The following is a 115,343-nucleotide window of genomic DNA, read 5'->3' as shown; positions in this document are numbered from 1 at the left end:
AAAAACGGATGCTCAATGATTATTGATCCATTTGGTGATATAATTGCCGAATGTAGATCACTAGAGGATTCTTTTGTAATAGCAGAGTTAAATCCGGAAAAATTAGTTCAGGCTGGAGGTCATCGCTATTTGGAGGCTAGAAAGCCTGAATTATACGGAGAAATTATCAGTAAAGCCCATAAGAGCATTCAAAAAGTGATATGGCGATGAAACAGTTTACAATTTCCAGTTAATAGTTTTCAGTTAAACATCTACAATTGATAGATTAGTTTAACTGAAACTTAATTCAAACTTGGATCAATCGGGAAATTACTTACATGGGCATACTTTGGACCGAGATTGACGATCACATCTCGCCAAAGTTTTTCATCATCATTTCCAAAAATAAGATCAAGATCTGATACTTCGCTTACCATCCAGGCATTTTGTGCCAACTCCTGGTCCAGCTGGCCATTTTCCCAGCCGGAATAGCCCATAAAAAATTTAATTTCACTTTCATCAATTGCATTCGTATTGATTAAAATTTTAAGTGTTTCAAAGTTACCACCCCAATATAAGCCATTTCCTATGGGCTCTCCACTTTGCAATTTATCGTAAGCACGATGAATAAAGTGAAGCGTATCAGCAGCTACAGGTCCGCCGAAATAGATGTGATTATCTGCATCCCATAAATCCTGCACTACATCTTTTAAAATTACATTTGCCACCTGATTTAGGATATAACCTACAGATCCTTCATCACCATGCTCCGAAAGTAATAAAACAGATCGCTTAAAATTCGGATCGGACATAAAGGGTTCAGAGATCAATAAGCGGCCTGTTTTAGGTTTAATATTATTTAGCATGACGATTATCATTTGTTGCACCGTAAAAGATGCCTATTTTTGTTAAATGCAAGTTACTAATGAATTTCTACAAAACCTGCGCCAAGATTATAAAAGCGCCACGTTAGATGAGTCTGACGTAGATAACAATCCCATTAATCAATTTAAAAAATGGTTTGAACACGCTGTTGAAGCGCAGATTAATGAACCAAACGTGATGACATTGGCAACTGCCGATAAATCTGGCCGTCCGGATGCCCGAATCGTATTATTAAAAGGAGTTGATGATAAAGGGTTTAGGTTTTTCACCAATTATTTAAGCGCTAAAGGAAAAGAACTAAAAAGAAATCCTTATGCCGCATTGGTTTTTTTCTGGCCGGAATTAGAACGACAAGTGAGAATTGAAGGAACGGTAGAAAAACTCGATAAAGAAACATCTGAAGAGTATTTCAATACCCGCCCTATCGCCAGTCAGATTGGTGCCATTGCCTCACCACAAAGCCAGGTTATTCCCAACAGGTCTTTCTTAGAAGAAAAGTTTGATGACCTAAAAGCTAAAAGTGAGGATAAAGCCATTGTAAAACCAGCACATTGGGGTGGTTACGTTGTAAAACCGACAAGAATTGAGTTTTGGCAAGGCAGAAGAAGCAGATTGCACGATCGCGTGAATTTCGAATGGATCAAAAATGAATGGGTGAAATCGAGATTGGCACCTTAGTAAGATCCTAAAAATAAAATAGAGGTCTGCTATCCAGCCGGACCTCTATTTCTAACTAATCATTAACTAACCTAAATTTTTAAGGAAGTACTTTATATAAACGTCGTATTTTAAAAAATGTGACGGCTAATTTTATTTTAGTAGCAATTAAAATTTAATTTTGTTTGCTTGATGAATCAAATTTATTTAAAAAGTGGAAATAAAAATTGCGGCTATCGACGAATGCAAAGTTTGAATCGATTAAAGATTTAATTTAACTAAAACCTGGCTTCTATTAACAGATTTTAACATTATCGGAATAGGCAGGACTATAAATTGCTTAAGCTAACCAAAAATAACATCATGATTAAAAACGTCTCAGTTATCGGTTCAGGAACCATGGGAAATGGCATTGCACATGTGTTTGCCCAGTTCAATTATAAAGTAAATCTGATCGACATCAATCAAACCGCTCTAGACCTGGCCCTAAAAACAATAGAAAAAAATCTGGATAGACAGGTAGCAAAAGGTATACTTACTGATGCTCAAAAAAACGTCACACTCCACAATATTACTACCTATACTTTAATAAGTGAAGGCGTGGCAACTGCCGATTTAATTGTAGAAGCAGCGACTGAAAATCTTGATTTAAAATTAAAAATATTTAAGGATTTAGATCTGCATGCGCCTGCTGGTGCAATCCTCGCTTCAAATACCTCATCGATATCGATTACACAAATTGCTTCCGTTACTTCACGTGGTGACCAGGTAATCGGAATGCATTTCATGAATCCGGTACCAGTAATGAAATTGGTTGAAGTGATTCGTGGATATCAAACCAGCGATGAAACGACCGCTATTATTATGGAACTTTCAAGAAATCTGGAAAAAATGCCGGTTGAGGTGAATGATTATCCAGGCTTTGTCGCAAATCGGATCCTGATGCCAATGATTAATGAAGCTATTTACACTTTATATGAAGGCGTTGCCGGCGTTTATGAAATTGATACGGTGATGAAACTCGGAATGGCTCATCCAATGGGGCCACTGCAACTGGCAGACTTTATCGGCCTTGATGTATGCCTGGCGATTTTAAAAGTATTGCATGATGGATTTGGAAACCCAAAATATGCACCTTGCCCATTATTAGTTAATATGGTTGCAGCGGGTAAAAAAGGTGTAAAATCTGGTGAAGGCTTTTATAAATACACCGCTGGATCTAAGGACTTGACTGTTTCGGATAAATTTAAAAAATCCTAATTTTTTTAGCATTTTATTTTATATTTGCGTTATGAACGAAAATCTTGATCCAGACGCAAACAACCTCACGCCTACCGATCGCGATATTGAAAGGGTACTAAGGCCACAGGCTTTTGAAGATTTCACTGGTCAGGAGAAAGTGATGGAGAACCTGAAGATTTTTGTTCAGGCAGCAAAACTTCGTGGTGAGGCATTAGACCATGTGCTGTTACATGGTCCTCCAGGTTTAGGTAAAACAACTCTTTCCTACATTATTGCCAACGAAATGGGCGCCGGGATTAAAGTAACCTCTGGTCCTGTTTTAGATAAACCAGGAGATTTGGCCGGACTTTTAACTGGCCTGGATGAAGGCGATATTCTTTTTATTGATGAGATTCATCGTTTGTCGCCTTTGGTAGAAGAGTATCTCTATTCTGCAATGGAAGATTTCAAGATTGATATCATGCTTGAAACCGGTCCTAATGCACGTTCAGTTCAGATTTCTTTGAATCCTTTTACCTTAGTGGGTGCAACTACCCGTTCGGGTTTACTTACTGCACCATTAAGAGCGAGGTTCGGAATTAACTGTCGCTTAGCTTATTATGATGCAAAATTATTAACCACAATCGTCTTGAGATCATCAGACATCTTAAAGACACCAATTAGTGATGAAGGTGCATTTGAAATTGCCCGCCGAAGTCGAGGTACTCCCCGTATAGCAAATGCATTGCTGCGCCGAACCAGGGATTTCGCACAAATAAAAGGGACTGGAAGTATTGATCCCGATATTGCAAACTATGCTTTAAATGCACTTAATGTAGATGAGCATGGCTTAGATGAAATGGATAATAAAATCCTGACTACCATCATCGACAAATTCAAAGGCGGACCAGTGGGTTTAAAAACCATCGCTACAGCTGTTGGTGAGGATGAAGGGACGATTGAAGAGGTTTACGAACCATTTCTCATTCAGGAAGGTTTTATTATGCGTACTTCCCGTGGCCGCGAAGTTACAGAAGCTGCATACAAACATTTAAAGAAAAATTATCCTGCGCAAACGGGGAAATTGTTTTAACATTACTCGTATAAGGTAAATTGGAAAATAATTCCTTTTAAATCTGCGTTTCTTATCTGCGAAATCTGCAGGGAAACTTACTAATCATCATAATATGAGTGTGGAACTTTACCAGCATTTTAGTTCCCGCAGATCTAAGATGATTTAAGGCGCTGATCGAAATGGACCTTAAATACCGTGAACCTATAACATCCTTTTAAATCTGCGTTTCTTATCTGCGAAAATCTGCGGGAAAATTTACTAATCATCATAGTATGAGTGTTAAACTTTACCAGCATTTTAGTTCCCGCAGATCTAAGATAATTTAAAGCGCAGATTGAAATGGATTTAACATATGATTCTACCTTAATCTAATATGGAAAATGCAAAAAAAACAATCTTCATAGCCCGTATGCTTTACGAAATATGCCATTCTCAATGTTGCCAGAATTAAAATTAACCAGCAACCCAAGTTTGTACCCTGATAGTTTCAAGTATGTGATTAATTGCCTATGATGTAAATTGCTGATCATTTCCACCGATTTTATTTCAACAACAACCAGTTCTTCAATAAGTAAATCCAACCTGTATCCAACATCAATTCTTATTTCATCATAAATCATTGGCAAAATTACTTGACTTCTCACTAATAAACCTGACTTCTGAATTTCGTACTTTAGCGCGGCTTCATAAGCTGACTCCAGTAATCCTGGCCCTAATGTATTATAAACCCTAAAAATAGATCCCCTTATGATATACGAAACTTGATTTTCTGTCATCACCTAAAATAATAAAACATTCTTAAAAAGAGTAAAAAAATCAATTCTGAATCATCAAAGATTCTTTTTATTTAATCAAACATTTAAAGCCCCCATCCGTTCAGTAAGGGTAAAACCAACAAATTATGAATATCGAATTACGTAAGCTAACGCTAGAAGATTATGCTGATTTAAAAGAATCGATGCTACAAGCCTATGATAGCATGGGTGGGTCAATCTGGCCAAAATCAAGCATTGCGAAACTTTTAAATCTTTTCCCGGAAGGTCAGGTTTGTATTGCTGTAGACGATAAAGTAGTAGCTTGCTCACTTTCTATAATTGTTGAATACGATGAATATGGCGACCGCCACACCTATAAATTAATTACTGGCGATTACTCTTTCTCTACCCATGATCCGAACGGCGATACGTTATATGGTATCGAAATTTTTGTACATCCGGAATTCCGGGGATTAAGATTAGGAAGAAGACTTTACGAAGCCCGAAAAGAACTTTGTGAAAGTTTAAATTTAAAAAGTATTATCGCTGGTGGAAGAATTCCAGGTTACCATACCTATTCAGAAACCTTAACACCGAGGCAGTACATCGATAAAGTTAAAGCAAAAGAAATTTACGATCCGACGTTAACTTTTCAAATCTCGAATGACTTCCACGTTCGGAAAGTCTTGAAAAATTATTTGCCGGGTGATAAAGAATCGAAAGAGTTCGCTACATTAATTGAATGGAATAACATCTATTACCAAGGTGTAGATGCCTCTGCGAGGTCTGCCATGACGATCAGGTTGGGATTAGTTCAGTGGGAAATGCGTTTATTTCCGGATATGGATGTTTTTTATGAACAAGTAGAGTTCTTTGTAGATGCGTTAAGTGGTTACAAATCAGATTTCATTATGTTTCCGGAGTTGTTTAACACCCCATTACTGCAACCCTACAATCACCTTCCTGAAATTGAAGCGATGCGTAAGCTAGCTGAAAAAACAAAGGAAATCGTAGACAGAATGCACGAATATGCACTTAGCTATAATGTAAACATCATTACAGGAAGTATGCCATTGCTCGAAAATGGAAAATTATATAACGCTACTTATTTGTGCCATAGAACAGGTAAGATAGATGAGTATAGAAAAATCCACATCACCCCAAATGAGCAAAAATATTATGGAATGATTGGCGGAGATAAAGTTCAGGTTTTCGATACCGACTGTGGTAAAATTGGAATTTTAATCTGCTACGATGTCGAATTCCCAGAACTAAGCAGAATTTATGCTGATCAGGGCATGCAGATTTTATTTGTTCCGTTTTTAACTGATACACAGAATGGTTATACCAGGGTTAGACATTGTGCACAAGCCAGGGCAATTGAAAATGAATGTTATGTAGCTATTGCAGGTTGTGTGGGTAATTTGCCGAAAGTAAATAATATGGATATCCAGTTTGCTCAATCTGCAGTTTTCACCCCATCAGATTTTGCTTTCCCAACCAATGCTGTCAAAGCAGAAGCTACGCCGAATACGGAAATGGTATTAGTGGTTGATGTTGATCTTCACCTTCTTGATGAATTACATCATTATGGAACGGTTAAAGTATTGAAAGATAGACGCACTGATTTATATCAAACTAAATTGTTAAAATAAAATAGGTTTCCTTTCTGTAGAAACCCGAAAAATAGGCATAAAAAAATGCCGATTGCATCAACAGCCGGCATTTCAATCTAATCTAAAGCTACTTATTTTCTTAATGCAAACCACACGATTAACCCGATAACTACGGCAACCGGCAGAATCCATTTTAAAATAGAACCTGCACCGTTTTCATCTTTTTCAGTTACAGCTGACTTGGCTGGTCCTGGGTCTTCTTTGTGATTTTCGTAATCTTGTTCAATCGGTTTAGGAGCTTCTCCTGATTCCGTATGTTTTGGATCTATATTTTCCATATGTTATTAGTTGAATGAAGTCTTCACACTATCAATTTCTGATTCTGTAAGCAACACAGTTAATTAATTTAGTTTCTATAATGAGAACACGGTATTAATCAAAATGTTTTAAATCCTAAGCCTTATCTTTGCATATCTGTGTACAATAATGAGGCAAAATATAGTCAATTAATAAAGGATGAGGCAAAACGCCTTGGCTTTCTGGATGTTGGTATTTCTAAAGCAGAATTTCTGGAAAATGAAGCACCAAGACTAGAAAAATGGCTGCATCAAAATCACCATGGTGAAATGAAGTATATGGAGAATTACTTCGATAAACGCCTCGATCCAAGACTTCTGGTTGACGGTGCTAAATCTGTCATCTCTTTATCTTTAAATTATTATACAGAGGAAAAGCAGTTAGATCCAAATGCACCAAAAATATCTAAATATGCTTACGGTCAGGATTATCACACCGTAATAAAAGATAAACTTAAGTCACTAACCTATTTCATAGAAGAAAATATAGGCGAAGTATCTGGCAGAGCATTTGTAGATTCCGCTCCCGTTTTAGATCGGGCCTGGGCGAAAAAATCAGGCATTGGCTGGATTGGAAAAAATTCTAATCTGATCAGTAAAACTGAAGGCTCTTTCTTCTTCCTTGCCGAATTGATTATCGATTTAGAACTGGATTACGATCATCCTTTTCAAACTGATCATTGTGGCACTTGTACAAGATGTTTAGATGCCTGCCCTACTGATGCGATCATCGCCCCTCAGGTTGTGGATGGAACGAAGTGCATTTCATATTTAACCATTGAGATGAAGAACGAGATTCCTACAGAATTTAAAGATAAAATGAGCAACTGGATGTTTGGCTGTGATATTTGTCAGGATGTTTGCCCCTGGAACAGGTTTTCTAAAGCCCACAACGAGGAAGCATTTAAGCCAGAAAACGGTTTGCTGGATTTAACCGCAAAGGAACTGACTGAAATCACCGACGAGGTTTTCAAAAAAGTATTTAAAGGATCAGCGGTAAAGCGTACGAAATATAACGGTCTCAAAAGGAACATCGATTTTCTTAAGCCCGAATAATTTTTAAATAAAAAATGAGGCTGTATCATCATTACTCACTTAAATTATGATTTGTCATGTTGAGCTTGTTGAAACACTGTTAAGAACACTTTTTTACAAGTCCTTCGACAGGCTCAGGATGACATTTCTAATTTATGATACAGCCTCATTAATTTGCAGCAATAAAAATACTAATTTACGTTAAACGTATTATCGCCTTTAGATTTATCCGGAACGTTGCTACTTCCCATCACTACTTTCTTCAGCTTTTTAGCGGTCTTAATTTTGATCATAACCACCTTACTCCCTTTTTCCCAAATGCCAATGGTACTGTGATTTTTCTCAGACGAGCCATCAGCGTAGGTTAATGTTAGGTCGATTGGAAGAGGCTTTATCCCTTTATTTTCAACAGCAATTGTATATCCGCTATTTGTTTTATCTACAGTTTTAATACCTAAATCCAGTATATCACCTTCAAAAAACCAGGGTTTCCAAAACCAATTAAGGTTTTTACCGCTTCCCTCATTCATGCTGTTGAAGAAATCATATGGCATTGGGTGCTTACCATTCCAGTTTTTGATGTAAGTATGAAGGGCCTTCGTAAATAACTCCTCGCCTAAATAATCTTTAACAAATAAATAAGCTAAGCCTGGTTTCGGGTAAGAATTTGTAAACGATCCTGAACCTTTCAAATCAGGTGTTAAAGTCATTATTGGTGAATCATCTTTGCTTCCTGAAGATGAAGCTGTTGGTTGGATCCCATATTCATCAACGATATTCGAGTCGATCATTGGCGAAATAAGCCACTCGCCTATTGTTGCCCAACCTTCATCCATCCAGCCATATTTGGTTTCATTAATGCCCATATAAAATGGAAACATGGTGTGAAAAATTTCATGATCAGTTAAGGTTATCGCATCCTCACGGCTATCTACCGGATTATCATTCACCATCATTGGATATTCCATTTGATCCAATCCATCGAAAATGGTTTCATGGTTATAAGGGAATGGCCATTTCGGAAAGACAAAGCTCATTGATGATACCGTTTTACGGGCAAAATCGATCACTTCATAATAATCCTTATGCTTTGGATTAAACACTGCATCTACCCTGGTTCTTCTTTTAGTTTTTGGATCAACAACTAAACTCGTCGACTTCCATAAATAATGATCACTTAAAGCAAAAACAAAATCTGTAACGTTAATGGCCTCAAATTTAAAAGTATTGAAAGCGTTATTCCTGGTCACCTTTTTATCAGCCAGATCCTGATCAGTAATCACATCAATTACCGCATCGTTTTTTTCGGCAGAAACTATTCTGGCTATAATCTGATCCTGAAAAACATCGTTTGCGTTTTTAAGATCTCCGGTTGCCCAAACACCATAACCTCCCGGCACAGTTACTTCAGCATTAAACTGATCAAAATCATTATAAAATTCTTCTGCCCCGGTGTAAGGAAATTTGTTCCAGCCATCAACATCGTCATAAACGGCAATTCGTGGAAAGAAATAAGCAACAAAATGAGCTCCATCATCTACCTGACCAGTGCGCATATGTGATCCCTTATTCAGCGTGTAATGGTAATCAATATCAAATTTTATGGTACTTCCCGGTAAAACGGGCGGAACCTCTACCGTCATGTTTGTACCATCAATCTGGTAATTGGTGATGGCATTACCCGATGCATTTAATTTTTCTATTGCTACTCCGTCGCCTAAATCAGATTCGGCAAGCTTTGATTTTCTTGGCGTACCTTTTTTATAAAGATTTGGATATAATTTAAACCAGATTTCGCTTAGCGTATCAGGACTGTTATTGGTATAAACTACTGCAACCTTACCTTTTAACAGGCGACTTTCTGGATTAAAATCAACTTTCAAAACATATTTAGATTTGTTTTGCCAATAATTTTTTCCTGGTTTTCCATTCACACTTCTAGTTGCTTTCTGGTAAGTGTTCTGGAAAACGGGTTCTACAGGCAATTGAGTTTGTGCCTGAATCGAACTGCTAATCAGGATAAACCAAGCGATAAGTTTTATTATTTTCATATTGTTATTAAACTAAAAAGGCACAAGGAATAATGATATCGCCTTGTGCCTTTCTGATTAGATTTAAATTATTTACCAAATTTCATTTTTAACTGTTCAAGCATATCAGTATTAATCGGCTGCGCAGGTTTATCTGGTTGTGGCTTTGGTTGCGGCTTCTTATATTGAGGACGATCTTGCGGCACAGTATTTTGCGGTTTCGGTGCCCTGTTTTCATTCTTCTTAGCATTGAATTTCGCCCATTCTTCGTCAAGCTTTTTCTTGGTATAAAGTGGAAAATCACCGTTTTTCATCCAGGCGTAATAGCTTGGCTCTGCAGCAAAAACCTGCTGCGCTGTTTTGCCCTTGTGTTTTCCAAAATTGAAACATACTTCATCCTGATCGTTATAAACCATACGGCCTGCAAAATCAACAGGTTTATTGATATTTGTGAACACATGTAGCGCATCTACATCATTAACAACCGGAACACTTTTTACACCTTGTTTGCTTTCAAATTCAGTTTCCTTATACATTTCCAACTGACCTAAAAGGACTTTATATGTCGCAATTACATCTGCTTCGGCAGCATGGGCGTTTACTAAATCTTCCTGACAATAAAATTTATATGCTGCTTTTAAGGTGCGTTGCTCCATCTGGTGGAAGATATTTTGTACGTCTACAAATTTCCGCTGGCTCATATCGAAGTCGATATCTGCCCTTAAGAACTCTTCCAATAGCATTGGAATATCAAACTTATTTGAGTTGTAACCTGCCAAATCACTATCACCAATAAACTCGGCAATTTCATTTGCTAAAACTTTAAATGTCGGCTCATTGGCAATATCCTCATCGTAAATACCATGAATTAAAGAGGTCTGCAATGGAATAGGCATTTCAGGATTTACACGCCAGGTTTTAACAATTTCGGCTCCGTCGGGCATGGCTTTAAGAACAGCAATTTCTACTATTCTGTCTGCACCTACGTTTATACCAGTTGCCTCAAGATCGAAAAATGCTAAAGGGCGTTTTAAATTTAATTTCATCGGTTTTTAATATCAGATTTAGATGAAGTTGTCTATGCTACATCCATTAATATATATTTATTCAAAAGTGCTAAAAAGGATTGATTTGTTTGTACATCGTATTTATTTAATTCAAAATATTTCATACTTATCATCCCGAGCATTAAATTGCAGAAAATTACGCTTTAAATGAAAATAATACTATTACCGCTTGTTCTTTGCTTTCTGACATTATCTTCCTTCGCTCAAAATTTCACTTATGGCCAGGCACTTTATGATGATTTGGAGTTTGATAGAAATAAAATAGACAGCAATGCCAATGCTGTTGTACTTAAAGAGTTTGGAACAACGTCTATTCAAATTGATGATATAACCGGTCATCTTGAACTTATTTTCGAATACCATACTAAAATTAAAATCTATAATAAAAATGGTTTCGACGCTGCTAATATTGTTATACCAACTTACAAAGATGATAGCCGCGAAGAGACAATAAGAGATTTGAAGGCCTCTACATTTAATTATGTTAACGGAAATTTTGTAGAAACGATCATGGATAAGAAATCCGTTTTTGTTGAGAATAAATCAAAATATACCCGGCTAACAAAGTTCACCCTCCCGAATTTAAAAGAAGGTTCCATTATTGAATATACCTACAAGTTGAAGTCGCCAAGACTTTTTAATTTTAAAACGTGGGAGTTTCAATCAAATCTTCCCAAAGTATCAAGCGAATACCTGGTATATATTCCCGGAATCTACAATTACAACGTATCATTAAGAGGTTATTTAAAACTTACCGATCAGAAATCAGAAATTTCAAAAGAGTGTTTACGAATTAACGGGGCAAATATCGATTGCTCCAAAATCAGTTATTTGATGAAAAATGTTCCGGCATTTATAGAGGAAGATAACATGACAGCGCCAAGTAATTTCAAATCAGCCATTTATTTCGAATTATCAGATTTCACCAATCCAAACGGAGGAAAAACCTCTTACACTAAAACATGGAAAGATGTAGATTATGAATTGACTTCTGATAAATCTTTCGGTGCCCAGATGAAACGAAAGGACCTTTACAAAGACCTTATCGCTGGTATAATTAAAGATGCGCCTGATGATCTGCAAAAGGCAAAGGCGATTTTTGCCTACATTAAAAAGCAAATTAAGTGGAATAATTACTATGGGATTTTCTCTGAAGAAAGCATTAAAAAATCTTTTGAAAGCAGATCCGGTAATATCGCTGATATCAACTTTAACCTGATAGCAGCACTATCAGCTGCCAATTTAGATGCCGAAGCTGTAATCTTATCAACCAGAGAAAATGGAACCATTAATAAATTGTATCCTATTATTTCTGATTTCAATTATGTGGTAGCTAAGGTAAACATTGGAGATAAAAGTTACCTCTTAGATGCTTCGGAACCACTTCTTCCCTTCGGTTTGTTGCCTTTGAGGTGTATAAATGATCAAGGAAGAGTAATGAACCTGAAAAAGGCATCGTATTGGATAGATTTGAAAGCGAGCCAAAAGGCAGTTACAAGCTACGTATTATTTGGGAAGTTGAACAATGATGGGAAGTTAATAGGGACACTTACTACCCACAGTCAAGGCTATTCGGCTTTTAACAGACGAAAGGAAATTAAAAAATATGGATCGGTAGAAGAATACGTCGAAAAAATAGATGAACGTTTGCCAAGAATCAAAATTCTGCACCAGACAATCAGTAATATCGACAGTATCGAAAATGCGTTAAAAGAAGTGTTCGAGGTTGAATTTACGGTGAATGATGGTTCCAATAATAAGCAGTTCTACATGAGTCCGTTCTTTATTAATGCGATTACGAAAAACCCCTTCAATTTAAATGAACGAACATATCCTGTTGATCTGGGCACAGCAACAGATGAGCGAATCTCTATAAACATTACGCTGCCCGAAAATTATGAGTTACTGGAGAAACCTAAAAATTTAGCGATAGGCTTGCCGAACTCAGGCGGGAAATACCTGCTCAATACAACTTTTGAAAATAATGTATTATCACTAAACCAGGTTTTACAGTTTAATAATGCCATTTATGAACCGGAGTTGTATCTCTATTTGAAAGAGTTTTATAGCAAAATTATTCAAAATCAAAAAAGCGAATATTTACTCAAAAAGGTAAACTAAATGAAATTTGTTGTTACGGTTATTTCCCTTTTATTATGGTCACCTTTTGCATTCGCACAGGTAAACTACGATGCTGACTTGATTTCGCCTCAACTTCGCAGCAGGGCAAATTCCTGTATTAGAAATGAAGAGATTACGGTGGATATGAGGGCTCCGGATAATGTGATCCGCTTGCAAAAAAAAGTGATTACCGTTTTCAATGAGAATGGAGATGATGATGCCCGAATGGTTATTGCTTATGATAAAAACACCTCTATAAAAGGTATTAAAGGCGAAATTTACAATGCTGCAGGAATACTGACCAGTAAATTCAATCAAAGTAATTTCTCAGATGTAAGTGCTGCCGATGGATTTTCTTTATTTATAGATAGCAGGCTAAAACTTTTCAACCCGTCGGTTAACCAATACCCATATACTGTTTCTTACGAGATTGAAATCAGAAACAAACAAAATCTGATCATCAGAGACTGGATGCCTGCGATGGAGAATAACATTTCCGTTGAAAAAAGCACTTATACTTTTATTAGTAAGCCTGCTGATGAGGTTCGGATTAAAACACAGCATTATAAAGGCGAACCAATTGAAACCATCGATGAAAAACAGAAAAAACAGGTATGGTCAATCACTAATCATGCAGCAACCAAGGCAGAACCTTATAGCCCCGATCCGGAACGTTACCTCACTAAAGTACAAATTGCACCTCAACAGTTCTATTATTACAGACATAATGGAACTTATAATAACTGGCAGGATTTAGGAAAGTGGGTTTATGATGATTTGCTAAAAGAGAGAATGGCATTACCGCCAGCAACTATGCAAACCATTAAAGAGTTGGTGAAAGATGATATTAACGAAAAAGATAAAGCGAGAAAGATTTACAAATATTTACAGGAAAAAACCAGATATATCAGTGTGCAGATTGGCATTGGTGGTTTCCAACCTGTTGCAGCAAGTGAGGTAGATCGTTTGGGTTATGGTGATTGTAAAGCACTGGTAAACTATATGCAGAGCCTGCTCAAAGCGGCAGAGATTGAGTCATATTATTGTGTAGTGGAAGCAGGTTCACTCAAAAGAAATGTTGATCAGGCTTTTGCCAGCATGGGGCAAGGCAACCACATCATTTTATGCATGCCCCTTCAAGGCGATACTACCTGGCTGGAATGTACCAATCAAAAAATCCCTTTTGGTTTTCTAAGTGACTTTACTGATGACAGAACTGTTTTTGCCTGTACACCAACTGGTGGAAAACTTCTGAAGACTCCGAAACTTGGTACACAAAACAATCTTCAAGTTCGTAAAGCAGCATTAAGTATCGGTCAGGATGGTAACGTTACAGGAAAAATTAACACACTATTTTCGGGTGCGCAATATGATAACCGCGAATCTATAATTGATCAACCATTGGCAGAACAACGCAAACTGCTGAAAAATGCTTATAACATTGATAATATCGATTTTACAAATGTAGGCTTTTCCCAAAAAAAGGAAATCAACCCACAACTTACCGAAGACCTTAAACTAAGCATCAGAAATTATGCTCCGATAAACGGTGATAAAATGTATTTACAATTGAATGCCTTCAACATCCAGCCTACTATTCAGGAATTACTTAACCGGACGTTACCAGTGTATATTAATCGTGGATTCACCGATGAAGACACAATAGAGTTTGATTTACCAGAAAATGTAAAAACTGAATTGGTTTTAATAGAAGATAAAAACTTCAACAATGCATTTGGAAAATATATAAGAAAGGTAAGTAAAGACGGGACAAAGCTAACCTATTACCGGAAGCTGGTATTAAATGATGGCACGTTCGCACCAGAAAAATATGCTGAATTTTCTAAGTTTATTAACGACGTTAACATCGCTGATCATTTAAAGTTGGTACTTAACTTAAAATAATAATTCCGATACCAATTCCGATAATCATAATCAGGTACATCAGAATTTCAGTTGATGCAAAGCGTTTATATTTTGTCCAGAAAGAATAATCATGTTCTTGATTCGGCATACTGCAGTTTTTAGAAAACCAAAAATAGCTAAATTTGGCTAATTATTGGGTCGATATTTTGTAATCTGTTTAGCCATTCCTTTAAAGAGCACAAGGTGGAATGGCCACATGGCATACCAGTAAATCCTGCCCCATAAACCTCGTGGTCTAAATGTTGCAATTTGAGATAAATAAGCTTTCCCATGGAAATCAATTAATTTCAATTCCAGCCAGGCCTCTCCTGGCACTTTCATTTCGGCATAAAGCAACAGTCGTTTATTCTTTTTATCAGCCAGTAAAACGCGCCAGAAATCTAAAACATCTCCAGCTTGCAGATCTGTATTGCTGGTTCTTCCGCGTCTTGTACCCACACCGCCGAACATTTTATCCAGAAAACCCCTGAAATGCCAAAGCCAATCCATATAATACCAACCTCTGTTTCCGCCGATACTCCATATATTTTCAAAAACTTCTTCCGCCTCACGGTCAAACTGCATTTTCACTTTATATTCCAACGTACCATTTTGCGGAACTTTGATCTGATCCATAAAATCCGTTTGCAGGTATCCCCTGTTCAAAGCATCTTTCCAGCTGGAAACGATTGAGTTTTGATCTATTTTTTCGAAAGCCAGGTGTAATGCTTCTGAATAAGTCAGGCATTTCCTGGGCACTACCTGCTGTATCCGATTATCCTTGCAAACAACCTCATTTTTCATACTATCAACCAGGCTCCTGGCCAAAGAGTAAGGCACTGGAGTAATCATGTTTAGCCAGAGTGAGGATAATCTTGGCGTTAATACTGGAACAGTGATAATCCAACGTTTAAGCGCCCTTTCTTTAGCATAGCCCAATAGCATGTTTCGATAAGATAACACATCAGGCCCACCAATGTCGAAGGTTTCATTAAAAGCCTTAGCATTGTCTAAAACGCCTATCAAATAAGCTAATACATCCCTGATTCCAATAGGTTGGCAGCGTGTTTTTACCCATTTTGGCGCCACCATCACAGGTATTTTCTCGGTCAAATCCCTTATAATTTCAAATGAAGCACTCCCGGAACCAATGATGATTGCAGCCCTTAAAATAGTACAAGCAATGTTTGATGATTTTAATTCTTCTTCCACCGCTAATCTGGAGCCCAAATGTTTAGATAGGTGCTCATCATTTGCAATTCCTGTAAGGTAAATGATCTGCTTACATTGCGTTTTTCTGATTACAGTAGAAAAATTCTCAGAAGATTTTCGTTCCATATCAGAAAATCCCTGATCGCTGGATGACATGGAGTGAACCAGATAATAGGCGGCCTCTATATCTTCAGGAATTTCTAATAAAGAATCCAGATTCAACAGGTCACCAGAGATTACCGTAACCTTAGCCATCGGATCAGCATGCGAAATGAATCTTCGTCTATCGCGAACCATGCAAATCACCTCGTGATTTTGTTCTAAAAGCAAAGGCAATAATCTGGTGCCAATGTAGCCGTTTGCACCTGTCAATAAAATCTTCATCTGGCAGTTATTTAAGGATTAACAGTTATCTCGCCACTTTGTTAGAGGATTATTTTACAACAGTTCTATCAAATTAAATTCTTTATTAATAATAATGGTTAAGTCAGGTGAAAGTAAAACACTTTGTAATTATACTCCTACAAGTTATACGGACACAACATTTTTTTTTATCTTTCGTATTAATCTTAGTATTTACCAAATATTACTTAATGAGAAGAAACATCCTGGGCTTTGTTACGATTTTTTTAGTGGGTATGAGCATTGTCGGTACGAGTTGGAAAGCAGCAGAGCATCCAAAAACAAAACAAGAATATATTTTTAATACTTCAAAAGATAGTACCTATAACTGTTATGTATCTGATATTTACCATGCGGCTCAACTCGATTCTGCCGGACTGAGTGAAACCGTTTTCGAGAAAGCACTAACTGGTTTTTATAATTTGAAATATTCAGGTTTGATCCAATCGAAATCCATTTTGACCATCGCCGATTTTGATCAGGAAAGTTGCAAAAAACGCCTCTATATTATTGATTTGGAAAACAATAAACTGTTGATGAATACCTGGGTGGCTCACGGTCAAAATAGTGGTGCAGATATGCCAGCCTCATTTTCTAACACACCAAATTCAAATCAAAGTAGCTTAGGTTTTTACATCACCGGAGAAATTTATAATGGCAAACATGGTCGCTCCTTAAAGTTAGATGGTATGGATCTTGGATTTAACGATAAAGCAAGGGAAAGAGCAATTGTATTACATGGGGCAAATTACGTTTCCCAGGGAACAATTGATCAACTTGGAAGGTTGGGCCGGAGTCAGGGTTGTCCCGCTGTTTCATCGAAACTTTCAGACCAGATTATCAAAACTATCTCCGGGCAAACCGTTTTATTTATCAATAGCTCCAATCAGAATTACAATTCACAGTTTTTAAATGAAACATTAGCGGCAAGCATGGTTTCGAATCAACAAGAAGTTTTTGCTGCCAAAATTGAACAACATCAATTACAACTACAAAAAAACACAAATTAAACACATAAGTTGTAGATAATTTATTACATTAGCACGAAGCAAATCACTCTATTTTTATACATCCCGGTTTATGCCTGATTATGAAAATATTGTATTATTTGTTGATAGTGCTATCAACTTCGTGCGTCTACGCTCAAAATAACCTTGGTCCGCGGCTTTCTGCCATGGCAGATAATGGTACTGCTGTTACTGATATATGGGCGCTGCAAGCCAACCCGGCAGGAATTACCTTTATCGATCAGCCGGCAATATCAGTAAACTATATTAAACACCTTTTAAGTGATGAAATTAGTTCACAAGGTATAGTTGGTGTTATCCCTTTTAGAAACAATTTTATCGGTATAAGTTTTCAACGTTATGGTTTTTCAGCCTATAATGAAAGTAAAGTCGGCTTTGCCTACGCAAAAAGATTTGGTGAAAATTTTTCTCTGGCACTTAACGGAAATTACCATCAGTTAAAAATTGCTGATTATGGTTCTTCAACTGGCTTTTCGATAGACTTTGGCGTATTATATCATTTAAACAGCAATTTTAGTATCGGCGCATTTACTAGTAATCCATCACAACAAAAGTTTAACAGCAATTTAGTTGTGATTAAAATCCCTACATCTTTTAACATTGGGGCTACTTACCTGGCAACGAATAAAGTGTTAATTGCCACAACCATTTCCAAAGTCTTAGATCAGGCGATAGATTTCAGATTAGGACTTGAATATAAATTGTATGATTTACTAAGCCTTAGGGGTGGTTTGAGTGCCAAACCATTTAAGCAATATTTCGGTTTCGGACTAAATTATAAAAAATTCGCAATGGATATGGCGACAACTTACAATGAAAATCTGGGCTATGCGCCTCAAATTGCAATTGGATATGCGTTTTAGACTCTTCACTACTTTTTTTGTAATGATCGGTATCATGGCAAATGCACAAACTACAACGCAACAACTTGAAGTTAAAGACATTTTAGAAAGCGTAGCAGAAAATTTACCCGACGATTATGACATTACCGAGCTGATTGATATTCTCGTCCGGTACAAAAAACACCCCGTTAACTTGAATAAAACAACCCCCGAAGAGCTGAAAACATTTGTATTTCTTTCTCCTTTACAAATTAGTAATTTCTTTATGCGAATTAAAGAAAGTGGAGATCTTGCCGACGTTTTAGAACTCCAGTCAATTGATGGCTATGATCTGAAAACTGTTCAAAGTCTTTTACCTTTTGTAACACTCAGCGAAGACACAGAGTATGAAAAATTAACATTACAAAATATGCGTCTGTTAGGTGAAAATGACCTGATGATGCGTTTTGCACAAACTTTGCAGAAGCAAAAAGGCTTTACCGATTTGCCAGGGAACCGATATTTAGGCTCGCCAGAGCGCTTTCAAACCCGATACCGCTACAATTATGGAGCCATAGTTTCTGCCGGGATTACGCTAGATAAAGACGCTGGTGAAAAGTTTATTGATAAGCCTTTTGATTTTTACTCCGGAAACATTGCTCTCTTTAAACTAGGAAAGATCAAAAAATTGGTAGTTGGTGATTACACCATGCAATTTGGTCAGGGTTTAACTTTATGGTCAGGATTTTCTTTCGGTAAGGGACCAGATGTAACCAGTGTAGCGAAAAAAGATCTGGGTTTGCGCCCTTATAATTCTACCAATGAATATTCTTTCTTCAGAGGAGCTTCTGCAACGATTAATCTTTATAGAGGTTTTGAGATTACGCCATTTGTCTCTTTTAGAAACCTGGATGCCAGTCAGGATGTAGATGTTAATGGGAATCTTGTCCAATCTACTGTAAATCAAACTGGTCTGCATCGAACCCCTGCTGAGATTAAAAACAAAAGCAGTTTGAGTCAGCGTATTTATGGTGCAGTAATACAGTACACTAAAAATGAATTCGCAGTCGGTGGAATTGCTTATCAAAGCAAATACGGAAACCGTTTTATCACACAAACTGCCTTATATGATCGCTATAGCTTCACTGGAAATTCGCTCACTAATCTGGGCATTTATTATAACTATACATTTAAGAACATCTATTTCTATGGTGAAGGCAGTAAAAGTTTATCCAGCGGTTCAGCTTATTTGAGTGGAGCATTAATTAGCTTATCTCCAACGGTTTATGCAGCCATCACTTATCGGAATTATGCGAAAAACTATCATAATTTTTTCAATCAGGCTGTATCTGAGTCAAGTGAACCGGTGAATGAAAAAGGACTTTATGCAGGGTTAAATATCATTCCAAATAAGCGTTGGGCATTTTCTTTTTATGGCGATTATTTTAGGTTCCCATGGCTTAAGTTTAGAGTGGATGCGCCTTCATCTGGATATGAAATTTTAAGTCAGGCAGTTTACACACCAAATAAGATTTTTAAAATACTATTTCGCTTTAAAACAGAAAACAAACAACAAAATACAGATTTAGATGTACCGATCAATTTTATAGATGATGTAAAAAGAGAAGGTTATAGAATCGAATCTAACTGGCAGGCCAATCAAAAGTGGCGGTTTCAAAATCGGATCGAAGTATCTCAATATAAAAAAGGAGAAGCAAAGGCAGAATTTGGTTATTTAATTTATCAGGATGTAGACTATTCACCCCTATTCTCAAAAATAACTGGTAACGTACGCGTTGCCTACTTTAATACACCGAGTTATAACAGCCGAATATATGCTTATGAAGATGATGTTTTATACAGTTTCGCCTTTGGAATGTATAGTGGTAAAGGATTTAGAACGTACCTGAATCTAAAATATAACCTGGCTAAAAAATTAAATATCTGGGCCAGGTATGCTATGTTTTATTACCAGGATATAGAAACCGTTGGTACCTACCTCGACGAAATTGAAGGGAACAAGAAATCGGAGATAAAAATTCAATTGCGGTATCAATTCTAAATTATGTTCAAAGAAGAATATGTTTTCGTAAGGATTTTGATACCGCTCGTTGCCGGAATTTCAATTTTTTATTTTCTCCATGAAGACAACCTCATTTTCATTATTAGTTCAATTGCTCTTTTTTTATTTCTGGCAATCTTGTCCGTTAACATTTATTATAAAAAATTAAATGCTTACAGATTTAAAGGACTCACTGGTATTTTAATCTACTTGCTATGTTTCCTTTTAGGTGGTCTGGTCTGCCTGACAAACAATGAAAAGTTTAAAACAGATTATTTTACCAAAAAGAAAGTAGACTACTTAAAAATTTGGGTAAATGATGATCCGATAAAAGCCAGTGGTATTTTACGATTTAAAGCCAAGGTTGTTGCGGGTTATCAACAAGCCAGACAGATAAAATTGAGTGGACAGATACTTATTGCAGCAAAACTAGATAGCATTGACCCTTTAAAACTGGAATATGGAGACGAATTAGTTATAGCAGCTAAATACCTACCTGTTGAGCCGCCATATAATCCTGCAGAATTTAACTTCAAACACTGGTTAGCATTGCAAAACATTTATGAACAGTCATTTATCAATCAAACCGAACTGTTTAAAACAAATCAAAATCTTGGAAACCCACTTTTAAAATTTGCATTAGAATTAAGAGCTCAACAAGTAGCCAAATACCGGAAACTTATTAAAAATGATGAAGCTTTCGCTGTAGCTTCTACACTTATATTAGGCTACCGGGCTGATCTTTCGAAAGAAACTTTAGCTTCATATTCTAAAACGGGAACTATTCATGCCCTTTCCGTCTCAGGAAGCCATGTAGCCATTGTCTTTTTTATTCTCGATTTTCTATTGATGTCTTTGGATAAAAAGAAATCATTTAAGGTGCTGAAATTTATATTAATCTGCCTTTTGATCTGGTCTTATGCCTTAATTACCGGATTGTCTCCATCGGTGGTTCGCTCGGCCATCATGATTACCGTTTTTATCACTGCGAAAACATTTGCTAAGAATAAAAATAGTTACAATACCCTGGCTTGTGCAGCTTTTTGTCAATTAGTTTATAATCCTTATTTGATCTGGGATGTTGGATTTCAACTTTCTTACCTTTCTGTTTTAGGACTCATTTATCTTCAACCAAAAATCTATAAATGGATGTACATTGAAAACAAATGGGTCAATAAGATATGGGAATTGATCGCACTTTCCATAGCGGCACAAATTGCCACCTTTCCACTTTGTATTTATTATTTTCATCAATTTCCGGTTTATTTTCTTTTAGGGAATTTATTTATTTCCATTCCGCTAATTCTCATCCTGATTTTAGGAATTGCCGTACTCATTCCGCCAATAGATCTACTTTCGGGCATTTTCGAATGGATAATTGTTTTCACCAACCAGGTTTTAAAATGGATTGGTGATTTGCCTTACGCTACTTTTTCATCTATTTGGATCAACTTACCGGAATTAATTCTGCTGAGTATTTCTTTGGTATTTTTTGTGTTCGCTATGACTAAATACAATAAACGGTTACTATTCCTATCACTTTCTAGCTTCATTATCTATCAATTAATGATAGCCTATAATAGCTGGGAATTTACCAATCAAAAGAAAATCATCTTTTTCACCCTTCGAAAAAACTATGCAGCGGCTTTTATTCAAGGTAACCAAACGATATTATTAACAGATCTAAATCCGGAAGATAAGACCTTTCAATTCTTCATTAAACCCGCATTGGATCAGGCACAAGTGGATAGTATTAAGATGATTAGTATTAAAACCAACATGCTGACGATGCCTCACTTTATTTTGAAAGATAAGCAGATCATATTTGATCAATATAAAATCCTGATCATTGATAGTTTATTTAACAATAAAAGACTGGCTGCCAGAGGAAGGTTTAATGCCGTTTGGTTTACTAACAATACGAAGTTTAAAATAGAAAAGCTTCCGAAGGAAATCGAATATCAAAACATTATTATCGATGCCACGAACAAAGATTACAAGATTGACTGGTTTAAAAAAATTGCTCAAAATAATAAAGTTCCTATTCAGGTTTTAAAGAAAAATCCTGCATATTTGATTCGATTAACCGAATAATATGGAACCATCCTAAGCAAACCGCTCAAAAATAGCAATGAATATGCTTATGATCGCTTCATCACCTTTAAAGAACAATTATAAACTGATGGAAAATCTGGTTTTATACAGCGTAAATGAAAGAATCGCTACGATAACCATAAATCGGCCCGAAAAGCGTAATGCATTAAATCCAGCACTGATTGAAGCACTCACAGAAGCTTTTCTTCAGGCTGAAGAAGATGAGCTAGTTAAAGTTATCGTACTAAATTCTAATGGTAATACGTTTAGTGCAGGCGCAGATTTAGAATATTTACAACAACTTCAAAATAACAACTTCGAAGAGAACGTAGCTGATTCAAATCGCTTAAAGAAACTTTTTACCACAATTTATTACTTGCCTAAAATTGTAATTGCCCAGGTAGAGGGACATGCCATTGCTGGTGGCTGCGGCCTGGCAACAATTTGCGACATTATTTTTGCAACACCAGAGAGTAGCTTTGGTTACACAGAAGTTAAAATCGGATTTGTTCCTGCAATTGTCTCCTGTTTTTTGATGCAAAAGGTTAACGAAACCATAGCCAGAGAAATTTTGCTGACCGGAAAAACCTTCCCTGCTGAACAGGCACTTAAATATAACCTGATAAATTTTGTAACAAATTCCTCAGAAATTAATCAAAAGGTTAAAGAATTTGCTTTAAGTTTGTGTAGAGAGAGTTCGGGGAATTCGTTAATGATTACAAAACAACTCATTAGCCAAACCACGAAGCCACTTTTAGAAAAAACTTTAGAAACTGCTGTTCAAATTAATGCCCGTGTTCGTGAAAGCGACGACTTTAAAAAGGGAATTGCCGCATTTCTAAACAAAGAAAAAATTAACTGGTAAATAACTAAAACTGAAATAAAAACATGTTCAAATCAATTAAAACAAGTGTTGTAGCCTTTATATTAGTAGGTACAGCTGTAATCGCTCACGCCCAAAAGAAGATCACCGAAGGTACCCTTACTTACGGACTGGAATATAAATTAACAGATGAGCAAAAATCTGCAATGGGCGGTCAGGAACCACCTGCAGAGTTAAAAGTTAAATTTAACAATGGCCTTACTAAAATCGAAATGGAGCAAGGACCAGCAATGATTGGAATTGTTTCTGATAACAATGACAAAACTGGTTTACTTTTAATTGATGTGCCAATTGCTCAAAAACAATTTGCTGTTAAACAATCCAAAGAAGATGTGGCAAAAGTAATGGGCGAATTACCTAAATATTCTGATTTTAAAGCTACTGGCGAGAAACAAACTGTAGGTGGTTTTGGTGCAGAAAAATATACTTTTAAAGATGATAAAGGTGGTGCTCATGAGCTTTGGGCAACTAAAGAAGTAGATTTACCAAATGTTGGTTCACAAAATTACTTCCCAGGTTTAGCCGCTTTCCCTGTAAAATATACTTTAGTGCAGAGAGGTATTGAAACCACTACTACACTTAAATCTATTGCAGAAGGTAAAGTAGGTGCAATTTCTAAAGATGTTCCAGCAGGTTACGAAGTAGTTACTATGGATGATCTTGCTAAAATGCAAGGTGGTGGTGAATAATTAACCACTTTCAATTAATATAAGGCTTTTTAACTGCCGGCTTTTTATTTAAATTAGCCGAAAAGTTAAAAAGCTTTTTTTATGACCAAAATTTTTATGATTAAAAACTTATTATTCAAATTATCACTTCTTTCCATCGTAGTTTTTACCGTATTTGGTGTAAAAGCACAAGGCATAAACTGGGCAAAAGATGGAAACTCTTATTATCAGATCTCTAATGGAGAAATTATTTCGGTTACGCTTCCGAAAAATGATAAGAAAACAATAATTACAAGAGCCTTATTAACACCAGCTGGAAAAAGTAATGCAATTGCAGTACGCAGTTTCCAGTTTTCTACAGATGGTACAAAAGCTTTAATCTATACCAACAGTAAAAAAGTTTGGCGTTACGATACCCGTGGCGATTACTGGTTAGCAGATTTAACCAGTAATAAAATTACTCAAATTGGAAAAGACAGGCCTGCCTCCTCTTTAATGTTTGCTAAAATTTCGCCAGATGGAACAAAGGTAGCTTACGTGAGTAAACATAATTTATATGTAGAAAATGTAGATGGAACAGGTACGAAAGCACTAACAACTGACGGAACCGATCGAATGATTAACGGAACTTTTGATTGGGTTTACGAAGAAGAGTTCGAGTGCCGCGATGGTTTCAGGTGGAGCCCGGATAGCAAGACAATTGCTTACTGGCAAATAGATGCCACGAAAATCAAAAACTTTTTGATGATCAACAACACCGATTCTATCTACCCTTACACTATACCCGTAGAATATCCTAAAGTTGGCGAAAATCCATCAGCTTGCAAAGTAGGCGTTGTAGATATCGCGTCAGCTAAAACAAACTGGTTAAATGTTCCTGGTGATAATATTCAGCATTATATTCCCAGAATGCAATGGGTGCCGAACAGCAATGAAATTATTTTACAGCAATTAAGTCGTGAGCAGAATGAAAGTAAAGTCTTCATTTGTGATGCTAACTCTGGCGAAGCAAAAGCAATTTATTCGGAAACTGCCAAAGCCTGGATTGATGCACAGGATGAATGGAAATGGCTAGCAGACAATAAAGAGTTTACTATTTTATCCGATAAAGATGGCTGGAATCACTTATACAGAATAAGTCGCGATGGTAAAAAACAAACCCTGGTTACCAAAGGGAATTATGATGTGATTGATGTAAAATTAATAGATGAAAAAAATAATTACGTTTATTTCACTGCATCGCCAACCAATGCAACACAGAAGTATTTATTCAAAACAAAATTAGATGGAAAAGGTAAATTGGAGCAGGTAACTCCATCAATTTTACCAGGAACACATAATTACGATATCTCTCCTAATGCGGCATTTGCCCGTCATAACTATAATAGTTCGGTTGTAAGACCCATTACAGAATGGATGAATTTTACAACAAGTAATCCATTCACTATGGATGGAAGCATTACCAATCAATTATCTAAACAAGAAACTGCGAAAAATAAAGTAGAATTTTTTAAGGTAACGACAGAAGATGGCATAGAACTAGATGGCTGGATGAAAAAACCAGATAACTTTAATCCTGATAAGAAATATCCGGTTGTATTTTATGTTTATGGCGAACCTGCTTCTCAAACTGCTGCCGATACTTATGGTGCTGGTAGTAATGGTTTATATGCTGGCGATATGGCTAAAGATGGCTACATCTATATTTCAATGGATAACCGAGGCGCACCTGTTCCAAAAGGTGCAGTATGGCGCAAAAGTATCTATAAAAACATTGGTGTATTGAATATTCGCGATCAGGCAATGGCTGCAAAAAAACTATTGGCTACAAATGCCTTTATGGATAAAGACCGTGTAGCCGTTTGGGGCTGGAGCGGTGGCGGTTCATCAACCTTAAACCTGATGTTCCAATACCCTGAAATTTACAAAACCGGAATTTCTATCGCTGCGGTGGGTAACCAGTTAACTTATGATAACATTTACCAGGAACGTTACATGGGAACCCCTTTCCCAAGTAAAGAGGCTTACGTTAAAGGCTCTCCTATCACCTATGCTAAAAACTTAAAAGGAAACTTATTATATATTCACGGTACAGGTGATGATAATGTTCACTACCAGAATGCAGAAATGTTAATCAATGAATTAATCAAAAACAAAAAGGTTTTTCAATTGATGAGCTATCCAAATCGTACCCATAGTATCTCTGAAGGCGAAGGCACCCGTGAGCATTTATCACTTACTTACACTAAGTTCTTAAAAGATAACTGTCCTCCAGGAGCAAGATAATATCTTTTTGTAAAGCAATTTCAGCGGGGAATCGGTTTCGATAGCCCCGCTTTTCATTTCAATCTTTTTCAACCTTGCAAGGTTTAAGAAAAAGTATTTCCATTTCAATCGGGTTTAGAAAGCAAGGTCCGTACTTCTATTTAAGTTTGCTTAGCAAAATACCTACAGATTTCTAGAATTTAACTACTTACTATCCCAGCGGTAAGCAATGACACAACTATTGCAATACCAAAACTTAGTAAAGTTCCAATCAATACGTATTCCGTTAATTTTAAATCATGCGCTTCTTTCAAATCCCCAAATCGGAAGATAGATTTCGCACCGAGCAGAACCCCAACGGCCTCAAAATGATTGGTTAATATAAAAACAAAGATTAAGGCACGTTCTAAAATCCCGATATATTTCCCTGCATTCTGCAACGATTTTGGGCTTTCATCATCACTTTCAGGTAACCATTTTGCAATAATCACTTTCATAATTATAGATGTAGGCATAGTCAGAAACAAAACCCCTGAAATTAAAATCCAGGTTTTAATTTCATTCAAATAACTGCTATCTAAATATCCATTATAAAAAATATGCCAGATCAGTACAATAGAACTGAAGTGTAAAACCTGATCAGCAAAAAACAAAATCCTGGCATTCTTTCTGGTTTGAAATATAGATTTTAAGGCATCAATCACTAAATGAATTACACCAATACTTAACGCCACTTTCCAGATACCAAAACTTAAAAAAACCAGAAATATCAACCCCATATGAACGAGCACATGTAAATAAAGCTTACCAGACTTTAGCTTCTTATTTTCTTTGTCTTTTACCCAAGATCCGGGTTGAAGAAAAAAATCACCAATTAAATGGACAAGCACAAGTTTAATTAAAATGATATCCATTATTTAGGTAATATTTGGTTCAACTTTTTACGAAATAATTTATCCATATCCATTAGTTCAGAATAATGTGCCCTTTTTAGCGCCTCGCTTACAGATGATTGTGTTCTTCCAGAAATAACGGCCAGTTCGCTCTGCAATAGATTTTCGTGTTCTAAAGCAAGCTTAACCATTTCTGCTGCTACAATTCCCCAGCTATCCATCGTAATTAATGCAAGCCTGATCATTACATTAATTTCTTCATCAAATTCCGGAAAATCAGTTTTAATAGCCAAATTAACTTTGGCTTGTTTTAAACTATCAAATGCACCCCCAGAGTTCACAAAAGCATCTCCGTCTGATTCTGAAAGCTTTTTCCGTTTACTTTTAACCGCTCCAATACCTATTCCCATTCTTACATCCGCTGGTTTATTTACCCTGATACATGCCTTTAAATAAGCAGCAGTTTTAATGGCATTTTCTGGTTCAACCTCTACCTGAAAACTATCTCCCCTATAAATCTCCCACTTACTATTCTGTTCTGAAACCTGTTTTAAAGCACTTTTTAGATCAGCTAACCAATTATCCTTTATCTTTCTCGAGCCTACAATATCACCTGTTATAATGCAAATCATAATACTAATATATCCCTAAATATTTGATTATACAAAAATTATCGGGTAATTACCCGATATTTCACTTTATCGGCTAATTAGCCGATATTTAAGATTATCGGCTAATTAGCCGATATTGATATAAAACTTAAAGCCCAATTTGTTGTTTACTATTCATGGCATTAATCGAATTTACCAAAAGAGGCATTTATTGCAAGCAAGGCGACTTCTATGTAGACCCTTGGTGGCCGGTAGATTATGCTGTAACTACACATGGGCATAGCGATCATGTTCGATTTGGCAATAAGTACTACCTATGCCATACCCTTACCAAACCCATTATTAAACGCCGTATTAGTGAAGATTTAAATGTAGAAACATTAAATTATGGTGAAAGCATTGTTCGCAACGGTGTAAATATATCGTTTTATCCCGCTGGCCACATCATTGGTTCTGCACAGGTTCGTTTAGAATACAAAGGTGAAGTATGTGTTATATCTGGTGATTATAAAACGGAAGATGATGGAATTAGTGATGTATTTGAACCCGTTAAATGTCACTCTTTCGTATCTGAAAGCACTTTTGGTTTGCCCATTTACAAATGGCAAAAGCAAGATATTGTTTTTAACGGCATCAAAAACTGGATTAGCGATAATATTGAAGCACAAAAAACAAGTGTATTAATTGCTTATAGCTTGGGGAAAGCACAACGACTGATTAAGAACCTCGCTGGTAATGTGCCTATTTACGTGCATAACAGCATTGCAAACTTAAATGAAGTGATTATAGATGTGGGCGTTAATTTGCCTGAAACTATCCGCATTACGCCAGAAACAACAAAAGATGAATTACAGAAAGGAATTGTAATTGTTCCTCCGGCAATGAGAGACAGCCGTTGGATTAAAAACTTATTACATCCTGTAACCGGAATTTGCTCAGGTTGGATGCAGGTTCGCGCTCACAGACGCTGGCAAAGTGCCGATGCTGGTTTTGCCTTAAGTGATCATGCAGACTGGCCTGGATTAATGGATGCTATTACGGCAACTGGTGCAGAAAAAGTTTATGTAACACATGGTTTTACAGCTGCATTTAGTCGATTTTTAAATGATAGCGGTATCGAATCAGAAGAGATGATGACTAAATTTGGCCAGGAAGACGACGAAGAAAATAAAGTTGATTTAGCTGAGCAAAACGATAACAAATAAACTATGAAACGTTTCGCCAGATTAATTCAGAAACTCGAACAGAGCAATAAAACAAACGACAAGATCGCTGCGTTGGTAGATTATTTTAACTATGCAGATGATAAAGATAAAATTTGGGTAATTGCCCTTTTTACAGGCAAAAAGCCAAAACGCCCTATCAAATCTGCCCTGTTAAAATACTGGGCAATTGATATTACGCAAACACCTGAATGGTTGTTTTCTGAAAGCTACTCCAACGTAGGCGATTTAAGTGAAACCATTGCCCTGCTCCTGCCGCCTGCTAAAAACACGTCAGATTTACAATTACATAAATGGATTGAAGAGTTGCACGATTTGGAAGGAAAAGATGATGAAACAAAAAAAGAATTTATTTTAAATGCCTGGAATCAACTTGAAACGCAGGAACGTTTCATCTTCAATAAACTCATTTCGGGAAATTTCAGGATCGGGGTTTCTAACAAAATGCTTGTTAATGCTTTGGCTAAGCAAAGTAGTTTAGAAAGTGCTCAAATCATGCATAGCATTATGGGCAAGTGGAATCCCTATGAAATTACCTTTCATGAACTGATTAACGGTGTTCATGTTAATACAGATAATTCCTGGCCTTACCCCTTTTGCCTCGCCTATGCATTAGAACAAGAACCAGAAAAGTTAGGTGATATTTCTGAATGGCAGGCCGAATGGAAATGGGACGGGATCCGCGGGCAGATTGTGAAAAGAAACGGTGAACTTTTTATCTGGAGTCGTGGAGAAGAACTGGTAACTGAACAATTTCCAGAGCTACATTTTTTAATTGATGTTTTACCTGATGGTGTTGTAATTGACGGAGAAATCCTCGCTGTACAAGACAAACAGGTTTTATCGTTCAGCACCCTGCAACAGCGTTTAAACCGTAAAACGATCAATAAAAAGCAGTTGGAAGACGCACCAATTGGCTTCTTTGTCTATGATATTCTGGAATTTGAAACCCAAGACTTTCGTGAACACCCTTTGAGTGAAAGAAGAGCAATCTTAGACCAGCTCATAGGAAATTTAGAAGAAAGTGCTGTTATCCTTTCTCCTGTAATTAATTGCAAAACCTGGGAAGAACTGGCCGAATTAAGAAAAACCTCCCGCTCAATTAATAGCGAAGGAATTATGCTTAAGAAATTAAGTTCTCATTATCACAGCGGTAGAAAACGAGGCGATTGGTGGAAATGGAAAATTAATCCCTATACGGTAGATGCAGTAATGATTTATGCGCAAAAAGGTAGCGGTAGAAGGGCAAATTTCTTTACAGATTATACTTTTGCTGTTCGGGATGGAGAAAATTTAGTCACCATTGCAAAAGCCTATTCCGGGTTAACAGATAAAGAAATTAAAGAAGTCAACTCATTTGTAACCAAAAATGCCATCGAAAAATTTGGGCCGGTGCGTACCGTAAAACCAGAATTGGTCTTCGAAATTGCATTTGAAGGAATTGCAGAAAGTAAAAGACATAAAGCCGGACTGGCCCTTCGGTTTCCGCGTATTTTACGTTGGCGGAAAGATAAAAAGGCAGAAGAGATTAATACGTTGGAAGATTTAAGGCAGCTGTTGGAATCTACGTTCTAGAATTTCATTGTAACTGAGCAAAACAAGCATATAATATCAGCTATTTAACGATCGCATTGAGATTACTTCAGGCGTAGCCATAAACAATATTAAAATAACTTAAATTAGTTCCTCATATAAAACATGGATCAAACCAAAACCAAAGGTTATAAAAAGATAAAAGCCTGGCTGAAATCGAATAAGCGCAAGCCTTTTCAATTTCAGGAGGATGCCTGGCAGTATTATCTTAATGGTTACAGTGGTTTAGTAAATGCCCCAACTGGTTTTGGCAAAACGTTTTCCTTATTTCTTGCCGTGGTTATTGAGGCATTAAATGCATCCGAAATAAATAACAAAAAAGCAAAAGATCGCTTACAACTCATTTGGATTACACCACTCCGCTCTTTGGCAAAAGATCTGGCAAGAGCCATGAGAGAAACTTTACTCGAACTGGATTTAGACTGGCATGTAGGGGTTAGAAATGGCGATACCTCACAGTCGGAAAAAGTTCAGCAAAAAAAATCGATGCCAGAAATCTTACTGATTACGCCCGAAAGTTTACATCTGCTTTTGGCTCAAAAAGGTTCTTCCATACTATTCAAAAATTTAAAATGTATTGTTGCAGATGAATGGCATGAGCTTTTAGGCAGTAAACGCGGTGTATTGGTTGAGCTTGCCGTATCCCGAATTAAAGGCTTACAAAAATTAGAGAAAAACCAATTTTTAAGGGTTTGGGGAATTTCGGCAACGATTGGGAATATTGAAGAAGCACTCGATGTTTTAGAACCCAACCTGGAAGCAAAACGTATAATCGTTAAAGCAGATTTAGAAAAGAAAATCATTATCAAATCTATAATACCTGATGATATTGAAACCTTGCCTTGGGCTGGTCACCTGGGTTTAAAATTAGCATATAAGTTATTACCCATCATCGAGAAAAGTAAAACGACCTTGATTTTCATTAATACTCGGGGGCAGTCTGAGATGTGGTATCAACACCTTCTAAACCTGGAACCAGAACTCGCGGGTAGAATCGCCATACATCACGGTTCTATTGATTTTGAATTAAGAAACTGGATCGAAGATGCGCTGCATACCGGACAATTAAAGGCTGTGATTGCCACTTCGTCACTAGATTTAGGAGTCGATTTTAAACCTGTTGATACAGTGGTACAAGTAGGATCTCCAAAAGGGGTTGCCAGATTTCTACAACGTGCTGGTCGTTCCGGCCACTCGCCTCATGAGGTTTCCAAAATCTATTTTCTGCCAACACATGCTTTGGAGTTAGTGGAAGCAGCAGCCATTAAAGAAGCTGCAAAATCCAATAATATCGAAAGCCGTGAGCCATTTATAATGGTATTCGATACCCTGGTTCAGTATCTTGTTACACTGGCGATTGGAGATGGATTTGACGATAAAATTATTTTTGAAGAGGTCAGAAACTCCCATGCCTTTAAACTCATTTTGCCGGAAGAATGGTCGTGGGTGATGCAGTTTATCACTTCAGGTGGCGACAGCTTAGGCGCTTATAATGAGTTTAAAAAGGTTACGAAAGATGAAGATGGCCTTTGGAAAGTTAAAAGTAGGCAGCTGGCTATGCGTCATCGTTTACACATCGGCACCATTGTAAGTGATGCCATGCTGAAAGTCAAATTTCTTTCAGGCGGTTACATTGGAATGGTTGAAGAATACTTCATAACCCGTTTAAAAGCTGGCGATAATTTTCGCCTGGCCGGACGGGTATTGGAATTTATACATGTAAAAGACATGACTGTTATCGTAAGAAACAGTAAACAAAAAAATGCCATCTCACCGAGCTGGAATGGTGGCAGATTACCATTATCATCGAATTTAGGTTCTGTTTTAAGAAAGAAATACAATGAAGCATTAGATAAAACCCATCAGGATGAAGAACTTGATTCTGTTTATCCGCTATTCTTATTGCAGGAAAAGCGATCGCATGTGCCACGAAACGATGAATTGCTGATCGAATTAATCAATAATAAAGAAGGTTTTCATCTTTTTGCCTACCCTTTTGAGGGAAGATTGGTTCACGAAGTCTTGGCCGCTCTAGTAGCTTATCGTTTAAGTAAGTTATTGCCGATTAGCTTTTCGATTGCCATGAACGATTACGGCTTTGAACTGTTAAGTGAAACTGAAATACCAATGGATGAATCAATTGCTTATGATGTTTTTTCACCTAAAAACTTAACTGAAGATATTACTTTAAGTATCAATTCAACAGAAATGGCACGAAGAAAGTTCAGAGATATTGCCTGTATTTCTGGTTTAGTTTTTCAAGGTTATCCTGGTAAATACGTAGCCAATAAACACCTCCAGTCATCCGCAGGTTTGTTTTTTAATGTTTTTAGTGATTACGATAAACATAATTTACTTTTGCGCCAGGCCTACGATGAAGTGTTTTACCAACAGTTGGAAGAACCACGATTGGCCGCTGCTTTAGATCGGATTCAGAATGGAGCAATTGTAATTACCAATCCGGAAAGCTTTACCCCACTATCCTTCCCCATTAAGGTAGATAGTTTAAGGGAAAACATGAGCTCGGAAGAATTGGAACAAAGAATTGCCAGAATGAAGGCGGAATCGGAGAAAATATAATAAGTATTTAGTCCTAGCCGGCAATTTTGTATTAAGGTAAGTGAATAGGCCTTGCATCTGCTCTCCCAAAAATTTGTTAGGCCGGTTTAAAGCAGAACGAGGATTTTCTATTCTGGCTTAGCTGGGTGGAATGCAATACTAAAAAAATAAATAAATTAATGACCATAACAAGCCACGGGGAAGAACTGATTTTAGACAAAGAAAGGGCTTTATACTTACCGAAACACCAACTTTTAGCCATTAGTGATTTGCATTTAGGCAAATCGGCGCATTTCCGGCAAGCAGGTGTCCAGGTTCCATCGACCATCGCACAAAGTGATTTACACCGTTTGAGTTTACTCATCGAAAAATATAAGCCAGAGACACTACTGATTAACGGTGATATGTTTCATCATGGTTTAAATACAGATATTGATGATTTTTCTACATGGCAAAAGCAATATCAAAGTTTGAATTTATTATTGGTAAAGGGAAATCACGATCGACTGGCGGCTGCAGATTATGCGGCCATGCATATTGAAATACATGAACCAAGCTTTTGCTTAGGTCCATTTTGTTTTATTCACGATGCCCCTCAAAATACTAAAGAAGAACTTTATCCCATTAGTGGTCATATTCATCCCGGTGTAACCATTGTTGGAAAAGCAAAACAACGCTTAAAATTTCCCTGCTTCTTTTTTGGAAATGAATATGCTGTTTTACCAGCATTTAGTCTCTTTACAGGCTTATGCAACATTTATCCAAAAACTAAAGAGCGGATTTTTGCCGTAACACCAGGAAATGTTTTAGAAGTTTAATTATGAATTTGAATCGATAACCTGTTTTAGCTGTGAAGCCTGTACAACACCGCTCTGTCGCCATAGCTGCTTGCCACTTTTAAATAACATTAAGGTAGGAACACTTTTCACGTTATAGGCAGATGCAACAGCTGGATTTTTATCAATATCAACTTTTATAATGGCAACAGAATCGCCAACCTGTCCTTTTAATTGCTCCAAAATTGGCTTCATCATTTTACATGGCCCACACCATTCAGCAAAAAAATCGATTAAAACCGGTTTATCACCATTAATTAATTCTGAAAATTTAGACATACCTTAAAATTTATTAAAGAACAATGAGTAGTTCAGTTGGTTTGAAGATCTTAGGCAAAACATAAAATGCTCCAATTCCTGTTGACGTGAATTGGAGCATCTATACGAAATATTCAATTCTTAAAAACCTTTAAGAATGAATTTGTTATTTTAAATTTCTCTATTGTAATCCCAAGTCTCCAGATAATCGGCAACCCTGCGCACAAACATCCCTCCTAAAGAACCATCCACAACCCTATGGTCGTAAGACAGGGAAAGAAACATCATGTGGCGAATGGCAATTACATCACCATGTTCTGTTTCTAAAACAGCAGGCTTCTTTTTAATAGCACCCACAGCCAAAATAGCTACTTGTGGTTGGTTAATAATTGGAGTACCCATTACATTTCCAAAAGAACCCACGTTAGTTAATGTGAATGTTCCACCCTGTGTTTCATCGGGTTTTAATTTTGAGTTTCTTGCCCTTAAAGCCAGGTCGTTCACGGCTTTAGTTAAACCAACCAGGTTTAACTGATCCGCATTTCTGATTACCGGTACAATAAGATTCCCGCTCGGTAGCGCAGCAGCCATTCCTATATTAATATCCCGTTTCTTGATGATTTGTGTTCCATTAACAGAAATATTAATCATCGGGAAATCTTTAATTGCCTTTGCTACAGCCTCTATAAAAATAGGTGTAAAAGTAATTTTTTCATTTTCACGCTTTTCGAAGGAATTCTTCACCTTATTACGCCAAAGTACCATATTGGTTACATCGGCCTCAACAAACGAAGTTACGTGAGGAGAAGTCGTTTTACTCATCACCATGTGATCTGCAATGAGTTTTCGCATTCTATCCATTTCAATAATCTCATCACCTCCAGAAACTGAAGTTGTAGATGGTTTACTTGCCCGAGGAGCATCAACCGTACGTGGCACGGCTTTATCCTCTACCGGAGCAGGAGATGAAGTAGGTACAGCTGGCGGGGGAGCTTGAGAACCACTATTTTTATTTGAAATATAATTTAATAAATCATCTTTATTTAAACGGCCATCAGCACCTGAACCTTTAATCGCATCTAATTCTGAAATAGAGATATTTTCCTGAGAAGCAATACTTTTAACCAATGGAGAATAGAAGCGGTCTGAAGCTGAAAAATTAGCTGGAGTAGCTGTATTTTCTACCGGAAGTTGTGCAATACCGGGAATAGGCTCGGGCTTTTCTTCAGGCACAGCAGGAGCACTTACATGTATGCTTTCCTCTGCCTTTGAATCTGTTGTTCCCTGAGTTTCTATAATCGCAATAACATCACCCACCTGGGCAACATCATTTTCTTGAAATAGTTGTTTAACCAATTTACCAGCAACAGGAGATGGTACTTCAGAGTCAACTTTATCGGTTGCAATTTCCAAAATTGTATCATCTAAATCAATCGCATCACCAGGCTGTTTTACCCATTTAATTACCGTTGCTTCGGCAACGCTCTCACCCATTTTTGGTAATAATAATTCGTATTGAGCCATATTAAACTAAAGTATATTATATTGGTATTGCGACAAAAATACAGTTTTTATTCTTTCAACTCGTCTTCTTTAAGTAGATTTAAAAGCATCGTCAAGGCAGATGCAGCAGAACGCTCAATGTTTTGAATACGTTTATTGCTGAATGTAAACACTTTAGCTACCGTTTTATTTTTATTTGATATAGCAATCCAAACTGTACCCACAGGCTTATCATCTGTTCCTCCATCTGGCCCCGCAATACCACTCACTGCAATTGCATAATCTGTTTTGAAATGTTTTATGGCACCTTCTGCCATTTCTTTTACCGTCTCCTCGCTTACGGCACCAAATTTTGTTAGCGTATTTTCTTTAACACCTAAAATAGATTCTTTTAACGAGTAAGCATAAGCCACTGCCCCGCCCCAATAAACTGACGAACAGCCGGGGTGTTGTGTAATCAAATGAGCTATATACCCACCAGTACAGCTTTCTGCCGTAGATAAAGTTACCCCACGATTTTTCATAATATTCAGGATCGCTTTTTCAAAGGGAACATCTTCATCAATAACTACAAACTTTTGAACTTTCGCTATGATCTGCCGCGCATAAAATTCAACTTCAGTATTTAAAGTGGCTTCGTCACTCCCCTTAGCAGATAAACGCAAACACACTTGGCCTAAGTTAGGTAGATAGGCCAGTTTAATATGTTCCGGAAGGTTATCTTCAATTTCTTCAATCTCTTTTGCTAAAAAAGATTCTCCAATATTTACAGTCAGGATAGTTTTATGAATGATGGATGGTAATGTAAATCTCGATTTAATTCTGGGCAAAATCTCGTCATCCATTAAGTACATCATCTCGAATGGAACACCTGGCATGGAAACAAAAATTTTATTATTTTGCTCGAACCACATACATGGCGCCGTTCCATTCTTATTTACAATCACCTCGCAACCATCAGGAACATCAGCCTGCTGAATATTAATATCTATTAAGGGTCTGTTGTATTTTTTAAAGATAGAAGTGACCATCTCCAATGCTCCTGCATCTCTGCGGAAACCCATACCAAAGTATTTTGCCAGGGTCTTTTTAGTGATATCATCTTTTGTTGGACCTAAACCTCCGGTAATTAAAATCAGATCTGCACGTTCTTCAGCTTGCGCAAGAGAAGCCAGGATATGATTTTCATCATCAGAAACTGAAGTAATTTGCTTGACTGATACGCCAATTAAGTTCAGCTGTTTAGCCATCCAGGCAGAATTGGTATCAACGATTTGGCCAATGAGTATTTCATCGCCAATAGTTATTATTTCAGCTAACATAAATTTATTGGTATGTATTGTAGAAACCTTGTCTTTTGCTCAGTTTTAAATCCTGCAAAATCGATGCCTTCACTTTAAGCGTTAATGAGTAACTTTTATAAGCACCATATGGTACCCAGTTTACACTCATATCCCAGCAATGTAAATCCCGGTAAATTCCAATATTCATTGGCGTTAAACCATTATTCTGAAAGTCATACCCTGAATTGAAGGTAACCTTCCATTTCGTAGTAAGGTTTAAATCGCCATTAAAATTCAATGTATTACTGGTTCTACTCACGCCGAGGTCATTACTATATTGAAAGCTATATGAAAATGAGAAATTCCACGGAATATTAAAATCTACAAAAGCGTTTGGATCACGGCTTATCGCAGCTAACTGTTCAGATTGAAGTGGAGAAAGTCCTTTTTGTTTAGCTGTTTCGCTCAGTTTATCATTTGCTTCATTCTTTTTCTTTAAAGCCTCAGGATTTAAGCTATAATCAAAAGAGAAGCCAATCGATGTTAATCTGGCCAACCTGCCTCTTTTTAATAAATAATTATTACTTCTGATCAGCACAGGGCTTCCGTCAGTATTAACCAAGGGTCTACCTGATGCATCTATGGACTGTTCTAAATCGTATGGATCGAATGTTCCATTATAATTAATCCCTAGTTTATCTGTGAATTGCGAACGACCACTAAAATTAAGTAGTGAAAGTTTATTTCGTTCTGCTAAAAAGTTATAATTTCCATTAATACTCAAACCTTGAATAATTGGAATCTTCCGCTCTCCAGTACCCGTTGTGTCTTTACTTGATTTTACCTTCAATTCAACCGTATTTTCTACACCAAACCCAATAGATGCACTTTTACCCGAAAAAGAACCCTGATAAGCCATCCCCTGAAACGTAGAATAAGTAAGGGGTATACCAGTACTGGCATCTATAATCGGGCGACCATTCTGATCAATAACTGCTTCAAACGGGCCTTTTCCGGCTCTGGTAAAATCCGGAGAATAATTGAAGGATACGTTTGGTGTCATTACATGCCGCAAAGCTTTAATGTTTCCAAGGTTTTTGAAAACCTTTAGTCCGTAAATTTTTGTCGACATACTGGTGGATAGATTATAACTCCCCGCCCTTTTGAAACCACTGATGGTATCAGTCCTCGCCGTAAATGTTTCATCCGCGAACCTGGTATAGCGATTACGAATCGATTGGAAATTCCACACCTCATTATAGGTTCCACCAAGTGAAAAGTTCAAATATTTTAATGCCGTGAACGACATATTTATTGGAATGTTATGAGAAAAACCAGATCTCAATCTCTTCAATCCATCATTCTGAAACAATAAACTATCCTTTGTATCAATGGCATTCGTTCCTAATAAAGCATATCCAACCGTAATTTTTTGATACCATTTTTGTTCTCCAACCCTGGTTTTTGAATCAAATGGGCTAAATGTAGGCACGTTGAAAGTAGCCTCCGGTAATCTGATGGAAACATCTCTGGTACTCAACGTTTGATTACTCGTCATAGATAACGAGTAATTCATGTTATTCGAAAACGTTCTGGCATAACTGATACTACTATTTGTGGTATTGTTTGCTATCGCCCTGATATCGTAAGTTTGGTTAGCAGCAGTATTTGTATAATAACTGCTGGAGGTAATGTTTACACTGGCACTAAAAGTAGTTCCGGGATTTGCATTTGCATTTTGAGAATGCGACCACCTGATGCTAAAATCTTTATTGGGGTTTTCGAAGGCTTCCGTTCCTTCCAAGCCATTTTTAACACTGGCATAATTTATTCCAATATTACCAGAATACTTATACCGCTTAATATATTGTGAATTAACACTGGTTTCGTAAGACCCATTGGTGTAAATACTTCCCAGAAGCTTTGCATCCCAATAATCATTCAATCCGAGGTAATAACCACCATTTTGAAGAAAAAATCCCCTTGTAGCATCCTCACCTGGTGATGGCAAAATGATACCAGATGTTCGTTTATTAGGCTTTGGAAAAAATGCGAATGGCAATCCTAACGGCGTTGGGATATCTTCGATGATCATGTAAACCGGACCAGTGATGATCTGTTTTTCTGTTACCACACCTTTAGATATCATTAAACCAAAATGCGGGTGCGGCAAATTACAGGTGCTGTACATTACATTTTTGATGTGAAGTTCATCATCAATCTGCTTTTTACTCTGCCCGCCAGAAAAGAAACCGCCCTCCTGCTCTGAAAATACGCCGAAAACTTTCGCACGGGTAGTTTCAGAATTATAATAAATTGAATCGGCTATTGCAGATCCTTCAGCGCCAGACTTAAAAATTGGCTTACCAACATATTTATTCGTTTTAGGATCTGTTCTACCACTGGCGAAAATCACTTTTTTTTCAGAATCATATCTGATATAATCGGCATCCAATTCGAAATCACCATAAAGTACCCTGGCATTACCATATAAATAGATGATACTCTTGTTTTTACTGTATTTAACGGAATCGGCCTTGTACTCCACTTTTTGGTCCAGACCACTGTTATTTTTGGATTCTTTTTTGGAAGTATCCCTTTTGGAAGTGTCTTGTTGAATGATTTGCTGCAATGAAAAACGTGAAAACGCGTTAGCTTTACTAACACCATGTGTTAATAAAATGACAGAAATTAGTAAAATAGAGCTCTTAAGAAGTTTCAAATTCGTATTTGAATGTTATTTTTGCACGGATGTTTAATCAAAAACGTTCAAAATTAGTGAAAAATATACCATTGATGTATCTTAAAACCATTTTAACCTTTATTATTTGCTTTGCACTTAGCAATACAATTGATAATCAAGCGATTGCACAAGAATATAAAATTAAAACAATTGTTATTGATGCTGGGCACGGCGGAAAAGACGGCGCCACTCACGGCGTATATTCAAAAGAAAAAGATGTTGCTTTAAAAACAGCATTAAATCTAGGAAGAGCACTTCAAGATAGTATCAAAGATATCAGAGTTGTTTATACGAGAGAAACTGACATTTTTATTCCTTTATATGAAAGGATAAATATTGCAAACAATGCGAAGGCCGACCTTTTTATTTCCATCCACTTAAATGACATGCCAGTTCGGGTATCTCGTGTGGTGGATTATTACAAGAAAGTAAAGGGAAGAAGTGTGCCAGTTTACAGAACCATTGCCGCCAAAAGCACTTCAACCAGAGGTACTGAAACGTTTGTATCAGGAACAGGCCGACTTGGAGAACAAGATGAGGTAATTAAACGTGAAAATGCGGCGATGTTTTTGGAGGATAACTATCAGAAAAACTATGAGGGTTTTATCGCCAATACACCTGAAAATGATATTATGTTATCATTGATGAAACAAACTAACCGGGATAGAAGCTTAAAGTTTGCATCATTACTTCAGCAAGAATATGTATCTGCTGGCAGGATTAACCGCGGTGTGCAAGAAAAAAGCCTAGCCGTATTGGCGAGAGCAGCAATGCCAGCTGTTTTAACTGAAATTGGTTTTGTGAGTAATCCAGACGAAGAAGACTATATGAACTCACCCGAAGGCCAGAAAGAGATTGTTGATGGCATTATCAAAGCAATAAAAAATTATAAACGAATAGCAGAAACATCTTTTTAACTGCACATTATTGCAGTCACATCCCACTAACATCCCATAAATGAAGATCAAACTTCTAATCACATCAGTTCTTATTTTAACACTCTTTTCAGGTCAGGTTTTATTTGCGCAAGGATACCAGGTTAAAACCATAGTAATAGATCCCGGACATGGAGGTAGGAAACCTGGTGCTTCCGGAAGTTTTTCTAAGGAGAAAGATATTGCACTTAAGGTTGCATTAAAATTAGGCGCCAAACTTCAGGCGGAAATACCAGGCACGAAAGTAATTTACACCAGAACAAAAGATGTTGATGTTGATCTCTATCGCCGGGCAGAAATTGCTAATAATGCCAATGCCGATTTATTTATTTCCATCCACTGCAATTCCATGCCTCCGGGGAACAAGCATATTAAAGGTGCAGAAACACTGGTTGCGGGTTCTCACAGATTGAAAGAGCAGGATGCCGCCATAAGGGAGAATGCTGATATTAAACTGGAAAAAAATTATAAAAGTAAATATGACGGTTATGACCCGAACAAACCCGGTACGTTTATTTTAATGTCGTTGCTGAAAAACACCTTTCGGGATAAAAGTATTAAATTCGCTAAGCTTGTTCAGAACAGTTATATCAGTAGAGATAATAGAGCAAGCAGGGGTGTTAAAGAACAGGGTGTTTTGGTATTACAACGATGCGGAATGCCAGCCATTTTAACAGAGGTTGGCTTTATATCTAATAAAGAAGAAGAAAAATATATTAATTCGAGTAATGGACAAAGCGAAATTGCCGAATCTATACTTGCCGCCATCAAGCGATACAAAAAAGATGTAGAAGTTGATTAATTTGGCATTATAAATGTTGTTTGGTTTGCGACTGAAAAATTATAACAAATACCAAACAAAATCGTTGGTGCAAACATTATGTAATTATAATACCTTTGCACAATAAAAATGATAGCGCTCTAGCAAATCTTGAGATACGAACAAATTTGCAGCCAATAAATAGAAACACATGAAAATTAAGAACGAAACCAAAGTAGGTATTTTAGCTGCATTTGCCATTGCTTTATTAATTATTGGATATAACTTTTTAAAAGGCAATTCCATATTCTCTAGTGAAACTACACTTTTTGCAAGATATACACGTGTTGATGGTCTGACCGTTTCTAAACCAGTTTTAATTAATGGTTATCAAATTGGTCGCGTTGCGAAGTTACAGTTAGAGCCAAGTGGTACTATTTTGGCTACATTAAGTATCAATAGCAAATATGACATACCTGAGAACAGTATTGCGAAATTAGAAGGAACAGATCTTCTGGGTAGCAAAGCGATTGTAATGTCACTAGGTAATTCGAAAAAGATTGCCGAAGATGGTTATACCTTAAATGCTAACGTAGAAAAAGGTTTAATGGAGCAGGTTCAACCTGTTCAAAAGAAAGCTGAGCTTATCATTGGTAAAATGGATTCTATATTAAGCAGTGTTAACTCCATCTTGAATCCAAACTTCCAGAAAAATGTAGATAAAAGTTTTAACAGTATTGCTGGAACGCTTGCTTCATTAGAAACCACTTCTAAGAAAGTTGATGGTTTAGTAGGTTCTGAAAGTGCCCGTATTGAAGCTATTTTCAAAAACGTAGAAGGCATTACTGCCAATTTAAATAACAATAACAAAAAAATCAGCGATATTTTAACCAATATTAATACAGTAACAGACAAATTTGCAGCTGCTAATTTCAAAGAAACATTAGATAAAGCAAATAGCGCAATTGGTGATTTACAAAGTGTTATTGTTGGAATTAAAGAAGGAAAAGGTAGCTTAGGTCTTTTATTGAATGATGATAAGATGTACAATAACTTAAATAGCGCTTCTAAAAATCTTGATGAATTGATGATCGATTTAAAGGCAAATCCTAAACGTTACGTACACTTCTCTGTATTCGGTGGCGGAAACAAAAAAGATAAATAATAAAATCTTAATATAATTGAAAGCCTTGAAGTTTTACTTTGAGGCTTTTTTGTTGTATGGAATTTGACTACAACCATCTTTTTCTGCCACGGAGACACAAAATACTTCATTCAACCAATCAAGCTAAGGATTTAGAGATTGTTTTTAACAATTAATTTGCACCTAACTCTGTGTTCTCTGCGCTTTACCTTTGCTTGCTTTGCGGTTAAAAACAAAAATTACAATTGAAAAGTTCTGCCTTCAACAGCCAGTTCGGTATTTTCGAATACTGATTGTGCTTCTTCCAAAAGCAGTTGAAGCGTTTTATAACGCGAAGAAAAATGCCCTATTAATAGTTTTTTAATCTCATTATCCCTGGCAATTTCACCTGCTTGTTTTGCAGTGGTGTGATGCGTTTCATTAGCCCGGTCTAAAAGCTCATGCAAAAATGTCGCTTCATGATATAAGGTATCACACCCTTTAATCGTTTCGAAATAACGCTCATCATACATCGTGTCAGAGCAATAGGCATATGTTCTTGGTGCCTCAGCAGGCGTAGTGTAGTCTTCGCTTTTCAAAATTGTTCCGTCAGGTTGCTCTACATCTATTCCTTTTTTCAAAGCAGCATAGTAAGCCATTGGAATTTCATCTGTTTTCTCTTTGATTAATTTGCGCTGTCTCGGTTTTTGCTCAAAAATAAATCCGGTAGTCGGAATCCTGTGATTCAATACGATCGTTTTAACAACCAGATCCTGATTTGCAAAAATTTGTCGCGGTTCGTCTGCTTCAATTGGTGTAAATTCAATTGGGTATCTTAAATGCGTATCCGAATATTTAAACTGAATTTCCAGAATTTCCAGAAGTGGTTTCGGACCAAAAATTTGCATTGGTTTCACACGTCCGTTTAAGTGCAGACTCGATAGCAATCCAATCAAACCAAAATAATGGTCTCCATGTAAATGACTGATAAAAATATGATCTATGCGGGTAGCCTTAAGGTTATATTTGGTAAGCTGTTGCTGCGTTCCTTCTCCACAATCGATGAGATAATATTTTTCATTACAATTCAAAAGCTGAGCAGATGGATTCCTATTAAAAACAGGTGTTGCTGAACTACTTCCAAGAATTGTAACTTCAAATTTCATAATGGTATGATATAAAAAACCTCGTAGATTTCGGAAACTACGAGGCTAAGTGCTATTAAAATGTTGATTATTTATCGCCTCTGAATTCTTTTTCCAACTCATCCATAAAGATGAAATCGGTGCCTTCTTCTAATGTATTAACAAACATTACAGATTGAAATATGTTTGACAATTCTATAATAGGTGCGATTTCATCATTGATCCCGGTTACGATGAACAATCCACCAGCTGATTTACAAAGTCTATCGCCAACCAACAGACAACTCAAATCCTGCGCGTCATTACATTCTTTAATTTGGCTTAGATCTACAATAATATTCTTAAATCCTTCTGCGTTAAGCAAATATAATTCAGATTTTACCCCAGGTGCAATCTCATTCGTAAACCTTGGTTCTTCTAATTTTAAGGTTACGTATTTATCGTGTTTATCTACTGAAAATTTCATTTTTTTAATCTTTAAATACTAAAGTATAAATTTCTTTCAAATGCTAAAGCCTTTCTAAGGCTTTTAAAACATTCGTTTCAATGCGGTTTGATATTGCGTCAGCATCAGCTTTTATGAAAGATTCTCCAACAATTTGCTCGTAAAGCTCAATGTAGCGTTCTGAAATTGAATTTACAATATCAGGTGTCATTTCTGGAACATCTTGTCCGTCTTTACCTTGAAAACCATTTTCGATTAACCACTTTCTCACAAATTCTTTCGATAATTGCTTTTGTGGCTCATCGGCGTTCTGACGTTCCTGATAGCCTTCTGCATAAAAATATCGTGATGAATCTGGTGTATGAATTTCATCAATCAAATAAATAACACCATCAGCTTTGCCAAATTCGTATTTGGTATCTACTAAAATTAATCCACTCTTTGCGGCAATTTCAGTTCCCCTTTGGTATAAATCAAATGTATATTGTTCCAGTTTCTCGTAATCGGTTAGGGAAACTATTCCTTTGGATAAAATATCTTCTCTTGAAATATCTTCATCATGACCAACAGATGCTTTTGTGGTTGGGGTAATAATAGGATGAGGTAATTTATCATTCTCTTTTAAACCCTCGGGTAGTGAAACACCACAAACTGTGCGTTTACCTGCATTATATTCACGCCATGCATGACCGGCAAGATAACCTCTAATCACCATTTCAACCTTAAATGGTTCACAAATACGCCCGATAGTAACCATAGGATCTGGAACATCTAAAACCCAGTTTGGCACAATATCCTGCGTAGCCGATAAAAATTTTGCTGCAATCTGGTTTAACACCTGACCTTTAAATGGAATAGCTTCAGGCAATACAACATCAAACGCAGAAATACGATCTGATACCACCATTACCATAAATTGATCGGCTATAGTATAAACATCGCGAACTTTACCTTTGTAAAAATTACTTTGATTTGGGAAATTAAAATGGGTTTCTTTAAGTGCTTTCATGAGGGGATAAAAATAAGTAAAAAAGTCCGAAGTCGGGAGTCCGAAGTCAAAAGATAAGTTCAATAAAAAAACCTCGTAGTTTGGTCGATACGAGGTTTAAATTATTTCATTTTAATTAAAGCTTGCTGAAATGCTTCTATTGAAATCGAACTGATTGATTCATTTTTAACCTGAATATCAATCTGATCATTAGTTTTAATTAATTGAAGTCTTCCTTTAAAAAGGTGTTCTTTATCAGTCTCTAAAAAAGTAAATAAACTTTTTAATTTTTCTTTACGACAAACCCATTCTTCGCCATTCTTTGAAACGATAAGCCGAATGGAGTGAGGCAATTTTTCAAAGGAAAGCTTTAAATTATTATTTAAGAAAATACTTTCCATAATATCTAGGTTAGATGTAAAATGGATAATGGCTTTGTATAGCGTGAAAAACTTTTCCATCACCCATATTACATTCATAAATTCATGATGATGTTAGATGTAAAATGGATAATGGTTTATATAGCGCGAAAAACTTTTCCATCACCCATCTTACATTCATAAATTCACGATCATGTTAGATGTAAAATGGATAATGGTTTGTATAGCGTGAAAACTTTTCCATCACCCATCTTACATTCATAAATTCACGATCATGTTAGATGTAAAATGGATAATGGTTTGTATAGCGTAGAAAACTTTTCCATCACTCATCTTACATTTTTCAAACATTATTGAATATCACCGTAAGCTTTCAAAATATCTTTAACCAATTTATGCCGAACCACATCTTCTCCGCTTAAATATATAATATCGATTCCTTTAATGTCTTCCAGAATCCTTAGACCATTAAACAAGCCTGACATTTGTTTTTTAGGTAAATCGATTTGAGTAACATCACCAGTTACGATGAACTTAGCCGTTGGACCCATACGCGTTAAAAACATTTTTAACTGCATATCCGTTGCATTTTGTGCTTCATCTAAAATCACAAAACAATTATCTAAAGTACGACCACGCATAAAAGCCAATGGTGCAATTTCGATCGTTCTGTTTTCGATATAGAACTTCAGCTTCTCTGCCGGAATCATATCATCAAGTGCATCATAAAGCGGACGTAAATAAGGATCGATTTTTTCTTTTAAATCGCCTGGTAAAAAACCGAGGTTCTCCCCTGCCTCTACTGCCGGACGAGTTAAAATAATCCTTTTAATTTCTTTATTTTTTAATGCACGAACTGCCAAAGCAACGGCGGTATAAGTTTTACCCGTTCCAGCAGGGCCAATGGCAAAAAGAATATCATTTTTAGCGATACTGCTCACCATTCTGCGCTGATTTGCAGTTCTGGCTTTAACCAAAAGACCATTTGTTCCGAAAACGATCACTTCTCCGCCTCCACCTGTAGGCTGTTCAACATCTTTTTTCACTACACCATTTGCTTTAGCACCCAATATATATTCTACATCATTATTGGTAAGTGAACTGTATTTTTCAAGGTGAGCAACCAGCTGACTGAATTTATCTTCGAAGGCCTTAAGTTCTTGTTCATCACCGAGAACCTTAATCTCACTCCCTCTTGCAACCAGTTTCAACTTCGCAAAAGCACCTTTAATCATTTCGTAATTCTCATTATTTGCTCCCCAGAAGTGAGCAGGATTTACGGTATCCAGAGTTAATTTTAATTCGTTCAAACTGTAGTATTTTAAAAAGTTATCGGGGTATATTAATTAAAATTTGAATATTTGCAGACGCTTAGGCCTCTACACAAGAATAAGCAATAATATTGAATTTTTAATGGGTATAATTACTTTAACAACAGATTTAGGTTCGAAAGATTTTTACCAGAGCGCTCTTAAAGGTAGCCTGTTTAGTCTTATGCCTAATGTTAATTTAGTGGATATTACCCATGAAGTTCCATCATTCAACATCTCCTATGCGGCTTTCGTTTTAAAAAATGCTTATCCTTACTTCCCTAAAAACACCGTACACCTAATTGGGATTGATTCTGTATACAGTGAAAACACTAAATACATTGCGATTAAGCACCGTGATCATTATTTTGTTGGCGCTGATAACGGTATCTTTTCCTTGCTTTTTGACGACGTTCCGGAGGATGTAGTAGAGTTAAACATCATGCAAGACCTCAAATATCTTCACTTTCCCTTAGTTGATATTTTTGTTAAAGCAGCTACACATTTAGCAAAAGGTGGCCGGTTAAAAGACATCGGTTTACCTGTAGCTGAAATTGAGCAGAAGATGCTTCTACACCCTGTTATCGAGCGAGATATCATCCGGGGAAGTGTAGTTTATATTGATACTTTTTGCAATGTGATTACAAATATCACAAAAGATCTTTTTACAAAAATTCAAAAAAACCGCGATTTCACTTTATACTTTAGAAAGAGTGAAACCATCACGCAGTTAAGCTGGCATTATAACGAAGTTCAGGAAGGCGAAAAACTTTGTCTCTTTGGGATTAGTAACCACCTGGAAATTGCTATTAATAAAGGTAAAGCCAGCGGTTTACTTGGCTTGCACCTAGGCGATATCGTGCGGGTTGAATTTCATTCTTAAGGGAGCAAAAAGCTGAAAGATCAAAGCTGAAAGAGCAAAGCTGAAAGACTAAAGTTTAAAGAGTGCCGAGTTGAAAGATAAAGGCCCAAAACGTCAAACGAAAAACGCGTAACATTCCCTTTAACTGCGAAAAGCTAATCTCTTTGCTAACTAATGACAAATGAACCAATGAACCTCTCCTCAAACAACTTCTACTCTTTTTACGTTTATAGATCATGAAAAATTATATCTGTTTGTTCTCTATCCTAATCATTCATTTTCAGACGTTTGCCCAGCAAGATACAACTGCTTATGCCTCACAAAGGATTAAAGTTAATACTTTGCTTACGGAGCGTAGTGAACGTTTTGGCCAATATGATGAAAGTTTAAACCAACGAACCGGAATATTTGGTTGGCAAACTAAAAAAGATATCAAAAATTCTAATGAAATACTTCGCCAGGTGGTGTTGACAGATAATAATATCTTCAAGGAGTTGAAAATATTAATGGAATATAAAGACCTGCAAAACCAACAGAAAGTTGAGGTTGCGGATCATTCTCAAGAACGGATTGAAGGTTATATGCAAACCATCAAGAAGCTTCAAGATCAGAACGAAACACTTCAAAAAGAGGCTAAGTCTGATAGTTACGGCATTTCAACATATATTATCATCATCTTAATTCTGGTGATAATTGGCATGTTCTTTTTCTTTAATAAAAGACTTAAGCGTTATGAAAAAACAAGTGTTTAAAATCTTGGGGAAACTCAACAAAGTAATATTACCAAGTTTATATAAGAAAGATCCCAATAAATTAACTACTTTTCAAAAAGCGATATTGGGTTATCGATATTGGGTGCTTACTAAAACCTTGGATTAGAAATTTAGACCTTATAGGTTTTAAAAACCTATAAGGTCTAAAATGAATTTATTTCTTAAAATGCTCAATAATTAAAGTTGCCAATTCCGTACCAATACGTTCTTGTGCTTCATTAGTTGATGCACCGATGTGTGGAGTTAAAGAAATTTTTGGGTGAGTTAGGATTTCAGCAAGAGGCGTAGGTTCGTTATCAAAAACGTCTAAACCAGCAAAGGCAACTTTACCAGAATTTAAAGCTTCAATTAAAGCTGGCTCATCAATTGTTCCACCACGGGAACAGTTTACAATACCAACATTGTTTTTCATTTTGGCAAATTCCTCAGCTCCTAAAATAGGCTTATCTGCAAATGGTGTATGTAAGCTAAAGAAATCACTTCCAGCAATTACTTCATCTAAAGAAACCGTTTTAATTGGAATACTTACTGATTTTCCACCTTGAAATTCTAATGTAATTTCAGATTCAGAAGGATATAAATCATAAGCCAAAACATTCATTCCTAAACCTAAAGCCACTTTTGCAGTAGCGCGACCGATACGTCCAAAACCGATAATACCTATAGTTTTACCACTTAATTCAGTTCCTTTTGCATATGCTTTTTTAAGGTTATTGAATTGAGTTGCACCTTCAACTGGCATTTTACGGTTAGCATCTTGTAAAAATCTGATTCCCGTAAATAAGTGAGAAAAAACTAACTCAGCTACTGACAAAGAAGATGCAGCAGGTGTATTTACCACAGCAACACCTTGACTACGTGCATATTCAACATCAATATTATCCATACCTACTCCACCTCTACCAATCAACTTGATATTAGGAACGGCATCAATTAATTCTTTTCTAACTTTCGTTGCACTACGAACGGTTATTGCATCATAGTTTTTTAAAGCCTCAGCCAATTGATCCTGAGGAATGGTTTCTGTATCAACCTGAAAACCTGCTTTTTCTAATAATTCTTTTCCGATAGGGTCTATTCCATCGTTTGCTAATATCTTAATCATCGTTATTTATGATTGCACAGATTATCAGGATTACACCGATAATCTGTGATTATAATTTAAATTAGTTTGTTTTCGCTTGCTTCTCTTCAAAAGTCTGCATTGCCTCAATTAAAGCGTGAACACTTGTAATTGGTAATGCATTATACATAGAAGCACGGAAACCACCAACACTTCTGTGTCCCTTAATGCCGATTATGCCTTGCTCTTCAGCAAATTTCAAGAATGGTTTCTCTAACTCTGCATTCTCCATTACAAAACAGATATTCATTTTCGAACGATCTTCTAAGGCACAGGTACCTTTAAATAAAGGGTTGCGATCTATTTCTCTATATAGTGCTTCAGCTTTTTGCTTATTTTCTTTTTCAATATCTGCAACACCACCTTTTGATTTCAACCAGCGAAGGTTTAATAAAGCAACATAAACAGAAAATACCGGAGGTGTGTTGTACATCGAACCATTATCAATATGTGATTGATAATTTAACATCGATGGAATTTTACGGTCAATTTTACCTAGAATTTCATCTTTTATAATAACGATTGTTAAACCTGCAGGTCCTACATTTTTCTGTGCACCGGCATAAATTAAATCGAATTTTGAAACGTCGATTACACGGCTCATGATATCAGATGACATATCGCAAACGATAGGAACACTGGTTTCAGGAACATTGAAAAGCTCTGTTCCATAAATGGTATTATTAGATGTATAGTGAAAATAAGCACTATCAGCAGGGATTTCAAAATCCTTTGGAATGAAGGTATAGTTAGCATCCTTCGAAGAAGCAACTACATTCACATTACCTACAAACTTAGCTTCTTTTAATGCTTTGGTTGCCCAAACTCCAGAATCTAAATAACTTGCAGTTTGTCCATCTCCCAATAAATTCATCGGAACCATTGCAAATTGTAAACTTGCACCGCCTTGTAAAAATAAAACGGAATAACCCGATGGCACGTTTAATAACTCTTTTACCAATTTATCTGCTTCAGCAACAACTGCCTCAAATTCGGTTGTTCTGTGCGAAATTTCTAAAATTGATAATCCATCGTTAAAATCTAAAACTGCCTGTGCTGCTTGTTTAAACACTTCTTGAGGTAAAATACAAGGGCCTGCGCCAAAATTATGCTTCATCTTATTATATAATGTTTTATGGGCGTAAATGTAAAATTTTTAAAGCAGTTATGCCTATAAAATCGTATCATAAAAAATTAAATTTTGTTAAAAATCAGCAGGAAATTGATGGTTTTGTTGCAGTTTTTGTAATTAAAACGATTAATCTAATATTCAAAATTTAAATTATTTGAAAAGCAAAAACAGTAGCTTTTGGGTTGCAACAGTCCCGCCATCCGCTTCAATCTTTTTGTCAACTTCTGTAATTCTAAGAAACTAAGAATCTGTTTCATCAGCTGCAGATGCTTCGTTCCTCAGCATTTCGGCATATTCAGCGTTGCTGTAACAAAAAGTATTTCCGCTCCTGTCGGGTTTAGATAACTCAGAGTTTGTATTTCTTGGGATGGTTTTCCGTACAAATCTTATTACTTGGCTAAAACCCCAAATGCAAGTTCCTCGGTAAAAATTTGAAATCCTATAATCTTGTTCAATTCTTCAACTTCACAATTAACTTCAAATTAAATTGTCTGCCTGTTAAGTAATTAGGAATCGCATACTGTACATTATCTACATCTTTCAACCAGAGATAAGAAACTGTATTATCAATATTAAGCAGATTAAATACTTCAAAAAACAAGATCACCGAGCTGAAATTTTTATCTAAAAATTTAGGCCTGTGCAAGGCAACATCATCCAGAAAATCTTTAGAAAATCCAATATCCACCCGCTTGTACGAGGGTATAAAAAATTTATCTAAATATTTTGGTGTTTGTGGAGGTCCGATCGGCAAACGTGAGCCATACAATGCGTTTAAATGCACTTTATAGGTTGGGTTATTCAGTAATCTATCTTGAAAGAAAATGGAAAAATTTACCCGCTGGTCAGTTGGACGTTTTAAATAACCAGGATAGATTGTTTTACCATTTTGAATGTAGCTATCACCAATAATATCTTCATTGGCATTCATCACAGACATGCGAAAGTAGGATACTAAATCTTTAACAAACTCTCCCCCTATGCTAAAATCTGCGCCAATTGCATAACCTCTAGACACTTCTTCAGCCAGATACCTGATTCTTAAGTTATCAATCTTGTAGGGCACCAGCCTATCAGAATATTTAAAATAGGCTTCTGAAGTGAACTTTAAGCGTGTACCAAATGCATCAAAAGCATAATCATAACCAATAGAAGTATTATAAGAACTTTGTGCTTTTTGATTAACATTTAAGTTTCCCGAAAAATCCCGGATGGTTCTGTACGATGGCGGCTGCTTATAAACGCCAGCCGTAAAACGCAAAATTTTATTGTTCGAGTGAGGTCTGTAAGCAATCAGCATCCTCGGACTAATCAACAATTGTTCACTTAAAGAGTTATAAGTTGCCCGGGTACCTAATTGAAGTTCTGCATAATCTGAAAGGGAGTAACTATCTTGAATATAAGCACTATAATTTTCTATATCGATATGATTCTCCACATCAACTACATTTTGAAGCACAATATCTTTACCAGCAGTTGGTAAAATAAATCCTGCAGAATCGATGTAATTATACTCATTTAACTGATCTGAATAACTAGACCGATCATATTTTAAGCCCCAGGAAAAAACATGATTATTAAAATTTTGATCCACCTTAATTTCTGAAGCAAAAATCTGCGTGTTCAGGCTATTGCGTCCGTAATTATAATAGCTTCCTATTCCTCTATTTTTGCTAATTGGGCCAAAGTTTTCTGATCGCAGACTTTGATCCTCCTCAGCAAAAATATAACTTCCATTGATATCAAACCGCTCCCTTTCAATGGTATTGAAGTAGCTGTTTATAAATTTGACTACGAGATTAGGTTTTGGAGACCAGGTTGTTGTAATTCCTGTGCCTATCGTTTGGTAATCGTCTATCTCCTGTCCGGTATAATCTACATCCAGGCGGAGTGTTGAACTTATTGTTCCGAATTGTGTTTCCCGATTTGTTGGTACTAATTTGAATTGACCAAGATTTACATTTCCTAAAAAACTGATATTTAATTTAGGAGAAAAATTATATTGATAAATGATCTGTGCATCTCCGAAATTGGGATTATAATTTCCTTGCTCGTCTTGCTTAATTAATATGCTCGTATTGTTTTTATAACGCAGACTAGCTAACAGAAAACCACGATTTAATACCCGCTTTGTTGTGAGCGATGTATTTAAAAGACTGGTGCTGAAGATAGTTTGATTGCTATCAGGACTATCATATTTGATATCTAAAACAGATGACAACTTATCGCCATATTTAGCTTCAAATCCACCTGCAGAAAATTTTGCTTTACTTACTAATTCTGCATTAATGAAACTTAATCCTTCTTGTTGTCCGTTTCGAATTAAAACCGGTCTATTAATTTCTATATCATTAATATAAATTAGGTTTTCATCAAAGTTACCACCGCGAACACTATATTGTGCACTTAACTCATTGTTCGTTGAAACGCCTGGTAAGGTTTTGAGCATGGTTTCAAAATTACCCGAAACCAGCGGCATTGAGGCGATATCTGAAATATTGATTGTGGTAGTGTTGCTAAGCTGATTTTGCTTATTGGTGATATTGACTTGTTCAAGTTCATTTGTATTGACTACCAAATTTACATGATGCACTAATCTTGCCCCAGATCGTTCATTAAACTTAACGCTTTGAGGTTGATAACCTAATAAAGTATATTTGATAGTGAAATTTTTGGACGTCGAGTAAATGGTGTAAACTCCAAATTCATCGGTAACCGTACTTTTTGCCTGCCCCAATACCATAACAGTAACCTGAGAAAGTGGCAGTTTCTCTTCATTATAAACTATTCCCGAAACCTTCACTAATGGCTGTGCTACAGCTAAACTGCAACTGGCAATTAAAAGGAAAAGGATTAGCCGAAATTGGAGCATTTTTAGGATGAGGATAAATGTATCAAGATAAGAGTATCAAGAATCAAGATGATTATAACGCCGTATTTCTTATCATTGGAACAATTTAGCAATAAAACAATTAAATGTTTACACTAATATTCGTTAGCTGTTTCATCTTACCAATCGTTTCTGTTGGATTTTCGCTTGCAAAAATTGCATTTCCTGCAACGAAAGCGTTTGCGCCCGCAGATACTAATGCAGCGATATTTTTCAAACTTACACCACCGTCAACTTCAATAACCAGGTCTTCATTTTTCCCTTCGATCAAGCGTTTCAAATCCTGAATTTTCTTGTAGGTATTATGGATAAAAGCTTGTCCACCAAAACCGGGATTAACCGACATAATTAAAACCAAATCCAAATCTTCAATTACATCCTGTAACAATGTAACTGGCGTATGCGGGTTTAAAGCCACACCAGCCTTGCATCCTGCTGCTTTTATTAATTGAATGGTTCGGTGTAAATGTGTGCATGCTTCGTAATGAACTGTAATTCGATCTGCACCAGCGTCTGCAAACTCCTGTACATATTTATCAGGTTCAACAATCATTAGATGAACATCAAGCGGTTTAGTTGCATGCTTTTTTACAGCAGCCATCACCGGGAATCCAAAAGAAATATTTGGAACAAAAACCCCGTCCATTACATCAACATGAAACCAATCGGCCTCACTTTGATTAATCATTTCGATATCGCGCTGTAAATTACCAAAATCGGCAGAAAGTATAGATGGGGCAATGATGTATTTCATTAGTGTATTTATAACAGTTTTATATTATACTATTTCAGTTTAGAATTTCAACTAAAGGCTATCGTCACCCTGAATTTATTTCAGGGACTTAATTACAATAAAAGTGCTGAAATAAATTCAGCATGACGAATTGGACTAACGCTTTCCTTAAAAACATAGTGTATTAATTAGTAACAATGCAAGTTACAAAATCATTTCAAACAAAATTATATCTCAACAAAAAACCCTTCCAGTAAAACTGAAAGGGTTTTGAAGTATCTAAAAGTCCCCTTTAGGAATTTAGGGGTTACGCTTGTGGCGCTGTTGGTTTTTCTGGTCTTGGTAATAAAACTTTACGGGAAAGTTTCATTTTACCTTGTTTATCGATGTCTAATAATTTAACCTCGATTTTATCACCTTCTTTTAAAACACCATCCATAGTTTCTAAGCGCTCCCATGAAATTTCGGAAATGTGTAGCAAACCATCTTTACCTGGCATTACTTCAACAAAAGCACCAAATGGCATAATAGATTTCACTTTACCTTGGTAAACTTCACCTATTTCTGGTTTGGCAACGATGTTTCGGATACGCGTTACAGCAGAATCAATTGCTGCTTTATTATCAGCAAATATTTCTACAATACCTTTACCGTCAACTTCTTCAATAGAGATTGAAGCGCCGGTTTCACGTTGCATTTCCTGAATAATTTTACCTCCAGGGCCGATAATCGCACCGATGAATTCTTTCTCAATCGTTAAAGAAACAATACGTGGAGCATGTGGTTTATAATCTTCATTCGGCTGACCGATCGTTTTCTTCATCTCATTTAAGATATGTAAACGACCTTCTTTAGCTTGTAATAAAGCTTTGGTTAGCACTTCGTAAGATAAACCGTTAATTTTTAAATCCATCTGGCAGGCAACGATACCATTTTCAGTACCAGTTACTTTAAAGTCCATATCGCCTAAGTGATCTTCATCACCTAAAATATCAGAAAGGATTGCATATTTACCAGTTTTTTCATCAGAAATTAAACCCATCGCAATACCAGAAACTGGTGATTTGATTTTAATACCAGCATCCATTAATGCCAATGTACCCGCACAAACAGTTGCCATTGATGATGAGCCATTTGATTCTAAAATATCAGAAACGATACGGATAGTATATGGATTAGCATCACCTTGTGGCAATACTTTTTTCAATGAACGTTGCGCTAAAGCACCGTGACCAATTTCGCGGCGACCTGCACCTCTGTTTGGTCTAACTTCACCAGTTGAGAAACCAGGGAAATTATAGTGCAATAAGAATTTGTTATAACCATTTACGAAAGCACCATCAATCATTTGCTCATCATCTTTGCTACCTAAAGTAACTGATGTTAAAGATTGAGTTTCGCCACGTGTAAATACAGCCGAACCGTGAGCAGCTGGTAAGTAACCAATTTCACTCCAGATTGGACGAATTTCGGTAGTCTTACGGCCGTCTAAACGAATGCCTTCATCTAATAATAAATTTCTAATTGCATCATACTGAACATCATGGTAATAATGTTTAGCCATTGCTTTAGTTAAATCTGCAGTATCTTCTGGCATTGCTGCAAAGAAATCATTAATAATTGCAGTAAAACCAACTTTACGCTCATCTTTATTAGAACCAGATTTTGCTATTGCATAAACCTTATCATAAGTATCAGCAAAAACTTTAGCTCTTAAATCAGCATCGTGATCTTCGTGGTTATATTCACGTTTTACAGTTTTGCCAGTAGCTTCAGTTAATTCAACTTGAATAGCACATTGAACTTTAATTGCAGCATGTGCAAATTTTAAAGCTTCAACCATTTCATCTTCTTGAATTTCATCGCACTCACCTTCAACCATTCCTATGTCGTTTGCAGAACCAGCAACCATAAACTCTAAAGTTGCACGCTCTAAATCACTAGCTTTTGGATTGATAATTAATTTACCATCAATTTTAGCTACACGAACTTCAGAAATAGGACCGTTAAAAGGAATATCAGAAACGGATAATGCTGCAGATGCCGCTAAACCTGCCAAACAATCTGGCATAATATCTTTATCAGCAGAAATTAGTGAAATCATCACCTGGGTATCAGAGTGATAATCACTTGGGAACATTGGGCGTAAAGCTCTATCAACCAAACGAGAGATTAAAACCTCATAATCTGATAATCTTGCTTCACGACGTAAAAATCCACCTGGAATACGACCAGTAGCCGCATATTTCTCTTGATAATCAACCGATAATGGTAAGAAGTCAGTTCCTGGTTTAGCACCAACAGTTGATACTACAGTTGCTAACAACATGGTATCGCCCATTTTCACTACAACCGAACCATCAGCTTGTTTAGCTAATTTACCAGTTTCAATTTCAATTGTTCTGCCATCGCCCAAATCGAACGATTTTTTTATTACATTCATTTAATTAGAATTGTGGTGTGTTTTCCTCTTTGCCCACACCTTGTTTATATATGTTTTTGTTTTTGCAAACGAAGATAAGATTTAAAAACCTATCTGTAATAATTCCCTTTAAAAATTTGAAAGGAAAAGTAAAAAGCCATTCTCTAAAGAATGGCTTTTGTTGATAACATTACGCTTATTTTTGTTTAATGATATCACGAAGCGATAAAGCTTTGATGATAGCACGATAGCGCTCAATATCTTTTTTGTATAAGTAAGCCAAAATACCGCGGCGTTTACCTACCAATTTTTGAAGTGACAACTGAGTAGAGAAATCTTTACGATTTTTCTTTAAGTGTTCTGTTAAGTGCGCAATACGGTATGTAAACAACGCTACCTGACCTTCAGCAGAACCCGTATTGGTTTCTACTTCGCCGTGTGTTTTAAAAATTTCGGCTTTCTTTTCTGTACTTAAATACATTCTTGAATAATATTAAAGTGTATAAAATTAATTAATTGCTGCAAAGATAAAGTATTTTTAACGTATTAACAAAGCATACCGAATTGTTTAATAGCTGAATTGTTAAATTGAACATTGCAACATCGTTTTAGAATCATAAAGTTTTGTTTTACAGATTATTCACTCTAGCCGCTATACAATCTTCGATGTTAATTTACTTACGCTTGCAGATAATAGATAGATTAACGTTTTAACTTTAAAAGTAAAAGTATTCGCGCTAAAAGTTGGTTTTAGATGTAATGAAGAAATCTGGATTTAATACCATTAATGAATCAGTGTACCAAAAGCGCGTGGAACAACTTCGTCAGAACATAAACATTAAGAAACCTAAAATGGCGCTCAAGATCTTAATGCCTTAATGTTTCAATTTAGTTTTTTTTATTAATCCGTTCTAATTCTAAAACATCTAACTGGTCCTTAGGTCTATTAGTGGCGCGTTTATTATCAAGAAGATGATTGTAATGAAGAAATCTGGCTTTAATCCCATTAATTTCATCAACAGTAGCCATTTGAAAATACTCATCAAAATTATTTTTATCCAAGCCAGGAATATCGGTCATTAAATCTGCATACATTCCATCATCCATCATCACTTCGCAATATCCTGCAATAATCGGAACATACAATAACATGTCGTATCTACCATAACCCATTTTATCCAACGCATAGATCAGATTTTGTCGATTTTCTTTGGTATCTTTTAAATAGATATCTAAATCTCCCGTAGTACGATTGTACCCATATCTGTTTACAGCAAATCCACCAACAATAAGATATCTTAAATCAAACTGCTGAAATGTTTCCAGCAATAAAAGCATTTCTGAGTTCTCCTTATCAAAAGACATAGACGGAAATTATATGGCTGGCTTACGAATGACCAAACCTTTTCCTAGAGGAAATTTTAATGGCCTACCCCCATTCATAGCTATTGAAATATGATTGAGATGTAATATGCTAAAAAAACGTTGCTCCGGACTACGACTTAAATAAACACTTTCACGCTCCTCTGCAATTGTTTCGCGTGGAATTGAAGTATCATATAGCGTAAGTTTTCCCATTTCATATCAAAGATAATAAAATGAAAATAATACTTGTCATCACAAGTATTAAATACCTTAATTTGCAAAAAAATTTACCCTTGGAAAAGAATCAATTTAGCATTTTCGAAACTGAATTACGTGTGCGTCCGGATGACATAGACATGTTTAACCATGTACATAATAGTAAATATTTGGATTATGTATTGGCTGCCCGTTACGAGCAAATGGAAAAATTCTATGGCATGCCTTGGGAACATTTCACCAAACAAGGTTTAGGTTGGGTGGTAAGTCACGTTGATATCAAATTCAAACGTCCACTTTTAATGAACGATTTAATGTTAATCAGAACGGGAATATTAACCATGAATGATAAGGGTTGTGCCGTTCAATTCGAAATTATCAATAAAAAAACAGGCAAAGTTGCCTCCGATGGTATATTTGATTATGTACTAATCGATTTAAATACCAGTAGAGGAACAAAAGTTACTGAAGAAATGATAAAGGCATATAGTATATAATAGTGATTACACAGATGGTTGGATTGCACAGATGGAGTAGATTATAAATCCGTGCATTCCGTGTCTCTGTGGCAGAAAATAAAGCTATTGACATGAGAGTATAAGCCATCAATCAGTGATTAAAGTTGATCAATTCTCAAAAAAATTGTCATCAAAACTTGACAATTAAAAATTTTCTCTATATTTGCCTCATCAATAAGACCAGAGCCATGATAGTATCTGCAATCCGTTTGAGGTTCTAAATAACCGAGGATTCCCTCCATTTCAATTCTAGATATGTACGCTTAACCGCGTATCAATTGGTTTATACATTACATTTTATCTATATTATATGTCACAGTCAACAAAGACACAGGGCAAACTATCATCATTTTTTGATCTATTGGTACAATCGCTAAAAGGCAACGAAGTTGATTTAACCTCCATCACGATTAAACGGGCAATTATTCTCTTAGCTATTCCCATGATGCTGGAAATGGCCATGGAATCTGTATTCGCATTAGTTGATTTATATTTCGTTGGTCACCTCGAAAACAGTAGCCATGCGATACAAACTGTCGGATTAACCGAATCCGTTCTAACCATTATTTATTCGCTCGCTATCGGCTTGAGTATGGCGGCTACGGCAGTTGTGGCAAGAAGAATAGGCGAGAAAAATCCTGAAGCAGCTTCAAGGGCTGGAATGCAAACCATTATAATAGCAGTAATTATCAATCTTTTAATCACTATTCTTGGGCTGATATATGCCAGAGATATCCTGCTACTTATGGGCGCTTCGACAGAAACAGCCGATCATGGTGTGACATTTACACGTATTATGATGGGCGGAAGCATTATCATTGTGCTACTCTTCTTAATTAATGGAATATTTCGCGGTGCAGGAAATGCCGCTATTGCTATGCGAAGTTTGTGGATTGCTAATATTGCGAACATTATCCTCTGCCCTATTTTCATCAATGGCTTTGGTCCGGTACCTGCATTTGGTTTAACCGGAGCTGCCATTGCCACTACAATTGGTAGAGGTTTGGGCGTAACCTATCAGCTTTACAATTTATTTAATGGCAAAAATGCATTAAAAATAAGTCTTAGCCATTTCATACCGGATCTAAAACAGATTAAAGCAATTATTAAGATTGCAGCTCCCGCTATTTTTCAGTTCGTTATTGCAAGTTGTAGTTGGGTATTCCTGGCAGAATTAGTGGCAACCACTGGTGGCGATGAGGGCTCTGCAGGTTATCAGACGGCCTTAAGATTGATGATGTTTTTCTTATTACCAGCCTGGGGATTAAGTAATGCAGCTGCAACTTTGGTTGGCCAGAACCTCGGTGCCGGACACATTGACCGGGCTGAAAAGTCTGTGATCCAAACCATAAAATATATTTTCGTTTTTATGGCAGTTGTGACGGTTCTTTTCCTAACCTGTGGACATCTATTCGCTGCATTCTTTACTTCCGATGAAAAAGTAATTGAGATAGCCAGTCGCGCGCTAAAAACCCTAAGTATAGGTTTTATCATTTACGGAATGGGCATGGTTTTAACAAGTGCATTCAACGGTGCCGGCGATACGTGGACGCCCACAAAAATCAATATTTTTGCTTTTTGGTTGTTTCAGATTCCATTAGCTTACTTCCTAGCGAAGTATTTAGGTATGGGGCCGACTGGGGTTTTTATTGCCATTCCAACTGCAGAAGTTGGTATAGCCATCGCAGCTTTTATATTATTCAAAAAAGGTAAATGGAAGAAAACCATGGTGTAATTTAATAGTTATGAAATAATTAGCCACGGAAGCACAGATTTACACTGAATTAAACTTGTTCAATGTGATTTCTGTGTTTCGGTGGTAAAAGAACAAATGTTTGAGCTGGATAAACCTGATTGAAGTATATCTCGATTCTTCATCGGGAGCAACCGAAAATCTAGTGTTTTTACTTTTCAAAATATTAAAAAATCAGGTGGTTTGACATTGATTAATTTTCTCCCGACAAAATCGGGATTTCGCTTTGCTCAACATCTTAAATTTTCCATTAAAAACTATATCTTTGCGCAAAGATGAAGCATATACGTAATTTTTGCATTATTGCACATATTGACCACGGAAAGAGTACACTAGCCGATAGGTTACTAGAATATACTGAGACGATTTCGAAGCGTGAAGCGCAAGCGCAGTTGCTCGACAACATGGATTTGGAGCGTGAACGTGGCATTACGATTAAAAGTCATGCCATACAAATGAACTACAAAGTTGGTGATATTGAGTACAATTTTAACTTAATTGATACACCCGGACACGTAGATTTTTCTTACGAAGTTTCGCGTTCTATTGCCGCCTGCGAAGGTGCTTTATTAATCGTAGATGCTTCACAAGGAATTCAGGCACAGACCATTTCAAATTTGTATTTAGCCTTAGAACACGACCTTGAAATTATACCAATTTTAAATAAAATGGATTTGCCTGGGGCGATGCCTGAGGAAGTTAAAGACCAGATTATTGATTTAATTGGTTGTAAACGTGAAGATATTATTCCAGCTTCAGGTAAAACTGGGTTGGGAATTCCTGATATTATTCAAGCGATTGTAGACCGTGTTCCAGCTCCTGTTGGCGACCCTGAAGCACCTTTACAAGCGTTAATTTTCGATTCCGTATTTAACTCATTCAGAGGGATTATCGCTTATTATAAAGTAGTAAACGGCGAAATCAAAAAAGGTGACAAAGTAAAATTCATTAATACTGGAAAACAATATTTAGCTGACGAAGTTGGAATTCTGAAATTAGACATGTCACCTAGAAGCGTTGTAAAAACCGGCGATGTAGGTTACATTATTTCAGGCATTAAAGAGGCACGTGAGGTAAAAGTTGGCGATACCATTACCACTGTAGACAGGCCATCAACAGATTCTATTCAAGGATTTGAAGAGGTTAAACCAATGGTTTTTGCTGGTATATATCCTGTTGATACGGATGAATATGAAGAATTGCGTGAGGCGATGCATAAGTTGCAATTGAATGATGCCTCTATCGTTTTCGAACCTGAAAGTTCTGCAGCTTTAGGCTTCGGTTTCCGTTGCGGATTCTTGGGCATGTTGCACATGGAAATCGTTCAGGAACGTTTGGAGCGTGAATTCGATATGACGGTGATCACTACTGTTCCCAACGTATCGTATATTGCACATACCACTAAAGGCGATGAATTTATTGTGAATAATCCATCAGATTTACCAGATCCAAGTAAATTGGATTCCGTTGAAGAGCCTTTTATTAAAGCAAATATTATTACCAAGGCAGAATTTGTAGGTCCGGTAATGTCACTTTGTATTCAGAAAAGAGGAACAATTGTAAACCAATCTTATTTAACATCTGATCGGGTTGAGTTGATTTTTGAAATGCCAATGGCCGAAATTGTATTCGATTTTTATGATAAATTGAAAACGATTTCTAAGGGTTATGCGTCCTTCGATTATCATCAAATTGGTTACCGTAAATCGGATTTAGTTCGTTTGGATTTATTATTAAATGAAGAGCCTGTTGATGCTTTATCTTCCTTAATTCACCGAAGCAATGCCTACGATTTTGGAAAAAAAATCTGCGAAAAATTAAGAGAATTAATTCCCCGTCAGCAGTTCGAGATTAAAATACAAGCTTCTATCGGTGCGAAGGTTATTGCCCGCGAAACGCTTAGTGCCTTACGTAAAGATGTAACCGCTAAATGTTACGGTGGTGATATTTCCCGTAAACGGAAGTTATTAGAAAAGCAGAAGAAAGGTAAAAAACGCATGCGCCAGGTAGGAAATGTTGAAATTCCACAATCAGCGTTTATGGCAGTTTTGAAATTGGATTAAAATAGAATCAAGATATAAGTATCAGGTATCTAGATTTGTAATAAATTAAAATAATATAGTTAAAGGCATAATGAGCATTCGAGTTGACCAGCCGGTCTTGATACTCGATACTACTATTCGATACTTTAGGATGAAATTATTAGACGGAAAATACGTATCAGAAAAAATTAAAGTTCAGATTGCTGAAGAAGCTGCTGATTTTTTGAGCAATACGGGAAGGAAACCTCATTTGGTTGCCATCTTGGTTGGTAACGATGGTGGTAGCGAAACTTACGTAGCCAGCAAAATGAAAAACTGTGAGAAAGTGGGTTTTAAATCTTCACTTCACAGATATGATAATTCAGTAACTGAAGCAGAACTTCTAGCAAAAATAGAAGAGATTAATCAAGATGCTGATGTTGATGGATTAATTGTTCAATTGCCTTTGCCAAAACACATTGATCCTGAAAAAGTAACTGAAACGATTGATCACCGTAAAGATGTTGACGGTTTTCACCCAGTAAATCTAGGTAGAATGATGCGTAATTTACCCTGCTTCATTCCAGCAACACCTTATGGGATTTTACTTATGTTGGAAGAATACAATATCGATACCACCGGAAAACATTGTGTTGTAGTAGGTAGAAGTAATATTGTTGGCAGCCCAATGAGTATTTTAATGGCACGCAACGCCAACCCCGGTAATTGTACCGTAACACTCACCCACTCCCGCACTAAGGATTTAAAGGAGCAGGTTCTTCAGGCTGATATCGTTATCGCTGCTATTGGTAAAAAGAACTTTGTAACTGCAGATATGATTAAGCCTGGTGCAATTATCATCGACGTTGGTATTAACCGAGAATCTTCAACAGAAACTAAATCTGGCTTTAAATTATATGGAGATGTTGATTTTGAAAATGTGGCTCCTAAAGCATCCTATATTACACCAGTTCCTGGCGGTGTTGGTTTAATGACAATTGTTGGGCTATTAAAAAATACACTTGCTTCAGCAAGGAAAGAAATTTATTCATAAGATATTAATATCTTAATGTATTGAAAGCAATTCCATTCGGAATTGCTTTTTTTTGCAGATATTTTTTTTTTACGTAAAACTATTTAAAATTGCACGTAAAATAGTTATATTTGCATATAATTTCAAATGTAATGGATGCAAAACTTACTTTAAGCTTTAATCAGGATGTGGTTAACAAAGCGAAAAAATATGCTGCTGATAACAATATTAGTTTATCTCGTTTAATTGAGCATTTACTAACTCAGGTAACTGCTACCGAGTACAAATCTTTAGAAGATTATCCCATTAGCGATTGGGTGAGTATGGTGGCAGAAGGCGAAGTTGAGTATAAGAGAACAGTAAAGCCAAGTCGCAAATCATCAAAAGATGAATTCTTCTCGTCTAAGAAATAAGCTATGCTCAGAATTTTTCTAGATGCAAATGTTTTGGTATCAGTGCTTAATAAAGAATATCCGGTCTTCACCTATTCTTCACGGATTTTAAGTTTAGCATCACATCCAAAATTTGAAGTTTATACCTCGCCGCTTTGTTTGGCAATTGCATTTTATTTCGCGGAAAAAAAACATGGTACTATATTGGCTAAACAAAAGATTAATTTACTCTGTCAGCATGTAAAAATTGCAGAAAATTTATCACGAGGAGTTTCAGACACTTTACTGAACAAGAGAATTCATGACTTTGAAGATGGCCTGGAATACCATGCCGCTCAAGAACACGAATGCAGATGTATCATTACCGAAGATATTGAAGATTTCTATTTCTCAGATATTGAAATTTTAAATTGTCAGGATTTTTTCAAGAGGCATTTGTTGAATTAGTGCAGTTAGTTGAAATTTACTGCTGTAAGTAAAAGGGAGCTATCAACTAGAAAATTTATAGATGGATTGCCATTTGGCTTTAACCTGCAGCAATCAAAAAACATAAATTTAAAAATCCAATCACCATTCGCCCTAACTTAATGGCGATTCAATAACTTATATATCAGTGTTATTTCATCTTTCGATTAAATTTTGAGTGAGGGACAACTCCATCATATTTTTTTAAGATATTTGCATCCTCAAAAATGAAACAATATATACCAGAAGACGGCACATTACTTCCTTTAATGGAAGAGTTCTATACAATACAAGGCGAGGGATTTAACACTGGCAAGGCAGCATATTTTATTCGTTTAGGCGGTTGCGATGTAGGTTGCCACTGGTGTGATGTTAAAGAAAGTTGGGATGCGGAAATGCATCCACTCACGCTTTCTGATGTAATTGTAGATAACGCTGATCAATTTCCGGGTAAGGCCGTGGTAATTACCGGCGGAGAACCGTTAATTTATAATCTAGATTATTTAACAAATAAGTTAAAGGAAAGAGGAATTTTAACATTCATTGAAACATCTGGTGCTTATCCACTTTCAGGGAACTGGGACTGGATCTGTTTATCGCCTAAAAAATTTAAGGCTCCTCGTCCGGATATTACGCCATTTGCTCATGAGTTGAAGGTAATTGTTTTTAATAAAAGCGATTTTAAATGGGCAGAAGAATACGCAGCGATGGTGTCTCCAACCTGCAAATTGTATTTACAGCCCGAATGGTCAAAATCAAAAGAAATTACGCCAATGATTATTGAGTATGTAATGGCCAATCCGAAATGGGAAATTTCTTTACAAACACATAAATTTTTAAATATTCCTTAAAAAACAATACATTCGCTTAATAACCAATGTTTTGTCTATGAGGTTTTGCTTTTCCCTAGTTTTTACTTTAATCGGCCTAGGTGCTTTTGCCCAGGCATCAAATAATAAAAAGGCTCAGATTTTTTTCGAACGTGCTGGTCCGTTGGTGGAGAAATTGGATTACCCAGCTGCCGAACAGGTATTGAAAAGTGCAGTAGAAGCGGATCCAATGTTTCAAGGCGCCTACATTCTACTAGCTGATGTACAAAAGCTACAGAAGAAATACGCTGATGCCAAGGTCTCTTACCAGAAGTCAATTTTAATCAACCCAAATATTTCACCTGCAGTACTCTATAGTTTAGCTGAAACTGAGTTTGCAACACAGGAATTTGATAAAGCTAAAAAGCATTTCACAGATTTCCTGATGCAGGATGATTCCTCAGATCGGGCTAAAAGAGCAAAAAAACACCTGATTGATTGCAATTTCGCTACCATTGCAATTAATAAACCTGTTAAATATGTACCGACAAACCTTGGCAAAGGTGTAAATACTGTAGATGCAGAATACTTCCCGGCACTGACTGCGGACGGAGAAATTCTAATTTTCACCAGGCAAGTTGGAGGTAATGAAGATTTTTGGACGTCGCAGTACAAAAATGAAGTATGGACAGAAGCAACTCCCCTTTCTTCTAAAATTAATACCCTAAAATATAACGAAGGTGCTCAAACCATATCACCAGATGGAAAGTATTTATTTTTCACCGGCTGTAACCGTCCGGATGGATTAGGTAGATGTGATATTTACGTTTCACATCGGGAAGGTAAGGATTGGGGTGAGCCATACAATGTAGGTAAGCCTGTAAATTCAGAATATTGGGAGTCTCAACCCGCAATCAGCCCCAACGGAAGAACATTATACTTCATTAGTAATCGCCCGGGAGGATCTGGTGGCTATGATATTTGGAAAAGCACCATTACAGAAGATGCCAAATGGGGCGCTGCCGTAAATTTAGGTCCGGAAATAAATACCCCATTTGATGAAAACACCCCCTTTCTGCACGCCGACGGTAGAACCTTATATTTTTCATCTGATGGTTGGCCGGGATTTGGCCACAAGGATATTTTCTACAGTAGAATGGATGAAAATAGAAAATTCAACAAGCCAACAAATATGGGCTACCCTATTAATTCTTATGAAGATGAAAATGGCTTGATCGTAAGCGCCGACGGAAATTTCGGCATGTTTTCTTCCAATTTGAATAATGGTTTTGGAGTTCAGGATATTTATCGTTTTGGAATTCCTGAAGTCGCTAAACCTCTAAAGATTTCTTATGTTAAAGGCATTGTAAAAGATAAGGATACTAAAAAAACAATTGAAAGTAATGTTCAGGTGATTGATTTAAAAACCAACAGACCAGTTTTTGATGACTATACTGATCCTGAAACAGGTCAATTTCTGGCGGTAATGCCGATTGGTAGTAACTACCTTTTTAATGTAAATGCTGATGGGTATATGTTTTATTCTGAAAATTTTGATTTGAAACAAGGTGATATTAATAAAGCCTATCAAGTTGAAGTATTTATAGAGAAGATAAAGCCTGGTGGTAATGCCACCTTAAGAAATATATTTTTTGACACCAATAAATTTAGCCTCCTACCAGCTTCAATACGTGAACTAAATCTGTTAATTGATTTTTTACAGCAAAACGGAAGTGTTCAAATCGAAATTCAAGGCCATACAGATAACGTTGGCGACGATAAATTAAATGAGAAATTATCGTTTGATCGGGCAAATGCCGTTTATAATTACCTGATTAAAAATGAAATTGACCCGAAACGACTTACCTTTAAGGGCTTTGGAGCCAGCAGGCCAATTGCAGATAATAAAACAGAAACAGGGAGAAAAAGTAACCGCAGAACATCTTTCATGATCAAGAAAGTATAAACAGCAAATTATTCAGCATTGATTTAAATGCAATAATTGCAAGGTGCTAAGTACCAAACAGATGCTTTTAAAACTTTCTGCCTTTCATCACCCTAATTTCAGATCCTTCGGCCAACATTACCGAATCTGGTTTAGCATCGTTTAAAAAGGCAAAATCATTTCCATAATTCAGCTGAAAATTAACATCTATCTTGAAGCTTTTAACTGGGTAAATTTCCCATCTTGGATGCTCTACGCCATATTCTGAAGTTCTGTTTGCGCCTATTTTAGTATAACCCCAATAGTGTTCAGTAATAAATTCTGCCTCACTGCCGATCGGAATATCCACTGCTTTGGAAGAGGCAGTTATGGAAAAGCTATGCCATTCCTCAGCTTTCCAAAGGTAATCCACTTTAAGTTCACCAGCTGTTGTTGTCCACAAATGCTTCATCGGTAATGTTTGGTATTTTTCCTTATAAATGGTATTGGCAACAAAAGTAATGGCCGATAGTGGAACGATTTCTTTAATAAATACCACACCACGCTTCCATTCAAGTCCATCTTTATATTTCACATAAAATCGCAGATTCACTTCTTCAAAATTGGTGTGAAAGGGAATATTAAATCCACGAAGCTTTACATCCAGAAACATAAAACCAACGAGGCTAACATAATACTTTCCTTGCCAGTCATCCAATTCCGTATTTGGCGGAAGATATTTCGTCAAAATTTCTTTATTTACCGCATATTGCGCTAAAGCAAGTTTTCGCCATTCGGCGGTAAGGAATACTTTTGAATTGGCCAAGGTTATAGGATTGCTTGTCTTACTCTAATTAGTTTAACTAATGTCTCTTCCAATAAATCTAAGTGCAACATGTTCGCGCCATCAGATTTTGCATTAGCCGGATCAGGATGCGTTTCGATAAATAAACCATCTGCACCTACCGCAATCGCCGCTTTTGCAATGGTAGATATTAGCTCCGGTTTACCGCCAGTTACACCACTGCTTTGATTAGGTTGTTGTAAAGAATGCGTACAATCCATCACCACAGGCACACCAAAACTTTGCATTTCGGGTAAACCACGGTAATCAACAATCAAATCCTGATAACCAAATGTATTTCCCCGATCTGTTAAAATCACCCTATCGTTACCTGCCTCTTTTATTTTTTCTACCGCAAATTTCATTGAACCTGCAGAAAGGAACTGTCCTTTTTTAACATTCACCACCTTTCCAGTATGTGCTGCTGCTATTAAAAGGTCTGTTTGGCGACAAAGGAATGCCGGAATCTGCAATACATCAACATAAGCGGCAGCCATAGCAGCTTCGTTACTTTCGTGGATATCGGTAACCGTAGACACGCCAAATTCTCTACCAATCCTTTCTAAAATACGCAAAGCTTTTTCGTCGCCAATGCCAGTGAAAGAACTTCCCTTACTCCGATTTGCTTTGCGGAAAGAACCTTTAAAAATGTATGGAATTTTAAGTTTATCAGTGATCGAAATAATCTTTTCAGCAATACGTAAAGCGATATCTTCACCCTCAATTGCACATGGACCAGCCATTAAAAAGAAGTTTCCAGATTCGGTATTTTTAATTTTATCTAAATAGTTTAACATGTGAAATGTGTTATAGATGATGGGAAATAGAAAACGGGAAACGAGAGATGGAAAACGGAAAAAATAAAGGGACACATCACCATCTTACCTCTTCCATTTACCATCTTCCATCAAAACCTAGTTTCCTAGTTCCGACATAAATTTAATTCGCATGAGTTGAATTTCTTCACGCGTGTAGTCTGTTTCGCCTAGTTCGTTAAGGGCTTCATCAATAGAATCATTTTCAGCAGCTCTAAAATAATCGAAAACCTCATCTTGTCTGTCATCATCAATCACTTCATCGATGAAATAGTTAAGATTAAGTTTTGTTCCAGAGTTCACAATTGATTCAACTTCTTTTAAAATCTCCTCGTAAGTGATGCCTTTTGAATCGGCTATATCTTCTAAACCGATTTGTCTATCGATATTCTGAATAATAGACACCTTCATCTGCGATTTGTTCGCCTGTGTTTTGATGATTAAATCAATCGGGCGTTCGATATCATTATCTTCTACATATTTTTTGATGAGCTCTATAAATGGCGTACCGAATTTCATCGCTTTACCAGAGCCGACACCTGAGATCTGCTTCAATTCCTCAGAAGTAATTGGATAATGTGTACACATTTCCTCTAAAGAAGGATCCTGGAAAACAACAAAGGGAGGAACACTTTTCTGCTTCGCAATTTTTTTACGTAAATCTTTAAGCAGTTGCAATAAATGAGTATCTAAAGCACCAGAGCCTTGTTTAACATCGTCGTCATCATCGTCAGCGCCAGTCTCAATCGGCTCATTTAAGATAAACTTTAAGCTATATGGATTGATAATAAAATCTTTCCCTTGCTTGGTAAGTTTTAATAAGCCATAATTATCGATATCCTTAAACAGATAATTATTCAAAACAGCCTGGCGGATTACCGATTTCCAGAGTAGAATACCTTCTTCCTTACCAATGCCAAACTCAGGTACCTTACTATGTTCATAAGCAATGGTTTGAGCAGTTTCTAAACCAAGAAAAACATTCAGCAAATGTGCATCATCAAACTTTTCATCGGTTTTTTGAATAAACTTTAATAAAGTAGACAGTTGCTCTTCTGCATCAAATTGCTTTTTAGGTTTCTTGCAATTATCACACATGCAATTGCAACCTGTTTCGTTAAAGTTTTCTCCAAAATAATGAAGGATTTGCTTCCGTCTACAAACGCCAGACTCTGCATAATCAATCACTTCTTTTAGTATCTGAGTGCCAATTTCACGTTCTGAAACAGGCTTATCTTTCATAAATTTAGCCAGCTTATCTACATCTTTTTGTGCGTAAAAAGCGATGCAAATTCCCTCTCCGCCATCTCGCCCAGCTCTACCCGTTTCCTGGTAGTAGCCTTCCATGCTTTTTGGCACATCATGATGAATCACAAAACGAACATCAGGTTTATCGATACCCATACCGAAAGCAATCGTTGCCACAATCACTTCAGCATCTTCCATTAAAAATTTATCCTGCGTTTCTGCCCGAACCTTTGGGTCTAAACCTGCATGATAAGGCAAAGCACTAATCCCATTCAGATTTAAGGCTTCGGCAACTTCCTCCACCTTTTTACGGCTCAGGCAATATATGATTCCGGATTTACCTGGATTAGATTTAATATATTTGATGATTTCTTTATTAATATCACGCTTTGGGCGGATTTCATAAAAGAGATTTGGCCTGTTAAATGAAGATTTAAATAAGGTGGCTTCAGACATGCCAAGGTTCTTCATGATATCGTGCTGAACCTTTGGAGTTGCCGTAGCCGTTAGTGCAATGATTGGAATATTATCCCCTAAACCACCAATTACCTGTTTAATTTTCCGGTATTCAGGTCTGAAATCATGCCCCCATTCAGAAATACAATGTGCCTCATCTACAGCCACGAATGAGATTTTAATCAAGTTTAAAAACTCAATATTATCTTGTTTGGCTAAAGATTCTGGCGCAACATACAACAGCTTGGTATGCCCGCTGAGCAAGTCGGATTTTACTTGCGTAATTTCAGATTTGTTTAAGGATGAGTTGAGAAAATGAGCAATACTATCATTTCCACCAAAGGCCCGTAACTGGTCCACCTGGTTTTTCATTAATGCGATAAGGGGCGAAATCACAATTGCCGTTCCTTCACTCATTAGCGCTGGTAATTGATAGCAAATAGACTTCCCTCCGCCCGTTGGCATAATCACAAAAGTGTTATTGCCCTCTAAAATATTTGTTATGATCGACTCCTGATCACCTTTGAAATTATCAAACCCGAAGAAATTTTGCAGGTTATCAAATAACGACTTTTTCACGTCCATTTTGTGTAATAAAATATGCGATGCTATTTTTCTATCCAAAATAACATAATTTTACAAGAATTTCAAGTATCAACAAACAATTATTTTCTCTTTGAAAAGTAAAAAATATATTCTCCAGTCGGCTATAAGTACATTAGAGCTCGAAGCAGCAGCAATATTGAATGTTGCAAAGAATCTAAACGACGATTTTGTAGAGGTAGTATCGACGATTTTAACCTGCGAAGGCCGCGTAATTGTGACTGGAATAGGTAAAAGTGCAATCATTGCTCAAAAGATTGTAGCTACATTCAATTCTACCGGAACGCCCGCAATTTTTATGCATGCCGCAGATGCGATACATGGCGACTTGGGGATGATTCAGCGAAAAGATGTAATTATTTGTCTATCAAAAAGTGGAAATACACCTGAAATCAAAGTATTGGTTCCTTTATTAAAATCTGCGGGAAATACTTTAATTGGAATGGTTGGCGAAATGGGTTCATTTTTGGCAGAGCAAGCACATTTAATTCTTAACACTGCGTTTGAGAAAGAGGCTTGCCCCCATAATCTGGCACCAACCACCAGCACAACTGCTCAACTCGCCCTGGGGGATGCATTGGCAATTTGCCTTTTAGAATGCCGAGAGTTTAATGAGTCTGACTTCGCCAAATATCATCCAGGTGGTTCATTAGGTAAAAAACTATATTTAAAAGCTGGCGATCTCGCTTCAACGAATGAAAAACCAGCCATAAGTCCATCTGCCTCAGTAAAAGACGTTTTAATAGAAATTAGTAAAAACCGTTTAGGTGCTGTTGCTGTTGTTGATACCGAGAATCATATAGTTGGTGTAATAACCGATGGTGATATCCGCAGAATGCTCGAGAACAACGGGTCAATTGTAGGATTGAAAGCCGAAGACATCATGGGCAGGTTGCCCAAAAGTATACAATATGACTCACTTGCTGTTGATGCACTACACATAATTAAGGAAAATAACATTACACAGTTGCTAGTGTTAGAACAAAATACTTACTTTGGAATAATCCATCTACATGATCTCCTAAACGAAGGGATTGTGTAACATTAAAATATAAAATGAATAAAGATTACTATGCACTTATTATGGCAGGCGGAGTCGGAAGTCGATTTTGGCCCGTTAGTAGAACAGAATACCCAAAACAGTTTATAGATTTTTTCGGCGTTGGTAAAACGTTGATTCAAAGCACATACGAAAGATTTCTAAAAATCTGCCCACCTGAAAATATATTTATTGTAACCAATGATATCTATTCAGCCTTAATTAAAGAGCAACTTCCTGAGTTGGACGACAATCAAATTCTCGCAGAGCCTTTGATGAGAAACACCGGACCCTGTATTGCTTATGGAAGTTTCAAGATTGCAGAACTCAATCCAAATGCAACAATTGTGGTTGCGCCATCAGACCATACCATTGCTGACCTCGACGGATTTATTGATTCCATTGAGCAATCATTGCAAGCAGCTGCTAAGAACGATTGTTTAATCACGCTGGGAATTAAACCTAATCGCCCTGATACTGGTTATGGTTATATTCAGCATACGGATCACGTATTAAACACTGATACTGATTTGCACAAGGTGAAAACCTTTACTGAAAAACCAAATTTGGAATTAGCCAAATCGTTTATTCAGAGTGGAGATTTCTTATGGAATGCCGGTATCTTTATCTGGTCGGCACGTGCAATATTAAATGCATTCGAAAAGCATTTGCCAGATATGTATGAAATTTTCAATATTGGCAGATCTGAATTAAACAAAGGTGGTGAAAAAGAATTCATCAATAATGCCTATTTCCAGTGTACAAATATTTCCATCGACTTTGGTATTATGGAAAAGGCAGATAATGTTTACGTTCTTCCTTCAGACTTTGGTTGGTCGGATCTTGGAACCTGGGCATCTATCTATGAAATGGCTGATAAAGATTATGTTGGTAATGCAGTAATTCCATCAGAACAAGTAATTATGTTCGATTCTTCGAACTGTATGGTAAATGTACCTAAAGAAAAATTGGTGATCCTGAATGGATTGCACGACTATATTGTGGTAGAGAACAACAACATGTTGATGATTTGCCCAAGAAATGAAGAGCAAAAAGTTAAAGAATTTGTAGCTGAAGTGAAATCTCGTTTTGGGAATAAGTTTATCTAATAAAGGATGGAAGATGTGAAATGGATAATGGAGAATTTAAATTCCATTATCCATTTCACATTATAACATCATCCATCTTACTTCTTATATTCCCCTTTGCCTAACGGCTTCATACAAAATCACACCAGCTGAAACAGAAACATTTAGAGATTCTATTTTACCAGCCATCGGAATTTTAGCCAAATGATCTGCTACACGCAAAAGTTCGTTTGAAATACCTTCATCTTCTGACCCCATTACGATTGCTGTTGGCATGGTATAATCAGGTGCATAAATTAAATCGCTCGTTTTTTCTGTACAAGCTACAATCTGTAATCCGCTATCCTGTAAATACAAGCAAATTTTGTGGAGATTTGAATGTCTGCAAATTGGAATATTAAATAAAGCACCAGCTGAAGTTTTGATCGCATCAGCATTTATTTGAGCTGCATTTTTTAAAGGCACAACAATGGCATGCACCCCAGCGCAGGCGGCGGAACGTGCGATAGCGCCCATATTACGTACATCAGTAACACTATCTAATACCAATATTAAAGGCACCTCTCCTTTTTCGAACACAGCAGGAACGATATCCTCAATATTTTGATAAGTAATAGGCGAAATCACCGCAATAACTCCCTGGTGATTTTTCTGCGACATGCGGTTCAATTTCTCAACAGGAACAGCATTTAAAGGGATGAGCGTATCTTTTAATAAAGCTTTCAATTCTAAGAAAAGGTCTCCGCCCAAACCGCGTTGCTGGTAAATCGTTTCAATATCTCTTCCAGCTTTCACTGCTTCAATAACGGCTCTGATGCCAAATACAAACTCATTATTTTCTTTTGCGCGTTGCGGTCTTCTAAAATTATCCATGTTTCGAAATTGTTTGCAAAAGTAATTGTTTTTACGGCAAAGGCGAGGAAATTTATTCGTAATTAGGAAATAGAGGTTTGACAATAGGGAATTGACGTGATATATGTAACTTTTTGTTTCGTTGGTAGTTTTTCGTTTTACAGTTTCCCCATTCCTCATCTCCTGTTTTACATTTTCCACTTTCCGCTTCTCGTTGGTCGTTTTTCGTTCTCCATCTACCGTTTTACATTATCCATTTTCCACATCTTCCCTTTTCCATTCCACATTTTCCATTCTTCATTTTCCATTCTCCGTTTTCCATCTCTTGTTGTTCAAAATTGTCATGATTTAAAAAGCAGAAAAATTCAATTTGATTCGAGATCAATTTGTTAAGAAACTGCTAGTAACTTGTTCACTAAATCCGCTAAACTTTTCGTTACTTTTGTAGAATGAGTATCGATAACGGACAAGGCGGAAAAAACAGTTTAACGGCAAGGAAAGCACGGCTAACCAGCACAGTAAGTACTATGGGGAAATTACCTCCACAGGCTTTGGATCTGGAAGAAGCCGTTTTAGGAGCCCTCATGCTTGAAAAAGATGCTTTATCTGCTGTTATCGACATTCTGAAACCTGAGGTTTTTTATCAGGAATCTCATCAAAAGATTTTCGAGGCTATCCATATGCTTTTCGAAAAATCTAAGCCTGTAGATATTTTAACCGTAACGGCAGAGCTTCGCCAGATGGGGTCATTAGAAATGGTTGGCGGTGCCTATTACATTACCAATCTTACTAACCGGGTTGCATCAGCAGCTAATATAGAATTTCACGCCCGGATCATTTCTCAGAAATATATTCAAAGAGAGTTAATCAGGATTTCTACCGATATTATTACCACGGCTTATGAAGATACAGCCGATATTTTCGATTTGCTTGATCATGCAGAGAAAGGTTTATTCGATATTGCCCAAAACAACTTGCGCAGAGATACCCAGAAAATGGATGATATCATTAAGCAGTCATTGGCAACATTAGAAGAATTAAGAACGAAAACAGATGGTTTAACTGGTGTTCCAACTGGCTTTACTGGCTTGGATCGAATTACAGGTGGCTGGCAAAAGCAGGATTTAGTAATTATTGCTGCTCGTCCGGCGATGGGAAAAACAGCATTCGTACTTACCTGTGCGAGAAATGCTACAGTAGATTTTGCAAAACCAACTGTAGTTTTCTCACTAGAGATGTCTTCAGTTCAATTAGTGAATCGTTTGATTTCCGGGGAAGCCGAAATTGAGCAAGAAAAAATCAGAAAAGGGAACCTACAGGAATGGGAATGGCAACAATTGCATAGTAAAATTGGCCGATTAACAGAAGCACCACTACTTATTGATGATACTCCCGCGCTAAATATTTTTGAATTTAGGGCAAAATGCCGGAGGCTAAAATCTCAATACGACATTCAGTTGGTTATTGTAGATTACTTGCAGCTGATGCATGGTAAGGGAGAAGGAAAAGGCGGGGGTAACCGTGAGCAGGAAATTGGCAGTATTTCCAGGGCTTTAAAATCTGTAGCGAAAGAATTAGATGTACCAGTATTGGCACTATCTCAGTTGAGTCGTGCGGTAGAGAGTAGACCTGGTTTACAAGGTAAACGTCCGATGCTTTCAGATTTGAGGGAATCTGGTTCCATTGAGCAGGATGCGGATATGGTGCTATTCTTATACCGTCCGGAATATTATGGAATTACAGAAGATGAGCAAGGACGCTCTCAAGCCGGTATTGGTGAGGTTATCATTGCAAAACACCGTAATGGTGAAACCGGAATTGTGCCACTTCGGTTTATTGGTAAGTTTGTGAAGTTTACCGATTTGGAAGAAGATTTTAATTCACCAATGTTGGGATCTGCAGATTCTAGTGCCGGGATGTTACCTTCTGCATCTTTCGATAACTTTAATAATCCCAGACCTCAGGGAAACACTATCATTATGCCTTCCAGAGGAAATGATATGCATGATGATGATGAACCACCTTTTTAGAAAGCATAATTATTAACATAAGGCCATCTCATAATTTTGAAATGGCTTTTTTTATGTTTATGTCGGGTCATTATTGATTGTCCATTTCTAATTTAAAATCATCCAGCTTTGCTTTTTTTTTAAAAATAGAGGGCTTAAAACTGATAGCATGTGTTGAGCCGTCTGGCTATTTTTTAAAAGGAGAATGATACCATCAATTTTCGGCATTTTTAAACAGCCTATTTGCGCCACTTTGCTCATAAAATGCCTTATAGTCTTTGATATTCAACATATCATTTACAGCCTTGGCTTTGTCACTGCTTTTATCATAATAAGCTTTGCAAATCTGGTATCCTACCCAATAGCCTAGGTCGGCTGGTTTGTCGGCAGTTTCCTGGTCTGAGTTAGCAATCCAGTTATAACTGCGCTTGAGGTACATTTCCTTTTCAAAATCGCTCCATAGTTGCTTTTCTTTTCCCTTTGCCCAGACGTGTAAACGCTGATTCGCATTATTTCCAGATATCAGCTCACCAATAAAATCTGCCATACCTTCTACCATTACACCGTGTAAAAGCGAAGTGTCTTGTTTCATACCATTTTGGTTAAAATGAATCAACTCGTGCGCGATTAAGTTAGGCAAACTAGATAGATCATTAAAATTGTTATTTTGCCAAAGCGACAGTTCGCTTACCGGAATATCGGGAGTGCGCACAATTTGGTCAAGGCCGATTAGTAAGCCATTATCTGAAGATGTACCACCAGAGGTAAACGCGCCCATCACAAAATATACATCGGGAAAATTAGCCTCCTGATATAGGTGTTTAAATTTCACAAAGCTCGCAATCATCTGAGGTTTTTGAATATCAACCATAGATGTGTTTTTTCGGATAGCAGCATAGAATTTAGGCTTATTATCATGCGTACGAACAAAGTATTTCATACTACCTACTTTCATTGCAAAATAATCCTGCAACCCCACTGTACCAGGATCTACATAATATTTTTTATAAATGGCTAGGCGATTAATGGTATCTTTTTGCGCTAAATCATATGCCTTCCAAAAATTTTTGATATCGGTGGAAATTAGTTTCGCTTTCAGCGGATCATTTGTGCTAGACTTCAGTTTTTCAATCTGGTCAACCAGTGGCGCCCATTCAGACATATTATGCAATGGCTTAAGATCTGTATCTACCACTAGGTGTGCGCCGTTTTTATAACCATTTTTAACTGCTTTTTTTAGCAATACCATAGCGCTATCTGTTTTACCGCTTAATGAGAAGCAGCAAGCAGCATTATAATATTGGTTACGTTTCGAAGCTTTAAATTCGGCTGTACCAGCAGCCAACAAATAATATTTACCGGCTGTAACAAAATTTTTAGCTGCATATAAGCTATCGGCTTTTTTACTATGCATATTTTGTGCAGAAGCGCAATGGATAACCAGAGATAAGAGTGATAAACAGATGAATTTAAGCATAATCAAAAATAGTAATTATTCTATAACTGATATAGCCAAAATTTAGCTTAAAGTTTTAAAGTCTGTTCTAAAAAAGATATCCAATCAGAATTCCTGCCAGCACAATAACCGGTGGACTAACTTTAGTAAAATTAAGGAGTAAAAAAGTTGCCAGCATAATCGCCAAAAACAGCCAGTTAAACCCCATAGGGATAAGCAACAAAATAAATGCTGCGATGATAAAGCCGACACTTACCGCATTAATCCCTGAAAGGCTATGGCGAATTCTGGAGATTTTTTTTAAATCATCCCAAAAAGGAACAATAAATAAAACCAAAATTAAACCAGGTAAATTGATGCCAATCACCCCAATCAAACCGCCCAGTACTTGTCCCCATACTCCATAGCCAAAGTTTTTCATGCTTAAAGCGCCTAGGTAACTGGTAAATGAAAACGTTGGTCCCGGAAGTGCCTGCTGAAGCGCAAAGCCAGATAGAAATCCGGTTGATGGTAAATAATGCTTCATCTCTACAAATTCAGTAAACATTAAAGGAACAAGTACCTGTCCCCCACCAAAAACAAGAATACCATTACGATAGAAATTTTCCAGTAAACGAATGGGTAAACTAAATGGAGAAGTCCGATTAATGATGGCGCCTACCAACGCAAATACCAGCAAGGCTCCTAAAAAGTAGATTAGTTTGCGCGGATTAAGGTTTGAAAATAACTTTACTCTTAATTCGGTTTCTTCGCGAGGTGTTTCTATCGCTGACGAGATGATCCCTCCTACTAAAATAGCCAGCGGAAAAACATAAGCATTGCGAAGAACAAATGTTGCTACCACAGAAGCTATGGCTAAAAATATTGAAACCTGGGATGAGAGTACTTTTTTTCCCAGATTCCATGCGCCATAAGCTACAATCCCCAAAGCAATGGGCTGAATGTATTCCAGAATATCATTAAATTTTTGTTTCTGATCCAGTAAGGCGTAGCTGATTGCAGCCAGCGTCATCACCGCTGCCGTAGGAAGAATCCAAATCAGAAATGTAATAATTGCCAATTTCAGTTTACCAACTTTCCAGGCGATTCCTACTAACGTTTGTGTAGAGGCTGGTCCGGGTAAAACCTGTGCCAACGCATTTAATTCTAATAATTCTTCTTCTGAAATAAACTTAGTATGGTGTACAAAATATTTTAATAATAACGCCAGGTGGGCTTGAGCACCACCAAAAGAGGTAAAAGTAAAAAACACCACATTGCGAATAAATAACCAGCGTTTTTTAGTTGAAATAGTTTTAGCTTGCATTTAAAGAAATTATTTAATTGCTGATTTTTAAAGATTGTTACTGCCGAATAAAGATATAAACAACTAAATACTGCCAACTGAAAATTGTTAACTGTAAAATGCAAACTGTTAACTGTAAACTATCAATCGCAAACTAATCATCTTCATAATCTAAACCTGCAGCCGTGTTATATGCACCTTGCAATTCTGAAAAAGCATGCATATCCCGCTTGTTTCTTGCGGTTACCATTCCTTTCTGATAAACTTCGATTGCTTTCTCTTTTTGCCCATCCTTCTCATATAATTTACCCAAATGATAATAAGTTCCCACATAATCAGGGTGTTTATCAGTTAATTGAAGGTAAAAAGAATAAGCTTTTTCCTTATCATTTTGAGTGTTATACTCTGTGGCTAAGGCATATAGAATAAATGGGTCGTTAGGCTCACTTTCTAAAAACTCCAATAACTTGGCTAAACGGGTTGATGACATTTTATTTCCTTGCTTTTTTAATTAAATTTGCAGAAAGACCTTATATATAAATCTCAATAAATATGAAAATATTAGTTTGTATCAGTAACGTGCCCGACACGACGACAAAAATAACTTTTACCAACGATAATACCGAATTCAATACTGCAGGAGTGCAATATATTGTAAATCCTTATGATGAGATCGCGTTATCAAGAGCAATTGAACTTACTGAAGGTGGTAAGGGAACGATAACGGCAATTAATGTTGGTGAAGCAGCAAATGATCCAACTGTTAGAAAAGCATTGGCGATCGGTGCTGATGAAGCTGTTCGTGTGAACGCAGCTCCACGTGACGCTTATTTCGTTGCTAAACAGATCGCAGAATACGCGAAAGATAAGGATTACGACATGATCCTAACCGGTCGTGAATCTATTGATTATAATGGTAACCAGGTTGCGGCAATGGTTGGAGAATTTTTAAATATTCCATCTATTTCAATTATTAAGAAACTAGACTTTGATGGCACTACAGCGACGATCGAAAGAGAAATTGAAGGTGGTAAAGAAGTAGTAACGGTATCAGGCAAATTTATTGCCAGCTGTGCAGAAGGTGTTGCAGAACCAAAAATCCCAACCATGCGTGGAATTATGAGTGCCAGAACCAAGCCTTTAACTGTTGTAGACGCTATAGATATTGAAGCAGTAACCAAGGTTGCCAAATACGAAACACCTGCCCCACGCGGAGCTGTTAAATTGGTGCCTGCAGATCAAACAGAATCTCTTATTGGCTTACTTCACAGCGAAGCAAAAGTAATCTAATTTCGTTTTATTACCCAATTAATCAAATCGTTACACAAATCCGAATCAGGATCAAGAAATAAATATATGTCAGTATTAGTATATGTAGAACAAGCCGAAGGTAAGTTTAAGAAATCTGTTTTTGAAGCCGTTTCTTATGCCAAAGCCATTGCAGATCAGCAATCAACCAACCTAACCGCAATTTCTATTGGCGAAGTTGCCGAAAGTGAATTAAAAGAGCTAGGAAAATACGGTGCAGCTAAAGTATTAAATGTAAGTGCAGATCAATTAAAAACTTTCGTTAACCAGGCCTATGCAAGCGTAATTGCTGCTGCTGCTAAAAAGGAAAGTGCAGATATTGTTGTTTTATCCAATTCTTTCTCAGGAAAGGGTTTAGCTCCGCGAATTGCAGTAAAACTTGAAGCTGGCTTAGCAGATGGCGCAGTGGAATTACCAAGTACTGATGGTAAGTTTTCGGTTAAGAAAACAGCATTTTCGGGAAAAGCTTTTGCCATTACCGAGTTAACATCTGCTAAGAAGGTAATTGCTTTGAATCCAAATGCTTTTGGTGTTAAAGAAAATGCCACAGATGCAGCAATCGAGAACTTTGCTGCCGATATTAAACAATCAGACCTTGGGACTGTTATTAAGGATATTGTTAGGGCAACGGATAAAGTTTCTTTACCGGATGCAGAATTAGTTGTATCTGCCGGAAGAGGCTTAAAAGGGCCAGAAAACTGGGTGATGATTGAAGAACTGGCTGGTTTATTAGGTGCAGCAACGGCTTGTTCTAAACCAGTTTCTGATGCAGATTGGAGACCTCACTCGGAACACGTTGGCCAGACGGGAATCGCCATCAGTCCAAACTTATACATTGCAATCGGAATTTCAGGTGCGATCCAACATTTGGCAGGTGTAAGTTCTTCTAAAGTAATTGTAGTGATTAATAAAGATCCGGAAGCGCCTTTCTTTAAAGTAGCTGATTACGGGATAGTTGGCGATGCTTTTGAGGTAGTACCGAAATTAATTGAAGCTTTAAAAGCACATAAAGGATAAAAATCTTTAAACCTGGCAGTCTGTAAAACCTACCAGGTTTGAAATATAGATATGAAAAAAGTTAAGTTAGATATTGTAGGATTATCTTACAGCCAGACTCAATCTGGCGCCTATGCCCTTGTTTTAGGAGAAGTGAATGGACGGAGGCGATTGCCTATCATTATCGGTGCTTTTGAGGCACAGGCTATTGCTATAGAAATTGAGAAAATGACGCCTAGCAGGCCATTAACCCATGATCTATTTAAATCAATGGCAGATACTTTCCATATCAACATTGAGGAGATCATTATTTATAATTTGGTTGATGGTGTTTTTTATGCAAAATTAATTTGTAACGATGGGAAGAATAAACATGAAATCGATGCACGTACATCTGATGCAATTGCACTGGCTGTACGTTTCGATGCCATGATCTATACTTACGAATTCATTTTATCTTCTGCAGGAATTGTAATCGAAGGAAACGACTTTTTATTTCTGGAAAATATGGATTCGATAGCAAAAGAACCAGATGCTGATAGTTTACCAGGCAGCGGAAAACAGCAAGGTTTTACAGACTTATCATTGGAAGAATTGCAGCAAAAATTACAAGAAGCTATCGCAGAAGAAGCTTACGAAAAAGCCGCAAGATTAAGAGATGAATTAAATAAACGGGGAACATCGTGAAATTTTCCCTTATTAAATTTAATTTAGAGCGATTAAATTCAATAATTTTCTTTATAAAAATCTAAAAATAGAAATAACCCAAATTGTTTAAAATAATTTGGGTTTATTTTTGAATTATGTTTCAAATTAGTTCTATATTCAACCTTTACTTTCAAAAATCAAACAAACGATATGATGAATGTTAAGTTTCGCTTAACCTTAATGAGCTTTATGCAATTTTTTGTGTGGGGTGCCTGGCTTATCACAATTGCAAATTATTGGTTCGGAACAAAACAATGGGATGGAACTCAGTTTGGTGCAATTTTCGCCACTATGGGTTTTGCATCATTATTTATGCCTACCCTAACCGGCATCATTGCCGATAAATGGGTAAATGCAGAAATACTATATGGCATACTCCATATTTTATATGCTGGCGTGCTATTTTATCTGCCGCAAGTTGAAAGTCCGAATGCCTTTTTCTGGACCATGCTGGTAGCCATGTGTTTTTACATGCCAACCATTTCCTTAAGCAATTCTATCTCTTATACCACCTTAAAATCTGGTAACCTGGATGTTGTAAAAGACTTCCCTCCCATCCGGGTATGGGGAACAGTTGGCTTCATCGCAGCAATGTGGATCACGAATTTAACGGAGAATAAAGCAAGTGCAAATCAATTTTATATAGCAGGAACAGGTGCATTAGTTTTGGGCATCTATGCGTTTTCTTTACCAAAATGTAAACCTAGTAAACTTATTTCAGAAGAAGCTTCACTAATGCACACGTTGGGATTAGAAGCTTTTAAGCTTTTTGCCAATTACAAAATGGCCTTATTTTTTATTTTCTCGATGTTTTTAGGAGGGGCCTTACAACTTACTAATGCTTATGGCGATGTATTCCTTGATGAATTTAAACATTTTCCAAAATATGCAGATTCTTTTGTAGTTGAATATTCGACCATTATTATGTCGATTTCGCAAGTTTCTGAAACTTTATTTATTTTGGCAATACCATTTTTCTTAAAGCATTTTGGCATTAAGAAAGTAATGATTATCGCCATGCTGGCCTGGGTATTCCGTTTTGGATTCTTCGCATATGGAAATCCTGCTGGCAACCTTTGGATGATTATTATATCTTGTGTGGTTTATGGAATGGCTTTTGATTTCTTTAACATATCCGGTTCGCTGTTTGTGGAAACTTCTACTACTGCAAAAACGAGGTCTTCTGCTCAAGGTATGTTTATGATGATGACAAATGGCTTTGGTGCCGTATTTGGAAGTTTGGTATCTGGCTGGATGATTGATAGATATTTTACCAAATCTTTTACAACTATCCAGGCTACATCCGAATTTGTAGGGTCAGAACCTACTAATAATCATTTGCTTGCCTTTGTTAAAAGTCAGGGGGTAAGTATCTTAAACAACGGCACTTTCGATAAAGCCATTCAAATGAAAGACTGGCACCACATCTGGCTATCTTTTACCATCTATGCGTTAATTATCACCGTACTTTTTGCATTGTTATTTAAACACAAACATACCAAAGCTGAAGAAAAGGCTATCGAAGCCATCACTCATTAATTTAATCTCTCAATCCATTTTATTATGTCAGCTGGTAAATACAGAAAAGAACACAATTGTTTAAACTGTGGTTCTCATGTAGAAAAGCATTACTGCAGCAATTGCGGTCAACCCAATTTAGAACTTAAAGAAAGCTTCTGGGGATTTATCAGTCACAGTATTGCCCATTATTTTCATTTTGATAATAAGTTTTTTCAAACACTCACTCCGCTCTTAACTAAACCAGGACAAGTTACACTAGATTATCTTGCCGGAAAACGAGCCCGATATATTAATCCGGTGAGCATGTACATTTTCGTATCTATTGTCTATTTTATTGTTGTGCCTAAAGCTTCTGTTGAGGGCGATAGATCAAAGCACCAAACAAAACTAGAAAGGAAGCAAATTGAAAGAGCCACATCTAAATTAATAGACACCAGCATAAACGGAGAAAATAACGTAGTAAGCGGAATCGCTAAAACAGCCATAAACCGCATTAACAGCAACATTTCGATTAGCGAGTTCAAAGATCTTACGTTTAAAAAACAAGAAAAAGCTATTGCTGATCTCAAAAGCAAATCGAAAACCTCGGATTTCAATGCTGACCTGCTGGAAGAATACAATAAATTTCACATCATTAAGCAAGACAGTACTTATACATCTTATTTAAACAGGCAAGCTAAACTTTCTGCCAATGAAAAGGATAACTGGTTTCAACGAACCCTCAAGAAAAGAGATATTACGGTCAATCAAAAAATGGTTTCCGGATGGACTTTGAAAGAAGAAATAGAACATTACCGTCCAAAACAGTATTTCCTGCTGATGCCAATCCTGGCCATGTTTATTATGATTATCTTCCGTAAGAATAAGAAATACTATCTGGACCACCTGATTTTTACTATCCATGGAATGACAGCCTATTTTATTGAAGAGATTATCACCAGTCCGATTAAAAAGCACGTGTTTGGACTTGATTCAGCAACGTCGAATTTTATCGGAGTGATCGTTTTTGTCGCTATTGTTTGGTATATTTACAAGGCATTAAAATTATTTTATAACCGCAGCAGAAGTGCTACGATATGGAAGATGTTCCAGGTTGTTATACTCTATGCCATAACGTTGGTTATTACAGAAAAAATAATCTCAGAAACCATCTATTACTTTATTGCTTAACTCAATTGGTTTGAACAGAAAAGCCTCAGCATTCGGAATGCTGAGGCTTTGGTATTTTATTGGATCTGGATATTATTTTCTATCCTTCAACTCTACAAATTCTCTATCAGTTTCACCAACATAAATCTGACGAGGACGGCCAATCGGCTCTTTGTTTTCATGCATTTCTTTCCATTGAGCAATCCATCCCGGTAAACGACCCAATGCAAATAACACCGTGAACATTTCTGAAGGGAAGCCCAGGGCTCTGTAAATAATTCCAGAGTAGAAATCTACATTAGGATATAATTTCCTGTCAATAAAATATTGATCTGTTAAGGCTGCTTCCTCCAGTTTTTTAGCGATTTCTAAAATTGGATCATCAATACCTAAATTCTCTAAAATATCATCACATGCTTTTTTAATGATTTTAGCACGTGGATCAAAGTTTTTATAAACCCTGTGTCCGAAGCCCATCATACGGAAAGGATCGTTTTTATCTTTTGCCTTGTTAATCCACTTTTCAGTATCGCCACCATCAGCTTTGATTAGTTCAAGCATATCGATAACAGCCTGGTTTGCACCACCGTGTAGCGGACCCCAAAGTGCTGCGATACCTGCAGCAATAGATGCATACAAATTACAATCAGACGAACCAACAATTCGAACAGTAGATGCCGAACAGTTTTGCTCATGATCTGCATGTAGAATAAGCAATTTATTCATTGCGTTAACAACAATTGGATTCACATCATAATCCTCTGTACGTTGTCCAAAGGTCATCCAAAGGAAATTAGTCACATAATCATATTTATTTTTTGGATAAATAAGCGGATGACCTAATGATTTCTTATAAACGAATGAAACAATAGTTGGGAATTTTGCTAATAACTTAACGATCGTTAGATTTTGCTCCTCTGCTGTTTGATTCGGCTTTAAACATTCCGGATAAAATGTTGATAGCGAAAAGATTAAAGAACCTAACTGACCCATAGGATGAGATCTTGACGGATAGCCATCAAAAAACTTCTTCATGTCCTCATGAATCAATGTGTGACTGTTAATATCAGCCTGTAAATCTTCTAATTGCGTTTGAGTTGGAAGATCTCCGTAGACGATCAAATAAATTACTTCTAAGAAACTGGATTTTGCAGCAAGCTCCTCAATTGAATATCCTCTATATTTTAAGATACCTTTTTCACCATCTAAAAAAGTGATTTTACTTTTGGTAGAACCCGTATTTTTAAATCCAGTATCTAAAGTTACAAAACCAGTAAGATCTCTCAATTTAGAAATATCAATGGCCTTTTCATCTTCTGTTCCTGTAATTACTGGCAATTCTATCGTTTTACCATCAACTTTAATTTCTGCAATATCTGACATATTATTGTATTGTGTTTATAGCTTTCTAAATTATATAAAATTAATATACATGCATAACAAATCTGTTAAATTAATATGAATTATCAGTCAAAAAGACGTAACAATCATACTGAATTTAACTTTGAAATACTTTCTATTTTGCTTTTAATTCTTCTGTTACTCTGCCGCATTCCAGCATTTCATCACCGTAATATGGATTTCTAATTTCTTTTTCAGTTGATAACCAATCCCCTCCGTCGCCTTTGTTGGCCATAGGGCAATGTTGTACATAAATAGTTCCTTTTTCTATTTCGGCATTTTTCATTAGTGCGATCAAATCAGCACTTAAGGTTGTAAAACTTTTTCGCTGATCAGCAAGATCACTACTTGCTGCGATTTTACCAGCTATTTCTGCGGTAGGTTCGCAACCTTCGAAGTTTGCCAGGCTTTTTTGTAAATCTGCAGCAGCCTTTTGAGAAAGTTTTTGATCAGCCTTAACCAACGCATCCTTTAAACTCACGTACTCAATAAAAATATTTGCTTTCTTTTGATCTTTTATAGAAACCTCATTATTTACAGATATGGAGTCTTTTTGAAGTGTATCTTTTTTATCTGATGATTTTTTTTCTGATGGGTTACAAGCCATAAGGCCAGCAAGAATAACAATTCCGAATATTCGTTTCATGGTATTTGGTTTTCGGTTCAAAATAGGGATTTAAATATTAAATAAACAAAAAAAGCCCCGCAAATTGCGAGGCTTTCAGATTAAATGATGTTTTAATTATAATTTAAAATTATAAGCCAATCTAAGTGCGTACTGACCAGTTTTTCTGAAGTAAGTTGTCGAAGCGCTATCGTTCACATAACCTTCATATCTTACACCAGCATCGAAACCGCCAAATTCATAACCAAGACCACCAGAATAGATAAAGTTGGTTTTTGCACCATCCTGAATAGAAATACCCGCTCCAGCTTCAGTAGCTAAATACATTCTTTTAATCGGGAATACTTTTACTCCACCTTTAGCTGGAATAAAATCTGCATCTACCGCATTATCCTTAGCGATTAATTTTGTGTAACCACCAGATGCCGTTATTGCAACATATGGTGTTAGATCCCATTGTAATTTTAAATCTGCACCATAAGCGTAATCCATTGGCGATTTATCGCGGAACACACCGCCGTTAATTCCTACGCCAACCTTAAAGCCCATACCTTTTGGAGCCGGATTCGGATCAGTTTCCATCATGGTTTGTGCATTCAAGCTAGTTGAAGCAAAAAGTGCAACTGCCGCTGTTGCTGTAGCAAAGATTTTAGTAATCGTTTTCATATTAGATAAATTAAGTTAATTAATAAGGTTTTGGTGTATATACGGAAACTGATTTCATTTAGATTTATTTATTTTCATTTTTTTCAGAAATTTTTATAAATAAAAAAAGCCTCAGCGAAAGCTGAGGCTTTATAAAAGCTAATGAGTATTTAGCTTATAAGCTAAAACCGTATGCTAAACGTAAACCAACATAACCAGTGCTACCACCGTCTCTTGATAAACCTTCATATTTAACACCTAAGTCTAAACCACTACTCCAAGCATAACCCAATGCAGGAGAATATACGAATGAAGTTCCACTACCTTTGTTAGTACCAAAACCAGCACCAAGTTCTGCTAAACCATAAACACCTGCTCCCGATTCGTTGAAGAAATATTTTGCACCAACTTTAACTGGAATGTATCCAAAATCTGTTCCATCAACCGTAACATTACCTAAATTAATATCTTTAGCTAAGAAACGGGTATAACCAGCTGTTACTGGAATGGATAATTGTTTATCAACATCAAATTGGTAACGTAAATCAGCACCAAGAGCTACACTATATGCATCGCTGGTAGGGATACCACCAATAATTCCTATTCCTAATTTTTGAGATTGTGCGTTTGCGTTAGTTGCGAAGAATAATGCCACTACAGCTGCTGAAGTAGCAATAATTTTAGTAAAAGTTTTCATCAAATATTATTTTTAAGTTAAATTAATATATCACCATCTTTACAAAACGTGTGCCAAAAGCAGAGAAATAACAACTTTCAGGAATTTAAACCGTGAACTTACTTACAGCAAGGTATTTAAACATCATGACAAGGCCTTTTCTAAAATATATTGTTTTAACAAATCAGTTGGCAGTGTAGCATCAAGCCAAATAATCTCTACCTGATCTTTTTCCATTTTCCTGAAAAAAGTATTTTGCCTTTTGGCGTATTGACAAATGGCGGTTCCAAGCCTTAACTTCAACTCCTCATAAGTAAGTAGGCCATCAAGGTAACTCACTATGAATTTATACTCTAAACCATAGAACACTAATATTTCCTTCGAAACACCACTGGAAATTAATTCTGATACTTCCTCAATCATTCCGTTCTCCAGTCGGTGTTGCAGCCTGGAGAGAATTTTAGACCTGGTCAATTCAACCTGATTCTTCAATCCAAAAATTAACGGCTTAATCTCAGGCTGTTGTTTTTCTTCAATGTTGTGGTTTTCCAGATATTCTGCAATTTCTATTGCCCGGATCAATCTTTTTTTTGAGGAGACATCAACATGTGCAATATGCGCCGGAGGATAGGCATGTAACCTAAGTGCCAACCGTTCTTTCTCATAAACTTCCAGCTCAGCCCGTAATGGCGCATTAATGGGAACTGCCGTATATTGTTGATTTTGTAGCAAACTATGAATATACATCCCCGTACCTCCGCACAAAACAGGCCACTTATTTCTACTGGCAATTGATTCAAATGCCTCATAAAAATCATTTTTAAATGCATCAACATGATACCGTTCTCCAGGATCTAAAATATCAATCAGGTGATGGGGAATAATTTTATTATGAATTTCATATTCATGCAGGTCTTTTCCTGTTCCGATATTCATTTTTCTAAATATCTGCCGACTGTCTGCGCTGATAATTTCGCCATTTAGTTCATTGGCTACCTGAACTGCAAGCTTTGTTTTACCTGATGCGGTAGCTCCTAAAATGATGATGAGGTTGTGATCTGCCATTTAGAACTTTAGAATAAATTTAAGACTACCGGTATTAAAAACCACTGCATCAGCAGCCAAGGTAGCATCTTTGACTAGCGATCGGTTGAAATTTTGATCAAGCGAAAATTGTTGAGATGCTATTGTAGCTGTTGATGAAAAGCCGAGCGTGGTGTAAGCTTCACCAGAAGACCAGTCTCTGTCTGCATAAGTCATTACATCATTCGGTTTCTGAAGTGCCGAGAAATGTGAAATCAGTTTGCTTAAACCTCCCGTAACACTATAACCAGACTTCACTGCGAATCTGATTAATTCGGCAGATTTATAATTTTCAGTATGATTCATACTTCTGAGTGCAGAAAATGTAGCTACAGCAACTAAATCTTCCCTTTCAAATAACCCAAATTTATACCGGCTATTTACTGCGCCCTGTAAATGGTTTTGATCAAGAAACTGATCCGCTATAGGCTTAGTAATTTTCTCTACTTTAGTTTTCCTACCGTGAATTCTAATATTCAAGCCAAGTAAAGATTCAATTCTGGCAACAACTTGTAAAGGCCGGCTAAGCCAAACATCTTCCCAGAGGTGAACAAGCTTTATTTCGGCACTTTTGTGCTTTTCCTGTAGCTCAATAAGGTCATCAGGAGGAAATGAATTTTTAATACTAACCAGATTAACTACGAATTTGCCATTGCCCAAGCTAAGTAAGCAAAAATCCTGATCCAAAGAAAAATGGCATTCAATTTTAAGATCCTCCAATCTGGATCTTAATTGTTGATGCCATTCTATATGTTGATTAACTGCTGGTTGATTCAAGGATGCTAATTTATCTGCTTAAATGCTTGCAACAAATTTAGCTATCCTATTGTTATATCCACTCTTTTTCTTTGAAGTTGGTATGGATAATTTCAACGAAAGTTTGTATTTCACTTAATTTCTGATCGTTTAATTCTGAAATTTGATAGCCGATTTTTTCATCGCCGAACTCCTGTAAACTTTGAGTATTAGTCGTGAATTCTGCTGCATTAAGCTTAACCTCTACTACATCTCCATTAATGTAAATCCCTATAAAAAAGCGTTCTGTAATTTTCTCACCGGCTGTCTCAATATTCTTTTCGCTATACAGATCATATCCTGTTTCAGAATTCTCATGAACGGTGTAACCTCGCGTAGCATAAGGTTGAACTCCTGCTCTAATCGTTTGAAATATTTCTACAAGGTCTGTTTTCATATCTTATCTAATTTTAAAATTAAACACCGTCATGCCATTATTGTTTAATTTTATTCTTCTTGCCACCAGTTTGCAATCGGTAAATACTGATCAAGTATAATGGTTTCGCCTAGCCTTGGCGTTACTAAATGTAGCTTACTTTCTTTAGCAGCAGCCACTACTCTTTGTATGGGTTCATCCCAGGGGTGCATGGCTAAAGTAAATTTACCCCAATGTACGGGCAACAGTACATTTGCCCTTAGGTCTATCGCTGCTTTTACAGTTTCCTCCGGAAACATATGAATAAAAGGCCAATAAGTATTGTACTGGCCACACTCTAAAATGGCAAGATCGAATGGTCCGTGAGCTTTACCTATTTCGGCAAAATGGGTATCATATCCAGAATCACCACCAAGAAAAAACTTTGATTTTTCTGTTTCCAAGACAAAGGCAGACCACAAGGTTTGGTTACGTTTAAATTTCCTTCCGGTAAAATGCCTCGCTGGCACTGCTGTAAATCTTAAATCGTTGGTAATCGAGATGGATTCATTCCAGCAAAGTTCGTTTATTTTATCTACCGGGATCCCCCATCTTTCTAAATGTGACCCCACACCAATCGAAGTGATGATCTTCTTTAAATTGGGTGCAATAGTTAAGATTGTTTGGTAATCTAAATGATCGTAGTGATCATGCGTAATCAGTAGAATATCTATATTTTGAAATTGCTCAGCCTTTACAAAATCAGTTCCCGGGAATGCTTTACTTCCTATAAATGAAAAAGGAGATGGAACTTTACTAAAAATAGGATCTACCAGAATCCGAAGATGATCTACTTTGATCAAATAAGAGGAATGCCCGAACCAAATTAACTCGGGTAAGTTATCTTTCGGTACCGCATCTAAATCTGGCTGAACAACTTTTAAATTCTTATTTGGGATTTTATTGGGATGCTTACCCAGAAGAAAAGCTTTCAAAACCTTGAAAAAGCTTACACCTTCCGGCTGCATAGGTGTTGGAGATAAATTTTGTAAGGCCTTGTCTTTATAATTTGCCAGATGATGAATTTTCTCAGATCTTGAACCGCTAGGCAGGCGCCCGAAAACAGGTAAATTAATAACAATCAACACCACCGCAATGATGGCTGCAACAATATAAAAGAAAATCATTTTTAAAAATTAATGCGCTAATGTAACTATTGCAGAAATGATAATATGCATGCTCCTATCCGTTCAATGATTTTTCGATTTATTCTTACAAAATACAGACTGAGCCATAATCATCCTAATGAATAGAAAAGAAGTTTAATGGTTCTTATTTAAGCTTCCTGGTAAAACATCGTAATGTTTTTTGAAGGCAGAAATAAAGTGTTGAGCATTTTTATACCCGATCAGGAAAGCAACTTCATTAACTGATTTCTTTTCCCGAAGAAGAAAATAATGCGCCTTTTCCATTCTAATTTTGTACAAGTAACCAAAAACAGTATGCCCCACTAAAGCTTTAAAGCCTTTTTTAAGCTTATAATCATTAATACCAGCCTTACGAGATAATTCCATTAGTGAACAGGGATGCTGTAAATTGCTTTCGATCAACTGTTTTGCAAATAAAATTTTCCTGATGTCTTCTTCTTTTATAGATAAGGATCCCACTTCTCTTTTCTGCAGGTAAGAAATAATCAATTCAAATATCTTCGATTCGAGAAAAATACGTTTTACCCTGCCCATGTATTTCTGGTTATTTAATGCCTGAAGTAATAGGGCAATTTCAGGTGTAATGGCATTGCAGATTAGATTGGTTTCTTCTGTAAAATCCTGATTAGCTATTTTGTTAAAATACGATTCCGTTAATTGAATATAGGTATAACTCGCCTTCCCTGTTACGTTGAAGACCACACGATTGAGCTGACCTGCAGAAATATTTTGCTGATTTTGATTCAGACTAAGCAAATGTTTAGTTTTCGTATCGTTAAAATAGTCTACACTGCCATTTAAACAAAATAGAAATCCAATATGGTTTTGTGAAGATTCATAGTAGAAGTCTTCAGTATGATGAGTAATGATCTCAGCAGTACTGATGTGAATCCCATTGAACCACTTTTCATTCAAATTGATCTGGTAATTTTCTGTTTTGATCTCTTGCTCACGTTCTTCCAGATCCCCGTTGATATCAAAATTATAGCCATAAGTTTTGTCGTAAATTGTATTTTGAGTCTGATTTTCTAAGAGTCTGATTTTCATTTTATGAATTCTACGCGAGCAAAAATGCCATGATCATTGCTATAAATTAATTGCTGCATTGAACAGTGGCATTTCTATTTTAATCCGTATCACGGCATTAATTATCCGTATGGCGTTATCTCGCGAAGCTGATTATCTACAAATTTGCATAATTATTTATAATTAGTCTAAATAAAAGGGTGTTAATTAATTTATTTTTTTGTTTTTAGAATCTTTTTGCTCTTACGCAAGACATTAAGATAGATAATACAAAGGCTTATGAATAAAGTAAGGTAGTTATCGGGACGTATAAATTGAGCTTTTAAGCTTTATTCGAAGGATGGTTGCACACCAATTATTGAATATAAATTGATAAAAAATGGAAAACTAATAAAACTTTAATAACAATCTAAATTAACTTAACTATGAAAAACAAATTAAACATGTCTTTTAAAGAAATAGGCATGGCGGTTTTAATTACCAGCCTAGCTATTACAGGATGCAAAAAAGATAAAATTACACCTGAACCAGTAAGTCAAATTGATAAAGTTCAACAAGCAGACTTTTTTGATACGAACAGGGAATTTGCTAAAGCTTTATCTAAAGCTGTTAATAATTCTGAACTCAGAGAATTAATAAAGAAAGAATCTCTTTTAAAATTTGATAAGGATAATGATGTGCTTTTCCAAAAAATTAAAGATGAAAAGTTATCAAATGGAACTAAGGTCTTAGACTTTATAGCTGGCTTTTCAGGACTTGGAAAGGATAAGTTTGTAACCAACGTAAATAATGCAGTCTTACTAACAATATATGTACCCTCGTTAAAGGTATTTAAACCAGAGACATGGCTCACGGAAAATCAAATCCCTATTGTTGCTGTAAGAAATGAAAGCGATATTGTAACAAACAAACCATTATTAGCATTTGATTCCAATCAAAATAAATTATCGCTATCATATTCGAGTGAGCCGACAGTTCCCGTACTCGTTGTAAAAAACAATGAACGTGTGAATTTTGATGATAATTCGGGATCAACAAACAGCAATAGTCTCAGCTCAATTAAAAAGGGAGATGTGTTAATGTCAGTTAATAATAAGCAACTTTATTTTACAAGTTCTGACTTTAAAAATTTAGAAATTCCATCTAAAGTAGCATCTGTTAGCCCAGGAAACACTTCAATAACTTACCAAAATGGACAAGGTCCGGGTACGTATATTGGTAAATTATGGCATGGTTATTATTCAGGATATAATTTCACTTATGATAGAGATTGCATCTATTATAGTTTAAAGAACGACGCGGATTCAGGCACTTTGGACAATACCTACGCAGAGGCAATCCAAGGATTTTATTTCAATAGTTCTTCTTCTGAGCAAACTTTAGATGCCTTAAATAATGACTGGACCGAAGGTATTTATGAAATTTATGTTACTACACTATTTGTTGAAGGTACTTCAGTTAAAGATGTTAAAAAGGGATTTAGTGTAAGCAAAAATGAACTATTTACTAATGTTGGTGGCTCCAGGGTGACGAAATATTTCCCTATCCCTCCAATAGAAATAGCTACATGGGATATGCAAAAATATGGCGATACCTGGAAGTTTTTAATTGAAGAGTTTAATTTTGGAGAGACTAAAAAATATACAACGAACGTCTCTTCAAATTTCTCGACTAATTTTAAAGTCGATGCAGGCTTTAACCTTTTCAAGGTTATCAAAATAGGTGCTAGTGCAGGAGGTAGTACGAGCTCAACAAAAACGAGCATATTTGAGGTATCGACAACTGTTTCGTCATTTAATTTAGGAGAAGCCATATTAAGTTTTGAAGATCCTGTTGAATTGAAAGGAAAAAATGCAATAGCACAGTATCCAGTAATTGAGCATGTTATTAATGCTCCATTGGAACATAATATGATTGCTACTAGAGGCTTGAATACTGGACTTGTTACCCTTATTGTAGCACCATGGAAAAGAATTAATCCATTATCAGATTCTCAAAGCTATAATGACGATGCTTTCTATTGGATGTCTCACTATTAATAGGACTCATGATTTACAACTAATTTTATTTTGCGATGGTGGAACACGCGGTAAACCCGTAATCGAATATAAATTAGTTAAAAAAGGATAAAATTTGAGCAAAGAGTGCTCAAATAAAAATATGTTTTGTTAGTTGGATAGATGCTCCCCGCGATGGGGAGCTTTATCTTTTTATAAGGTTTTGTCAATCAATTTACCTTATAGCAAGCTTTGACCACTTTAGCTTTAAAGCGATTAACTTATTTTATCATAATGAGATTAAAATAATCTTATGCAAAAGTGATCCAACGCAAAAAGGCCCCGAAAATTCAGGGCCTTTTTGTTTCATACTCACGAAATATTATTTTTCAGAGTTTTTCTTGTCAGTAACTTCCGCACGGATTTCTTGTGCTAAAACTTTAAGATCTTGCATTGCTTTACGCACACGGGTACCAGCAGCTGCATTGCCAGCATTATAAAATTTTTCTACATCTGCTTCAATAGCAGCAACAGCAGCTTTAACTTTTGAGAATTTTTCCATCGCTAATTGATGTTTTTAAGGTTTAAAAAATTTATTTTTTCAATTATACATATTTACCCTGAATTAACAACAGAAAGCATCTATTAATTTGCAATAAGTTTTGCACATATTCACAATCAAAAAATGCCCTTACGGTATTATAGAAGTATTTTTTAGTACACAGGTGAGAAAATCTGTGTATGCCAACTGAACTGTTTCGAAAGCTTAATTAGATTTTCGAAGGTTTGATTTGCGCTATTTATACATCGTTCGTAATCTTCTTCTTTCACCCTGTTATTCAGCACAGTAACGAAAATTTTCCATTTCGAACCCAATTCTGCACCATAAACACCGTAATAATTTAATCCATCTTCATGATTTTTAAAGTTTGGATTTGCCAAAATATGCTTCTTAATCACGTTTCCGCCAAGTGTTGCGCCCTCCAGCACATAAAGTGCACCTAAAATCTCAGCCGTATTCTTTTCAGGAACAAATAGATCAAAATCCAATGATGGTAAAGTAAGGTTATCAATTTCCCAATAAGCCAGATCCTTTTCCAACGCATTAAGTTTCAAACGGCTATTTATTTCTAATTCAATAGCCAGATCTTTATCGAGCATATTGGCCAGCTTATTTTCAAGTTTTTGATGAATGATATAATTGATGGTTAGTAGTGTTTTATAATTCGCTATACTTAAAGAATTGTTCATAATTTCATTAACAAACATTAATGATTCTAACGCTTCATGCTTTTTTGCTGTTTCTGTTCTTAGTATTCCTGCAATCATTCAAGTTTTTATCTAATTAAAAAAAGGTTATAAAAAAAGAAAGATTCAAATGAAACATCTGAATCTTCCGTTTGATCAATAATTGATATTTAATTCATTCTAAGGTATTGGTTAAACCAGAAATCGTGCACCGAATGCACACACTTTACCAGATTATCATATCCATCTGGCTTGGTGAGATAGGCATTCGCACCAAATTCTATCGATTTTTTAACATCGTCCGGATTATCCGAAGTAGAAAATAAAATCACTGGTATGGATTTCAAATAGGGAATATCTTTTATAAATTTCAGCAAATCCAAACCCGATAAACCTGGTAGGTTTAAATCCAATAAAATCAATTTAGGTTTAGTTTTGCTTTCTGCAAATTGCTCTAATTTAACCATTGCTTCGGCACCATCCTCAACTATAACCAAATTCAACGTATCCTTAACCTCTTGAACAGCACTTTGCATAAAAAATGCATAGTCTATATCATCCTCAACATAAAATATATCAGGCGTTTCCATTATCATTATTATATATTTTTAAAGGCTACGTAAAAAGTAGAGCCTTCATTTAACTTACTCTCGAACCATACCCGTCCTTTGTGTCGCTCAACTACTCTTTTCACTATTGCCAACCCTACCCCGGTTCCCTCGATCTCTTTAACATTGTCCATGCGCTTAAAAAGCTCAAAAACCCTGTCGTAATAACGGTTATCAATTCCCATACCATTATCTTTCACGGCATAAACAATTTCCCTACCATCTATATACGATGAAATTTCAATTTTTGGTTTTTCAACCATTGAGGAGTATTTTATAGCATTGGAAATTAAATTTGTAAATACCTGGGCAATCATGGTTTTATCCCCTTTTATATCTGGCATTTGATCTAAAATCAGTTCGGATTTATCTGCTTTAAAAGCCGTCCAAACTTCAGTGGTAATTTCTTTTAAAAGCGACTGCATATCTACGGTCTCAAAAGTGATTTCCAAACGACCTACTCTTGCGAGATTCAAGATCTCTTTAATTAAAAAATTCATTTTATCTGCACCAGTCAAAATACGGCTGAGCATTTTCTTTGCACTATCATCCAGGCTTTTATTCCTAAGCATCAATTCTGCATAAGTCTTTACAGATGTTAATGGCGTTCTCAAATCGTGAGAGATGGTGTAGCTAAAAGTATCTAATTCTTCATATGCGGCTTGAAGTTTTTCATTCAATAACCTGATTTCATTGGCTTTTTTGTTTACATCAGTGACGATAATTTCCCGAACCCTTAAAACGGAAGCAATCTCTTCAGACAGCCATTTCTCAGATGTATTATTAACTACCTCAGACCAGGCTTCGAAAGACGTTCTTGGTGATAAGTTAAGTAAACCATTTTCTGCAGGTGTAGCGGGTTTATCCGGATTGCCTGCCCAGTTTACTGTAGAAATGAGTTCGGGCTTAAACCAAATAATCATTTCTCCCAGTTCTTTGCTGATTGTGCAGGCTAAAATACCAGATGCGATGCTTTTATAGTTGCTGGCTGGTGAATGTATCTCCGGTAATCGATGGGTAAAATAAATAGACTCATCGTTGGTCTTTTTCAACCATTCTGCCAGTGCTAAGATATCTTCATCAGCAGGAACATTGCCGATTGTTTTCAGGTTGTTTTCGAACAAAATGGCCACTCCGTGAGCTTTGGTTACCTCTAATATTGTTCTTTTATGGCTGGTAATAGCATCTATCAGATATTTATCTTTGTTAAGATGCTCACCAAGTATTGCTGCAATATCTTTAAACTGTTCTACAATTTCAGAATCTTCTTCATCCTGTCGGTATTCCAGCGCGGATGATAAAATCTGACCAATCAATTTAGCACCCTCCCGGGCCTTATAATCAATAAATTTCGGGCTATAATTGTGACAGGCAATTAATCCCCATAACTCACCATGGGAAATTAAGGAAATACTAAAACTGGAGCATACCCCCATATTTTTTAAGTATTGAATATGAATCGGCGAAACTGCCCTCAAACCAGAGTTGGTTAAATCCAGTGGCCTATCTTCTAAAAATGTGATGATAGGTGAATCTTCTTTATTTACATCAGCAATTAAGCGGGTAAGATTCAGTTTGTATAATTCACGGGCTTGCTTAGGAATGTCGGAAGCCGGATAATGTAGTCCGAAAAAGGGCTCGAGGCCTTCAATCATTTCTTCAGCTACCACTTCGCCGTGCCCATCATCCAAAAACTTATAGATCATTACCCGATCAAAATCGATGAGTTTTTTAACTTCTGCAGCGGCACCTTTTAATAGTGAATTTACACTTTTACCCTGTAACATTTCAGATGCTGATCTTCCAATCATGCTTTGAATATCATACTGTAATGTAGCAGGTTCAAACTCCAGCAACCAATTATTTACTGAATCTGCAATGGTGATGTAATACTGATTTTTATCAATAATAACGGGATGCGGACTTATCGCATCGAAACTTTTTCTGATGATTCCAAGTCGCAGCAAATCTTCGACATTAAATTCTGGCGTGAGCTGATCTAAGAAAGCATTAATAGTTGAAAGTGGTTTACCCAGTAAATTGCTTGCAGCTGCCTTTATAAAAATTCCGGTATTTTCACTAACGTAAGAAATCGAAAAATCAATTTTGTCAACAGCAATCAAGAAACCGTGTGATTGAACTTTGCCTGGAATGTGGATGGGTTCTCGATCGCAATTGGTGAGATCTACAGAAAATTTTATCATATGAAATTTAGCGATACAAAAATATTAGAATTTTCGAGTTAACAAATAGATAACCCTCTTTAGAACGACTACAATTTATAGAATTCAATCAGCAGAACTGTTATTTATTTTATATTTGTTTGAAAATTTAAATACACTTTCAAATCTTGGCAAAGAAAAATATTTTAGTTGTAGAGGATAATCATGCAATTTTGGATGTTATCACCCTTATTTTAGAGAGCGAAGCCTTTAATGTATCAAGTTTAAACAATGGTAATAATTTTCTTAGTCATGTACAAGAATTTGGGCCTGACGTTGTTATAATGGACATTATGCTGCCTGATAGAGATGGGCGGGTGTTACTAAAAGAGCTAAAGGAAACTGCATCTACCAAGAACATTCCGGTGTTAATGATTTCTGCACGATATCATGCAAATAACTATGTTTTAGATGGTATTTCTGCAGATGACTTCATGGCTAAACCGTTTAACATTGATGAGTTAATGGATAAGATTTATGCATTATTAAAGAAATAATAGCTTGTTTATAGGTTCATACTGTAGCTTACTCCTTTTAGATTTGCGATTATTTCATACCTAATATAGAATTTTATCCCAAATCAATTAAAATTTGATTGAGCAAACTCAATATACATTACAATATTTCCCCAGTAAACACCATATTTAAGCAATACGGATTAAATGAAATTTGCTATGCAGTTCGACTAATGATTTTAGCTATCTGATTCCAGTTCATCTTTAATGGTTATTCTGATAAATATTTTGGAGTGAGATGAACCAAATCAGCTAATGTTTAATTGTGCTTCACATCCTTATCCTTAGTTACCTCTACCTTTTTTGCATCTTTTGCTGAAGTCACTTTTTCTGCTGAGCCCTTGGCTTTTTCATCTTTTGTAGCGGTGGCTTTGTTCTTTTCTGCTGGTGTTGTCTTTGAATTTTTCATAATATCTTAATTTGTTTTTTTATCCTTCGGCTGCGAGCCATTCTTTCGCCTCTTCTATCTGATTTGGTTTAAATCCTTTTGAACTACCTGGAGTTATAAAAGTGAAAAAATCTGAAAACCATTCTACACTTTTTTCTTCACTTACAACAGCAATTTTCTTCCATTTGGTATAGTTTTTCAGACCTGCCACAGCATCCTGAATCCATGCTCCGGTAGTGAAATTTTTAACTTCGGTATCCAGAACAAGTAAATACCTGATCTCACCAAAACGATCTCCTGTCCTAGCTAACCCTGGTAGCAATACATCCTTCAAATCGACAGTGGTTACTTCGCCTGTGGCCCTTACCCCAAAAATATGATCAGGCAACCCTGTAATTTCAGCTAACATATATTCCGGTTTTATGTAGAACAAGATAAATGCATAAGAAGTTTCGATTGCATTAAAATTCAAAAAGTTGTAAGACATCTAAAACTCTATCTTCCTGATAACGTTATAGAAAGAATATTTATTAAATCAAAAAATAACTTATGAAAAGCAATCTATTAAAACTATCAACAGCAGCGCTAGCCTTGGTCATTTCCATATCGGCCTGTACGAATGATACTAAAACAACGAATACAACAGATACCGTAACAACGGATTCCACTGCAAATGCATCTTTAAAACCGGCAGGTCCGCCACCTGAATGGGGACAAAGTATTAAACCTGAAATGCAGGCGGTAATTGAAAAGCTTACCAGTTATGGAGATAAACCCATCGAAACCTTAAGTGCTGCTGATGCACGTAAAAACCATACACCAACAGATGCTGTAATGGCTTTGGTTGAAGCCAATAAAATTGAAATTCCAACGGCAAAGGTTGATACTGCAGGGAAAGATATTGAAGTTACTGGTGGTAAAATTCATTTACGCATCTATACGCCAAAATCTGTAGATGGCCCCTACCCTGTAATTGTTTATTATCATGGGGGTGGTTTTGTAATCGCTAATCTTGATGTTTATAATGCCTCTGCACAGGCTTTAGCAGAGCAGGTAAATGCTGTGGTAGTTTCCGTAGCTTACCGTTTAGCACCCGATAATAAATTCCCAACTGCGCATAATGATGCCTTTACTGCTTACGAATGGGTTATAAAAAATGCGGTTAGCTTAAAAGGTGATCCTGCTAAAATTGCGGTGGTTGGTGAAAGTGCAGGAGGTAATCTGGCTGCCAATGTTTCTATTGCTGCAAGAGACAAAAATATTATGGTTCCTGTACACCAGGTACTTGTTTATCCAATTGCCCAGGCAAACATGAATACTGAGTCTTACAAAATGTATGAAAATGCTAAACCTTTAAACAAGGCTATGATGACCTGGTTTACTAAAAACTACCTGACTACAATGATTGAAGGGCAAGATCCAAAAATTTCTTTAGTCAATGCAAAATTAAAAGGATTGCCGCCAACAACGATTATCACTGCTGAAATTGATCCTTTACATGATGATGGTACTATGCTGGCGAATAAACTTGCTGAAGCCGGGGTTAAGGTGAATAGCAGAAACTATGAAGGCGTAACACATGAATTTTTCGGAATGGCAGCTGTTGTTCCTGAAGCCAAAGCTGCTCAGGCTTATGCCGCAGAACAGTTAAAAGCCGCTTTTAAATAGAAAATAATTTTAGAAAGAATAACGTGGTTTAACACGAAGTTAAACCAAATAGAAAAGGAGAGGAAACCTCTCCTTTTCTATTTAAGAATACTTTTCACAAGGCGTTAGTTATACTTATTTTTTTAATTGCGGAATGCCTTTTAGATTAATCTTCAATTAAGCACCCTTTTTAGAACCAAGACTTTGCATTAACTGATCATATAAATCATCGCTTGTAGCTTTTTGTGGCTTCATTTTCTTAACTGTAGCGCGTTTCCCTTTTGCCTTGGCCTTGATAATTTTAAGCAACTCGTTACTATAATCATCTTTGAATGCGCTCAGGTCAAATTTCGAGCTATACTGTTTAATCAGTGCTAAACCTACATCCATTTCTTTTTTGGTGATGGTAATATCGTCAGTCTTATTTATTTCATCCAGACTTCTTATTTCTTGCTCAAACCTAATCTTCGTAATTACGATCACGTCCTCCATTGGATGGATTACACAGAGGTTTTCTGTATTGCGTAATACGAACCGTGCAACGCCTGCCTTACCAGATTTCTGGAGTGCCTTTAATAATAAGGCATAGGCTTTCTTCCCTTGTTTCTCTGGTTCGGTGTAATAGGATGTTTCGTAATAGATGGGATTTATTTCCTTAATGTCGACGAAATTTTCCAGCTCGATCATTTTAGTTTTTTCGGGTGATGCTTCTTCGAAATCATGCTTTTCCAAAATAACATATCTATCCTTCAAAAAATAGCCCTTAACAATTTTATCAAAGGGAACTTCTTTATGGGTTTTATCATTTACACGCTGGTAACGGATTTTCTCATGATCACGTTCATCCAGCATATCTAAATCCAAATGTGTTGATTGCACGCCAGAAAATAACTTAATTGGAATATTTACCAATCCAAATCCAATCGAACCCTTCCATATTGATCTCATAGTCTAATATTTACTTACTAACATGTACCTAAATCATATTGTTTTGCGTTTAATAAGTGTAAATTATGGAAATCACAAACTATTTAAACAATATGATGTTGTTTAAATATCAACATTATTCGAAATACATATGAAAATAGCCTACATCTCAACTTATCCTCCTCGCGAATGCGGTTTAGCTACCTTTAATCAGAACCTGGTTAATGCTTTAAGTTTAAATCCCGATTATGATTCGAAAAAAAGTTTCGTTGTTGCCTTGAATGAATCGGATGATATCAATGAACACCATTATCCAGATGAAGTAAAATTTATTATCCGCCAGCAGAACCAGCAAGATTACATCGAAGCTGCAGATTTCATTAATAATAGCGATGTTGATAGTTGTATTATTGAACATGAATTCGGCATTTATGGCGGTAATAGTGGTGTATTTTTGCTTTCATTAATAAATAAATTACAAAAACCATTTATTACCATTTTACATACGGTTTTAAAAGAACCGAATTTTATGCAACAGACTATTATTAAGGAAATTGCATCAAAATCATCGCAAATTGTGGTGATGAGTAAAAAGGCAGTGATGTTTTTAACCCGCATTTATCAAATTCCAAAAACATCAATTAAATTAATTGAGCACGGTGTTCCTGATTTGGAGCCTATCACCAATAACAAACTTTCGCGAAGTGAATTATTTAAAGATAGAAAAGTGCTTTTTACATTCGGATTGATTAGCCGGAATAAGGGCTTGGAAACAGTGATTAGAGCACTTCCAACTGTTGTAGCACAACACCCGGATGTTTTATATGTAATTTTAGGAAATACCCACCCAGGTGTGGTAAAACATAATGGTGAGGAATATCGCGATAGCCTGAAAACACTGGCAAAAGACTTAGGTGTTGAAAATAACATTGCTTTCGTAAATAAGTTTGTATCTGAAAGCGAACTTCACCAATACCTTACCGCTTGCCATTTATACATTACGCCTTATTTAAATGAGGCGCAAATTACGAGTGGTACATTATCTTATGCCATTGGTGCTGGTGCGGCAGTAGTGTCTACTCCATACTGGCACGCTGAAGAGTTATTGGCTGATAACAGAGGGAGATTATTCGACTTTAAAAATGATAAAGCACTGGCTAATATTGTGAACGAATTGCTTGCTGATGAAAGCAAACATCAGCAATTAAAATCTAATGCCTTCCAATATGGATTGAAACTGAGATGGCCATCTATTGGTAATGTTTACCTGGAAACACTTCAGCAGGCTATAGATGCAGGTAATAGACCTCAACGGATTACCCCTCCTATTATTGATGTTGAGAAAATGCCAGTCTTAAACCTTAGTCATATTTCATTGCTAACGGATGATACCGGAATTATTCAGCATGCGCGTTTTGGAATCCCGAATTTAAAGGAAGGATATTGCATAGATGATAATGCCAGGGCATTGATTATGGCTTTAATGGCTTTTGAACAGCACAAAAATCAAACAGCCTTAAAATTAATGCCGGTTTATTTGAGTTTTATTCAGTATATGCAAACGGAAGATGGGAACTTTAGAAACTTTTTAAGTTTCAATCGCAACTATCTTGATGAAATAGGTTCTGAAGATTCGTTTGGAAGAACCATATGGTCTTTGGGTTATTTAATTTCCGTTGCACCTAATAATTCCTATCAAGAATTTGGACGTGAATTGTTTTCGCACTCCATTCCACACTTTAAAGCTTTAACACATTTGCGTGGAATGGCCAATACATTAATTGGTGGATCTTATTATTTGACTGCGCACCCTGGAGATGACCTAATTATAAAGGAAGTTAATTCACTGGCAAATAACTTAAAAAATGCTTACAGAGCCAACAAAGATGGCAATTGGCATTGGTTTGAAGAAATTTTAACTTACGATAATGCCATTTTACCACTGGCACTTTTACATCATTATGAAGCTACAGGTAATGCAGAATCGTTAGAAATTGCGATGGAAAGCATTAACTTTTTAAATAGCTTCTCTTTCGAAAATGGCTATCTGAATCCTGTTGGAAATGATGGCTGGATGAGAAAGAATGGTAAAAATCCAATCTATGATCAGCAGGCAATTGAAACCATGGCCATGGTGATGCTATATAGTAAAACATATGAAGTAACCAAAGACAGTAAGTATTTAAGCCTGATGCATACCAGTTACGAATGGTTTTTAGGTAAAAATAGCCTGCATATTCCTTTGTATGATTTTGAGACTCATGGTTGTGCCGATGGATTACAATTTAACAGTATGAATAGAAATCAAGGTGCAGAGAGCACCTTAGCTTACTTCATTTCACACTTAGCAGTTTTAAAAGCGGCAGAGGCTGAATATGAGACTTTATCTACTCCACTTGTTGAAGAAAACAAGTTAGTGTAATTTTACAAATATAAAAAATGCTGGTTCGCTAAATGTGAACCAGCATTTTTTATTGATTGATTTTTTTGGTTTTATCCGGCTCCATTTTCCAATAACCTATTTAATAACAGTTCCATATTCACTGTAGCAAATGAAGAACTATAATCAGATAAACCGTAAGGAATAATCAGTTCGCCATTACTCACAATTGATCCGCAGGAATAAACCACGTTGGGCACATAACCTTCCCGCTCATCATTATTTGGGATAATGAGTGGCTCTTTTAAGTGGCCAATCTCCTTGCTCGGATCATCCAGATCTAATAATACTACGCCAATGCAATAACGTCTCATCGGTCCAACACCGTGGGTAATCACCAACCAACCTTTTTCGGTTTCAATCGGCGATCCACAATTCCCAATCTGAACCAATTCCCAATCGTAACGTGGATGTTTTAATAGAACAGGGTTTTCCCAAACGTTAACTTTATCAGAGAACATCAGGTAATTGTTCCAGCCATCTATCCTACTCATCATCACATATTTTCCATTAATTTTACGAGGGAAAAGTGCCAGATTTTTATTTTGAGCACCATCGCCATACAATGGGATTACTTTAAACTCATAAAAATCTTCAGTCTGCACCAACTTTGGAATAATTAATGAACCATCGAAAGCGGTATATGTGGCATAATAAACCACTTTGCCATCGTCTTTTATAAATTTAACAAAGCGGGCATCTTCAATTCCTTTACGTTCAAATTCAGAAATAGGGAAAATTACACGGTCTGAAATGTCGGTGTCTTTAGAAAAAGATATCGTGTGGTAGGTATCAGATAGCCAAAGTACCTTATCGTATTCAATTGAGCGGGATGGATTTTCGGGATGCAGGATTTTAGATTCTTTAATGATGTTACTTAAGTCGGTATACTCAAAGCGTTCGCCTAATTTTCCTTCAATTTCTTCGAGTACTGTGGCATCAATTTGTGCATAAGCAGCTTTCTTGAGGAAATGTTTTTTAACATAGATTGCATTTTTAACTACTTCGGCTTCATCAACGTAATTTCCCACAGGCAATACCTGAATATTATTATGCTTATCGATCAATGCTCTTCTAAAAACAATAGAAGAAATGTGTCCTTCACCAACTGCCCGGAAACTGATAATCACTCTTTTCTCTCCTTCTACAAGGTCGGTTTGATCCGGATCTTCTACAATACTAGGATTAAAAAAAGCAGCCGATTCTATTGAATATTCGTGTGTAAAATAAGCGCCGATGAGCAGCCTGGTATATTGATCTAAATCTTCGACATCCTTACCAAGCATTGTAAATTGTTTCTTTAACTTTTTGCAATGGCGATTTAAAATTTTGGTGATATTCCGATGCCTTTTTGAATATTCCTGTAAAATAGGCGAAATGATGGAGAACACTTTTTCATCAGAAAACTCCAGAACTTTTCTAATTACTTCCAATGCTCTTTCTTCTCCGTTAAAAAAAAAACGGGCAATAACTCGTTTAGTATCAGGGTTTACCTTAACAGGTTTACGTTCTATGTATAATCTCATTATTAATATTGTTTTGGTAACTATTCATGTTGCATATTAAGCAATTTGCAATAGCAATAAGAACTAAAGTTAATACTTAATTGTTTATATTATTTATCGTTTTAATGATAATTTTTACCTTTAACAAATTACTTTTCTAAATCTATACCTACTCATGCATTCAGCTCAAATTCCAGATCAATCCATCTCCGCAAATGAAGAATTGCATTTGCAAACACTTTTGGATTATGAAATACTTGATACGCCTGCAGAAAAAAGCTTCGATAATTTTGCTCAGCTGGCAGCAGATATTTTTGAAGTGCAAAACGCCGCAATTGGATTTTTCGCTGAAAATGGAATCTTCTATAAAGCCGTAATCGGAAGTGAGATTGGCCAAAAAAAAAGTGAGTATATTTTTAATCTGGGGAAATCAGCTGATAAGATCCTGATACCGGCCGTTGAAAACCAATCTTCTAACATGAATACTCAATCACCTGGCTTTTTTGCAGGTGGGATAATCAAATCGCCTGGCGAGCAAAACTTAGGTGTGATAATGGTTTATGGTGATGAACCCCGTGTAGCCACCAAACATCAATTGGCTATGCTGTCGCGATTGGCTGAAATGGTTTCAGAAAAGCTGGAAACAAGGATGGCCATTAGAAAAACAATGAGGGCGCTGGATGATCGTTTACATGTGCTTATTCATGATCTGAAAAATCCGATGACTACTATTTCACTGCAATCTGAATTGGTAAGCAGAATGCCTGATGCTGGAGAAAGAGTAGCATCCATTGCTGGTAAAATCAATCTTCAATCAAAAAGAATGGTTGATAATCTAAATGATATTTTGAGCTCGGCGAGAAAGGAAAATGGATCTTTCAAGCCACAGAAAAATAAGATAGACCTGAAAACGCTGTTAGATCATGTAACCCAGGATCTTAAATTAGCTTTAGCACAAAAGAACCAATCGGTCACTATTAAAATAGATGAACCTGTAGAAATTTTTGGTGATGAAGTTAAGCTACAAGAATTATTCTCACAGTTGCTTCAAAATGCGAGTAAATTTTCAAAAGCAGGTAGTAAAATAGTGATCACTCATCAGCTAGTCGAAAACCTGGTAACCATCGCTATCAAAGATTATGGCGTGGGGTTAAGCGAAGATGATCTCAACCGTTTGTTTATTAAATTTTCCCGCTTAAGCGCTCAGCCCACCGATCGTGAAAATGGCCATGGTTTAGGTTTAATTGTAGCAAAGATGTTCGCAGATATGCATAAAGGTAAAATCTGGGCAACGAGCGAAGGGATAGATAAGGGAACAACCCTTTATGTGGAATTGCCTCTTAAGTAACATCCAGAAGTGCTGCCAACTTCATTTCTTCTAAAACTGTTCGTTCTGGAGTACCGGTTTTTTGGAAAGACCATTTAATGAGCCTGATGAAACCATTTTCTATTTCTATGCCAGTAATGTCCCCATCACTGAAGCAACAACAACCGCTGTTGAAATAGCCAGGTTTGTATGCCTTAAACTCCGGAACATCATCACCTTTTTTTACTCGTTTTTTCAACTCTTCATTTAATGCCTGAATTTCTGTCTGTCGCTTTGCAGTGTTCGCGATTTTTAATTTCAAATAGATTCGTTCAAGGTGAGTAAGCGATGCAAATACTGGCTGATGGGTATGCCCGGTAATTAATGCGGTATCTTTCTGCTCCGACTGCCAACTGTACATCATGCTGTTGTGTGCGGTTTTCAGTTGATTATCATAGGCAGGTGTATTTGGATTAATTTGCAAATAAGACTGTATTGGTGCCCAGATGGTACTTACAAACCACTTACTAAACCAGTTCCCGTCGCTTTGCAAATCGCCTTGGTGACCATGGGTTAGAAAGATATTAAGCGTTTTATTTTCGAATTTCATTTTTAAAATCACACCCTCATAAATTGAAACTTTGTTCCCATAAATGCGATTCAGATTGAAGCTTGCCAGGGGATCATTATCCCAATACAAATCATGATTCCCAAAGATTTTGGTAAAAGCATTGCGATTGAGGAATAACTTTTCTTTCTCAAAAGTTTGTTTGTTGTGTTTGATTACAGATTCCAGCAAATTCTCCCACAGCTCCTCGCTATCTCCGAGATTGATGTAATGAAATAGGGAATCATTATAACAATCAAGTGCCTTTAGGTAGTTTACCTCTGCCAGCGAAAAATCGTCGGCATAATCACGGGCACCTTTATGCTGATCAGATAAAATGATAAATTTATCTGACTCAGAAATTTCAAATACGAGACCTCTTTTTCCGGGATCGGTATTTATTGTATTAAAGAGTTTGCTTAATGCTTCGTGGATCCGTTTACGATCGGGTCGGGAGCCAAATCTGTTCGACATTCGAATTACCCAGTTTCCGAATAAACGTTGTAAAAATTTACGCATTCAATCAATTAAAGTTTTGCCTCCAAACTTAACAAATTATAATGCTAAACTGTTCGCTGAGGCCTGTACAATTCTATATCTTTAACCTGATGAAATTTTTACCTTTAATTTTTATTTTCTTTTTTACAGCCAGCTATGCGCAACAAATCCAGGCTGACACCTCCTTCAGTGTATATTCAACTTACCTCAAAGAAAAGAAGAAGCGTACTTACATCAGCATCGCACAACCTTTAACAAAAGGCGATTTTACAACCAAAAGTAATATCGTATATGCGCACTACCCTACCGGAGATCTATCTTTAGATGTGATTTATCCAAAAAAATCAAAGCAATTATTACCAGCTATATTATTTGTTTTTGGTGGTGGCTGGCGTTCCGGAAATCGTGCTCAAAATACACCTTTAGCACAAAAAATGGCGCAAAACGGTTACGTTTCCGTTACAACTGATTACCGTTTATCTACTCATGCACAGTTCCCTGCTGCTGTTTACGATTTAAAAAACTCAATTCGGTGGATCAAAGCCAATGCTAGGAAGTTTAATATCGACACCAATAAAATTACAGTGACAGGTTTTTCTGCTGGCGGACAGTTGGCTGCTTTGGTTGGAACCACAAATAACGACCTTCAGTTTGAAAAAGAAAAGATTAATGGGCATACCAGTACGGTTCAGGCCCTAATTGATATTGATGGTGTACTGGCTTTCGATCATCCGGAGTCATCTGAGGTGAGCACGGATCCAGCAAGAAAATCAGTCGCCGCAATTTGGCTGGGTGCAGATTTGAAAGATAACCCTGACTTGTGGCACAATGCTTCTGCTTTAAACCATGCTGATCAACATACCGTTCCTTTGTTATTTATCAACAGCTCCACACCGCGCTTTCATGCTGGAAGAGATGACCTGATTGCGAAGATCAAACCATTTGGAATCTATACAGAAGTACATACGCTCCCAGATACGCCTCATCCTTTCTGGTTATTTAATCCATGGTTTGAAGAAGTTTCTTCTCTAATGCTGAACTTTTTAGATCGGCAATTTAAAAATTAACTACCATTGCAATCTAAAATTTCAGTTTAACAAAACATATTACTAATTTTGTTAGCATTGAAAAGATCAGGAAGCGCAGATTTACCATTACATTACGGGCATGTTCCACCCTGGCTGGCCCAGCGGATGGCTACATTAGGTTTGGCTATTGTTGAATCTATCCTTGTAGAATATGGCAAAGCCGAAGTAATCCGCAGGTTAAGTAGTCCGTTTTGGTTTCAAAGTCTTGGTGCGGTAATGGGTATGGATTGGCATTCTTCAGGAATTACTACTTCGGTAATGGGTGCCTTGAAAAAATCGATCAATCCCCTTTCTAAAGAACTTGGCCTATATATTTGCGGAGGAAAAGGAAAGTTTAGTCGTGAAACACCAAATGAACTTTTAAGAATAGCAGACAAAACCGGCCTCGATGGAACAGCACTCGTTAGGGCCAGTAAATTGAGTGCAAAGGTAGATAACACCGCCATTCAGGATGGCTTTCAATTATACCTGCACAGTTTTATTTTAAATAGTGATGGCGATTGGGCCGTTGTTCAGCAAGGCATGAGTGACGCCAGTTCGACCGCAAGAAGATACCACTGGCATTCTGAAAATTTAAAATCATTTGTTGAAGAACCACATACTGGCATTTGTGGGATTAATCAAGGGCAGATTCTTAACCTCACCGCAAACGAAGCTGATGTTACGCGTCAAACCATGATGAGTATTACGGAAGAATCACCCACGAGAATGATTGCTGAAATTCAGAAGTTGGTAATGCCTAATCATCATGAAGTGAAAGCAAAAGATGTTGATTTGAAACGCTTGGGTAGTATCTTATGGTTGGCACAGGAGAAACAACCTGCAGATTTTGAAGAACTTTTACTATTGGAAGGCATGGGGCCGAGAACTTTACAATCTCTGGCCTTAGTGAGTGAGGTAATTTATGGAACGCCATCAAGGTTTACAGATCCTGCCCGGTATTCGTTTGCCCATGGTGGTAAAGACGGACATCCTTTTCCGGTACCTGTAAACGTTTATGATGAGACAATCAGTGTTCTGCAGAAAGCAGTAGAGAAAGCTAAAATCGGAGAAACCGATAAGCAACAGGCGATCAGATCGCTTCACCAAATCGCCCGAAATGCAGAGGAGGATTTTGTTCCAAATATGGATTTTGAAAAGGTAGTTGAAAAAGAAAGAACAGAGAGCTGGAAACATGCAGGGAGAACGATTTTTGGAAAAGAGAAACCACCAAGTGATCAATTGAAGTTGTTTTAGTGGTTTTTATTCTTTGAGTGTCCTTGCGAGAACATCTTCCGATCCTTCATTGGTAATGTTCGTGGCAATCTCCTATTTGAAATAGCATAAGCAGCAATGAGGTTGCCACGAAACGGAGAAAAATTGGCCTCGCAATGACGATTCCGCGAGAGATTCACTAAACAAATCGTCATGCTGAATTTAGTTCAGCACCTACTATGATAAGATCCTGAATCAAGTTCAGGAGGACGATCCCTCAATAAAAATCGTCCTTGCGAGAACATTCTCCGATCCTTCATCGGTAATGTTCGTGGCAATCTCCTATTCGCTATAGCATTAGTAGCAATGAGGTTGCCACAAAACGGAGAAAAACCGTTTCTCGCAATGACGATTCCGAAAGAGATTCACTAAACAAATCGTCATGCTGAATTTAGTTCAGCACCTTACTATGATAAGATCCTGAATGAAGTTCAGGAGGACGATCCCTCAATAAAAAATCATTCTTTTGAAAACATTTCTCCGATCCTTCATTGGTAATGTTCGTGCAATCTCCTATTTGCTAAAGCATAAACAGCAATGAGATTGCCACGAAACGAAGAAAAACCGTTTCTCGCAATGACGATTCCGAAAGAGATTCACTAAACAAATTGTCATGCTGAATTTAGTTCAGCACCTTACTATGATAAGATCCTGAATCAAGTTCAGGAAGACGATCCCTCAATAAAAAATCGTTCTTTTGAAAACATTTCTCCGATCCTTCATTGGTAATGTTCGCGGCAATCTCCTATTTGCTAAAGCATAAACAGCAATGAGATTGCCACGAAACGGAGAAAAACCGTTTCTCGCAATGACGATTCCGAAAGAGATTCACTAAACAAATCGTCATGCTGATCCGATAGCTATCGGATTTAGTTCAGCACCTTACTATGATAAGATCCTGAATCAAGTTCAGGAGGACGATCCCTCAATAAAAAATCGTTCTTTTGAAAACATTTCTCCGATCCTTCATTGGTAATATTCGTGGCAATATCCTATTTGCTATAGCATAAGCAGCAAGAGGGTTGCCACGAAACGCAGAAAAACAGTTTCTCGCAATGACGACCGGATTAGAAACAAAAAAAGCCGTGGTTTACACCACGACTTAAAAAAATATAGAACTTCAAAAACCTAATTAAGCATAAGCAACAGCATCTTTTGATGCTAAATTGGTAACCCCCATTAAATATTCATCTACTTTACGGGCAGCTTCCCTGCCCTCAGAAATAGCCCAAACCACTAACGATTGTCCGCGGCGGGTATCGCCTGCAGCGAAAATTTTTCCAATATTGGTTTGGTAAGAATGTTCAGAAGCTTTCACATTTCCTCGATTATCTAACTCAACACCTAATTTTTCAATTAAACCTTCCTTTTGTGGATGTAAGAAACCCATGGCTAAGAAAACCAATTCACAAGGTAAATCTCTTTCTGTTCCGGCTACTTCTTTGAAAGAAACCGGTCTACCTACAGCATCAATTTCCCATTCTACATCCACTACCTTTAATGCTTTTAGATTACCATTTTCATCTGCAATAAAATTCTTGGTGTTTACCGACCAGGCTCTTTGAGCACCTTCCTCATGTGAAGATGTATTTTTCAATAACATTGGATAATTGGGCCAAGGCATATTTTCTGTGCGCATTTCTGGTGGCATTGGCATGATCTCAAATTGCGTAACCGATTTTGCACCGTGACGATTTGAAGTACCAATACAATCAGAACCTGTATCTCCACCACCAATTACAATCACGTTTTTACCTGTTGCTAAAATATCTTCAGAAGTGATCGCTCGGTTTGCTGCACGCTTATTTTGTTGCTTAAGGAAATCCATTGCGAAATGAACACCTTTGGCCGAACGACCCTCAATCGGCAAATCACGTGGAATGGTAGACCCACCGGCTAGAACGATTGCATTATAATCTCTTAATAAAGTGCTGATTTCTACATTCTCGCCCACGTTAGCGTTGCATCTGAAAATGATTCCTTCTTCCTTCATTAAATCGATACGGCGGTCGACTACATTTTTCTGCAATTTAAAATCAGGTATGCCGTATCTCAATAAACCACCAGGTGCATCATCACGTTCGAAAACGGTAACTTCGTGTCCAACTTTATTTAACTGAGCAGCAGCAGCTAATCCTGCAGGACCTGAACCAATCACCGCAATTTTTTTACCAGTTCTGATTAATGGTGCCTTTGCTTTAATAAATCCTTTTTCGAAGGCAATTTCTATAATGTGTTTCTCAATTTCTTCAATAGAAACCGGCGGACGGTTAATTCCCAGCACACAAGCAGATTCGCAAGGTGCAGGGCAGATTCTTCCCGTAAATTCCGGAAAATTATTAGTACTCAATAAAATATTTGCAGCAAGTTCCCATTTACCCTGATAAACGGCATCGTTAAATTCCGGAATCACGTTACCCAATGGGCAACCTGACTGACAAAATGGAACGCCACAATCCATACAGCGGGCTGCTTGATTATTTAATTCTTGTGCGGGTAACTCATTTAAGAATTCTCCGTAATGTTTTACACGAGTTTTAGCCTCTTCTCTGGTGGGCGCAACTCTGTCGTATTCTAGAAATCCTGTTACTTTTCCCATGGCTTAGTGTGTTTTTACTTGTTGATTACGTTTTGCTAAAACCGCTTTGTATTCTTTAGGGAATACTTTAACGAAATGATTTGATTGCGTTTTCCAATCGCTTAAGATAAACTCGGCTACTTTACTGTCTGTTAAACGAATATGCGTTTTCAGTAAAGCCATAATCCTCTGTTCATCCTCTGCCTGTAACGGATCAAGATCAACCATTTCTTTATTGCATTTGCGTGCAAAAGTGCCATTGGAATCATAAATCCAGGCAACACCTCCACTCATACCAGCAGCGAAATTACTTCCGGTATCACCAAGGATTAACACTTCACCACCCGTCATATATTCACAACCGTGATCGCCAACACCTTCTACAACCGCAGTTGCTCCGGAGTTACGCACAGCGAAACGTTCACCAGCTTTTCCACGGGCAAATAATTCGCCAGAGGTTGCACCATAAAGTGCTACGTTACCAATGATGATATTTTGTTCAGGAACGAAAGTACAGTTTGAGAAAGGATAAATGGCTAAACGAGCACCAGACAAACCCTTACCTACGTAATCATTGGCTTCACCCTCTAAAGATAAAGTTACCCCACGCGTGTTGAAAGCGCCGAAACTTTGTCCGGCAGAACCTACAAACTTAAAGTTGATGGTATCTGGTGGTAAACCTGCTCCTAAATGCACTTTTGAGATCTCATTAGATAACATGGTACCTAAAGAACGATCAGTATTTTTAATGTTGAAGCTGGCAAAAACAGGTTCGTTATTGGTAATAGCAGGTTGAGCAGCAGCGATTAACTGATGATCTAATACATTTTCTAAACCATGATCCTGCTGTTCTGTATTGAACAATGGCAAACCATTATCTTCTGCTTTGAAAAGAATAGCAGATAAATCTAAATGTTTCAATTTCCAATCTTCCGCAGGCAATTCACGCACTTTTAAAATATCAGCCTGACCAACCATTTCGTGAATGGTTCTGAAACCAAGTTCAGCCATAATTTCACGTAATTCTTCCGCCAGGAAATGGAATAAATTAACCACGTGATCTGCATCGCCACTGAACAATTTCCTTAATTCCGGATCTTGTGTAGCCACGCCTACCGGACAAGTATTCAGGTGACACTTACGCATCATGATACAGCCCGCAGTTACTAATGCCGCAGTTGCAACGCCCCATTCTTCAGCACCTAATAATGCAGCAATGGCGATATCTCTACCGGTTTTAAGCTGACCATCGGTTTGTAAAACGATTCGGTTACGTAATCTGTTTTTTACCAAGGTTTGATGTGCTTCTGCTAAACCAAGTTCCCAAGGTAAGCCTGCATGTTGAATGGAAGTCAATGGTGATGCACCAGTTCCACCATCGAAACCTGAAACCAAGATTACATCTGCATGTGCTTTCGCCACACCTGCTGCAATGGTACCAACGCCTGCTTTAGAAACCAGCTTCACATTGATTCTGGCCGCACGATTGGCATTTTTCAGATCATAAATCAATTGCGCCAAATCCTCGATAGAATAAATATCGTGGTGTGGTGGCGGAGAAATTAAACCTACTCCCGGTGTAGAGTGACGCACTTTCGCGATCCAATCATCCACCTTGTGACCAGGTAATTGTCCACCTTCGCCAGGTTTAGCACCCTGAGCCATTTTAATCTGCAACTCATCTGCATTGGTTAAGTAATAACTGGTTACCCCAAAACGCGCCGAGGCGACTTGTTTAATGGCCGAACGCATACTGTCGCCATTTTCCATTTTGGTGTAGCGCATTTCATCTTCACCACCTTCGCCGGTATTGCTTTTGCCGCCAATGCGGTTCATCGCGATAGCTAAAGTAGAATGTGCTTCGTGAGAAATAGAACCGAATGACATTGCTCCTGTTGCAAACCGCTTTAAAATGGCTTCCGTAGATTCCACCTCACTTAAAGGAACGGGCTGACGGCTATAGTTAAAATCAAACAACCCGCGGATGGTATAAGCCTGTTGTGTTTGCTCATTTACCAGTTTAGAGTATTGCTTGAAGATCGTATAATCGTTTTTTCGGGTAGCGTTTTGTAATAAGTGAATGGTTTGAGGATTAAATAAATGCGCCTCGCCTTTGCGACGGAATTTATAAGTTCCACCTGCCGGCAATAGGTTTTCTGTCTGCGTTA

General features: G+C 36.7%; 99 protein-coding genes (2 of these 99 only partly in view). 47 read left to right on the top strand and 52 right to left on the bottom strand.

From position 1 onward, the window contains the following. Window positions 1-210: the final stretch of a nitrilase family protein gene (locus ACN1CD_RS05295; protein WP_419129281.1), read on the top strand. It extends 732 nt beyond the left edge of the window; only the last 210 of its 942 coding nucleotides appear in the window; the start codon falls outside the window, past its left edge; it ends in the stop codon at window positions 208-210. A 71-nt stretch (window positions 211-281) separates the two neighbouring features. On the opposite strand, the gene ACN1CD_RS05290 is transcribed toward ACN1CD_RS05295, so the two are convergent. Then, window positions 282-845 carry a YqgE/AlgH family protein gene (locus tag ACN1CD_RS05290; RefSeq protein ID WP_419129280.1) on the bottom strand — a complete coding sequence of 188 codons (564 nt, stop codon included), beginning with the start codon at window positions 843-845 and terminating at the stop codon, window positions 282-284. 46 nt (window positions 846-891) lie between these two features. Here ACN1CD_RS05290 and pdxH point away from each other — a divergent pair, with 46 nt between their 5' ends. The 3 genes from pdxH to ruvB all read left to right on the top strand — a co-directional run bounded on the left by pdxH (window position 892) and on the right by ruvB (window position 3,835). Further along, entirely contained in the window at window positions 892-1,542 is a 651-nt protein-coding gene (pdxH, locus tag ACN1CD_RS05285) for a pyridoxamine 5'-phosphate oxidase (RefSeq protein ID WP_419129279.1), read from the top strand. A 339-nt stretch (window positions 1,543-1,881) separates the two neighbouring features. Beyond that, window positions 1,882-2,781, top strand: coding sequence for a 3-hydroxyacyl-CoA dehydrogenase family protein (locus tag ACN1CD_RS05280; protein ID WP_419129633.1), 900 nt, complete (start codon window positions 1,882-1,884; stop codon window positions 2,779-2,781). A gap of 31 nt (window positions 2,782-2,812) precedes the next feature. After that, window positions 2,813-3,835, top strand: a complete 1,023-nt coding sequence (gene ruvB, locus ACN1CD_RS05275; protein ID WP_320462774.1) for a Holliday junction branch migration DNA helicase RuvB — start codon at window positions 2,813-2,815, stop codon at window positions 3,833-3,835. Between the two features lie 380 nt (window positions 3,836-4,215). On the opposite strand, the gene ACN1CD_RS05270 is transcribed toward ruvB, so the two are convergent. Then, window positions 4,216-4,593, bottom strand: a complete 378-nt coding sequence (locus ACN1CD_RS05270; protein WP_419129278.1) for a GxxExxY protein — start codon at window positions 4,591-4,593, stop codon at window positions 4,216-4,218. A gap of 125 nt (window positions 4,594-4,718) precedes the next feature. Between ACN1CD_RS05270 and ACN1CD_RS05265 the strand changes: the two genes are divergently transcribed. Then, complete coding sequence (locus tag ACN1CD_RS05265; RefSeq protein ID WP_419129277.1) at window positions 4,719-6,227, top strand: GNAT family N-acetyltransferase; 1,509 nt, start codon at window positions 4,719-4,721, stop codon at window positions 6,225-6,227. A gap of 92 nt (window positions 6,228-6,319) precedes the next feature. On the opposite strand, the gene ACN1CD_RS05260 is transcribed toward ACN1CD_RS05265, so the two are convergent. Beyond that, window positions 6,320-6,526 (bottom strand): hypothetical protein, encoded by a 207-nt coding sequence (locus ACN1CD_RS05260; RefSeq protein WP_419129276.1) that lies wholly within the window; start codon window positions 6,524-6,526, stop codon window positions 6,320-6,322. A gap of 138 nt (window positions 6,527-6,664) precedes the next feature. On the opposite strand from ACN1CD_RS05260, the gene queG reads away from it, so the two are divergent. Then, window positions 6,665-7,600, top strand: coding sequence for a tRNA epoxyqueuosine(34) reductase QueG (queG, locus tag ACN1CD_RS05255; RefSeq protein WP_419129275.1), 936 nt, complete (start codon window positions 6,665-6,667; stop codon window positions 7,598-7,600). A 170-nt stretch (window positions 7,601-7,770) separates the two neighbouring features. Here queG and ACN1CD_RS05250 read toward each other — a convergent pair whose 3' ends face one another. Next, entirely contained in the window at window positions 7,771-9,630 is a 1,860-nt protein-coding gene (locus tag ACN1CD_RS05250) for a M1 family metallopeptidase (protein ID WP_419129274.1), read from the bottom strand. A 68-nt stretch (window positions 9,631-9,698) separates the two neighbouring features. Then, window positions 9,699-10,655, bottom strand: coding sequence for an exonuclease domain-containing protein (locus ACN1CD_RS05245; RefSeq protein WP_419129273.1), 957 nt, complete (start codon window positions 10,653-10,655; stop codon window positions 9,699-9,701). 168 nt (window positions 10,656-10,823) lie between these two features. Here ACN1CD_RS05245 and ACN1CD_RS05240 point away from each other — a divergent pair, with 168 nt between their 5' ends. Next, a complete protein-coding gene (locus ACN1CD_RS05240) occupies window positions 10,824-12,797 on the top strand; it encodes a DUF3857 domain-containing protein (RefSeq protein ID WP_419129272.1) in 1,974 nt (657 codons plus the stop codon). Continuing rightward, on the top strand, window positions 12,798-14,702 hold the full coding sequence (locus ACN1CD_RS05235; RefSeq protein WP_419129271.1) for a DUF3857 domain-containing protein: 1,905 nt from the start codon (window positions 12,798-12,800) through the stop codon (window positions 14,700-14,702). It begins immediately after the preceding gene. On the opposite strand, the gene ACN1CD_RS05230 is transcribed toward ACN1CD_RS05235, so the two are convergent. After that, window positions 14,689-14,811 (bottom strand): hypothetical protein, encoded by a 123-nt coding sequence (locus ACN1CD_RS05230; RefSeq protein ID WP_280790409.1) that lies wholly within the window; start codon window positions 14,809-14,811, stop codon window positions 14,689-14,691. The genes ACN1CD_RS05235 and ACN1CD_RS05230 overlap by 14 nt on opposite strands. A gap of 38 nt (window positions 14,812-14,849) precedes the next feature. Continuing rightward, a complete protein-coding gene (locus ACN1CD_RS05225) occupies window positions 14,850-16,298 on the bottom strand; it encodes an SDR family oxidoreductase (protein WP_419129270.1) in 1,449 nt (482 codons plus the stop codon). Window positions 16,299-16,507: 209 nt separating this feature from the next. Between ACN1CD_RS05225 and ACN1CD_RS05220 the strand changes: the two genes are divergently transcribed. The 7 genes from ACN1CD_RS05220 to ACN1CD_RS05190 all read left to right on the top strand — a co-directional run bounded on the left by ACN1CD_RS05220 (window position 16,508) and on the right by ACN1CD_RS05190 (window position 26,158). Further along, on the top strand, window positions 16,508-17,326 hold the full coding sequence (locus ACN1CD_RS05220; protein ID WP_419129269.1) for a murein L,D-transpeptidase catalytic domain family protein: 819 nt from the start codon (window positions 16,508-16,510) through the stop codon (window positions 17,324-17,326). A gap of 80 nt (window positions 17,327-17,406) precedes the next feature. After that, on the top strand, window positions 17,407-18,207 hold the full coding sequence (locus ACN1CD_RS05215; protein ID WP_419129267.1) for a hypothetical protein: 801 nt from the start codon (window positions 17,407-17,409) through the stop codon (window positions 18,205-18,207). Continuing rightward, complete coding sequence (locus tag ACN1CD_RS05210) at window positions 18,197-20,227, top strand: helix-hairpin-helix domain-containing protein (RefSeq protein WP_419129266.1); 2,031 nt, start codon at window positions 18,197-18,199, stop codon at window positions 20,225-20,227. Before ACN1CD_RS05215 ends, ACN1CD_RS05210 begins: the two co-directional genes overlap by 11 nt. A gap of 3 nt (window positions 20,228-20,230) precedes the next feature. After that, window positions 20,231-22,321, top strand: coding sequence for a ComEC/Rec2 family competence protein (locus tag ACN1CD_RS05205; protein ID WP_419129265.1), 2,091 nt, complete (start codon window positions 20,231-20,233; stop codon window positions 22,319-22,321). A gap of 37 nt (window positions 22,322-22,358) precedes the next feature. Next, window positions 22,359-23,186 (top strand): enoyl-CoA hydratase/isomerase family protein, encoded by an 828-nt coding sequence (locus ACN1CD_RS05200; RefSeq protein WP_419129264.1) that lies wholly within the window; start codon window positions 22,359-22,361, stop codon window positions 23,184-23,186. 23 nt (window positions 23,187-23,209) lie between these two features. Next, window positions 23,210-23,893, top strand: coding sequence for a hypothetical protein (locus ACN1CD_RS05195; protein ID WP_419129263.1), 684 nt, complete (start codon window positions 23,210-23,212; stop codon window positions 23,891-23,893). Window positions 23,894-23,974: 81 nt separating this feature from the next. Further along, window positions 23,975-26,158 carry a S9 family peptidase gene (locus ACN1CD_RS05190; protein WP_419129261.1) on the top strand — a complete coding sequence of 728 codons (2,184 nt, stop codon included), beginning with the start codon at window positions 23,975-23,977 and terminating at the stop codon, window positions 26,156-26,158. Window positions 26,159-26,337: 179 nt separating this feature from the next. Here ACN1CD_RS05190 and ACN1CD_RS05185 read toward each other — a convergent pair whose 3' ends face one another. Together ACN1CD_RS05185 and ACN1CD_RS05180 are read right to left on the bottom strand one after the other, a co-directional pair. Then, window positions 26,338-27,051 (bottom strand): DUF3307 domain-containing protein, encoded by a 714-nt coding sequence (locus ACN1CD_RS05185; RefSeq protein WP_419129260.1) that lies wholly within the window; start codon window positions 27,049-27,051, stop codon window positions 26,338-26,340. Next, on the bottom strand, window positions 27,051-27,662 hold the full coding sequence (locus tag ACN1CD_RS05180) for a SatD family protein (protein ID WP_419129259.1): 612 nt from the start codon (window positions 27,660-27,662) through the stop codon (window positions 27,051-27,053). Before ACN1CD_RS05180 ends, ACN1CD_RS05185 begins: the two co-directional genes overlap by 1 nt. Before the next feature lie 155 nt (window positions 27,663-27,817). On the opposite strand from ACN1CD_RS05180, the gene ACN1CD_RS05175 reads away from it, so the two are divergent. From ACN1CD_RS05175 to pdeM, 4 genes are all read left to right on the top strand, one after another. Beyond that, complete coding sequence (locus ACN1CD_RS05175; RefSeq protein WP_419129258.1) at window positions 27,818-28,846, top strand: ligase-associated DNA damage response exonuclease; 1,029 nt, start codon at window positions 27,818-27,820, stop codon at window positions 28,844-28,846. A 3-nt stretch (window positions 28,847-28,849) separates the two neighbouring features. Next, window positions 28,850-30,439 (top strand): ATP-dependent DNA ligase, encoded by a 1,590-nt coding sequence (locus ACN1CD_RS05170; RefSeq protein WP_419129257.1) that lies wholly within the window; start codon window positions 28,850-28,852, stop codon window positions 30,437-30,439. 123 nt (window positions 30,440-30,562) lie between these two features. Then, entirely contained in the window at window positions 30,563-33,037 is a 2,475-nt protein-coding gene (locus ACN1CD_RS05165) for a ligase-associated DNA damage response DEXH box helicase (protein ID WP_419129256.1), read from the top strand. A gap of 158 nt (window positions 33,038-33,195) precedes the next feature. Next, window positions 33,196-33,834, top strand: coding sequence for a ligase-associated DNA damage response endonuclease PdeM (pdeM, locus tag ACN1CD_RS05160; RefSeq protein ID WP_419129255.1), 639 nt, complete (start codon window positions 33,196-33,198; stop codon window positions 33,832-33,834). On the opposite strand, the gene trxA is transcribed toward pdeM, so the two are convergent. The 4 genes from trxA to ACN1CD_RS05140 all read right to left on the bottom strand — a co-directional run bounded on the left by trxA (window position 33,835) and on the right by ACN1CD_RS05140 (window position 39,444). Beyond that, the gene (gene trxA / locus ACN1CD_RS05155; protein ID WP_419129254.1) at window positions 33,835-34,131 is read right to left on the bottom strand and encodes a thioredoxin; all 297 of its coding nucleotides are present in this window, start codon (window positions 34,129-34,131) and stop codon (window positions 33,835-33,837) included. A 150-nt stretch (window positions 34,132-34,281) separates the two neighbouring features. Next, a complete protein-coding gene (locus ACN1CD_RS05150) occupies window positions 34,282-35,634 on the bottom strand; it encodes a dihydrolipoamide acetyltransferase family protein (RefSeq protein ID WP_419129253.1) in 1,353 nt (450 codons plus the stop codon). Between the two features lie 47 nt (window positions 35,635-35,681). Further along, window positions 35,682-36,935 (bottom strand): competence/damage-inducible protein A, encoded by a 1,254-nt coding sequence (locus ACN1CD_RS05145; protein WP_419129252.1) that lies wholly within the window; start codon window positions 36,933-36,935, stop codon window positions 35,682-35,684. Window positions 36,936-36,939: 4 nt separating this feature from the next. Continuing rightward, window positions 36,940-39,444 carry a putative LPS assembly protein LptD gene (locus ACN1CD_RS05140; RefSeq protein WP_419129251.1) on the bottom strand — a complete coding sequence of 835 codons (2,505 nt, stop codon included), beginning with the start codon at window positions 39,442-39,444 and terminating at the stop codon, window positions 36,940-36,942. Between the two features lie 248 nt (window positions 39,445-39,692). Between ACN1CD_RS05140 and ACN1CD_RS05135 the strand changes: the two genes are divergently transcribed. From ACN1CD_RS05135 to ACN1CD_RS05125, 3 genes are all read left to right on the top strand, one after another. Beyond that, window positions 39,693-40,556, top strand: coding sequence for an N-acetylmuramoyl-L-alanine amidase family protein (locus ACN1CD_RS05135; RefSeq protein WP_419129632.1), 864 nt, complete (start codon window positions 39,693-39,695; stop codon window positions 40,554-40,556). Window positions 40,557-40,596: 40 nt separating this feature from the next. Then, window positions 40,597-41,376: an N-acetylmuramoyl-L-alanine amidase family protein gene (locus ACN1CD_RS05130; protein ID WP_419129250.1), complete on the top strand. Its 780-nt coding sequence runs from the start codon at window positions 40,597-40,599 to the stop codon at window positions 41,374-41,376. Between the two features lie 169 nt (window positions 41,377-41,545). Beyond that, a complete protein-coding gene (locus ACN1CD_RS05125; RefSeq protein WP_419129249.1) occupies window positions 41,546-42,499 on the top strand; it encodes an MlaD family protein in 954 nt (317 codons plus the stop codon). A 218-nt stretch (window positions 42,500-42,717) separates the two neighbouring features. Here the strand turns inward: ACN1CD_RS05125 and ACN1CD_RS05120 are convergent, their stop codons facing one another. From ACN1CD_RS05120 to ACN1CD_RS05100, 5 genes are all read right to left on the bottom strand, one after another. Then, on the bottom strand, window positions 42,718-43,623 hold the full coding sequence (locus tag ACN1CD_RS05120) for a ribonuclease Z (RefSeq protein WP_419129248.1): 906 nt from the start codon (window positions 43,621-43,623) through the stop codon (window positions 42,718-42,720). Between the two features lie 67 nt (window positions 43,624-43,690). Further along, window positions 43,691-44,068 (bottom strand): STAS domain-containing protein, encoded by a 378-nt coding sequence (locus ACN1CD_RS05115; RefSeq protein WP_419129247.1) that lies wholly within the window; start codon window positions 44,066-44,068, stop codon window positions 43,691-43,693. 43 nt (window positions 44,069-44,111) lie between these two features. Continuing rightward, complete coding sequence (locus tag ACN1CD_RS05110) at window positions 44,112-45,056, bottom strand: phosphoribosylaminoimidazolesuccinocarboxamide synthase (RefSeq protein ID WP_419129246.1); 945 nt, start codon at window positions 45,054-45,056, stop codon at window positions 44,112-44,114. A gap of 101 nt (window positions 45,057-45,157) precedes the next feature. Continuing rightward, window positions 45,158-45,436 (bottom strand): hypothetical protein, encoded by a 279-nt coding sequence (locus tag ACN1CD_RS05105; RefSeq protein ID WP_419129245.1) that lies wholly within the window; start codon window positions 45,434-45,436, stop codon window positions 45,158-45,160. Window positions 45,437-45,765: 329 nt separating this feature from the next. Next, on the bottom strand, window positions 45,766-46,725 hold the full coding sequence (locus ACN1CD_RS05100; protein WP_419129244.1) for a PhoH family protein: 960 nt from the start codon (window positions 46,723-46,725) through the stop codon (window positions 45,766-45,768). A 103-nt stretch (window positions 46,726-46,828) separates the two neighbouring features. Here ACN1CD_RS05100 and ACN1CD_RS05095 point away from each other — a divergent pair, with 103 nt between their 5' ends. Continuing rightward, complete coding sequence (locus ACN1CD_RS05095; RefSeq protein ID WP_320462806.1) at window positions 46,829-47,608, top strand: SAM-dependent chlorinase/fluorinase; 780 nt, start codon at window positions 46,829-46,831, stop codon at window positions 47,606-47,608. A 215-nt stretch (window positions 47,609-47,823) separates the two neighbouring features. Further along, entirely contained in the window at window positions 47,824-48,339 is a 516-nt protein-coding gene (locus ACN1CD_RS05090; protein WP_419129243.1) for a hypothetical protein, read from the top strand. 175 nt (window positions 48,340-48,514) lie between these two features. Here ACN1CD_RS05090 and ACN1CD_RS05085 read toward each other — a convergent pair whose 3' ends face one another. From ACN1CD_RS05085 to ACN1CD_RS05055, 7 genes are all read right to left on the bottom strand, one after another. Next, window positions 48,515-49,465, bottom strand: a complete 951-nt coding sequence (locus tag ACN1CD_RS05085) for a D-2-hydroxyacid dehydrogenase (RefSeq protein ID WP_419129242.1) — start codon at window positions 49,463-49,465, stop codon at window positions 48,515-48,517. A gap of 61 nt (window positions 49,466-49,526) precedes the next feature. Further along, window positions 49,527-50,600 carry a 3-phosphoserine/phosphohydroxythreonine transaminase gene (gene serC, locus ACN1CD_RS05080; RefSeq protein WP_419129241.1) on the bottom strand — a complete coding sequence of 358 codons (1,074 nt, stop codon included), beginning with the start codon at window positions 50,598-50,600 and terminating at the stop codon, window positions 49,527-49,529. Between the two features lie 466 nt (window positions 50,601-51,066). Beyond that, the gene (locus ACN1CD_RS05075) at window positions 51,067-53,487 is read right to left on the bottom strand and encodes a TonB-dependent receptor (protein WP_419129240.1); all 2,421 of its coding nucleotides are present in this window, start codon (window positions 53,485-53,487) and stop codon (window positions 51,067-51,069) included. 100 nt (window positions 53,488-53,587) lie between these two features. Next, window positions 53,588-54,259: a ribulose-phosphate 3-epimerase gene (rpe, locus tag ACN1CD_RS05070; protein WP_419129239.1), complete on the bottom strand. Its 672-nt coding sequence runs from the start codon at window positions 54,257-54,259 to the stop codon at window positions 53,588-53,590. Window positions 54,260-54,545: 286 nt separating this feature from the next. Further along, a complete protein-coding gene (pnp, locus tag ACN1CD_RS05065) occupies window positions 54,546-56,681 on the bottom strand; it encodes a polyribonucleotide nucleotidyltransferase (RefSeq protein ID WP_419129238.1) in 2,136 nt (711 codons plus the stop codon). A 175-nt stretch (window positions 56,682-56,856) separates the two neighbouring features. Continuing rightward, window positions 56,857-57,141, bottom strand: coding sequence for a 30S ribosomal protein S15 (gene rpsO / locus ACN1CD_RS05060; RefSeq protein WP_131537188.1), 285 nt, complete (start codon window positions 57,139-57,141; stop codon window positions 56,857-56,859). Window positions 57,142-57,548: 407 nt separating this feature from the next. Then, window positions 57,549-58,025, bottom strand: coding sequence for a hypothetical protein (locus ACN1CD_RS05055; RefSeq protein WP_419129237.1), 477 nt, complete (start codon window positions 58,023-58,025; stop codon window positions 57,549-57,551). Between the two features lie 293 nt (window positions 58,026-58,318). On the opposite strand from ACN1CD_RS05055, the gene ACN1CD_RS05050 reads away from it, so the two are divergent. From ACN1CD_RS05050 to ACN1CD_RS05015, 8 genes are all read left to right on the top strand, one after another. Then, on the top strand, window positions 58,319-58,738 hold the full coding sequence (locus ACN1CD_RS05050) for an acyl-CoA thioesterase (protein ID WP_419129235.1): 420 nt from the start codon (window positions 58,319-58,321) through the stop codon (window positions 58,736-58,738). 331 nt (window positions 58,739-59,069) lie between these two features. Beyond that, entirely contained in the window at window positions 59,070-60,494 is a 1,425-nt protein-coding gene (locus tag ACN1CD_RS05045; RefSeq protein WP_419129233.1) for an MATE family efflux transporter, read from the top strand. A 293-nt stretch (window positions 60,495-60,787) separates the two neighbouring features. Further along, on the top strand, window positions 60,788-62,575 hold the full coding sequence (gene lepA, locus ACN1CD_RS05040; RefSeq protein ID WP_419129231.1) for a translation elongation factor 4: 1,788 nt from the start codon (window positions 60,788-60,790) through the stop codon (window positions 62,573-62,575). Between the two features lie 130 nt (window positions 62,576-62,705). Further along, window positions 62,706-63,587 (top strand): bifunctional 5,10-methylenetetrahydrofolate dehydrogenase/5,10-methenyltetrahydrofolate cyclohydrolase, encoded by an 882-nt coding sequence (locus ACN1CD_RS05035; protein ID WP_419129229.1) that lies wholly within the window; start codon window positions 62,706-62,708, stop codon window positions 63,585-63,587. Window positions 63,588-63,718: 131 nt separating this feature from the next. Next, window positions 63,719-63,979, top strand: a complete 261-nt coding sequence (locus ACN1CD_RS05030) for a DUF6364 family protein (RefSeq protein ID WP_419129227.1) — start codon at window positions 63,719-63,721, stop codon at window positions 63,977-63,979. Window positions 63,980-63,982: 3 nt separating this feature from the next. Then, complete coding sequence (locus ACN1CD_RS05025) at window positions 63,983-64,405, top strand: type II toxin-antitoxin system VapC family toxin (protein ID WP_419129225.1); 423 nt, start codon at window positions 63,983-63,985, stop codon at window positions 64,403-64,405. 245 nt (window positions 64,406-64,650) lie between these two features. Then, the gene (locus tag ACN1CD_RS05020; protein WP_419129223.1) at window positions 64,651-65,274 is read left to right on the top strand and encodes a 7-carboxy-7-deazaguanine synthase QueE; all 624 of its coding nucleotides are present in this window, start codon (window positions 64,651-64,653) and stop codon (window positions 65,272-65,274) included. A 37-nt stretch (window positions 65,275-65,311) separates the two neighbouring features. Next, window positions 65,312-67,198, top strand: coding sequence for an OmpA family protein (locus ACN1CD_RS05015; protein WP_419129221.1), 1,887 nt, complete (start codon window positions 65,312-65,314; stop codon window positions 67,196-67,198). Between the two features lie 67 nt (window positions 67,199-67,265). Here ACN1CD_RS05015 and ACN1CD_RS05010 read toward each other — a convergent pair whose 3' ends face one another. From ACN1CD_RS05010 to recQ, 3 genes are all read right to left on the bottom strand, one after another. Further along, the gene (locus ACN1CD_RS05010; protein WP_419129219.1) at window positions 67,266-67,982 is read right to left on the bottom strand and encodes a YqjF family protein; all 717 of its coding nucleotides are present in this window, start codon (window positions 67,980-67,982) and stop codon (window positions 67,266-67,268) included. Window positions 67,983-67,984: 2 nt separating this feature from the next. After that, entirely contained in the window at window positions 67,985-68,797 is an 813-nt protein-coding gene (gene kdsA / locus ACN1CD_RS05005) for a 3-deoxy-8-phosphooctulonate synthase (protein WP_419129217.1), read from the bottom strand. A 117-nt stretch (window positions 68,798-68,914) separates the two neighbouring features. Further along, a complete protein-coding gene (gene recQ, locus ACN1CD_RS05000; protein WP_419129631.1) occupies window positions 68,915-71,104 on the bottom strand; it encodes a DNA helicase RecQ in 2,190 nt (729 codons plus the stop codon). A gap of 91 nt (window positions 71,105-71,195) precedes the next feature. On the opposite strand from recQ, the gene ACN1CD_RS04995 reads away from it, so the two are divergent. Both ACN1CD_RS04995 and ACN1CD_RS04990 read left to right on the top strand, forming a co-directional pair. Next, window positions 71,196-72,164, top strand: coding sequence for a KpsF/GutQ family sugar-phosphate isomerase (locus tag ACN1CD_RS04995; RefSeq protein ID WP_419129215.1), 969 nt, complete (start codon window positions 71,196-71,198; stop codon window positions 72,162-72,164). Window positions 72,165-72,178: 14 nt separating this feature from the next. Next, a complete protein-coding gene (locus tag ACN1CD_RS04990; RefSeq protein WP_419129213.1) occupies window positions 72,179-73,270 on the top strand; it encodes a mannose-1-phosphate guanylyltransferase in 1,092 nt (363 codons plus the stop codon). A gap of 84 nt (window positions 73,271-73,354) precedes the next feature. Here the strand turns inward: ACN1CD_RS04990 and rlmB are convergent, their stop codons facing one another. After that, the gene (gene rlmB, locus ACN1CD_RS04985) at window positions 73,355-74,122 is read right to left on the bottom strand and encodes a 23S rRNA (guanosine(2251)-2'-O)-methyltransferase RlmB (protein WP_419129211.1); all 768 of its coding nucleotides are present in this window, start codon (window positions 74,120-74,122) and stop codon (window positions 73,355-73,357) included. Between the two features lie 428 nt (window positions 74,123-74,550). On the opposite strand from rlmB, the gene dnaB reads away from it, so the two are divergent. Further along, window positions 74,551-76,131 (top strand): replicative DNA helicase, encoded by a 1,581-nt coding sequence (gene dnaB / locus ACN1CD_RS04980; RefSeq protein WP_419129209.1) that lies wholly within the window; start codon window positions 74,551-74,553, stop codon window positions 76,129-76,131. A 193-nt stretch (window positions 76,132-76,324) separates the two neighbouring features. Here the strand turns inward: dnaB and ACN1CD_RS04975 are convergent, their stop codons facing one another. From ACN1CD_RS04975 to ACN1CD_RS04965, 3 genes are all read right to left on the bottom strand, one after another. Then, window positions 76,325-77,524, bottom strand: coding sequence for a TPR end-of-group domain-containing protein (locus ACN1CD_RS04975; RefSeq protein WP_419129207.1), 1,200 nt, complete (start codon window positions 77,522-77,524; stop codon window positions 76,325-76,327). Between the two features lie 130 nt (window positions 77,525-77,654). Beyond that, window positions 77,655-78,872 carry a chromate efflux transporter gene (gene chrA, locus ACN1CD_RS04970; RefSeq protein ID WP_419129205.1) on the bottom strand — a complete coding sequence of 406 codons (1,218 nt, stop codon included), beginning with the start codon at window positions 78,870-78,872 and terminating at the stop codon, window positions 77,655-77,657. A 133-nt stretch (window positions 78,873-79,005) separates the two neighbouring features. Then, window positions 79,006-79,341 (bottom strand): tetratricopeptide repeat protein, encoded by a 336-nt coding sequence (locus ACN1CD_RS04965; RefSeq protein WP_419129203.1) that lies wholly within the window; start codon window positions 79,339-79,341, stop codon window positions 79,006-79,008. A gap of 62 nt (window positions 79,342-79,403) precedes the next feature. Between ACN1CD_RS04965 and ACN1CD_RS04960 the strand changes: the two genes are divergently transcribed. From ACN1CD_RS04960 to ACN1CD_RS04940, 5 genes are all read left to right on the top strand, one after another. After that, a complete protein-coding gene (locus ACN1CD_RS04960) occupies window positions 79,404-80,141 on the top strand; it encodes an electron transfer flavoprotein subunit beta/FixA family protein (protein ID WP_419129201.1) in 738 nt (245 codons plus the stop codon). Between the two features lie 66 nt (window positions 80,142-80,207). Continuing rightward, window positions 80,208-81,176, top strand: coding sequence for an electron transfer flavoprotein subunit alpha/FixB family protein (locus ACN1CD_RS04955; protein ID WP_419129199.1), 969 nt, complete (start codon window positions 80,208-80,210; stop codon window positions 81,174-81,176). A 51-nt stretch (window positions 81,177-81,227) separates the two neighbouring features. Continuing rightward, window positions 81,228-81,842 carry a bifunctional nuclease domain-containing protein gene (locus ACN1CD_RS04950; RefSeq protein WP_419129197.1) on the top strand — a complete coding sequence of 205 codons (615 nt, stop codon included), beginning with the start codon at window positions 81,228-81,230 and terminating at the stop codon, window positions 81,840-81,842. Window positions 81,843-82,016: 174 nt separating this feature from the next. Further along, window positions 82,017-83,402: a nucleoside permease gene (locus ACN1CD_RS04945; protein ID WP_419129630.1), complete on the top strand. Its 1,386-nt coding sequence runs from the start codon at window positions 82,017-82,019 to the stop codon at window positions 83,400-83,402. Between the two features lie 24 nt (window positions 83,403-83,426). Then, complete coding sequence (locus ACN1CD_RS04940) at window positions 83,427-84,554, top strand: DUF3667 domain-containing protein (RefSeq protein ID WP_419129195.1); 1,128 nt, start codon at window positions 83,427-83,429, stop codon at window positions 84,552-84,554. Between the two features lie 72 nt (window positions 84,555-84,626). On the opposite strand, the gene ACN1CD_RS04935 is transcribed toward ACN1CD_RS04940, so the two are convergent. The 9 genes from ACN1CD_RS04935 to ACN1CD_RS04895 all read right to left on the bottom strand — a co-directional run bounded on the left by ACN1CD_RS04935 (window position 84,627) and on the right by ACN1CD_RS04895 (window position 92,368). After that, window positions 84,627-85,916, bottom strand: coding sequence for a citrate synthase (locus ACN1CD_RS04935; protein ID WP_419129193.1), 1,290 nt, complete (start codon window positions 85,914-85,916; stop codon window positions 84,627-84,629). Window positions 85,917-86,049: 133 nt separating this feature from the next. Beyond that, window positions 86,050-86,580: a DUF3347 domain-containing protein gene (locus tag ACN1CD_RS04930; RefSeq protein WP_419129191.1), complete on the bottom strand. Its 531-nt coding sequence runs from the start codon at window positions 86,578-86,580 to the stop codon at window positions 86,050-86,052. Between the two features lie 96 nt (window positions 86,581-86,676). Continuing rightward, window positions 86,677-87,225, bottom strand: a complete 549-nt coding sequence (locus tag ACN1CD_RS04925; RefSeq protein WP_419129189.1) for a hypothetical protein — start codon at window positions 87,223-87,225, stop codon at window positions 86,677-86,679. Window positions 87,226-87,379: 154 nt separating this feature from the next. Continuing rightward, on the bottom strand, window positions 87,380-87,901 hold the full coding sequence (locus ACN1CD_RS04920) for an outer membrane beta-barrel protein (RefSeq protein ID WP_419129187.1): 522 nt from the start codon (window positions 87,899-87,901) through the stop codon (window positions 87,380-87,382). Between the two features lie 123 nt (window positions 87,902-88,024). Beyond that, window positions 88,025-88,945, bottom strand: a complete 921-nt coding sequence (gene miaA, locus ACN1CD_RS04915; protein ID WP_419129185.1) for a tRNA (adenosine(37)-N6)-dimethylallyltransferase MiaA — start codon at window positions 88,943-88,945, stop codon at window positions 88,025-88,027. Then, on the bottom strand, window positions 88,946-89,740 hold the full coding sequence (locus ACN1CD_RS04910; protein ID WP_419129183.1) for a hypothetical protein: 795 nt from the start codon (window positions 89,738-89,740) through the stop codon (window positions 88,946-88,948). It lies immediately after the preceding gene. A 52-nt stretch (window positions 89,741-89,792) separates the two neighbouring features. After that, complete coding sequence (locus tag ACN1CD_RS04905; protein ID WP_419129181.1) at window positions 89,793-90,155, bottom strand: hypothetical protein; 363 nt, start codon at window positions 90,153-90,155, stop codon at window positions 89,793-89,795. Window positions 90,156-90,205: 50 nt separating this feature from the next. After that, the gene (locus tag ACN1CD_RS04900) at window positions 90,206-91,300 is read right to left on the bottom strand and encodes an MBL fold metallo-hydrolase (protein ID WP_419129179.1); all 1,095 of its coding nucleotides are present in this window, start codon (window positions 91,298-91,300) and stop codon (window positions 90,206-90,208) included. Between the two features lie 135 nt (window positions 91,301-91,435). Beyond that, window positions 91,436-92,368: a helix-turn-helix transcriptional regulator gene (locus ACN1CD_RS04895; RefSeq protein ID WP_419129177.1), complete on the bottom strand. Its 933-nt coding sequence runs from the start codon at window positions 92,366-92,368 to the stop codon at window positions 91,436-91,438. 404 nt (window positions 92,369-92,772) lie between these two features. Here ACN1CD_RS04895 and ACN1CD_RS04890 point away from each other — a divergent pair, with 404 nt between their 5' ends. Beyond that, on the top strand, window positions 92,773-94,386 hold the full coding sequence (locus tag ACN1CD_RS04890; RefSeq protein ID WP_419129175.1) for a hypothetical protein: 1,614 nt from the start codon (window positions 92,773-92,775) through the stop codon (window positions 94,384-94,386). A gap of 340 nt (window positions 94,387-94,726) precedes the next feature. On the opposite strand, the gene ACN1CD_RS04885 is transcribed toward ACN1CD_RS04890, so the two are convergent. The 4 genes from ACN1CD_RS04885 to ACN1CD_RS04870 form a co-directional block, all read right to left on the bottom strand. Then, window positions 94,727-94,906 (bottom strand): histone H1, encoded by a 180-nt coding sequence (locus tag ACN1CD_RS04885; protein ID WP_154280022.1) that lies wholly within the window; start codon window positions 94,904-94,906, stop codon window positions 94,727-94,729. 152 nt (window positions 94,907-95,058) lie between these two features. Beyond that, the gene (locus ACN1CD_RS04880; protein ID WP_419129172.1) at window positions 95,059-95,673 is read right to left on the bottom strand and encodes a biliverdin-producing heme oxygenase; all 615 of its coding nucleotides are present in this window, start codon (window positions 95,671-95,673) and stop codon (window positions 95,059-95,061) included. A gap of 89 nt (window positions 95,674-95,762) precedes the next feature. Next, the gene (locus tag ACN1CD_RS04875) at window positions 95,763-96,182 is read right to left on the bottom strand and encodes a response regulator (protein ID WP_419129170.1); all 420 of its coding nucleotides are present in this window, start codon (window positions 96,180-96,182) and stop codon (window positions 95,763-95,765) included. Between the two features lie 8 nt (window positions 96,183-96,190). Further along, window positions 96,191-98,404: an ATP-binding protein gene (locus ACN1CD_RS04870; RefSeq protein ID WP_419129168.1), complete on the bottom strand. Its 2,214-nt coding sequence runs from the start codon at window positions 98,402-98,404 to the stop codon at window positions 96,191-96,193. Window positions 98,405-98,550: 146 nt separating this feature from the next. Here ACN1CD_RS04870 and ACN1CD_RS04865 point away from each other — a divergent pair, with 146 nt between their 5' ends. Further along, on the top strand, window positions 98,551-98,919 hold the full coding sequence (locus ACN1CD_RS04865; protein WP_419129166.1) for a response regulator transcription factor: 369 nt from the start codon (window positions 98,551-98,553) through the stop codon (window positions 98,917-98,919). A 277-nt stretch (window positions 98,920-99,196) separates the two neighbouring features. Here ACN1CD_RS04865 and ACN1CD_RS04860 read toward each other — a convergent pair whose 3' ends face one another. Beyond that, window positions 99,197-99,346, bottom strand: coding sequence for a hypothetical protein (locus ACN1CD_RS04860; RefSeq protein WP_419129164.1), 150 nt, complete (start codon window positions 99,344-99,346; stop codon window positions 99,197-99,199). A 19-nt stretch (window positions 99,347-99,365) separates the two neighbouring features. Continuing rightward, the gene (locus tag ACN1CD_RS04855) at window positions 99,366-99,734 is read right to left on the bottom strand and encodes an STAS/SEC14 domain-containing protein (RefSeq protein WP_419129162.1); all 369 of its coding nucleotides are present in this window, start codon (window positions 99,732-99,734) and stop codon (window positions 99,366-99,368) included. 140 nt (window positions 99,735-99,874) lie between these two features. On the opposite strand from ACN1CD_RS04855, the gene ACN1CD_RS04850 reads away from it, so the two are divergent. Beyond that, window positions 99,875-100,993 carry an alpha/beta hydrolase gene (locus ACN1CD_RS04850; RefSeq protein WP_419129160.1) on the top strand — a complete coding sequence of 373 codons (1,119 nt, stop codon included), beginning with the start codon at window positions 99,875-99,877 and terminating at the stop codon, window positions 100,991-100,993. 156 nt (window positions 100,994-101,149) lie between these two features. On the opposite strand, the gene ACN1CD_RS04845 is transcribed toward ACN1CD_RS04850, so the two are convergent. Then, complete coding sequence (locus ACN1CD_RS04845; RefSeq protein WP_419129157.1) at window positions 101,150-101,920, bottom strand: Ku protein; 771 nt, start codon at window positions 101,918-101,920, stop codon at window positions 101,150-101,152. A 130-nt stretch (window positions 101,921-102,050) separates the two neighbouring features. Here ACN1CD_RS04845 and ACN1CD_RS04840 point away from each other — a divergent pair, with 130 nt between their 5' ends. Next, complete coding sequence (locus tag ACN1CD_RS04840) at window positions 102,051-104,321, top strand: glycosyltransferase (RefSeq protein ID WP_419129155.1); 2,271 nt, start codon at window positions 102,051-102,053, stop codon at window positions 104,319-104,321. Between the two features lie 71 nt (window positions 104,322-104,392). Here the strand turns inward: ACN1CD_RS04840 and ACN1CD_RS04835 are convergent, their stop codons facing one another. Further along, window positions 104,393-105,865, bottom strand: a complete 1,473-nt coding sequence (locus tag ACN1CD_RS04835) for a glycoside hydrolase family 130 protein (protein WP_419129153.1) — start codon at window positions 105,863-105,865, stop codon at window positions 104,393-104,395. Between the two features lie 154 nt (window positions 105,866-106,019). Here ACN1CD_RS04835 and ACN1CD_RS04830 point away from each other — a divergent pair, with 154 nt between their 5' ends. Further along, window positions 106,020-107,192: a sensor histidine kinase gene (locus ACN1CD_RS04830; protein WP_419129151.1), complete on the top strand. Its 1,173-nt coding sequence runs from the start codon at window positions 106,020-106,022 to the stop codon at window positions 107,190-107,192. Here the strand turns inward: ACN1CD_RS04830 and ACN1CD_RS04825 are convergent. Then, complete coding sequence (locus tag ACN1CD_RS04825) at window positions 107,185-108,276, bottom strand: metallophosphoesterase (RefSeq protein ID WP_419129149.1); 1,092 nt, start codon at window positions 108,274-108,276, stop codon at window positions 107,185-107,187. The genes ACN1CD_RS04830 and ACN1CD_RS04825 overlap by 8 nt on opposite strands. 89 nt (window positions 108,277-108,365) lie before the next feature. Between ACN1CD_RS04825 and ACN1CD_RS04820 the strand changes: the two genes are divergently transcribed. Beyond that, complete coding sequence (locus ACN1CD_RS04820; RefSeq protein WP_419129147.1) at window positions 108,366-109,322, top strand: alpha/beta hydrolase fold domain-containing protein; 957 nt, start codon at window positions 108,366-108,368, stop codon at window positions 109,320-109,322. A gap of 57 nt (window positions 109,323-109,379) precedes the next feature. Further along, complete coding sequence (locus ACN1CD_RS04815; RefSeq protein ID WP_419129145.1) at window positions 109,380-110,579, top strand: DUF763 domain-containing protein; 1,200 nt, start codon at window positions 109,380-109,382, stop codon at window positions 110,577-110,579. A gap of 1,150 nt (window positions 110,580-111,729) precedes the next feature. Here ACN1CD_RS04815 and ACN1CD_RS04810 read toward each other — a convergent pair. After that, entirely contained in the window at window positions 111,730-113,196 is a 1,467-nt protein-coding gene (locus tag ACN1CD_RS04810) for a glutamate synthase subunit beta (RefSeq protein ID WP_419129143.1), read from the bottom strand. 3 nt (window positions 113,197-113,199) lie between these two features. Continuing rightward, window positions 113,200-115,343, bottom strand: partial view of a glutamate synthase large subunit gene (gltB, locus tag ACN1CD_RS04805; RefSeq protein WP_419129141.1) — the 3' end only. The gene runs 2,356 nt beyond the window's last position; only the last 2,144 of its 4,500 coding nucleotides appear in the window; its start codon lies off the right edge, out of view; its stop codon occupies window positions 113,200-113,202.

Source organism: Pedobacter sp. N23S346, from assembly GCF_048515415.1.
In the GTDB taxonomy this organism is placed as follows: Bacteria; Bacteroidota; Bacteroidia; order Sphingobacteriales; family Sphingobacteriaceae; genus Pedobacter.
This window is presented reverse-complemented; position numbering and strand designations above follow the sequence as displayed.

Coding starts and splice junctions, on each gene's coding strand:
- ACN1CD_RS05290 (WP_419129280.1), bottom strand. CDS start 845: ATGCTAAATAATATTAAACCTAAAACAGGCCGCTTATTGATCTCTGAA.
- pdxH (WP_419129279.1), top strand. CDS start 892: ATGCAAGTTACTAATGAATTTCTACAAAACCTGCGCCAAGATTATAAA.
- ruvB (WP_320462774.1), top strand. CDS start 2,813: ATGAACGAAAATCTTGATCCAGACGCAAACAACCTCACGCCTACCGAT.
- ACN1CD_RS05270 (WP_419129278.1), bottom strand. CDS start 4,593: ATGACAGAAAATCAAGTTTCGTATATCATAAGGGGATCTATTTTTAGG.
- ACN1CD_RS05265 (WP_419129277.1), top strand. CDS start 4,719: ATGAATATCGAATTACGTAAGCTAACGCTAGAAGATTATGCTGATTTA.
- ACN1CD_RS05260 (WP_419129276.1), bottom strand. CDS start 6,526: ATGGAAAATATAGATCCAAAACATACGGAATCAGGAGAAGCTCCTAAA.
- ACN1CD_RS05250 (WP_419129274.1), bottom strand. CDS start 9,630: ATGAAAATAATAAAACTTATCGCTTGGTTTATCCTGATTAGCAGTTCG.
- ACN1CD_RS05245 (WP_419129273.1), bottom strand. CDS start 10,655: ATGAAATTAAATTTAAAACGCCCTTTAGCATTTTTCGATCTTGAGGCA.
- ACN1CD_RS05240 (WP_419129272.1), top strand. CDS start 10,824: ATGAAAATAATACTATTACCGCTTGTTCTTTGCTTTCTGACATTATCT.
- ACN1CD_RS05235 (WP_419129271.1), top strand. CDS start 12,798: ATGAAATTTGTTGTTACGGTTATTTCCCTTTTATTATGGTCACCTTTT.
- ACN1CD_RS05230 (WP_280790409.1), bottom strand. CDS start 14,811: ATGCCGAATCAAGAACATGATTATTCTTTCTGGACAAAATATAAACGC.
- ACN1CD_RS05225 (WP_419129270.1), bottom strand. CDS start 16,298: ATGAAGATTTTATTGACAGGTGCAAACGGCTACATTGGCACCAGATTA.
- ACN1CD_RS05220 (WP_419129269.1), top strand. CDS start 16,508: ATGAGAAGAAACATCCTGGGCTTTGTTACGATTTTTTTAGTGGGTATG.
- ACN1CD_RS05215 (WP_419129267.1), top strand. CDS start 17,407: ATGAAAATATTGTATTATTTGTTGATAGTGCTATCAACTTCGTGCGTC.
- ACN1CD_RS05210 (WP_419129266.1), top strand. CDS start 18,197: ATGCGTTTTAGACTCTTCACTACTTTTTTTGTAATGATCGGTATCATG.
- ACN1CD_RS05205 (WP_419129265.1), top strand. CDS start 20,231: ATGTTCAAAGAAGAATATGTTTTCGTAAGGATTTTGATACCGCTCGTT.
- ACN1CD_RS05200 (WP_419129264.1), top strand. CDS start 22,359: ATGAATATGCTTATGATCGCTTCATCACCTTTAAAGAACAATTATAAA.
- ACN1CD_RS05195 (WP_419129263.1), top strand. CDS start 23,210: ATGTTCAAATCAATTAAAACAAGTGTTGTAGCCTTTATATTAGTAGGT.
- ACN1CD_RS05190 (WP_419129261.1), top strand. CDS start 23,975: ATGACCAAAATTTTTATGATTAAAAACTTATTATTCAAATTATCACTT.
- ACN1CD_RS05185 (WP_419129260.1), bottom strand. CDS start 27,051: ATGGATATCATTTTAATTAAACTTGTGCTTGTCCATTTAATTGGTGAT.
- ACN1CD_RS05180 (WP_419129259.1), bottom strand. CDS start 27,662: ATGATTTGCATTATAACAGGTGATATTGTAGGCTCGAGAAAGATAAAG.
- ACN1CD_RS05175 (WP_419129258.1), top strand. CDS start 27,818: ATGGCATTAATCGAATTTACCAAAAGAGGCATTTATTGCAAGCAAGGC.
- ACN1CD_RS05170 (WP_419129257.1), top strand. CDS start 28,850: ATGAAACGTTTCGCCAGATTAATTCAGAAACTCGAACAGAGCAATAAA.
- ACN1CD_RS05165 (WP_419129256.1), top strand. CDS start 30,563: ATGGATCAAACCAAAACCAAAGGTTATAAAAAGATAAAAGCCTGGCTG.
- pdeM (WP_419129255.1), top strand. CDS start 33,196: ATGACCATAACAAGCCACGGGGAAGAACTGATTTTAGACAAAGAAAGG.
- trxA (WP_419129254.1), bottom strand. CDS start 34,131: ATGTCTAAATTTTCAGAATTAATTAATGGTGATAAACCGGTTTTAATC.
- ACN1CD_RS05150 (WP_419129253.1), bottom strand. CDS start 35,634: ATGGCTCAATACGAATTATTATTACCAAAAATGGGTGAGAGCGTTGCC.
- ACN1CD_RS05145 (WP_419129252.1), bottom strand. CDS start 36,935: ATGTTAGCTGAAATAATAACTATTGGCGATGAAATACTCATTGGCCAA.
- ACN1CD_RS05135 (WP_419129632.1), top strand. CDS start 39,693: ATGTATCTTAAAACCATTTTAACCTTTATTATTTGCTTTGCACTTAGC.
- ACN1CD_RS05130 (WP_419129250.1), top strand. CDS start 40,597: ATGAAGATCAAACTTCTAATCACATCAGTTCTTATTTTAACACTCTTT.
- ACN1CD_RS05125 (WP_419129249.1), top strand. CDS start 41,546: ATGAAAATTAAGAACGAAACCAAAGTAGGTATTTTAGCTGCATTTGCC.
- ACN1CD_RS05120 (WP_419129248.1), bottom strand. CDS start 43,623: ATGAAATTTGAAGTTACAATTCTTGGAAGTAGTTCAGCAACACCTGTT.
- ACN1CD_RS05115 (WP_419129247.1), bottom strand. CDS start 44,068: ATGAAATTTTCAGTAGATAAACACGATAAATACGTAACCTTAAAATTA.
- ACN1CD_RS05110 (WP_419129246.1), bottom strand. CDS start 45,056: ATGAAAGCACTTAAAGAAACCCATTTTAATTTCCCAAATCAAAGTAAT.
- ACN1CD_RS05105 (WP_419129245.1), bottom strand. CDS start 45,436: ATGGAAAGTATTTTCTTAAATAATAATTTAAAGCTTTCCTTTGAAAAA.
- ACN1CD_RS05095 (WP_320462806.1), top strand. CDS start 46,829: ATGGGTATAATTACTTTAACAACAGATTTAGGTTCGAAAGATTTTTAC.
- ACN1CD_RS05090 (WP_419129243.1), top strand. CDS start 47,824: ATGAAAAATTATATCTGTTTGTTCTCTATCCTAATCATTCATTTTCAG.
- ACN1CD_RS05085 (WP_419129242.1), bottom strand. CDS start 49,465: ATGATTAAGATATTAGCAAACGATGGAATAGACCCTATCGGAAAAGAA.
- serC (WP_419129241.1), bottom strand. CDS start 50,600: ATGAAGCATAATTTTGGCGCAGGCCCTTGTATTTTACCTCAAGAAGTG.
- ACN1CD_RS05075 (WP_419129240.1), bottom strand. CDS start 53,487: ATGCTCCAATTTCGGCTAATCCTTTTCCTTTTAATTGCCAGTTGCAGT.
- rpe (WP_419129239.1), bottom strand. CDS start 54,259: ATGAAATACATCATTGCCCCATCTATACTTTCTGCCGATTTTGGTAAT.
- pnp (WP_419129238.1), bottom strand. CDS start 56,681: ATGAATGTAATAAAAAAATCGTTCGATTTGGGCGATGGCAGAACAATT.
- rpsO (WP_131537188.1), bottom strand. CDS start 57,141: ATGTATTTAAGTACAGAAAAGAAAGCCGAAATTTTTAAAACACACGGC.
- ACN1CD_RS05055 (WP_419129237.1), bottom strand. CDS start 58,025: ATGTCTTTTGATAAGGAGAACTCAGAAATGCTTTTATTGCTGGAAACA.
- ACN1CD_RS05045 (WP_419129233.1), top strand. CDS start 59,070: ATGTCACAGTCAACAAAGACACAGGGCAAACTATCATCATTTTTTGAT.
- lepA (WP_419129231.1), top strand. CDS start 60,788: ATGAAGCATATACGTAATTTTTGCATTATTGCACATATTGACCACGGA.
- ACN1CD_RS05035 (WP_419129229.1), top strand. CDS start 62,706: ATGAAATTATTAGACGGAAAATACGTATCAGAAAAAATTAAAGTTCAG.
- ACN1CD_RS05030 (WP_419129227.1), top strand. CDS start 63,719: ATGGATGCAAAACTTACTTTAAGCTTTAATCAGGATGTGGTTAACAAA.
- ACN1CD_RS05025 (WP_419129225.1), top strand. CDS start 63,983: ATGCTCAGAATTTTTCTAGATGCAAATGTTTTGGTATCAGTGCTTAAT.
- ACN1CD_RS05020 (WP_419129223.1), top strand. CDS start 64,651: ATGAAACAATATATACCAGAAGACGGCACATTACTTCCTTTAATGGAA.
- ACN1CD_RS05015 (WP_419129221.1), top strand. CDS start 65,312: ATGAGGTTTTGCTTTTCCCTAGTTTTTACTTTAATCGGCCTAGGTGCT.
- kdsA (WP_419129217.1), bottom strand. CDS start 68,797: ATGTTAAACTATTTAGATAAAATTAAAAATACCGAATCTGGAAACTTC.
- recQ (WP_419129631.1), bottom strand. CDS start 71,104: ATGGACGTGAAAAAGTCGTTATTTGATAACCTGCAAAATTTCTTCGGG.
- ACN1CD_RS04990 (WP_419129213.1), top strand. CDS start 72,179: ATGAATAAAGATTACTATGCACTTATTATGGCAGGCGGAGTCGGAAGT.
- rlmB (WP_419129211.1), bottom strand. CDS start 74,122: ATGGATAATTTTAGAAGACCGCAACGCGCAAAAGAAAATAATGAGTTT.
- dnaB (WP_419129209.1), top strand. CDS start 74,551: ATGAGTATCGATAACGGACAAGGCGGAAAAAACAGTTTAACGGCAAGG.
- ACN1CD_RS04975 (WP_419129207.1), bottom strand. CDS start 77,524: ATGCATAGTAAAAAAGCCGATAGCTTATATGCAGCTAAAAATTTTGTT.
- chrA (WP_419129205.1), bottom strand. CDS start 78,872: ATGCAAGCTAAAACTATTTCAACTAAAAAACGCTGGTTATTTATTCGC.
- ACN1CD_RS04965 (WP_419129203.1), bottom strand. CDS start 79,341: ATGTCATCAACCCGTTTAGCCAAGTTATTGGAGTTTTTAGAAAGTGAG.
- ACN1CD_RS04960 (WP_419129201.1), top strand. CDS start 79,404: ATGAAAATATTAGTTTGTATCAGTAACGTGCCCGACACGACGACAAAA.
- ACN1CD_RS04955 (WP_419129199.1), top strand. CDS start 80,208: ATGTCAGTATTAGTATATGTAGAACAAGCCGAAGGTAAGTTTAAGAAA.
- ACN1CD_RS04950 (WP_419129197.1), top strand. CDS start 81,228: ATGAAAAAAGTTAAGTTAGATATTGTAGGATTATCTTACAGCCAGACT.
- ACN1CD_RS04945 (WP_419129630.1), top strand. CDS start 82,017: ATGAATGTTAAGTTTCGCTTAACCTTAATGAGCTTTATGCAATTTTTT.
- ACN1CD_RS04940 (WP_419129195.1), top strand. CDS start 83,427: ATGTCAGCTGGTAAATACAGAAAAGAACACAATTGTTTAAACTGTGGT.
- ACN1CD_RS04935 (WP_419129193.1), bottom strand. CDS start 85,916: ATGTCAGATATTGCAGAAATTAAAGTTGATGGTAAAACGATAGAATTG.
- ACN1CD_RS04930 (WP_419129191.1), bottom strand. CDS start 86,580: ATGAAACGAATATTCGGAATTGTTATTCTTGCTGGCCTTATGGCTTGT.
- ACN1CD_RS04925 (WP_419129189.1), bottom strand. CDS start 87,225: ATGAAAACGATTACTAAAATCTTTGCTACAGCAACAGCGGCAGTTGCA.
- ACN1CD_RS04920 (WP_419129187.1), bottom strand. CDS start 87,901: ATGAAAACTTTTACTAAAATTATTGCTACTTCAGCAGCTGTAGTGGCA.
- miaA (WP_419129185.1), bottom strand. CDS start 88,945: ATGGCAGATCACAACCTCATCATCATTTTAGGAGCTACCGCATCAGGT.
- ACN1CD_RS04905 (WP_419129181.1), bottom strand. CDS start 90,155: ATGAAAACAGACCTTGTAGAAATATTTCAAACGATTAGAGCAGGAGTT.
- ACN1CD_RS04900 (WP_419129179.1), bottom strand. CDS start 91,300: ATGATTTTCTTTTATATTGTTGCAGCCATCATTGCGGTGGTGTTGATT.
- ACN1CD_RS04895 (WP_419129177.1), bottom strand. CDS start 92,368: ATGAAAATCAGACTCTTAGAAAATCAGACTCAAAATACAATTTACGAC.
- ACN1CD_RS04890 (WP_419129175.1), top strand. CDS start 92,773: ATGAAAAACAAATTAAACATGTCTTTTAAAGAAATAGGCATGGCGGTT.
- ACN1CD_RS04885 (WP_154280022.1), bottom strand. CDS start 94,906: ATGGAAAAATTCTCAAAAGTTAAAGCTGCTGTTGCTGCTATTGAAGCA.
- ACN1CD_RS04880 (WP_419129172.1), bottom strand. CDS start 95,673: ATGATTGCAGGAATACTAAGAACAGAAACAGCAAAAAAGCATGAAGCG.
- ACN1CD_RS04875 (WP_419129170.1), bottom strand. CDS start 96,182: ATGGAAACGCCTGATATATTTTATGTTGAGGATGATATAGACTATGCA.
- ACN1CD_RS04870 (WP_419129168.1), bottom strand. CDS start 98,404: ATGATAAAATTTTCTGTAGATCTCACCAATTGCGATCGAGAACCCATC.
- ACN1CD_RS04860 (WP_419129164.1), bottom strand. CDS start 99,346: ATGAAAAATTCAAAGACAACACCAGCAGAAAAGAACAAAGCCACCGCT.
- ACN1CD_RS04855 (WP_419129162.1), bottom strand. CDS start 99,734: ATGTTAGCTGAAATTACAGGGTTGCCTGATCATATTTTTGGGGTAAGG.
- ACN1CD_RS04850 (WP_419129160.1), top strand. CDS start 99,875: ATGAAAAGCAATCTATTAAAACTATCAACAGCAGCGCTAGCCTTGGTC.
- ACN1CD_RS04845 (WP_419129157.1), bottom strand. CDS start 101,920: ATGAGATCAATATGGAAGGGTTCGATTGGATTTGGATTGGTAAATATT.
- ACN1CD_RS04840 (WP_419129155.1), top strand. CDS start 102,051: ATGAAAATAGCCTACATCTCAACTTATCCTCCTCGCGAATGCGGTTTA.
- ACN1CD_RS04835 (WP_419129153.1), bottom strand. CDS start 105,865: ATGAGATTATACATAGAACGTAAACCTGTTAAGGTAAACCCTGATACT.
- ACN1CD_RS04830 (WP_419129151.1), top strand. CDS start 106,020: ATGCATTCAGCTCAAATTCCAGATCAATCCATCTCCGCAAATGAAGAA.
- ACN1CD_RS04825 (WP_419129149.1), bottom strand. CDS start 108,276: ATGCGTAAATTTTTACAACGTTTATTCGGAAACTGGGTAATTCGAATG.
- ACN1CD_RS04820 (WP_419129147.1), top strand. CDS start 108,366: ATGAAATTTTTACCTTTAATTTTTATTTTCTTTTTTACAGCCAGCTAT.
- ACN1CD_RS04810 (WP_419129143.1), bottom strand. CDS start 113,196: ATGGGAAAAGTAACAGGATTTCTAGAATACGACAGAGTTGCGCCCACC.